Origin of the sequence: Micromonospora sp. WMMD967, from assembly GCF_029626165.1 — a bacterium.
In the GTDB taxonomy this organism is placed as follows: Bacteria; Actinomycetota; Actinomycetes; order Mycobacteriales; family Micromonosporaceae; genus Micromonospora; species Micromonospora taraxaci.
This window is the reverse complement of the sequence record NZ_JARUBK010000001.1, coordinates 5280979-5395785: the sequence shown is the minus strand read 5'-3', so window position 1 is coordinate 5395785 and position 114807 is coordinate 5280979. Positions and strand designations below refer to the sequence as shown.

Annotated in this window: 108 protein-coding genes (2 of these 108 cut by a window edge); 60 read left to right on the top strand and 48 right to left on the bottom strand. The window is 72.0% G+C overall.

Annotation, left to right across the window (positions count from 1 at the left end; translation table 11 throughout):
* The 3 genes in view from urtC to urtE are tightly spaced (each overlapping or abutting the next) and all read left to right on the top strand, a layout consistent with a single transcriptional unit that may run on beyond the window.
* Positions 1–263: the final stretch of an urea ABC transporter permease subunit UrtC gene (gene urtC, locus O7631_RS24455; RefSeq protein WP_278146380.1), read on the top strand. 922 nt of this gene lie to the left of the window's left edge; 263 of the gene's 1185 nt are visible here — the last part of the coding sequence; its start codon lies beyond the left edge, outside the window; the stop codon is at positions 261–263.
* Positions 260–1036 carry an urea ABC transporter ATP-binding protein UrtD gene (gene urtD, locus O7631_RS24450; RefSeq protein WP_278146379.1) on the top strand — a complete coding sequence of 259 codons (777 nt, stop codon included), beginning with the start codon at positions 260–262 and terminating at the stop codon, positions 1034–1036. Before urtC ends, urtD begins: the two co-directional genes overlap by 4 nt.
* Complete coding sequence (gene urtE, locus O7631_RS24445) at positions 1036–1728, top strand: urea ABC transporter ATP-binding subunit UrtE (RefSeq protein ID WP_278146377.1); 693 nt, start codon at positions 1036–1038, stop codon at positions 1726–1728. The genes urtD and urtE overlap by 1 nt, the downstream gene beginning before the upstream one ends.
* Before the next feature lie 15 nt (positions 1729–1743).
* Here the strand turns inward: urtE and O7631_RS24440 are convergent, their stop codons facing one another.
* Positions 1744–2778, bottom strand: coding sequence for a LacI family DNA-binding transcriptional regulator (locus tag O7631_RS24440; RefSeq protein WP_278146376.1), 1035 nt, complete (start codon positions 2776–2778; stop codon positions 1744–1746).
* Positions 2779–2911: 133 nt separating this feature from the next.
* On the opposite strand from O7631_RS24440, the gene O7631_RS24435 reads away from it, so the two are divergent.
* The 3 genes from O7631_RS24435 (at position 2912) to O7631_RS24425 (ending at position 6649) form a co-directional block, all read left to right on the top strand.
* The gene (locus O7631_RS24435) at positions 2912–3859 is read left to right on the top strand and encodes a LamG-like jellyroll fold domain-containing protein (protein ID WP_278146375.1); all 948 of its coding nucleotides are present in this window, start codon (positions 2912–2914) and stop codon (positions 3857–3859) included.
* Positions 3860–3896: 37 nt separating this feature from the next.
* Positions 3897–5984: a PQQ-dependent sugar dehydrogenase gene (locus O7631_RS24430; protein WP_278146374.1), complete on the top strand. Its 2088-nt coding sequence runs from the start codon at positions 3897–3899 to the stop codon at positions 5982–5984.
* Between the two features lie 194 nt (positions 5985–6178).
* Positions 6179–6649, top strand: coding sequence for a molybdenum cofactor biosysynthesis protein (locus O7631_RS24425; RefSeq protein ID WP_278146373.1), 471 nt, complete (start codon positions 6179–6181; stop codon positions 6647–6649).
* A 97-nt stretch (positions 6650–6746) separates the two neighbouring features.
* Here the strand turns inward: O7631_RS24425 and O7631_RS24420 are convergent, their stop codons facing one another.
* From O7631_RS24420 to O7631_RS24405, 4 genes are all read right to left on the bottom strand, one after another.
* The gene (locus tag O7631_RS24420; RefSeq protein WP_278146372.1) at positions 6747–7124 is read right to left on the bottom strand and encodes a nuclear transport factor 2 family protein; all 378 of its coding nucleotides are present in this window, start codon (positions 7122–7124) and stop codon (positions 6747–6749) included.
* Positions 7125–7228: 104 nt separating this feature from the next.
* Positions 7229–7648, bottom strand: a complete 420-nt coding sequence (locus O7631_RS24415; RefSeq protein WP_278146371.1) for an ATP-binding protein — start codon at positions 7646–7648, stop codon at positions 7229–7231.
* A 211-nt stretch (positions 7649–7859) separates the two neighbouring features.
* Positions 7860–8696, bottom strand: a complete 837-nt coding sequence (locus tag O7631_RS24410) for an oxidoreductase (protein WP_278146369.1) — start codon at positions 8694–8696, stop codon at positions 7860–7862.
* 31 nt (positions 8697–8727) lie between these two features.
* Entirely contained in the window at positions 8728–9060 is a 333-nt protein-coding gene (locus O7631_RS24405) for a nuclear transport factor 2 family protein (RefSeq protein ID WP_145781021.1), read from the bottom strand.
* A 179-nt stretch (positions 9061–9239) separates the two neighbouring features.
* On the opposite strand from O7631_RS24405, the gene O7631_RS24400 reads away from it, so the two are divergent.
* Positions 9240–9626, top strand: coding sequence for a DUF2267 domain-containing protein (locus O7631_RS24400; RefSeq protein ID WP_278146367.1), 387 nt, complete (start codon positions 9240–9242; stop codon positions 9624–9626).
* A gap of 79 nt (positions 9627–9705) precedes the next feature.
* On the opposite strand, the gene O7631_RS24395 is transcribed toward O7631_RS24400, so the two are convergent.
* Positions 9706–12111: a ricin-type beta-trefoil lectin domain protein gene (locus tag O7631_RS24395; RefSeq protein WP_278146366.1), complete on the bottom strand. Its 2406-nt coding sequence runs from the start codon at positions 12109–12111 to the stop codon at positions 9706–9708.
* Positions 12112–12417: 306 nt separating this feature from the next.
* On the opposite strand from O7631_RS24395, the gene O7631_RS24390 reads away from it, so the two are divergent.
* On the top strand, positions 12418–13248 hold the full coding sequence (locus O7631_RS24390; RefSeq protein ID WP_278146365.1) for a nucleotidyltransferase domain-containing protein: 831 nt from the start codon (positions 12418–12420) through the stop codon (positions 13246–13248).
* On the opposite strand, the gene O7631_RS24385 is transcribed toward O7631_RS24390, so the two are convergent.
* The 3 genes from O7631_RS24385 to O7631_RS24375 all read right to left on the bottom strand — a co-directional run bounded on the left by O7631_RS24385 (position 13205) and on the right by O7631_RS24375 (position 18368).
* Entirely contained in the window at positions 13205–14599 is a 1395-nt protein-coding gene (locus O7631_RS24385; protein WP_278146364.1) for an FAD-dependent oxidoreductase, read from the bottom strand. The two genes, O7631_RS24390 and O7631_RS24385, sit on opposite strands and share 44 nt — an antisense overlap.
* Positions 14600–14878: 279 nt before the next feature.
* Positions 14879–16552, bottom strand: coding sequence for a DivIVA domain-containing protein (locus O7631_RS24380; protein ID WP_278146363.1), 1674 nt, complete (start codon positions 16550–16552; stop codon positions 14879–14881).
* Positions 16553–16793: 241 nt separating this feature from the next.
* Positions 16794–18368 carry a bifunctional NAD(P)/FAD-dependent oxidoreductase/class I SAM-dependent methyltransferase gene (locus O7631_RS24375; RefSeq protein WP_278146362.1) on the bottom strand — a complete coding sequence of 525 codons (1575 nt, stop codon included), beginning with the start codon at positions 18366–18368 and terminating at the stop codon, positions 16794–16796.
* Positions 18369–18442: 74 nt separating this feature from the next.
* Between O7631_RS24375 and O7631_RS24370 the strand changes: the two genes are divergently transcribed.
* The 12 genes from O7631_RS24370 (at position 18443) to O7631_RS24315 (ending at position 27594) form a co-directional block, all read left to right on the top strand.
* Positions 18443–19039 carry an XRE family transcriptional regulator gene (locus O7631_RS24370; RefSeq protein ID WP_278146361.1) on the top strand — a complete coding sequence of 199 codons (597 nt, stop codon included), beginning with the start codon at positions 18443–18445 and terminating at the stop codon, positions 19037–19039.
* 107 nt (positions 19040–19146) lie between these two features.
* Positions 19147–20010 carry an alpha/beta hydrolase gene (locus O7631_RS24365; RefSeq protein WP_278146360.1) on the top strand — a complete coding sequence of 288 codons (864 nt, stop codon included), beginning with the start codon at positions 19147–19149 and terminating at the stop codon, positions 20008–20010.
* Positions 20011–20019: 9 nt separating this feature from the next.
* Positions 20020–20751, top strand: a complete 732-nt coding sequence (locus O7631_RS24360) for a hypothetical protein (RefSeq protein WP_278146359.1) — start codon at positions 20020–20022, stop codon at positions 20749–20751.
* 187 nt (positions 20752–20938) lie between these two features.
* On the top strand, positions 20939–21922 hold the full coding sequence (locus O7631_RS24355; RefSeq protein WP_278146358.1) for an NAD(P)-binding protein: 984 nt from the start codon (positions 20939–20941) through the stop codon (positions 21920–21922).
* A gap of 2 nt (positions 21923–21924) precedes the next feature.
* Positions 21925–22323, top strand: coding sequence for a 6-carboxytetrahydropterin synthase (locus tag O7631_RS24350; RefSeq protein WP_278146357.1), 399 nt, complete (start codon positions 21925–21927; stop codon positions 22321–22323).
* Positions 22323–23402 (top strand): glycosyltransferase family 4 protein, encoded by a 1080-nt coding sequence (locus O7631_RS24345; protein ID WP_278148016.1) that lies wholly within the window; start codon positions 22323–22325, stop codon positions 23400–23402. Before O7631_RS24350 ends, O7631_RS24345 begins: the two co-directional genes overlap by 1 nt.
* On the top strand, positions 23399–24217 hold the full coding sequence (locus tag O7631_RS24340; protein ID WP_278146356.1) for a class I SAM-dependent methyltransferase: 819 nt from the start codon (positions 23399–23401) through the stop codon (positions 24215–24217). Before O7631_RS24345 ends, O7631_RS24340 begins: the two co-directional genes overlap by 4 nt.
* 66 nt (positions 24218–24283) lie before the next feature.
* Positions 24284–25222 carry a lysylphosphatidylglycerol synthase transmembrane domain-containing protein gene (locus O7631_RS24335; protein WP_278146355.1) on the top strand — a complete coding sequence of 313 codons (939 nt, stop codon included), beginning with the start codon at positions 24284–24286 and terminating at the stop codon, positions 25220–25222.
* 57 nt (positions 25223–25279) lie between these two features.
* On the top strand, positions 25280–25963 hold the full coding sequence (gene ribA, locus O7631_RS24330) for a GTP cyclohydrolase II (protein WP_278146354.1): 684 nt from the start codon (positions 25280–25282) through the stop codon (positions 25961–25963).
* The gene (locus tag O7631_RS24325; RefSeq protein ID WP_278146353.1) at positions 25960–26667 is read left to right on the top strand and encodes a dihydrofolate reductase family protein; all 708 of its coding nucleotides are present in this window, start codon (positions 25960–25962) and stop codon (positions 26665–26667) included. Before ribA ends, O7631_RS24325 begins: the two co-directional genes overlap by 4 nt.
* 148 nt (positions 26668–26815) lie before the next feature.
* The gene (locus O7631_RS24320) at positions 26816–27370 is read left to right on the top strand and encodes a DinB family protein (RefSeq protein ID WP_278146352.1); all 555 of its coding nucleotides are present in this window, start codon (positions 26816–26818) and stop codon (positions 27368–27370) included.
* On the top strand, positions 27370–27594 hold the full coding sequence (locus tag O7631_RS24315) for a hypothetical protein (protein ID WP_278146351.1): 225 nt from the start codon (positions 27370–27372) through the stop codon (positions 27592–27594). The genes O7631_RS24320 and O7631_RS24315 overlap by 1 nt, the downstream gene beginning before the upstream one ends.
* Before the next feature lie 220 nt (positions 27595–27814).
* Here the strand turns inward: O7631_RS24315 and O7631_RS24310 are convergent, their stop codons facing one another.
* Positions 27815–29344 carry an FAD-binding protein gene (locus O7631_RS24310; protein ID WP_278146350.1) on the bottom strand — a complete coding sequence of 510 codons (1530 nt, stop codon included), beginning with the start codon at positions 29342–29344 and terminating at the stop codon, positions 27815–27817.
* A gap of 83 nt (positions 29345–29427) precedes the next feature.
* Here O7631_RS24310 and O7631_RS24305 point away from each other — a divergent pair, with 83 nt between their 5' ends.
* The 4 genes from O7631_RS24305 (at position 29428) to O7631_RS24290 (ending at position 34102) form a co-directional block, all read left to right on the top strand.
* Positions 29428–30273 carry a TetR/AcrR family transcriptional regulator C-terminal domain-containing protein gene (locus O7631_RS24305; protein WP_278146349.1) on the top strand — a complete coding sequence of 282 codons (846 nt, stop codon included), beginning with the start codon at positions 29428–29430 and terminating at the stop codon, positions 30271–30273.
* On the top strand, positions 30236–30700 hold the full coding sequence (locus tag O7631_RS24300) for a GNAT family N-acetyltransferase (RefSeq protein WP_278146348.1): 465 nt from the start codon (positions 30236–30238) through the stop codon (positions 30698–30700). The genes O7631_RS24305 and O7631_RS24300 overlap by 38 nt, the downstream gene beginning before the upstream one ends.
* A 101-nt stretch (positions 30701–30801) precedes the next feature.
* Positions 30802–33492: an Hsp70 family protein gene (locus O7631_RS24295; RefSeq protein ID WP_278146347.1), complete on the top strand. Its 2691-nt coding sequence runs from the start codon at positions 30802–30804 to the stop codon at positions 33490–33492.
* A gap of 37 nt (positions 33493–33529) precedes the next feature.
* Entirely contained in the window at positions 33530–34102 is a 573-nt protein-coding gene (locus tag O7631_RS24290) for a nucleosidase (RefSeq protein ID WP_278146346.1), read from the top strand.
* Between the two features lie 3 nt (positions 34103–34105).
* On the opposite strand, the gene O7631_RS24285 is transcribed toward O7631_RS24290, so the two are convergent.
* The gene (locus tag O7631_RS24285) at positions 34106–35284 is read right to left on the bottom strand and encodes a low temperature requirement protein A (protein WP_278146345.1); all 1179 of its coding nucleotides are present in this window, start codon (positions 35282–35284) and stop codon (positions 34106–34108) included.
* 170 nt (positions 35285–35454) lie between these two features.
* Between O7631_RS24285 and O7631_RS24280 the strand changes: the two genes are divergently transcribed.
* The 4 genes from O7631_RS24280 (at position 35455) to O7631_RS24265 (ending at position 42040) form a co-directional block, all read left to right on the top strand.
* Complete coding sequence (locus tag O7631_RS24280; protein WP_278146344.1) at positions 35455–36309, top strand: S1 family peptidase; 855 nt, start codon at positions 35455–35457, stop codon at positions 36307–36309.
* A gap of 84 nt (positions 36310–36393) precedes the next feature.
* Positions 36394–37419 carry a sugar kinase gene (locus O7631_RS24275; RefSeq protein ID WP_278146343.1) on the top strand — a complete coding sequence of 342 codons (1026 nt, stop codon included), beginning with the start codon at positions 36394–36396 and terminating at the stop codon, positions 37417–37419.
* Between the two features lie 63 nt (positions 37420–37482).
* Positions 37483–38097, top strand: coding sequence for a bifunctional 4-hydroxy-2-oxoglutarate aldolase/2-dehydro-3-deoxy-phosphogluconate aldolase (locus O7631_RS24270; RefSeq protein WP_278146342.1), 615 nt, complete (start codon positions 37483–37485; stop codon positions 38095–38097).
* A 229-nt stretch (positions 38098–38326) separates the two neighbouring features.
* Entirely contained in the window at positions 38327–42040 is a 3714-nt protein-coding gene (locus O7631_RS24265) for a S8 family serine peptidase (RefSeq protein ID WP_278146341.1), read from the top strand.
* A 62-nt stretch (positions 42041–42102) separates the two neighbouring features.
* On the opposite strand, the gene O7631_RS24260 is transcribed toward O7631_RS24265, so the two are convergent.
* The 5 genes from O7631_RS24260 to O7631_RS24240 are packed head-to-tail and all read right to left on the bottom strand — an operon-like array spanning position 42103 to position 47620.
* Complete coding sequence (locus O7631_RS24260; RefSeq protein ID WP_278146340.1) at positions 42103–42654, bottom strand: GNAT family N-acetyltransferase; 552 nt, start codon at positions 42652–42654, stop codon at positions 42103–42105.
* Positions 42644–44698 carry a penicillin acylase family protein gene (locus tag O7631_RS24255; protein ID WP_278146339.1) on the bottom strand — a complete coding sequence of 685 codons (2055 nt, stop codon included), beginning with the start codon at positions 44696–44698 and terminating at the stop codon, positions 42644–42646. Before O7631_RS24255 ends, O7631_RS24260 begins: the two co-directional genes overlap by 11 nt.
* Positions 44695–45507, bottom strand: a complete 813-nt coding sequence (locus O7631_RS24250) for an ABC transporter ATP-binding protein (protein ID WP_278146338.1) — start codon at positions 45505–45507, stop codon at positions 44695–44697. Before O7631_RS24250 ends, O7631_RS24255 begins: the two co-directional genes overlap by 4 nt.
* Before the next feature lie 29 nt (positions 45508–45536).
* Positions 45537–46595: an iron chelate uptake ABC transporter family permease subunit gene (locus O7631_RS24245; RefSeq protein WP_278146337.1), complete on the bottom strand. Its 1059-nt coding sequence runs from the start codon at positions 46593–46595 to the stop codon at positions 45537–45539.
* Positions 46592–47620 carry an iron chelate uptake ABC transporter family permease subunit gene (locus O7631_RS24240; protein ID WP_278148015.1) on the bottom strand — a complete coding sequence of 343 codons (1029 nt, stop codon included), beginning with the start codon at positions 47618–47620 and terminating at the stop codon, positions 46592–46594. The genes O7631_RS24245 and O7631_RS24240 overlap by 4 nt, the downstream gene beginning before the upstream one ends.
* Positions 47621–47778: 158 nt before the next feature.
* On the opposite strand from O7631_RS24240, the gene O7631_RS24235 reads away from it, so the two are divergent.
* The 6 genes from O7631_RS24235 (at position 47779) to O7631_RS24210 (ending at position 54798) form a co-directional block, all read left to right on the top strand.
* The gene (locus O7631_RS24235) at positions 47779–48810 is read left to right on the top strand and encodes an ABC transporter substrate-binding protein (protein WP_278146336.1); all 1032 of its coding nucleotides are present in this window, start codon (positions 47779–47781) and stop codon (positions 48808–48810) included.
* A gap of 80 nt (positions 48811–48890) precedes the next feature.
* Positions 48891–50429, top strand: coding sequence for an aspartate aminotransferase family protein (locus O7631_RS24230; RefSeq protein WP_278146335.1), 1539 nt, complete (start codon positions 48891–48893; stop codon positions 50427–50429).
* Positions 50430–50509: 80 nt separating this feature from the next.
* On the top strand, positions 50510–51787 hold the full coding sequence (locus O7631_RS24225; RefSeq protein ID WP_278146334.1) for a SidA/IucD/PvdA family monooxygenase: 1278 nt from the start codon (positions 50510–50512) through the stop codon (positions 51785–51787).
* Positions 51784–52407, top strand: a complete 624-nt coding sequence (locus O7631_RS24220; protein WP_278146333.1) for a GNAT family N-acetyltransferase — start codon at positions 51784–51786, stop codon at positions 52405–52407. Before O7631_RS24225 ends, O7631_RS24220 begins: the two co-directional genes overlap by 4 nt.
* A 101-nt stretch (positions 52408–52508) precedes the next feature.
* Positions 52509–54248 carry an IucA/IucC family siderophore biosynthesis protein gene (locus O7631_RS24215; protein ID WP_278148014.1) on the top strand — a complete coding sequence of 580 codons (1740 nt, stop codon included), beginning with the start codon at positions 52509–52511 and terminating at the stop codon, positions 54246–54248.
* A 49-nt stretch (positions 54249–54297) separates the two neighbouring features.
* A complete protein-coding gene (locus O7631_RS24210; RefSeq protein WP_278146332.1) occupies positions 54298–54798 on the top strand; it encodes an anthrone oxygenase family protein in 501 nt (166 codons plus the stop codon).
* A 12-nt stretch (positions 54799–54810) separates the two neighbouring features.
* On the opposite strand, the gene O7631_RS24205 is transcribed toward O7631_RS24210, so the two are convergent.
* Entirely contained in the window at positions 54811–55284 is a 474-nt protein-coding gene (locus tag O7631_RS24205; protein ID WP_278146331.1) for a MarR family winged helix-turn-helix transcriptional regulator, read from the bottom strand.
* A 138-nt stretch (positions 55285–55422) separates the two neighbouring features.
* On the opposite strand from O7631_RS24205, the gene O7631_RS24200 reads away from it, so the two are divergent.
* Together O7631_RS24200 and O7631_RS24195 are read left to right on the top strand one after the other, a co-directional pair.
* The gene (locus O7631_RS24200; protein ID WP_278146330.1) at positions 55423–55983 is read left to right on the top strand and encodes an NAD(P)H-dependent oxidoreductase; all 561 of its coding nucleotides are present in this window, start codon (positions 55423–55425) and stop codon (positions 55981–55983) included.
* Between the two features lie 85 nt (positions 55984–56068).
* Positions 56069–57376: an MFS transporter gene (locus tag O7631_RS24195; RefSeq protein WP_278146329.1), complete on the top strand. Its 1308-nt coding sequence runs from the start codon at positions 56069–56071 to the stop codon at positions 57374–57376.
* 452 nt (positions 57377–57828) lie between these two features.
* On the opposite strand, the gene O7631_RS24190 is transcribed toward O7631_RS24195, so the two are convergent.
* From O7631_RS24190 to O7631_RS24180, 3 genes are read right to left on the bottom strand one after another with little or no spacing between them, the layout of a single operon-like run.
* A complete protein-coding gene (locus O7631_RS24190) occupies positions 57829–58314 on the bottom strand; it encodes a GNAT family N-acetyltransferase (RefSeq protein ID WP_278146328.1) in 486 nt (161 codons plus the stop codon).
* Positions 58315–58367: 53 nt separating this feature from the next.
* The gene (locus tag O7631_RS24185) at positions 58368–59384 is read right to left on the bottom strand and encodes an aminoglycoside phosphotransferase family protein (RefSeq protein WP_278146327.1); all 1017 of its coding nucleotides are present in this window, start codon (positions 59382–59384) and stop codon (positions 58368–58370) included.
* Positions 59381–60454, bottom strand: a complete 1074-nt coding sequence (locus tag O7631_RS24180) for a LacI family DNA-binding transcriptional regulator (protein WP_278146325.1) — start codon at positions 60452–60454, stop codon at positions 59381–59383. Before O7631_RS24180 ends, O7631_RS24185 begins: the two co-directional genes overlap by 4 nt.
* Positions 60455–60547: 93 nt before the next feature.
* Here O7631_RS24180 and O7631_RS24175 point away from each other — a divergent pair, with 93 nt between their 5' ends.
* From O7631_RS24175 to O7631_RS24135, 9 genes are all read left to right on the top strand, one after another.
* On the top strand, positions 60548–60892 hold the full coding sequence (locus O7631_RS24175) for a cupin domain-containing protein (RefSeq protein ID WP_088989292.1): 345 nt from the start codon (positions 60548–60550) through the stop codon (positions 60890–60892).
* Positions 60885–61601 (top strand): cupin domain-containing protein, encoded by a 717-nt coding sequence (locus O7631_RS24170; RefSeq protein ID WP_278146324.1) that lies wholly within the window; start codon positions 60885–60887, stop codon positions 61599–61601. The genes O7631_RS24175 and O7631_RS24170 overlap by 8 nt, the downstream gene beginning before the upstream one ends.
* 274 nt (positions 61602–61875) lie before the next feature.
* The gene (locus O7631_RS24165) at positions 61876–62826 is read left to right on the top strand and encodes an ABC transporter permease (protein WP_278146323.1); all 951 of its coding nucleotides are present in this window, start codon (positions 61876–61878) and stop codon (positions 62824–62826) included.
* A gap of 23 nt (positions 62827–62849) precedes the next feature.
* Positions 62850–63854 carry an ABC transporter substrate-binding protein gene (locus O7631_RS24160; RefSeq protein WP_278146322.1) on the top strand — a complete coding sequence of 335 codons (1005 nt, stop codon included), beginning with the start codon at positions 62850–62852 and terminating at the stop codon, positions 63852–63854.
* Between the two features lie 4 nt (positions 63855–63858).
* Positions 63859–64653, top strand: coding sequence for an ABC transporter ATP-binding protein (locus O7631_RS24155; RefSeq protein WP_278146321.1), 795 nt, complete (start codon positions 63859–63861; stop codon positions 64651–64653).
* Between the two features lie 38 nt (positions 64654–64691).
* A complete protein-coding gene (locus O7631_RS24150; RefSeq protein ID WP_278146320.1) occupies positions 64692–65843 on the top strand; it encodes a Gfo/Idh/MocA family oxidoreductase in 1152 nt (383 codons plus the stop codon).
* A 68-nt stretch (positions 65844–65911) separates the two neighbouring features.
* Positions 65912–67063, top strand: coding sequence for a dihydrodipicolinate synthase family protein (locus tag O7631_RS24145; protein WP_278148013.1), 1152 nt, complete (start codon positions 65912–65914; stop codon positions 67061–67063).
* Positions 67064–67083: 20 nt separating this feature from the next.
* Positions 67084–67923 carry a sugar phosphate isomerase/epimerase family protein gene (locus O7631_RS24140; protein WP_278146319.1) on the top strand — a complete coding sequence of 280 codons (840 nt, stop codon included), beginning with the start codon at positions 67084–67086 and terminating at the stop codon, positions 67921–67923.
* Positions 67916–69076 (top strand): hypothetical protein, encoded by a 1161-nt coding sequence (locus O7631_RS24135; protein WP_278146318.1) that lies wholly within the window; start codon positions 67916–67918, stop codon positions 69074–69076. The genes O7631_RS24140 and O7631_RS24135 overlap by 8 nt, the downstream gene beginning before the upstream one ends.
* Before the next feature lie 6 nt (positions 69077–69082).
* Here O7631_RS24135 and O7631_RS24130 read toward each other — a convergent pair whose 3' ends face one another.
* Positions 69083–69664, bottom strand: coding sequence for a GNAT family protein (locus O7631_RS24130; RefSeq protein WP_278146317.1), 582 nt, complete (start codon positions 69662–69664; stop codon positions 69083–69085).
* A gap of 352 nt (positions 69665–70016) precedes the next feature.
* On the opposite strand from O7631_RS24130, the gene O7631_RS24125 reads away from it, so the two are divergent.
* On the top strand, positions 70017–73094 hold the full coding sequence (locus O7631_RS24125; protein WP_278146316.1) for a S8 family peptidase: 3078 nt from the start codon (positions 70017–70019) through the stop codon (positions 73092–73094).
* Positions 73095–73365: 271 nt separating this feature from the next.
* Here O7631_RS24125 and O7631_RS24120 read toward each other — a convergent pair whose 3' ends face one another.
* Together O7631_RS24120 and O7631_RS24115 are read right to left on the bottom strand one after the other, a co-directional pair.
* Positions 73366–73902, bottom strand: a complete 537-nt coding sequence (locus O7631_RS24120; RefSeq protein ID WP_278146315.1) for an AAA family ATPase — start codon at positions 73900–73902, stop codon at positions 73366–73368.
* A gap of 61 nt (positions 73903–73963) precedes the next feature.
* Positions 73964–77425, bottom strand: a complete 3462-nt coding sequence (locus tag O7631_RS24115; protein WP_278146314.1) for a ThuA domain-containing protein — start codon at positions 77423–77425, stop codon at positions 73964–73966.
* 168 nt (positions 77426–77593) lie between these two features.
* Between O7631_RS24115 and O7631_RS24110 the strand changes: the two genes are divergently transcribed.
* Together O7631_RS24110 and O7631_RS24105 are read left to right on the top strand one after the other, a co-directional pair.
* On the top strand, positions 77594–77830 hold the full coding sequence (locus O7631_RS24110; RefSeq protein WP_278146313.1) for a hypothetical protein: 237 nt from the start codon (positions 77594–77596) through the stop codon (positions 77828–77830).
* A 105-nt stretch (positions 77831–77935) separates the two neighbouring features.
* A complete protein-coding gene (locus O7631_RS24105) occupies positions 77936–78757 on the top strand; it encodes an SAM-dependent methyltransferase (RefSeq protein WP_278146312.1) in 822 nt (273 codons plus the stop codon).
* A 64-nt stretch (positions 78758–78821) separates the two neighbouring features.
* Here O7631_RS24105 and O7631_RS24100 read toward each other — a convergent pair whose 3' ends face one another.
* On the bottom strand, positions 78822–79817 hold the full coding sequence (locus O7631_RS24100; protein ID WP_278146311.1) for a DUF1152 domain-containing protein: 996 nt from the start codon (positions 79815–79817) through the stop codon (positions 78822–78824).
* 46 nt (positions 79818–79863) lie between these two features.
* On the opposite strand from O7631_RS24100, the gene O7631_RS24095 reads away from it, so the two are divergent.
* The gene (locus O7631_RS24095) at positions 79864–80679 is read left to right on the top strand and encodes a hypothetical protein (RefSeq protein WP_278146310.1); all 816 of its coding nucleotides are present in this window, start codon (positions 79864–79866) and stop codon (positions 80677–80679) included.
* A 103-nt stretch (positions 80680–80782) separates the two neighbouring features.
* On the opposite strand, the gene O7631_RS24090 is transcribed toward O7631_RS24095, so the two are convergent.
* Positions 80783–82000: a cellulose binding domain-containing protein gene (locus tag O7631_RS24090; RefSeq protein WP_278146309.1), complete on the bottom strand. Its 1218-nt coding sequence runs from the start codon at positions 81998–82000 to the stop codon at positions 80783–80785.
* A gap of 171 nt (positions 82001–82171) precedes the next feature.
* Complete coding sequence (locus tag O7631_RS24085; RefSeq protein ID WP_278146308.1) at positions 82172–83113, bottom strand: PaaX family transcriptional regulator C-terminal domain-containing protein; 942 nt, start codon at positions 83111–83113, stop codon at positions 82172–82174.
* A gap of 88 nt (positions 83114–83201) precedes the next feature.
* On the opposite strand from O7631_RS24085, the gene O7631_RS24080 reads away from it, so the two are divergent.
* Positions 83202–83699: a YcxB family protein gene (locus O7631_RS24080; RefSeq protein WP_278146307.1), complete on the top strand. Its 498-nt coding sequence runs from the start codon at positions 83202–83204 to the stop codon at positions 83697–83699.
* A 4-nt stretch (positions 83700–83703) separates the two neighbouring features.
* Here O7631_RS24080 and O7631_RS24075 read toward each other — a convergent pair whose 3' ends face one another.
* The 3 genes from O7631_RS24075 to O7631_RS24065 form a co-directional block, all read right to left on the bottom strand.
* A complete protein-coding gene (locus tag O7631_RS24075) occupies positions 83704–84171 on the bottom strand; it encodes a hypothetical protein (protein WP_278146306.1) in 468 nt (155 codons plus the stop codon).
* A complete protein-coding gene (locus O7631_RS24070) occupies positions 84168–84686 on the bottom strand; it encodes a sigma-70 family RNA polymerase sigma factor (RefSeq protein ID WP_278146305.1) in 519 nt (172 codons plus the stop codon). Before O7631_RS24070 ends, O7631_RS24075 begins: the two co-directional genes overlap by 4 nt.
* 118 nt (positions 84687–84804) lie before the next feature.
* A complete protein-coding gene (locus O7631_RS24065; protein ID WP_278146303.1) occupies positions 84805–86364 on the bottom strand; it encodes an NAD(P)/FAD-dependent oxidoreductase in 1560 nt (519 codons plus the stop codon).
* A gap of 174 nt (positions 86365–86538) precedes the next feature.
* Between O7631_RS24065 and O7631_RS24060 the strand changes: the two genes are divergently transcribed.
* From O7631_RS24060 to O7631_RS24040, 5 genes are all read left to right on the top strand, one after another.
* Complete coding sequence (locus tag O7631_RS24060) at positions 86539–87765, top strand: mannosyltransferase family protein (RefSeq protein WP_278146302.1); 1227 nt, start codon at positions 86539–86541, stop codon at positions 87763–87765.
* 33 nt (positions 87766–87798) lie between these two features.
* A complete protein-coding gene (locus O7631_RS24055; protein ID WP_278146301.1) occupies positions 87799–88239 on the top strand; it encodes a hypothetical protein in 441 nt (146 codons plus the stop codon).
* 80 nt (positions 88240–88319) lie between these two features.
* Positions 88320–88892 (top strand): GNAT family protein, encoded by a 573-nt coding sequence (locus O7631_RS24050; protein WP_278146300.1) that lies wholly within the window; start codon positions 88320–88322, stop codon positions 88890–88892.
* Positions 88893–88931: 39 nt separating this feature from the next.
* A complete protein-coding gene (locus tag O7631_RS24045; protein WP_278146299.1) occupies positions 88932–89345 on the top strand; it encodes a type II toxin-antitoxin system Phd/YefM family antitoxin in 414 nt (137 codons plus the stop codon).
* A gap of 84 nt (positions 89346–89429) precedes the next feature.
* Positions 89430–90140, top strand: coding sequence for a helix-turn-helix domain-containing protein (locus O7631_RS24040; RefSeq protein ID WP_278146298.1), 711 nt, complete (start codon positions 89430–89432; stop codon positions 90138–90140).
* On the opposite strand, the gene O7631_RS24035 is transcribed toward O7631_RS24040, so the two are convergent.
* The 8 genes from O7631_RS24035 to O7631_RS24000 all read right to left on the bottom strand — a co-directional run bounded on the left by O7631_RS24035 (position 90122) and on the right by O7631_RS24000 (position 97831).
* Complete coding sequence (locus O7631_RS24035; RefSeq protein WP_278146297.1) at positions 90122–90700, bottom strand: dihydrofolate reductase family protein; 579 nt, start codon at positions 90698–90700, stop codon at positions 90122–90124. The genes O7631_RS24040 and O7631_RS24035 overlap by 19 nt on opposite strands.
* Positions 90701–90849: 149 nt before the next feature.
* Positions 90850–91917, bottom strand: coding sequence for an ABC transporter ATP-binding protein (locus tag O7631_RS24030; RefSeq protein ID WP_278146296.1), 1068 nt, complete (start codon positions 91915–91917; stop codon positions 90850–90852).
* On the bottom strand, positions 91914–92741 hold the full coding sequence (locus tag O7631_RS24025) for an ABC transporter permease (protein WP_278146295.1): 828 nt from the start codon (positions 92739–92741) through the stop codon (positions 91914–91916). Before O7631_RS24025 ends, O7631_RS24030 begins: the two co-directional genes overlap by 4 nt.
* 47 nt (positions 92742–92788) lie before the next feature.
* Positions 92789–93559, bottom strand: a complete 771-nt coding sequence (gene modA / locus O7631_RS24020) for a molybdate ABC transporter substrate-binding protein (RefSeq protein WP_278148012.1) — start codon at positions 93557–93559, stop codon at positions 92789–92791.
* 145 nt (positions 93560–93704) lie between these two features.
* A complete protein-coding gene (locus O7631_RS24015; RefSeq protein ID WP_278146294.1) occupies positions 93705–94127 on the bottom strand; it encodes a TOBE domain-containing protein in 423 nt (140 codons plus the stop codon).
* A 246-nt stretch (positions 94128–94373) separates the two neighbouring features.
* Positions 94374–94772 carry an SCO5389 family protein gene (locus O7631_RS24010; RefSeq protein WP_278146293.1) on the bottom strand — a complete coding sequence of 133 codons (399 nt, stop codon included), beginning with the start codon at positions 94770–94772 and terminating at the stop codon, positions 94374–94376.
* A 286-nt stretch (positions 94773–95058) separates the two neighbouring features.
* On the bottom strand, positions 95059–95550 hold the full coding sequence (gene smpB, locus O7631_RS24005) for an SsrA-binding protein SmpB (RefSeq protein WP_088989316.1): 492 nt from the start codon (positions 95548–95550) through the stop codon (positions 95059–95061).
* Positions 95551–95593: 43 nt separating this feature from the next.
* The gene (locus tag O7631_RS24000) at positions 95594–97831 is read right to left on the bottom strand and encodes a hypothetical protein (RefSeq protein WP_278146292.1); all 2238 of its coding nucleotides are present in this window, start codon (positions 97829–97831) and stop codon (positions 95594–95596) included.
* A gap of 149 nt (positions 97832–97980) precedes the next feature.
* On the opposite strand from O7631_RS24000, the gene O7631_RS23995 reads away from it, so the two are divergent.
* From O7631_RS23995 to O7631_RS23985, 3 genes are all read left to right on the top strand, one after another.
* On the top strand, positions 97981–99639 hold the full coding sequence (locus O7631_RS23995) for an FAD-dependent oxidoreductase (protein WP_278146291.1): 1659 nt from the start codon (positions 97981–97983) through the stop codon (positions 99637–99639).
* Positions 99640–99697: 58 nt separating this feature from the next.
* The gene (locus tag O7631_RS23990; protein ID WP_278146290.1) at positions 99698–101155 is read left to right on the top strand and encodes an ATP-binding protein; all 1458 of its coding nucleotides are present in this window, start codon (positions 99698–99700) and stop codon (positions 101153–101155) included.
* A 75-nt stretch (positions 101156–101230) separates the two neighbouring features.
* A complete protein-coding gene (locus O7631_RS23985; RefSeq protein ID WP_278148011.1) occupies positions 101231–103174 on the top strand; it encodes an ABC transporter ATP-binding protein in 1944 nt (647 codons plus the stop codon).
* A 117-nt stretch (positions 103175–103291) separates the two neighbouring features.
* Here the strand turns inward: O7631_RS23985 and O7631_RS23980 are convergent, their stop codons facing one another.
* Genes O7631_RS23980 through O7631_RS23955 form a run of 6 tightly spaced genes read right to left on the bottom strand, consistent with a single transcriptional unit; the run spans position 103292 to position 108478 of the window.
* Entirely contained in the window at positions 103292–103807 is a 516-nt protein-coding gene (locus O7631_RS23980; RefSeq protein ID WP_278146289.1) for an NUDIX domain-containing protein, read from the bottom strand.
* Between the two features lie 53 nt (positions 103808–103860).
* Positions 103861–104502 (bottom strand): SRPBCC family protein, encoded by a 642-nt coding sequence (locus O7631_RS23975; RefSeq protein WP_278146288.1) that lies wholly within the window; start codon positions 104500–104502, stop codon positions 103861–103863.
* Positions 104502–104867, bottom strand: coding sequence for a metalloregulator ArsR/SmtB family transcription factor (locus O7631_RS23970; RefSeq protein WP_278146287.1), 366 nt, complete (start codon positions 104865–104867; stop codon positions 104502–104504). Before O7631_RS23970 ends, O7631_RS23975 begins: the two co-directional genes overlap by 1 nt.
* A 28-nt stretch (positions 104868–104895) precedes the next feature.
* On the bottom strand, positions 104896–107004 hold the full coding sequence (locus tag O7631_RS23965; RefSeq protein WP_278146286.1) for a xanthine dehydrogenase family protein molybdopterin-binding subunit: 2109 nt from the start codon (positions 107002–107004) through the stop codon (positions 104896–104898).
* Positions 107001–107984: a xanthine dehydrogenase family protein subunit M gene (locus O7631_RS23960; RefSeq protein WP_278146285.1), complete on the bottom strand. Its 984-nt coding sequence runs from the start codon at positions 107982–107984 to the stop codon at positions 107001–107003. The genes O7631_RS23965 and O7631_RS23960 overlap by 4 nt, the downstream gene beginning before the upstream one ends.
* The gene (locus O7631_RS23955; protein WP_278148010.1) at positions 107981–108478 is read right to left on the bottom strand and encodes a 2Fe-2S iron-sulfur cluster-binding protein; all 498 of its coding nucleotides are present in this window, start codon (positions 108476–108478) and stop codon (positions 107981–107983) included. The genes O7631_RS23960 and O7631_RS23955 overlap by 4 nt, the downstream gene beginning before the upstream one ends.
* A 108-nt stretch (positions 108479–108586) precedes the next feature.
* Between O7631_RS23955 and O7631_RS23950 the strand changes: the two genes are divergently transcribed.
* Positions 108587–109195, top strand: a complete 609-nt coding sequence (locus O7631_RS23950) for a nucleotidyltransferase family protein (protein ID WP_278146284.1) — start codon at positions 108587–108589, stop codon at positions 109193–109195.
* On the opposite strand, the gene O7631_RS23945 is transcribed toward O7631_RS23950, so the two are convergent.
* The 5 genes from O7631_RS23945 to O7631_RS23925 form a co-directional block, all read right to left on the bottom strand.
* Entirely contained in the window at positions 109169–109837 is a 669-nt protein-coding gene (locus O7631_RS23945) for a TMEM175 family protein (protein ID WP_278146283.1), read from the bottom strand. The two genes, O7631_RS23950 and O7631_RS23945, sit on opposite strands and share 27 nt — an antisense overlap.
* A 104-nt stretch (positions 109838–109941) precedes the next feature.
* The gene (locus O7631_RS23940) at positions 109942–111309 is read right to left on the bottom strand and encodes a GH1 family beta-glucosidase (protein WP_278146282.1); all 1368 of its coding nucleotides are present in this window, start codon (positions 111307–111309) and stop codon (positions 109942–109944) included.
* A gap of 29 nt (positions 111310–111338) precedes the next feature.
* Positions 111339–112178 carry a carbohydrate ABC transporter permease gene (locus O7631_RS23935; protein WP_088989328.1) on the bottom strand — a complete coding sequence of 280 codons (840 nt, stop codon included), beginning with the start codon at positions 112176–112178 and terminating at the stop codon, positions 111339–111341.
* On the bottom strand, positions 112171–113163 hold the full coding sequence (locus O7631_RS23930; protein ID WP_145781200.1) for a sugar ABC transporter permease: 993 nt from the start codon (positions 113161–113163) through the stop codon (positions 112171–112173). Before O7631_RS23930 ends, O7631_RS23935 begins: the two co-directional genes overlap by 8 nt.
* Positions 113164–113233: 70 nt before the next feature.
* On the bottom strand, positions 113234–114532 hold the full coding sequence (locus O7631_RS23925) for a sugar ABC transporter substrate-binding protein (protein ID WP_278146281.1): 1299 nt from the start codon (positions 114530–114532) through the stop codon (positions 113234–113236).
* Between the two features lie 235 nt (positions 114533–114767).
* On the opposite strand from O7631_RS23925, the gene O7631_RS23920 reads away from it, so the two are divergent.
* Positions 114768–114807: the start of an ROK family transcriptional regulator gene (locus O7631_RS23920; protein WP_278146280.1), read on the top strand. It continues 1160 nt past the right edge of the window; 40 of the gene's 1200 nt are visible here — the first part of the coding sequence; the start codon lies at positions 114768–114770; the stop codon falls past the right edge of the window.

Sequence of the window (114807 nt, the reverse complement as noted above, 5' to 3'; positions counted from 1 at the left end):
TGGGCGGCCGGGCCACCCTGCTCGGCCCGGTGCTCGGCGCCGTGGCGGTGGCGTGGGCGCGTACCGCCCTCTCGGAACGGTTCCCGGGCACCTGGACGTACCTCCAGGGCCTGCTCTTCGTGGTGGTGGTGGCGTTCCTTCCCGGCGGCCTGGCGTCGCTGTGGGCGCTGGCCCGCCGTCGTGACGGCGGCGGCACACCAGCGCGGCGGTGGTGGTCACCACCGCGCCGACGACGCGCCGAGCAGGAGGTGACGACGGCATGAGCGGTGAACGGTTGGACGGGTTGTCCGTCCGTGACGTGCGGGTCAGCTTCGACGGTTTCACCGCCGTGGACGGCGTGTCCCTGGAGGTGCCCGCCGGTGACATCCGTTTCCTGATCGGGCCGAACGGAGCCGGCAAGACCACCCTCGTGGACGCGATCACCGGCCTGGTCCGGGCCACCGGCTCGGTCCGCTTCGGTGACGACGAGCTGTTGGGCCGCCCGGTGCACCGAATCAGTCGCCTGGGCATCGGACGGACGTTCCAGACGTCGGCGGTCTTCGAGGAGCTGTCGGTGTTGCAGAACCTCGACATCGCGGCGGGCGCCCGGCGCGGCTGGGCGACCCTGGCCCGCCGTCGGCGGGGTGTCCCCGACGACGTGGCGGCGGCGCTGGAGACCATCGGGCTGGTCGACCGGGCCGAACACCTCGCCGGGACGCTCGCGCACGGCCAGAAGCAGTGGCTGGAGATCGGGATGCTGCTGGTGCAGGACGCGCGACTGCTGCTGCTCGACGAGCCGGTCGCCGGCATGAGCCACGAGGAACGCGACGCCACCGGGACGCTGCTGGAAACGGTGAGCCGGGACCGCACGGTGGTCGTGATCGAGCACGACATGGACTTCCTGCGCCGGTTCGCCCGCAGCGTCACAGTGCTGCACGCCGGACGCGTGCTCAGCGAGGGGACCGTGGCGCAGGTCCAGGCGGACCCGCGCGTGCAGGAGGTCTACCTTGGCCACCCGGTCGACGCCGGGTCGGCCCCCACCGGCCTGGAGGCATGATGCTGACGTTGCGTGCGGTGCACGCCGGGTACGGCCGCAGTCGGGTGCTGCACGGCGTCGACCTGGCCGTCCCGCCCGACGGGGTGGCCGCGGTGCTCGGGCACAACGGCGCCGGCAAGAGCACACTGCTGCGGGTCGCCGCCGGATTGCTGCGCCCGAGCGCCGGCGTCGTCGAGCTGGACGGTGAGGACGTCACCCGCCTCGGACCGCACGAGCGGGTGGCGCGGGGGATGGCGTACGTCCCGCAGGGCCAGCAGTGCTTCCCGCACCTGACCGCCGCGGAGAACCTGCGGTTGGTCGCCGACGGCCGGCGCGACGGCGCGGTGGCCACCGCCGAGGTGCTGGACCTGTTCCCGGCGTTGCGTCCGCTGCTGCGGCGTCGGGCCGGGCTGCTCTCCGGAGGCCAGCGCCAGCAACTGGCCATCGCCCGCGCTCTGATCACCCGGCCGAGACTGCTGATGCTCGACGAGCCGACCGAGGGCATCCAACCGTCGGTGGTCGCGGAGATCCAGGAACGGATCGTCGAGCTGACCCGGCAGTCCGGGTTCAGCGTGCTGCTCGTGGAACAGCACCTGGGTTTCGCGCTGCGCGTGGCGGACCGCTACCAGGTGCTGGAGTCCGGCCGGGTCACCTCGCACGGCGACGGGGGTGTCACGGCGGAACGGGAGGTCCGGGCGGCCCTGGCGGTGTGAGCCGGCGCGGACCGGTCAGATCCGCGGGGCGGGGCCGGTCGAGTCGCGCACGACGAGCAGGTGCCCGGTGGGGCGGCGACGGGGGCGTGTCGAGCGGGGTTTGAGAGCGAGGCCGAGTGCGGTACGGCCCATCTCGGTCATCGGCAGGCGGATGGTGGTGAGGCTGGGCGCGAGGTCGGCCGCCACGGAGACGTCGTCGAAGCCGACGACGGACATCCGCCCTGGCACCGGCACCCGGCGGGACCGCAGCGTCGACAGAACGCCCATGGCCATCGCGTCGTTGAGCGCGATGATCGCTGTCGTCTCCGGGTGTTCGCTGAGGATCTGCTCGGCGGCGGCCCGACCGCCACCGCGGGTGAAGTCGCTGTGCACCACGGCGAGGTCGTCCGGGGAACGTCCGCGCTGCCGCACTGCCGACGACACTCCGGCCAGCCGGTCGGCGACGGTGGTGAGACCGGCGCTGCCCGCGGCGACAGCGATCCGGCGATGGCCGAGATCCATCAGGTGCTGGGCGAGCGCGTGACCGCCGGCCTCGTTGTCCGGCAGGACGGCGTCGATGCCGAGCGCGTGGCGTCCGATGGCGGCGGCCCGCCCGCCGTGGTCCTGGAACGCGGCCAGCTCGGCGCGGGCGGCCACCTCCGTGCGGGGGTCGTCGTAGCCCGACCCGCTGATCAGGACGATGCCGACCCGCTGGGCGATCAGGTGCCGTAGCTGCTGCAACTCGTAGCCGGGGTCGCGGCCGGACTGGCAGATCTGCACCAGGAGCCCCTGTTCGGCGGCGAACTGGATGACCCCGGCGGAGATCTCGGCGAAGTACGGGTCGTCGATCTGGTGGACGATCAGCCCCACCGTGGAGCTGGCCCCGCTGGCCAGCGTGCGGGCGTACGGGTTGGCAACGTATCCCAGGTCGTGTGCGATCTGCCGGATCCGGTCGGCCACCTCGGCGCTGACGCCCTCGCGGCCGGCGAGAGCCCGGGACGCGGTCGCCAACGAGACGGCGGCGTGTGCGGCGACGTCCACGAGGCGCGGCCGCTGGCTGGCCCTGGGCATCGGCAACCCTCCGAAAACATTCATGTCACCCGATCTATTGCGAGTGACATTCATCGAAGCCTAGGGTACGTAAGCGCTTACGTAAGCGCTTACGTGACCGGCATCCGGCCTGCCGCGAAACGAGGTGACAGCGATGTCCAGGGCCCGACGAGCGGCCGTCTCCCTCCTGGCGATCGGCGCACTGACCGGCGCCGGGGCGCCACCGGCGCAGGCGGAGCGCACCATCTCGCACGACGTTCACCCGGCGCTGCGCGCGCACCTGGTCGCCGCGTACGACTTCGACCACCCGGTGCTCGGAGACCGCGCCCTGGAACGTGACCAGGGCCGCTCCGGCACCGAGATCGAGCTGGTCAACGGCGGGGCCGCCATGCGGGTGCCCGACCGCGCCTACCGGGGCAGCCGCAACGCGCTACAGACCAGGCAGGTCGACCCGGCCGTGGTCGGCAACGACGACTGGAAGGCGGGCACCTGGTCGGCGAGTGGAGTGCGGACGCTGCGCGCCTTCAGCGGCACGGCGGGCACCAGCGTGCTGGGCTGGTTCAAGCTCGCCATGGACAGCCCGCTGCCCAACTCCACGACCGCCGACCCGGACGACCGGTACAACGCCATCGGGCTGGCCGGCGTCCTGACCGGCGACTCCGACGGCCACGGCGTCCGGGCCCTGCTGGAGCTGATCGACGTCGACGGGCAGCTGCGCCTGGTAGCGCTCGGGCGGCGACTCGACGGCGGCAACTCGCAGACCTTCGCCGCCCACCGCGACTGGCGCGAGCTGCTGCCGGTGGGGGAGTGGGTGCACCTGGCGGCCACCTTCGACTTCGGCACCGGCACCCTCGCCCTCTACCGCAACGGCGAACCGGTGGACGGCTTCTACACCCGCACCGACGACCCGTGGCTGGTGTCGGGGCCCGGCCCACACGTGACCACCGTCTCCGACCCGCGCGGCATCAAGATCGGCGGAAGCTTCCCTCAGAACACAGCGGAACGTAACCCCTGTGACTGCCGCATGGACGGCCTGATGTTCCTCGACACAGTGGTCTCCGCGAGCGACGTGCGGAGGCAGTATCGCCACCTGGCCCGCTGACCACCCTCGGCACCGTCCCACCGAGAAGGAGACACGCGTGCTCATCACCCACCGCCGTCGATCCGGGCTGACCGCCGGCCTCACCGCACTCGCGCTGGTCCTGTCCACTCTGCTCGCGCCACCCGCCCGCGCCGCCGACGCCGTCGACGACCCGATCCCCGAGATGCCGATCCAGTCCCGGATCGGGCTGGTCCTCAGCGAGTACGCCAGCCTTCCGCAGTCGTACCCCACTCCCGCCCCGACCGACCCGCGGCTCCTGCGGACCGCCCGGATCAACACGGTCATGGAGCTGCCCGACGGCTCGGGCCGGCGGGCGGTGCCCGACCTCAACGGCAACCTCTACCTGGTCGAGAACGGTGTGCCGCACGTCTACCTGGACGTGGCCGCGACGTTCGCGCCGCAGTTCTTCTCCGGTCGGGGTCTGGGCCAGGGCTTCGGGTACGTGGCGTTCCACCCGGAGTTCGGCGTCAACGGCCGGTTCTACACCATCCACACCGAATTGGCCTCGACGACGACCGCCACACCGGACTTCGCGCAGCCCAACACGCTCTTCCACGGCGTCATCACCGAGTGGACGGCTACCGATCCGGCCGCTCCGGCCTTCGCCGGCACCCACCGTGAGGTGCTGCGCATCGGCTTCGGCGGCCAGGTGCACGGCATCCAGGAGATCAACTTCAACCCCACGGCCAAGCGCCACGACCGCGACTACGGCCTGCTCTACCTCGCCGTCGGCGACGGCGGTCAGGGCGCCCGCAACACCGACCCGCAGAACCTGGCCCTCCCGCACGGCAAACTGCTGCGGATCGACCCCCGGGGCACCAACGCGGCCAACGGGCGCTACGGCATCCCACCCCGGAACCCGTTCGTCGGCACGGCCGGGGCCCTCGGCGAGATCTACGCAGTGGGCTTGCGCGACCCGCACCGGTTCAGCTGGGATCGGGCCACCGGCCGCATGTACCTCGGACACATCGGCGAGCACGCCGTCGAAGCGATCTACGAGGTCCGCGCCGGCGACAACTTCGGCTGGAGCGAGCGCGAGGGCTCCTTCGTCTTCGACAAGTCGGCCACGAGCCCCTGCGACCGACTGCTGCCGTTGCCCGCCGACGACGACAGATACGGCTACACGTACCCCGTCGCCGCGTACGACCACGACCCCGCCCCGGGCTGGAACTGCACCGACGACGTGGGTGTCGCGGTGGCCGGCGGCTTCGTCTACCGGGGACGGACGCTGCCCGCGCTGCGCGGCAAGTACGTCTTCGGTGACCTGGTCGACGGTCGGGTGCTCTACACCGAGGCGAACGAGATGCGGCGCGGCCGCGGCCTGGCCCCGATCCACCAACTCGCGCTCTTCGACGCCGCCGGCAACGCGGTCCGGATGCGGGACCTCTCCGGGCCGGGCGCGCCCGGCGACCCCAACCGGGTGGACCTGCGCTTCGGCACCGACGCCGCCGGTGAGCTCTACCTGGTAGCCAAGGCCAACGGGAAGATCTGGAAGGTGACCGGCACTCGGGAGTTCGCCAGCGGCGACGTCGGCGACACCACGGTCCGCCGCACCGCCGGTGCCTCCAACTGGGCCCCGGTGACCCCGTCGAAGTGGCAGTTCACACACGACCAGGTGATCCTGGCCGAGGCCGGGGAGAGCCGGCCGGGCCCGCGCCGGCCGTTCGAGTACGCCGTGCTGACCGCCGGCCCGGCGTGGTCGTCGGTGCAGGTCGACGCCCGGGTACGCCTCGACACACCGGTGGAGGTCACCAACCGCGACGTGATCGTCGTCTTCGGTTGGCGCTCGGACACCGAGTTCTACTACGCCCACCTCTCCACCGACAACACCATCTACCCGCACAACGGCATCTTCAAGGTCAACAACGCCGACCGGGAGCGCATCGACCACCAGTGGAACGGTCGGTCGCGGGGCGCCAACCCGGCGATCACCGATGCCGACTGGCACCGCGTACGGGTGGTGCACCTGCCGTCCACCGGTGAGATCGCCGTCTACGTCGACGGGCACAGGGACCCGCTGCTGACCGCGAAGGACACCACCTTCGGCTCCGGGCGAGTGGGCTTCGGCTCGTTCGACAACGTGGGTCGGCTGCGCAACCTCACCGTCACCGGCACACCAGCCTGAACGCAGTAGCGGTCGGGGTCGATGTGCTGTCGAGCGGTATACCGCAGAGGTATGAATATGACTCTGCGGTATACCGCTCGCTACCGCACCCGCCCCCGCTGAGGTGACCGACGGTCACCGCCCGCCGTGTCAGACGCCCCGGTCGTCCGTCGACCTGCCCCGGGGGACCCGGTCCGCTTCGTACAATTCCTGCCATGCCGGAGATCGTCGAGTTGCTGGCCTCGCCCGTCCACCGCTTCCTGGGCCGGCCCTCCGACGGCCCGGCGCCGGCACCGCCCGGTGAGCTGGTCAACGAGGTGCGGATCCGGGCCGGCCTCGGAATCGTCGGCGACCGGTACTTCGGCCAGCAGGCGCACCGCGACGCCAGCGTCACGGTCATCGCTCAGGAGTCGCTGCCGGCCGGCATCGGCCTGGCCGAGGTCCGCCGCAACATCCTCACCACCGGGATAGCCGTGGACGAGCTGATCGGCAGGGTGCTGGTGCTGGACTCCGGAGACGGCCCGGTCAGCCTGCGGGTCAACCGGGCGGCCCGGCCCTGCGCCTGGATGGACGTCACCGTCGGACCGGGCACGTGGAAGGCACTGCGCACCACCGGCGGCATCCGCTGCACCCCACTCAACGACGGCACCCTGCGCGTCGGGCCGATCGAGGCCGTCGTCACCTGAGGAAAGGATTCGACGACAGCGGTCCGCGACAGGCATGGTGTGCCGCGGACACCGCCGATCGGGGCGGTGAACGCACGCCCGCTGGTGGGGACCGACGTCAGACCGGGCTGATGTGCGCGGCGAGGACCCGCCAGCCGTGCGGGTCGTCGTGGATCCAGGTGCGGGTGTAGCGCAGGCGAGCCGCGAACGGCGCACCGTCGACCGTCCCGGCCACCCGACCCAGGAAGAACGTCACCCCGGTCGACCCGACGACGAGAAGGTCCAGTTCCTCCTCGACCAGCTCCCGCACCACCGAGCGGCGCTCCCGGTGTGCCGTTAGGTCATCCTGCTTGGTGTACGTGCGGCCGTCCGGGCCGACGCAGATCAGCTGGTCGACAAGCAACTGGTCGAGGGCGTCGGCGTCGCCGGTCCGCTGGGCGGCCTGCAGGGTGCGCTCGGCGTCGAGCAGCTCTGCCTCGCGTGCGCTGTCCGGCATCGTGGCGTCCTCCCGGTCGGGCCGACCCGGTTCCACCGTCGGGCCGGTCTGTCCGCATTGTGGCAGCTCCCCTCGCGAAGGAGGGCGTGGATCGCCGCCGGCGTTCACAGGGCCAGGCGAATCCGTACGACGGTCTCCCCGGCGCTGGTGAGCACGGCGACCTCGTCGCAGATCTGCTCCACGATCGCCAGCCCACGCCCTCGTACCGCGTCGGTGGCCGGCATGTTGCGGCCGAACGTCCGCGTCGGGCCCTGGTCGACGACGTCGCAGAACAGGTGGCCCGACTCGGCCCAGAGCAGGACCCGGCCGCCGCCGGTGGTGTGCTGCAACGTGTTGGAGGCCAGCTCGCTGACCGCCAGCGTCAACACCTCCACCCGGTCCGGCGGCAGCCCGCGAGCCAGCGCGGCGGCGCTGACGAACGCGCGTAGAGCCCGCACGTCGGTCGCCACCTGGTACGTCATGGTGTCCGCGAACTGGGCGGGGGCGCTCTGCTCGATCACGGTGTCCCGTCGTTCGGCCGGCATCGGCCCTCCGGTCGCGGGTCGCCGGTCAGCGCCACCACGATCGGGCCGGTCGCCGTGGACGTGCGAGCCCCGAAGTGCGCCATCGGACAGCAGCAACCCTTCTCGTGCCGGAGCCGTTGTCGCCACATCATGTCATCCGCGACGCCGCGCCCGTTCGTCCGTTCGGCGGCCGATCACCTGCGGGCCGGCCCGAACCATGTCGGTCCGGTACTCAGGGGGCCGCGTCGAAGGCGACGGACTCGCTCAGCTCCCGCCACCGCGCGTCGGACGCCGCGAGGGCCTCGGCGGCGGCCGAGGCGGCCGCCACCGCGTCGGTGCCGAGCAGCAACCGCAGGGGCGGGTCGTCGACAGTGGTGATCCGGATGATCGCCTGGGCGGCACGTGCCGGGTCGCCCGGCTGGTTGCCGCTGCCCTGACGCAGCCGCTGCACGGCCGGGTCGATGACCGGGCGGTACGGTTCGCTGATCGGCAGCTCACTCATCGACGAGCCGGCCCAGTCGGTGCGCAACCCGCCCGGCTCGACGCTGGTGATCCGGATTCCGAACGCCGCGACCTCCCTGGCGAGCACTCCGGAGAAGCCGCTGACCGCCCACTTGGCGGCCTGGTACGCCCCCAGCCCGATGCTGGGGACCCGGCTGCCGACGCTGGAGATCTGCACGATGTGCCCGCGCCCCTGCTCCCGCATCGTCGGCAGCGCGGCGCGGGACAGGTTGACCACCCCGTAGAAGTTCGCGTCGATCTGCGCGCGGAAGTCCTCCTCCGAGATGTCCTCGATCGCGGCGACGTCGGCGTACCCGGCGTTGTTCACCAGGACGTCCAGGCGCCCGAACCCGTCCACTGCGGTGCGGACCGCGTCGCGGGCGGCGGCCGGGTCGGTGACGTCGAGAGCTATCGGCTGGACCTGGTCGCCGTACTGGTCGCTGAGGGCATTCAGCTGGCTGGGGTTCCGTGCGGTGGCTACCAGTTGGTCGCCGTCGGCCAGCACGGCCTCGGCGAGGGCCCGGCCGAGACCTCGGGTGCAACCGGTGATGAGCCATACTCGCGGCACGTCGCTTCTCCCCTCGGGCGATCTCCAGCGGCTACGGACGGATGTCCAGGGCGCCGATCAGGCCGTCGCGCAGTGTGAACCGGTACCGCAGCTCGATCGGGCTGCCGGGGAAGTCGCCGGAGACCCGGGTGAGAGCCAGGTAGGAGTCACCCGCCTGCGATGTCACCCGGACCGGCTCGGCGGTGTACGAGTAGGCGTCCATCGTCTTCTGCCGCCACGCGCGGATCGAGGCCCGCCCGTCGTACAGCCGGTCCTCGTCGGCGACACTCGCGGTGTCCGCGAAGCAGGCGACGAAGGCGTCCAGGTCCCGGTCGTTGACGGCCCGGAAGTACCTGTCGATCACGTCGGGTAGGTCGACGGCCATCTGCTCCTCCTGCGGCACGGGCCGCCGTCGGCAGCCGTCGGGTTCCCCGTCCGACCTCACCGTACGAGACGTGAACGGTGCCGCGCGGAGCAACAACCAGAACCATCCCGCTGCGGCTGCCGGGGTTTGCCGAAGGGGGGCCCGGGTAGCCACGCGTCTCCGGGACGAAGGGCGGGGGAATGGCCGAGCTGGGGTTCGTCGACAAGGTCGCGGCACGGGCGGGGGTTCCGCCGGAGCAGGCGCGTCCACTGACCGAGGCCGTTCTGCGGACCCTCACCGAGCGGCTCAGCGGCGGTGAGGCGGGCGCGTTGGCCCCGCACCTGGCCGACGAGCTGAGCCCGCTGCTGGTCAAGGCCGCCGAGCCACCGGAGGCGTTCGGCTTCGACGAGTTCCTGCGCCGGGTCGCCGACCGGGCCGGAATCGACCGTCCGACCGCCGAGCGGGGCACCCGGGCGGTGCTCCAGACAATGCACCGGGTGGTCGGCCACCGCGAGTTCGAGGACGCGCTGGCCCAGCTCCCGGCGGACCTGCGGGCACTGGCGCAGCCGCTGCCGCACGGCCCCTGACTGAGCGGGGATCTTCGCCGCCGCGGACGGGCGGGGCGTGGCCTGACCCGCCGGTCAGACCACGCCCCTTCGTCCGAGGTCAGCCGGTTACCCCGCTACTGACCACCCACTTCTGGTGGGCGCCGCCCGCGTACGTGCCGAGCTGGATCTGGGTGCGGTCGGCGCTGCTACCGCCGGCGGCCTCCATGATCTTGCCGGACTGCGGGTTGCGGATCGACCCGTCGCTCTGCGGCTGCCAGACCTGCGCGCCGGTGCCGTTGCAGGTCCAGAGCTGGATCTTCGTGCCGTTCGCGGTACCGGCGTTGTCCACGTCCAGGCACTTGCCCAGCACCCGGTACGTGTCGCCGACCCGCGTCCAGGACTGGGCCGCGGTGCCGTTGCAGGTCCAGAGCTGGATCTTCGTGCCGTCGGCGGTACCGGAGTTGTCGACGTCCAGACACTTGCCGCCGACGCCGGTGATGGTGCCGCCGGTGGGCGGTGGCGGGCTGCCCGGGATGGAGTTGAGCGTGTACCACGCCTCGGTGCTCCACAGTGACTGGTCGCTGGTGGAGGTGAACGGACGGGGCGAGCGCAGGTGCACCACCCGACCGGCCTTACGACCCGCCACGACGAGGCTGACCTTCTTCCCGTCCGCCGACAGGGTGGCCGAGGTGACTGTCAACGTCTCCTCGTCGACCTTCGGCCCGCCGTAGGCCGACGTCGCCACGTACCGCCATTGCTTGATCTTGTAGTGCGACGCCAGTTCGGCGGCGGTCGCCGCCGAGACGGGCTGGGTGTACTCCACCTCGAAGCCGGCGGTGGTGGCTCGCATGGCGAGCATCTCGAACGTCGTGGTGCTGTTCGGGGTGAGTTTCTGCAGGCCGTACGCCAGCTTGCCGGTCTGGCCCCAGTTGCCGCCCGCGCCGAGCCCACCGACGTAGATCGCGCCGTCCGGGCCGATGTTGACCTCGGAGACGCCCGCCTCCAGGCCCTGGGTGAGCCGGAACAGGGCGCCCTGGTACTCGCCGTTGACCTTCTCCACGTTGGCGCGCTGGAGGCCGCCGTACGTCACGTCGCCGATGACGAACTGGCCGGCGTAGCGGCCGCTGGTGAGGTACAGCGGGGTGCTGGGGGAGTTCGCGATCTCGTTCTGCGGCATCCACAGCACCGGCGGGGTGACCAGGGCGTTGTCGAACGGGCCGGCCGGGTTCGTGTAGTGGTTGAAGAATCGGCCCTGCTTGATGTGCACGAGCTTCGACGAGGGCAGCCAACCGCCCTGGTTGTCGGTGACGAAGATGCCGCCCTCGGGGCCCCAGCCGATGCCGTGCGGGGTACGCAGACCGCCGGCGACGTAGCTGATCGCGCCGGTGTCCTTGTTGACCTTGAGGGTGGTGCCCCGGTTGGTGGCGGGCTGCGGGTTGGTGGTGGCGCCGCCGGAGTTGATCGACACCGAGAGGTTCAGGTAGAAGAACCCGTCGGCGTAGAGCAGGCCGAAGGCGAACTCGTGGAAGTTGCCCCCGTACGGCCAGGTGGCGACCGTCTCCAGGCGTTCGGCCACCTCGTCGCCGCCGGTGTTCACCAGCCGGGTGAGCCGCTGCTTCTCCGAGACGTAGACCACCCCGTCGACGACCTTCAGCCCCATCGGCTCCTTCAGCCCACCGGCGATCTTCTTGGTGGTCACCGCGCCCGGAGTGGTCGCGCCGCCGGTGTTGCCGAGGATCCAGACCTCACCGTCCTGGGAGGTGCCGGACTGGTCGCTGCCGCCCCAGGTGGAGACGACCAGTCGGCCGTCGGCCAGCCAGTCCATCCCGGTGACCTTCGGCTGGAACCCGCTGGGCCGCAGGTTGGTCAGCGTGTACCCGGGGTGCACCCCGGTCAGCGGCAGGCCGTCGCCGGGAGTGTCGGCGATGCCCTCGCACTCCTTGCGGCCCGGCGCGGTCACCCGCACCACGCCGGCGTCGGTGCTCAGCGCCGAGTTCGGTACGACCACGAAGGACGACGAGCCGGGCGTCTTCCACTCCAGGGTGATCTGCTGCCCACCTCCTCGCTCGAAGTGGTCGATGCGCAGCGCGTGCATCCCGGCGGTGAGGGTGACGGTGCCCTCCTTGGGCGGGGTCGCGCCGTGCAACCCGTCGTGGTTGATCACCACGCTGTTGTCGATGGACAGTTTGGAACCGTCGTCGCTGCTGAGCCGGAACGTGTAGCTGCCGGCCTGGGTGGTGGTGATGTTGCCGAGCACCTGCGAGACGAAGTTGTCCTCGAAGCCGAAGTCGGCGGCCGAGGTCCAGTTGATCGTGGACATCAGCTTGTCCACGTTGGGGGTCTGCGCCGGCTTGAGGGTGCAGATCTCGGAGAGCGGCACCTGCACGTCGAAGACGCGAAGCGTGACGCCCGGTTCCTGTGCGGGGGCGGCGGCGGCCGGAGTGGCCCAGGCGCTGGCGGTGAGGACGAGTGCGAGCGTACCCAGGACGGGTGGGCGGAGTCGGCGTAGCAGGGGTGTGCCCATCGTTCCTCCAGGAGGCGGTGGAGTGTCCGGCGGCCGGGCGAGGATCAGCGGTGAGGAGAGGCCGTCGGGCCCGGCGCCGTAACGCCCTCGACGCCGACGAGTGACGTTGCGGAAACACCGGGTGGATGGGTCGAGACATTAAGGTGTTTCGATCGAGCTGTCCATGTCTTCGCCTCAATTCATCTAAAGTTGCTGATGCCTGTGCGAAAGTTCGTGGTGGTTGACACGGAATGCCCGCATCTGATGCCTGCATCGTGGGCTGGACCCGGCGTCGGGCCGCTGCCGTCAGCGCGCCAGGATGGGCGCGTGGACTCCGACCTTCAGCGCTACCTCGACGACCTGGTCGCCGCCGCCCGGGACGTGCTCGGGGCCGACCTGCTCGGCGCGTACGCGGCCGGCTCGGTAGGGCTCGGCGCCTACCAACCCGGCCGCAGCGACGTGGACGTGGCGCTGGTCAGTGCCGGGCCGCTCACCCGGGAAGCCAGACGGGAGGTGGTGGCGCGGCTGCGACACGAGGCCCTGCCCTGTCCGGCACGAGGACTGGAGCTGGTGGTCTACGACCGGGCGGTGGCCGCGTCCGGGACACCGGAGCCCGGCTTCGAGGTCGAACTGAACACGGGTGCCGCCATGCCGTTCCGGTGCACAGTCGACCCGGCCGACCGGCCGGCCGCCGACGGACGCTTCTGGTACGGGCTGGACCGCAGCATCCTGCACCAGAGCGGGCTGCCGCTGCTCGGCCCGCCGGCCGGGGAGGTCTTCGCCGACCTCACGGCGGCCGACCTGCGTCGGCTGCTCGTCGAAGCGCTGTCCTGGTGGCTCGCCCTGCCGACACCACCGGAGGACCAGCCCGCGCCCGGCACCGAGGACGCGGTGCTCGGTGCCTGCCGATCGCTGGTACGGCACCGCGACGGCGTCTGGCTCGCCAAGGTAGCGGCCGGTCAGCGGCTGGTCGACGCCGGTGACCGGGCCGAGGTGATCCACCGGGCGATCGCCGCACGACACGGCGGGCCGCCACCGACCGGCGCGCAGGCACGCGCCTTCCAGCAACGGGTACGCGACGAGATCGCCGGACCGGCCGCCGTCGAGCCGGTGGTCAGCGGACCGGGCGGGACTGCAACGAGGCGAAGAGCAGGTTGAGACCCTCGGTCATCGTCGGATGGGTGATGACCGCGTCGCGCAGAGCGGTCCACGGCATCCCGGCGAGCATGGCCAACTGCACCGACGTGATCACCTCGCCGGCCTCGGGGCCGAGCAACGCCGCGCCGAGGATCCGGTCGCTGCCGGCGTCGATGACCGCCTTCCACATGCCCTGGGTCTGACGCAGGGTGCGTGCCCGGGGGATCGCGGCGACCGGTAGGCGGGCCACCTCGACGTCGTACCCGGCGCGCCGCGCCTCGGTCTCGGTGAGCCCGACCCGGGCCAGCTCCGGGGTGGTGAAGACGGTGTACGGGACGAGCCGGTGGGCGGTGCTGCGCTGTCCACCCGCGAGGTTCGCCCGGATGATCCGGTAGTCGTCCAATGAGACGTGGGTGAACTGCGGGCTGCCGGCGACGTCCCCGGCCGCCCAGGTGTGCTCGGCGGTGGTGCGAAGGTGCTCGTCGACCTCCACGAAGCCCCGCTCGTTGAGGCGTACGCCGGCCACGTCCAGGTCGAGGGAGTCGGTGACCGGCTCCCGGCCGGCGGCCACCAGCACGTCGTCCCCGGTCACCAGGCTGCCGTCATCGAGCGTCACCCGGATCGCGCCGTCGACGTCCCGGTCGACCCGCGCCACCGCGACACCCACCCGTACGTCGATGCCGTCGTCGACGAAGACCCGCATCACCGCGTCACTGACGTCGGGATCCTCGCGGGTGAGCAGCCGCGGCCCGCCCTCGACCAGCGTCACGGCGCTGCCGAACGACGCGAACATCTGCGCGAACTCCACCCCGACGGTGCCACCGCCGAGCACCACCAGCCGGGCCGGGAGCCGATCCAGGCGCAGCAGGGCGTCGCTGGTCAGCACCCCCGCCTCGGCCATCCCGGGCACCGAGGGCAGGTGCGGACGCGTACCCGTGTTGATCACCACGTCCGCGCCGCGCAACAGCCGCTCGCCACCGTCGGCGAGCGACACCCGCACCGTCCGGGGCCCGACGAACCGGGCCTCGCCGATCACCAGGTGCAGGCCGGAGTCGAGGAACTGCTGCCGGTTGGCGGCCACCATCCCCTCGACCACGTCCTGCTTGTGCGCCCGCAGCAGATCCACGTCGACCTGGCCGCCCTGCACCACCAGGCCGAGCGCGCCCGCGTCGCGCAGGTGGTGGGCCGCCCGGGCGCTGGTCACCAGTGCCTTCGTCGGGATGCACGCGACGTTGATGCAGCTGCCGCCGATCATGCCGCGTTCGACCATCGCGACCCGTTGCCCGGAGCGGGCGACGTCCATGCTCAACGTCTTGCCGGCCTTACCGCCGCCCACGACGAGCAGGTCGAACTCCTCCGGTCGGTCGGTCACCGACTGCTCCTCTCGGCGGGCGGCGCTGCGGGCGACCCGGTGGCGCATGGCCGGGGCGGGTGGCCCACCGGTGGCGTGTGGTCCGGGCGGGTCGCCGTCGTGCTGCGGGACGGCCTGCCAAGCCTGTCAGGTCGGCAGATCTCGGCGACCCGGTTCCGCGCAGAATCCGCCCCCTGCCTTGATCAAGTGATGAAAAGAAGGTCTTCCGGCCCTTTCCGAGCTACTTTTCATCACTTGATCACTGCTGGTCACCGGGGCCCGGTCCCACCGCCGCGAAGGTCAGTGGCGGGCGGCGCCGTTCTCGCTGACCGGCTGCCCGAAGGCGAGGAACGGTACGGGCGTCGGCGCGTCCGTGCCGATGTGCCGGGGGAAGGTCGGCTCGGGGCGTACCTCCTGGGTCGCCGGACGGTCCGCGGCCGGTTCGTCCGTCGGCTCTGACGCATCGACAGGTTCGCCGCTGGTCCGCTCGACGGGCTCGGGTTCGGCCGTGACCTCATCGGAAGAGTGATCGGGGGAGTACGCCGATGCCTGGTCGTGGGACCGGTCGGCCGGAGCCGTGTCGGTGCCCGCGTCCTGGTTGGTGGGCCGCTCCGCGACGACCGGCGGCACGCCGTTGCGCTCGACGGTGAGCCGCTCGACCCCCGCCCGCTCGGCAGCGGGTCGGTCGGTGCCGGAACGGGAGCCCACCATCGGATACTCGGCGGTTTCCGTCCCGCCGGCAGCCGCAGCCATGACCGCGGCGGCGGCGAGGTCGGCCACCCGCTTCGCCTCCCGTTGCACCCGGGCGCGAACCTCCTTGGCGTGTCGCTCGGCGGAGTCCCCGGCCCGCCGGGCCTCCTCCAACCGGGTGCTCTCGGCGGTGAGGTCCCGGCGAACCTCGCTGAGGCGCTGCTGCATCCGCGACAGCTCGTCCTCCAGCGTCTCGCCCTCCCGGCGGATCTCGGCGAGCTGCTGCCGGGCGGTGTCCAACTCGGCGTTCAGCTCAGTGGACTCCTGCTGGCGCTCCGCGATCTCCTGTTGAAGGGCGGTGAGCTGCTCCTGGTGGACGGCGGCCTGCTCGTCGGCGCGATTACGCAGCTCGGTCACGTGCTGCTGCGCCTCGGCCAGCAGCGCGGCGATCTGCTGCTCGGTCGCGCTGCTCTGCTCGGCGAGTTCCCGTTCGGCGGCGGCCTGCTGCTCGGCGATGTCCCGTTCGGCGGCGGTCCGCCGTTCGTTGACCTCCCGCTCCACGCTGGCCTGCCACTGGGCCATCTCCTGCTGGTTCTTCGCCCGGGCCGACTGGAGTTCCTGCTGGATCTGGGTGCGGGCCGACTTCATCAGCGCGTCGGCGGCGACCCGGGTCTGGTTGAGCTGCTGGGCGCTCTGCTCGGTGATCCGCTTCGCCTCGTGCTGGGCGCGCTCGTGCGCCGCCTCACCGTCGGCGCGCAACTGCTCCGCGTGCTCGCGGATCGCTGTCAACTCGGCCTCGGCCAGCGTGCGCCGCTCCTCGTGCGCCTGCTCCTGCTCGGCCCGCCGGGTCGCCAACTCCTCGGCCAGATCCTGACGTGCCTGCGCCGCGCGTTCCCTGGTGTCGGCGAGGATCTGCTCCGCCTCGCTGCGCAGCTCGTTCGCGCGGTCGGTGGCCGACTCGGTGATCATGGTGGCCTGCTTGTCGGCGAGAGCCATGATCTCGGCGACCATCGGGCCCAGGTCGTGGATCGTCGCGCGGTCCACCTGCACCGGTTTCTCCTGAAGGTCGGCTAGTTCGGTCCGTAGGCGCTCCACCTCGGCGGTCAACTCGCGGACGCGGACGGCGGAGCGCCCGTGCTCCCCACTGAGCATCGCGATCTGGCCGTCGAGCTGCTCCAGGTGCCGGTCCACCTGGCGTTTGTCGTAGCCGCGCAGGGTGACATCGAAGTCCGGCCGTGAGGCCGCATCGTCGCGTCCTGCGCGCGACTCGGCGCCGATGGACATGCACCATCCTCCGTACGATTCGGGGGCGTGAGGGTCGGCGGTCGCCTGCCCCGCGGGCCGTCAGTGTGGCGCAACGCTACCGCCGAGCCGAGCTGATGCGAAGTCCCGCCCCACCACGTCTCACGTTGTCGCCCCGCGCCCCGCCCGCTCCCGCGCCGATCATGGACGTGTGGTGCCGGAAAGCTGTGGACTCACCACCTTTGTCATCCCCTACCACTCCATGATCGACGCAGGTCGCCGGCTATCGGCGGCGCGCCAGGAGGACCGCGTCGTGGATGGTCACGTCGTTGCCGTCCGGGTCGGTGGCCGGACGGGGACGGGCCTCGGCCGTGAGCACCTCCCAGTGCGACGGGTCCAGGCCGGCGGCCACGTCCTCCGCGGTGTACATCATGTCCGGCATGTGCATCCGACGAGCCGTCGTCCACAGGTCCGACGGGTGGTGCCCGACGATCAGCAGTACGCCGCCGGGAGCCACCGCCGCGGCCAACCGGGCGAACAACTCCCGCCGCTGCTCCGGCGGCAGGTGCATGAACTGCGCGGACACCAGGTCGTACGCCTCCTCGGCGGGCGGCTTGTCGCGCAGGTCGGCGTGCGTGAACTCGATCCGGTCGCCGACGCCGACGGTCTCGGCGTTGGCGGCGGCCCGGGTCAGCGCGGTGGCGGAGATGTCCACGGCCGTGACCCGCCAGCCGCGCTCCGCCAGCCACACCGCGTCGGCGCCCTCCCCGCTGCCCACGTCCAGCGCGCGCCCCGGGGCCAGGTCGGCGACCTCGGCGACCAGTTGCGGGTTCGGCCGGCCACTCCACACCGCCGGTCGGGACTGGTAACGCTCCTCCCACGCCGGCTCCTCGAACGCGGTGGCCACCACCTGCCGGTACTCGGCGACCGCGACGCGGGTGTCCTCGGCGATCAGGTCGGCGTTGATCGCCGCCGCCGCGTTCAGGCCGGCCCCCGCTGACGTGATCACCTGAGCGCGGAGATCGGCCACGTTGCCGGCCACCCAGACACCCGCAACGGTCGTCGCGCCGGTGGTGTCGGCCGGAATCTGGGCACCGATCACGTGCTCACCCATCATCACCTCCTCCGGGGCCAGACCCAGCCCCACGAGCAGCCCGGCGCGAGGGGTCAGCCGCGTCGCCACCACGACCGCGTCGAGCGCCACCACCCGGCCGTCAGCGAGCCGCACACCGCTCAACGCGTCGTCGGTCACCTCGACCTCGGCGACCGGACCCGGCACCACCGCGATGCCCCGGGCGGCGAGCCGCTCGGCGACCTCCGCGTCCGGTGCGGGGGAGCCGTGTAGCAGGAGCAGCACGTTAGGGCTCCACTGTCGCCACATCTCCGCCTGGTGCACGGCCAACGGCCCGGTCGCCAGGACGCCGATGCGCTGGTCCCGGACCTCCCAGCCGTGGCAGTACGGGCAGTGCAGCACGTCGCGCCCCCACCGCTGCGCCAGGCCCGGCACGTCGGGCAGTTCGTCGGTCAGGCCGGTGGTCACCAGTAGCCGCCGGGCCCGCACCGAATCCCCGCCGTCGAGGCTCAGCCGGAACCCGTCGTCGTCCCGGGTCGCGGCCTCCACCCGCCCGGTGCGGAACTGCCCGCCGTATCCGGCCACCTCGGCCCGACCGGTCGCGAGCAACTCGCCCGGCGGCGTCCCCTCCCGGCCCAGGTAGTTGTGGATCCGGTCGGCGGGCGCGTTGCGTGGTTCCCCGGAGTCGACCACCAGCACCGACCGTCGGGCCCGGCTCAGCGCCAGGGCTCCGCTGAGCCCCGCGGCGCCGCCGCCCACCACCACCACGTCGTATGTCTCGTCCACTGGTCTCTCCTCTTGCTTGTCGTCTGGGACCACCATCCGTCGCAGCCCGCCCGGTGGCAACTATCCTTGCCGGTATGGCAAAAGACGACGCCGTCGCGCTGGCCGGGGTCGGTCCCCGGCTGCGCGCCCTGCGCACCCGACGAGGGATCACGCTCACCCAGCTCGCCGACCTCACCGGCATCTCGGTGAGCACCCTGTCCCGGCTGGAATCGGGTAACCGCCGGCCCACCCTGGAGCTGCTGCTCCCGCTGGCCCGGGCGTACCAGGTGGCGCTGGACGAACTGGTCGACGCACCGGACACCGGCGACCCTCGGGTACGCCCCAAACCGATGGTCAGGCACGGCATCACGTTCCTGCCGCTGACCCGCCGACCGGGGGGTCTCCAGGCGTTCAAGGTGATCTTCCCGCCGGATGCCCCCACCGGCGATCGGAGCCAGCAGACCCACGAGGGGTACGAGTGGCTGTACGTGCTCTCCGGCCGGCTGCGTCTGCTGCTCGGCGAGAACGACCTGATCCTGACGTCGGGCGAGGTGGCGGAGTTCGACACCCGGGTCCCGCACCGCGTCCTCAACCCCGGCCCCGGCCCTGCCGAGGCCCTAATCCTGTTCGGGCCGCAGGGGGAGCGGCTGCACGTCCGCGCCCGCCCCGCCACGTCCGACGCAAGGCCTTGATCAACGCAGGTTCGCCGACATCGGGGTATCCGAGCCACCAGGACACCCCGACTTCGCCGATCTCGTGTCGATCAACCGCAGCCGCGGACTGGTGCGAGGATGGCGCGATGACCGACACGGCACCCCGAGGCGGGAACGACCGGATCGAGCACCGTGACATCGTCGTCAACGAGGTCCAGGGCTTCCGCCCGCTGACGGTGGACCTTGTCGTGCCGGTGGCGGCACCCCGACCGGTCCCGGTCCTGGTGTGGATCCACGGCGGGGCGTGGCTGTTCGGCTCGCCCAAGCAGCCACCGGAGTGGCTCATGGAGGCGGACCCGTTCACCGCCGCCATCGATGCCGGCTTCGCGGTCGCCTCCGCGCAGTATCGACTGAGCGGCGAGGCGCCTTTTCCCGCCCAACTCGACGACGTCACGGCGGCGGTGCGCTGGCTGCGCCGACACGGCGGCACGGTGGGCGTGGACGGCGCGCGGATCGGGGTGTGGGGTGAGTCAGCCGGTGGGCACCTGGCCTCGATGGTCGCGCTGAGGGGGAACGACCAGGACGACAACGGCGTGCAGGCGGCGGTCTGCTGGTACGCGCCGTCGAACCTGCTGACGATGCAGTCGCAGGCGCACCCGTCCGGCACCATCGACCACGACGCGGCCGACTCGCCGGAGTCCCTTCTGATCGGCGCGGCGTTGACCGAGCACCCGGAGCTGGGCCGGGCGGCCAGTCCGATCACCTACGTGACCGACCAGGCCCCACCCATGCTGCTGATCCACGGCGACCAGGACGTGGTCGTACCGGTGGGGCAGAGCGAGGAGTTGGCCGCGGCACTGACCGCGGTGGGAGCCGAGGTCGAGTTGTCGGTGGTGCCGGGTGCTGACCACTGCTTCGGTGGGGCGCCGCTGGAGCCGCTGGTCCGCGACACTCTGGCGTTCTTCAGCCGAGTCCTCGCCCCCGAGTCGGGGACGGTGCCGCCTCACTAGGGTGACCCGGTGACCGCCTACGACGTCGCCGCCAGACTCCCCGACATCGACCGGCTGCGCCAGCGCTGCAGAGCGTTGGCCGTGCTCGAGCGCGTCATCGACGGTGGGGACCCCTACTACACCTACACCTCGACCTGGGGCACGGGCGAGGCGGCACTGATGAGCAATGGCAGCGGCGACGAGTGGGCCGTCGTGTTCACCCCCCACGGCGTATTCATCCGGCTCTTCGACCACGAGTCGGCGATGTCGCCGTACGGTCGTCCGGACCACGAGTTGTGGCCGGGCCTGGTGGACGGTGTCCCTGACGTCCTGCGTCCGCAGCTGACCGAAGCCGCCTTCTGCGACGAGGCCGGGCAGTTCATCGCGACGGCGGTGCTGTGGCGGCTGTCGTGGGACGAGCGCTGGCACGCCGGCGACGGCATCGCCTTCCCACCAGCGAGCGGACCGTACGAGGACACCGGCCCGGACGGGGCCGGCATGCTCGACATCCTGCTCGACGACATCGTCGACCGTTTCGTCGAGTTTGCCGACGACTACTACGAGATGACGGTGGGCCGAGCGGCAGTTGAGCACATCGTCGCCCATCGACCGCTCACCGACGCCGTGACGACGGCACTGAATCCTCAGCTGACCATCGCCGACCTGCGGGAAGACATCGCGGCGATCGGCTACCCGATCGCCGGGGACGACGCCGCGACTGCCGGAGTCCGACCTGACAGCCCGAGCGCATCGACGAGATGACCGTTGCAATCGGGGCGGCCATGTACGCAAAAGCGGGGTCTATGCATTTTTTGTCCGGAATAGAGATCACTGGGTACGGCTTCGAACCGCGCACACCGTGGCGCCGTGTTTATGATCGACGACCCCGACCGGGGTGTGGAAGCCGGACCGTCGGGTCTGGCCGGAGCAGGAGACGAGGTGCGCGACGGTGAACCGCGAGGCGTACGCCTGCTGGGTGCGCGAGCCCGGCGCGGCCGAGATCCGCCCGGTGACGCTGCCCACCCCCGGGCCGGACGAGGTGCTGGTCCGAGCCCGCTACTCCGGCGTCAGCCGGGGCACCGAAACGTTGGTATTCGCCGGCCGGGTGCCCCCCGACCAGTACGCCGCGATGCGCGCGCCCTTTCAGGACGGCGACTTTCCCGGCCCGGTGAAGTACGGCTACCTCAGCGTCGGCGTGGTCGAGCAGGGTCCCGCCGACCTGCTCGGTCGTACGGTGTTCTGCCTGCACCCGCACCAGAGCGCGTACGTCGTGCCGGCCACCGCCGTGGTGCCCGTGCCCGACAGCGTGCCTCCCGCCCGGGCGGTGCTCGCCGGCACTGTGGAGACCGCCGTCAACGCGCTGTGGGACGCCGCGCCGCTGATCGGTGACCGGGTCACCGTCATCGGCGCCGGCATGGTGGGCTGCTGCGTCGCCGCGCTGCTCGCCCGGTACCCGGGCGTGGACGTCCAACTGGTCGACACCGACGCCCGTCGCGCCGGGGTGGCCGGCGCGCTCGGCGTCGAGTTCGCCCGACCGGCCGACGCACGCGGCGACCGTGACCTCGTCGTGCACGCCAGCGCCACCGGCGCCGGCCTGCAACGGTCGCTGGACCTGCTTGCGCCGGAGGGCACAGTGGTCGAGCTGAGCTGGTACGGCGACCGCCCGGTGCAGGTGTCGCTGGGTGGGTCGTTCCACTCGGGCCGGCTGACCGTACGCAGCAGTCAGGTCGGCATGGTCGCGCCCGCCCGGCGGGGACGGCGCAGCTACGCCGACCGGCTGGCGCTCGCCCTGGACCTGCTCGACGACCCGGCCTTCGACGCCCTGATCACCGGGGCGTCCCGGTTCACGGAGCTGCCCGACGTGCTTGCCCGACTGAGCACGGGCGACCTGCCCGCGCTCTGCCACCTCATCACCTACGACGACGGGGAGTGACAGTGTTCAGCGTGACCGTTCGGGATCACATCATGATCGCCCACAGTTTCCGGGGCGACGTGTTCGGCCCGGCCCAACGTCTGCACGGGGCGACGTTCGTGGTGGACGCGACGTTCCGCCGGCCCGACCTGGACGCCGACGGGATCGTCGTCGACATCGGCCTGGCCACCGAGCAGCTGAAAGCCGTGCTGGGCGACCTGACCTACCGCAACCTGGACGAGGAGCCGGCCTTCGCCGGGGTGAACACCACCACCGAGGTGCTGGCCCGCACGATCGCGGACCGGCTGGTCGAGCGCGTGCACGCCGGCGACCTGGGGGCGGGGGCACGGGACCTGACCGGCATCACCGTCACCCTGCACGAGTCGCACATCGCCTGGGCCAGCTACGAGCGGTCGCTGTGATCGATGCCGGGCGGGCGGCGCCCGCCGACGGGTCGGACACGACCGGCCGTTCGGTGCACGTCGTCCTGCCCGGTGACATCGACGATCCGGCAGCTCCCAGCGGTGGCAACACCTACGACCGGCGGATCTGCGCCGGGCTCGGTGAGCAGGGCTGGTCGGTGCGCGAGCACCCGGTGTCCGGCGCGTGGCCGGACCCCGACCCGGTCGACCGGGCCAAGCTGGCCGAGGTCCTCGCCGCCCTGCCCGACGACGCCCTGGTGCTGCTCGACGGCCTGATCGCCTCGACGGTGCCGGACCTGCTCGTCCCGCACGCCCGCCGGCTGCGCCTGGTCGTCCTCGTGCACCTGCCGCTCGACGACGAGGCGGAGGCCCGGGCGCTGGCCACCGCGCGGGCCGTGGTGACCACCAGCGAGTGGACCCGCCGCCACCTCGTGACCCGCCACCGGACCCTCGCCGACCGCGTCCGGGCCGCGCCGCCCGGGGTGCGACCGGCGCCGGCGGCACCGGGCTCGGTCACCGGCAAACGGTTGCTCTGCGTCGCGGCGGTCACCCATCACAAGGGGTACGACGTGCTCGTCGACGCCCTGTCCACGGTGGTCGGGCTGCCCTGGACGATGGTGTGCGCGGGCACCCTGGACCGGGAACCGGACCTGGTGCGACGGCTGCGCGAGCGGCTCACCGGCGCGGGCCTCACCGAACGGGTGCGATTCGTCGGCCCGCTGACCGGTGCGGCGCTGGACGCCGCGTACGACGACGCCGACCTGCTGGTGCTGCCGTCCAGGGGTGAAACGTACGGCATGGTCGTCACGGAGGCGCTGGCCCGCGGCCTGCCGGTGCTGACCACCGACGTCGGCGGGCTTCCGGAGGCGCTCGGGTACGCGCCCGACGGGGACCGGCCGGGCCTGCTGGTCGCGCCCGACGACGCGGCCGCGCTGGCCGGGGCGTTGATCAGTTGGCTGACCGACGACGCGCTACGTGCCCGGCTGCGGCGGGCCGCCCTGGCCCGGCGCGACACCCTGACCGACTGGCCGGTGACCACCGCGTCGCTGGCCGCCGCGCTGGAGGAGGTGGCGGGATGACCGTCGAGGAGACCCTGTCGTTCGCCGACTGGCTGCGCCTGCGCGAGCCGGCGGACGCGGCGGCGCGTGCCGAGGACCTGCTGGACGCCGTCCGCCCCCGACTGGTCGGCACCACCCCGACGGTGATCCACGACCTGGGCAGCGGCACCGGCTCGATGAGCCGCTGGGTGGCGGCCCGCCTACCCGGTCCGCAGCACTGGGTGCTGCATGACCGGGACGCGGAGCTGCTCGCCCGGGTCGCCGAGGGCATGGCCGGGGTGGTCGCGGCCGACGGTGCCCCGGTGACCGTGAGCACCCGCTGCGGTGATCTCACCCGACTCGACGCCGCCGACCTGGCCGATGCTTCCCTGGTCACCGCGTCCGCGCTGCTGGACATGCTCACCGCAGACGAGATCGAACGGGTGGTGGCCGCCTGTGTCGGCCGGCCCACCCTCTTCGCCGTCTCGGTGACCGGACGGGTCCTGCTCACCCCGGCCGACCCGCTGGACGCGGCGGTCGAGGCCGCGTTCAACGAGCACCAGCGACGTACCGTCGACGGTCGCCGACTGCTCGGCCCGGACGCCGTGGCCGCCACCGTCGCCGCGTTCACCCGCCACGGCGTCGACGTGCGGGAACGGCCCAGCCCGTGGCGGCTCGGCCCGGAGCAGGCCGACCTGGCCGCCGAGTGGCTGCGGGGTTGGCTGGGCGCGGCGTGCGAGCAGCGCCCCGAGCTGGCCGGCCCGGCCCGGGCGTACGCCCGTCGCCGGTTGGACGAGGCGGCGGCCGGACAGCTCACCGTGCTGGTCGAACACAGTGACCTCCTCGCCGGTGGATGAACCGTTCACGCCCTGGGTACGTGGACTAGGGCAAGTGGACGATCTTCAAGGGGAGGGCCGACGCCGATGTTCTGGGCCTGGGCACGAGTGGTCGGTGGGGTGGGTCTGCTCGCCGTCCTGTTGTGGCAGGTGGGCACCGGCCCGTTCCTCGCCGGGGTGCGGCTGATCGACGCGCCCGCCTTGGGCGCGGCGCTGGCCATCGGGGTGCTCACCACTGTCTGCGCGGCCTGGCGGTGGAGCCTGGTCGCCGGCGGCCTCGGCGTACGGCTGCCGCTGGCGACAGCTGTGGCGCACTGCTACCGGGCGGTGTTCCTCAACGCCACCCTGCCGGGCGGGATGCTCGGCGACGTGCACCGGGCGGTACGCCACGGCCGGGACGCCGGTGACGTGAGCCGGGGCATCCGCGCGGTGGTGTGGGAACGTACCGCCGGGCAGGTGGTCCTGGTCGGCGTCGCGCTGGTGGTGCTCGCGGCCTTCCCGTCGCCGGTGCGGCAGTATCTGCCGCTCGCCGCCGCGTTGCTGGTCGCAGGCGGGCTGGTCGCCGTGCTGGTGGCCCGGGTCGTGCCCAACGCCGGCCCGTCCCGGTGGGCGCGGGCACTGCGCACCGCCGTGGCGGACGTGCGCTCCGGCCTGCTGGCCCGGCGCACCTGGCTCGGCGTGTTGATCGCCTCCGCGGTCATGGTCGCCGGTCACCTCGCCACCTTCCTGGTGGCGGCACGGACCGCCGGGTCGGACGCCCCCCTGTCGCGGCTGCTGCCGTTGACACTGCTGGCTCTGCTCGCCATGGGCCTGCCGCTGAACGTCGCCGGCTTCGGACCCCGCGAGGGGGTGGCCGCGTGGGTGTTCGGCGCGGCCGGGCTCAGCGCGGCCGAGGGTGTCGCGACAGCCACTGTCTACGGTGCACTGGTGTTGGTCGCCAGCCTGCCCGGAGCCGCCGTGCTGCTGGCCCGGCGTTCCCGGACCCCGGCCCCCGCCCGGGAAGCCGCCTCCGCTGGCGGGTGTTGAGTGGGTGGTGAGACGTACGCGTCGCCGCGTGTCGGTGACGCCGGACAGAGGAGTCCCATGCCCGAAGCATTGCCGGTAGCCACGATCCGTACGCAGGTCACTGTGCCGCTGACGTTTCCCAACGGCTACGCCACGACCGTCCGGGTGTTCACGTTCAAGGGGCTGGTGGACGGCCGGGAGCACCTGGCCTTCGGCCTGGGTGACTGGGCGGGCGCGCTGGACCGGCTCGCCGCCGGCGGAGAACCCCCGTTGGTCCGCCCGCACAGCGAGTGCCTGACCGGCGACGTGTTCGGCAGTGAGCGCTGCGACTGCGGGCCGCAGTTGCACGAGGCGGTGCAGCGCATCGCGGAGACCGGCGGTTTCCTGCTCTACCTGCGGCAGGAGGGCCGGGGCATCGGCCTGTACGCCAAACTCGACGCGTACGCGTTGCAGGACGCCGGTCTGGACACCTACCAGGCCAATGTGGCGCTGGGGCGCGGCGAGGACGAGCGGGACTACACGGTCGCCGCGCAGATGCTGGCCACGCTGGGAGTGCCACGGGTCCGACTGCTCAGCAGCAACCCCGACAAGGCCGAGCAGTTGACGCGGTTGGGCGTGGACGTCGCCGAACGGGTGCCCACCAGCGTGTTCCTCTCCCCGGCCAACGCCGGATATCTGGCGGCCAAGGCGGCCAAGGCGGCGGAGACCGAGGCGGCGGAAGCGCTGACGACCCGCACCTCCGACCGGCCCGCCTCCCGATGAGCGGCCGGTCGGAGTCCACGCGGCCGTACGTGCTGCTCAGTTGCGCCGCGTCGATCGACGGGTACATCGACGACGCCTCCGACCAACGGCTGCTGCTCTCCAACGCCGACGACCTGGACCGGGTCGACGCGGTCCGGGCCAGCTGCGACGCGATCCTGGTCGGCGCCGGCACGGTCCGCCGTGACAACCCTCGGTTGCTGGTGCGCTCGGCGGACCGACGCGCCGAACGGGTGGCGGGTGGTCGACCGGAGTCGCCTGCCAAGGTCACGTTGACCGCCCAGGGTGACCTCGACCCGACCGCGCGCTTCTTCACCGCCGGCGAGTCGACCCGGCTCGTCTACTGCGCCACCGGCGCGGCTGAGAAGACCCGGGAACGCCTCGGCCGCCTGGCCACGGTTGTCGACGCGGGGGAGCCGGTCGACCCCGACTGGATGTTGACCGACCTCGCCGCGCGGGGCGTACGGCGGCTGATGGTGGAGGGCGGCGGTACGGTCCATGCCCAGTTCCTCGCCGCCGGTCTCGCCGACGAGCTGCACCTGGTGGTCGCCCCGTTCTTCGTCGGCGACGGGCGGGCTCCCCGGTTCGTCGGCGAGGGTCGCTTCCCCTGGCACCCCGGCCGTCGTGCCCGGCTCGCCGAGACCCGTCAGATCGGCGACGTGGTCCTGCTCCGTTACGCCCTTTCCGACCGCTGCCCCGCCGCCTGATCGTTCGCGCCGGGTCGCGCCGCCTCTCGTGACGGAACGGTATTCGCCGCGAGCGTGATTCCGCTGCGGCATCGTGATGCCACACCGGCATCACGCCCAAAGCGATTATCCTGTCGACGGCGACGCCGGTGTCCGGCAGGATTCCCGGATGTCCGTGCCTTCCCTTGCCCTTCTGCGGTGGCAGTTCGACCTGACCTGGTCGCTGTTCGAATACCACCTCGAACGACTCGTGCCCGAGGACTTCCTCTGGGAGCCGGCCACGCACTGTTGGTCAGTGCGGCGTGGCGCTGACGGCAGCTGGACCCCGGACTGGGCCGACACCGAGCCCGATCCGATTCCGGTGCCGACGATCGGCTGGCTGACCTGGCACATGGGCTGGTGGTGGACGGTCACCATCGATCATCTTCGGGGCCGACCGCCGCGGGAGCGCGCGGATGTCGCATGGCCGGGCGCGGGGGAGCCGACAGTCGTCTGGCTGCGGGGGATGCGTACCGAGTGGTTGGGTGTTCTCGACAGTCTCACAGAGGCAGACCTCGACAGCGTCGCCACGTTCCCGTGGCAGAACGACACCGACCACACCGTCACGCACACGATCGGCTGGGTCAACGCCGAGTTGATGAAGAACGTCGCGGAGATCGGCCAGCTCCGGCTGATGCGCGCCGCGCAGCCCATCTTTGATCACCAGATGCCCCGGAGGCTCTGATGGGCGCGGGTGGCTTCTCGTTGCGTGGCGGTGTTCGGGTCGTTCCTGCGGGCACGTTGGTGGTCACCGCCGACAACCTGATCGCCATCCGACGCCACAGAAACACGGGTGTGCAGTTCGAGGTCAGTGATCGCGATGAGCTGTGGCTGTTCACGGCACTTCGCGTCGATCGGTTGACCAGCGGGTTGACGGCGCTCGGATGGCGCGTCGGACCGTCCGAGTGAGCGCTGTCCGACAGCGGTGACCGTCGGTCACCGCTGTCGGGCCGATGCGGTGATGACCGATATACCTCAGAGGTATAAATATGACTCTGAGGTATATCGCTGCTCGGTAGGTCGACCTGGTCGGCCCGCCGAGCGGACGATGGATAACGGGCGGCGGTGTGTCGCGGACGGCCCGCGTGCGGCGGGGCAGGCGGGTGGCCGCAGCGGCGGTGCGCGCCGGTCATCGGCCAGGTGGTCGTACCGACAGGTCGTGGTGGAAGACGTTGCGGGGGTCCCAGCGGGCCTTGACCTGTTGCAGCCGGGGGTAGTTCGCGCCGTGGTAGAGGTCCGGCCACGGGCGGGCCGCGCTGACGAGGTCGACGTCGGGGTAGTTGATGTAGGCGCCGCCCGGCGGTACGCCGTCGGTGTCGGCGTACATCTCGCCGTAGAACTCGCGGATCCAGCCCAGGTGCCGGGTGTCGGCGGTCGGGTCCGCCCAGCCCGCGAGGTAGAACAGCAGCATCGACGCGTCCCGGTGCACGCTGGCGGTGGCGGTCGGTGACACCGCGTTCGTCGCTCCGCCGTAGGTGTTCAGGCTCAACGAGCCGGCCGGCAGGTCACCGTCGCGGGTGAGGTGCCGGTAGGCGACCCGCGACTGCCGTTCGGTCAGCGGCGCGCGATGGTAGGCGGACTTGACCTTCAGTCGCCACCCCTTGCCGTCGTTGCTCTCACCACCGAGTGTGGCGGCCAGCCAGGGCAGCGTCGCCGACGTGACGGTGGGGGTGACGCCGACGCCGTCACCGAGAGCCGCGAGGAGTTCGTCGAACAGGTGTCGGCTGTCGTGCGGCACCTGTCCGGTGAGAGTGTGGCCGCCGGCCTGCGGGCGGGAGAGGACGAGTTCGGCGTACAGGTGCCTGCCTCGGGAGCCGGGCGCGCTGTGGCGGGCGCACCAGCGGCCGAAGTTGCCGACGAGCCGCCGGAAACCCCGCTCGGTCATGCCGGCCCACGGCCAGGTGACGGTGAAGTCGAGCACCCTCGCGGGTGGTGTGGGCAGCGTGCGGAACCAGTACCTGGTGACGACCCCGAAGGTGCCGCCGCCCCCGCCGGTGTGCGCCCACCACAGGTCGCGGTGCGGATCGGTCGGCTCCCGGGTGGCGACCACGGCGCGGGCGGTGCCGGCGCGGTCCACCACGACCACCTCGACCGCGTACAGGTGGTCGACCACGAGCCCGTGCAGCCGGGAGAGCCGACCGTAGCCGCCACCGGCGATGTGGCCGCCGACGCCCACACCCGGGCACGATCCACCCGGGACGGTCACCCCCCAACCCAGGAAGAGCCGTCGGTACGCCTCACCGAGCGTCGCGCCCGCCTCGACGGCGAAGCCGAACCGGCGCGGATCGTGGTAGACGTCGGTCAGCCCCGACATGTCGATCACCATCCGGACCGCCGGATCGTCCACGAACCCCTCGAAGCAGTGCCCGCCGCCGCGTACCGCCACCCGCCGGCCGGTGCGGACCGCGTCCTGCACGGCCGAGACGACCTGGTCGGTCGAGCCGACCACGCGTACCTCCTCGGGTGTGCCCACGAAGCGTCGGTTACCGCGACGGACGAGGTCCGCGTACCGGGGATCGTCCGGCAGCACCCGGACCGGGCCGAGTGCTGGTGCGCAGCCCTCCGACGGCGCAGAGGCGGAGACCGGAGACGGATAGAGGACGGCGGCGGAGGCGACTGCGCCGGCCCGGAGCAGATCCCTGCGGCTGGGCGGATTCATGCCGTCGATCCTGTCGTCGCTGGCAGACCGGGTGGAGTACTTTCGTCACACGACGTGCCGTGACGAATTTGGAGGCGGTTACGGTGACCGTCCGGTGTGTCGAATGCGGAGCAGACCTGCCCACCGGCCCGGGCCGTGGTCGTCCCCGCCGTTACTGCTCCCGGCGTTGTCAGGCCCGCGCGTACCGCAGGCGTCGCGAGCACGGCCCGTCCGCGACGCCGCGTCGCATCCCCGACCGGCCCGCTCCCGCCGGTGGCGACCCCCGCGACCGGTTGATCGACCTCGCGGTGGAGCTGGCCGACTCCGGCGGCCTGGACGCCCTCTCCATGCGGGTGCTCGCCCAACGGGCCGCCATGCCCGCCCACGCGGTGTACCGGCACGTCCGCAACCGGGCCGAACTGCTCGGCGCGATGGCCGAGCGGATCACCGCCACCGGCGCGCCGCGCGCCACGCCACCGCCTCGGGAACCACGCCAGCGGCTCGAACGTCTGGCGGACGACGAGTGGGCGATGTACCGCCGCCACCCCTGGTTGCTGGCCGTCCTCGCGACCGACCGGCCGCCGACCGGCCCGGCGGTCCTCGCCATGGTCGACCGCGTCGTGGCAGCCTTCACCAGCGCCGGATACGACCCCGCCGACGCGTTCCGCGCCTATCTGGCGTTCAGCGGCTACATCCAGGGCATGGCCCTGCTGATCCGACGGGACCCAGACGACACCACCTACCCGGCGTGGTGGTCGGCGACCCGCCGCCGGCTGGAGCGGACCGGCCGCACCCGGACCCGGCCCTGGCTCGCCGCGGCCGGCCAGACCAGTCCCGACACCGACCTCGACACCTGGTTCCACTTCGGACTGCGCGGGCTGCTCGACGGCCTGCTGACGGATCCCGCTCGGTATGGTGGCGAGCGTGCCCACACTGGTGAAGATCACTGAACACAACGTGGAAGCCGCGTGCCGGCTGACCGTACGACCCGACCAGGAGAAGTACTCCTCTCCGGTCGCCTGGTCCCTCGCCGAGGCGTACGCGCAACCCGAGATCGCCTGGCCACGTCTGATCGTGGATGGTGACGAGATCGTCGGCTTCCTGATGGGCTTCTTCGACATCGAGTGGGACCGACCGGACGACAGGCGCTCGGGCCTGTGGCGGCTGAACATCGCCGCCGAGCAGCAGGGCCGGGGGTATGGCCGCTACGCCGTCGACGCCGTCCGCGCGGAGGCCCGCCGGCGAGGGCACGACCGGATCTACACCACCTGGGAATCGGGGGAGGACGGCCCGGAGGGGTTCTACCTCAAGCTCGGGTTCGAGCCGACGGGGGAGACCAGCGGAGGCCAGATCGTCGCCGCCCGCTCCGCCCACTGAGCCGGGATCACCGGTTTCCCTGACCGAGTGCTCAGTCAGGCGGCGCGTCCTGCGTACGATGCGCTGTCGAATCCCCTCGTCTCGGCGGAGGTAACGGGCAGATGGCAGGCCAGCACGAGGGTTTCGCCCTCGGCGTCGACCTCGGCACGTCCAACACGGTCGCGGTGCTGCGCTGGCCGGACGGGCGGACCCGTCCGCTGCTGATGGACGGTCAACCGCTCAGCCCCTCCGCCGTGTACGCCGACCCGGACGGCACCCTGCACACCGGCTGGGACGCCCGACGGTTGGCGCAGACCGACCCGGCCCGTTTCGAGGCGAACCCGAAGCGGCGGGTGGACGAGCCGACGGTGCTGCTCGGCGACCGCCCGTACCCGCCCGCCGACCTGCTCGCCGCGGTGCTGGCGGCCGTCGGGCGGGCCGCGGTCGGTGCCGTCGGCTTCCTGCCCCCGGCCGTCCTCACCTGCCCGGCCGCCTGGGACGCGACGCGCCGGCAGGTGCTCGCCGACGCGTTGCTGCTCGCGGGCTGGCCGCAGGTCGCCGAGCACACCCTCGCCGGGCCGACGCCGCCGGGCACCCGGCTGCTACGGGAGCCGGTGGCCGCCGCCCGCTACTACACGCAGGTGTTGCAGAGGCCGGTGGCGGTGGGCGGCACGATCGCCGTGTTCGACTTCGGCGGCGGGACGCTCGACGTCGCGGTGCTGCGCAACGAGGGCGCCGACCCGTGGGGCGACTCCGGCTTCCGCGTCGTCGCCGACGGTGGCCTGCCCGACCTGGGCGGCCTCGACCTCGACGCCGCGTTGGTGCGGCGGGTCGGCGAGGTGGTCGGTGAGCGGCACGCCGCGCAATGGGCGAGGTTGGTCCGACCGGCGGACCCGGCGCAGCGCCGCGACCAGGTGCGGCTCTGGGACGAGGTTAGGGGTGCGAAGGAGACGCTGTCCCGGTCCACTGTCGCACCGGTGGCGGTGCCGGGGGTGGCCGAGACGGTCCAGCTCACCCGGGCCGACGTCGAGCGGGTGGCCACGCCGTTGCTGCGCCGGGCGGTCGAGTGCGCCCGGGAGGTGATCGCCGAGGCCGGCCTGCGTCCCGATCAGCTCGCCGGGTTGTTCCTGGTCGGCGGCTCGTCCCGGATTCCGCTGGTGGCCCGGATGCTGCACACCGAGTTGGGAATCGCCCCGACAGTGCTCGACCAGCCCGAGTTGCCGGTGGCCGAGGGCGCGTTGACCGATCTGCCACTGCGTAAGCCGGTCCCGGCCTACGCGGGGCCGCCGAGCCCTGCGAGCCCGCCCGCGCCGAGCCCTGCGAGCCCGCCCGCGCCGGCCGGGGCCGCGCCGCCGGTCGTACCGTCGCCACCCTGGCCCGGGTCGACCCCGCCGGTGGGCCCTCCGCCCGGTCCGGACCGGGCCGGCGTCACAGTGCCCTCGGCCGGCGGCGCGACACGCTGGCCCCGGGCACGCTGGCTGGTGATCGGGGCGGTGCTGGCAGTGGTCGGGGTGGGTGCCGCGGCGGCTCTCTACCTGACCCGGGACCGCTACCCCGACCTGGAGTTCCGGTCGTTGCGCGAGCTGTCGCGGCCGGCGGCCGGCGCGGAGCGACCGGCCGACATGTGGACGGCGATCCTCGGCGACCGGGCCTACCTGGGGTTCCCGCTTCCCGACGACCGGCTCGAGGTGGTGGCAGTCGACGCCGCCACCGGCGACGAGGTGTGGCGCGAGCAGACCGACGCCCGGGCCGCCGACTGGGAGGCGATCATCGCCGTACCGGGAGGGGTCGCCGTGCTGGCCGACGCCCCGGGTGACAGCACCCCGCGCCCGTTGGCCGTGCTCGACGGTCGCGACGGCAGGCAGCGGTGGCAGCGTGCGGTCCGCGGTGACGACGATGTCTTCTTCGCCGACGACACGGCGGTGCTCGTGGACCGGCAGGCCGCCCAACTCGTTGGCTTGCGGCTGAGCGACGGCGCGCAGAAGTGGACCCGGGCCAACCCCGGCGACCAGTACGGCGGTAACCGCACAGTGGTCCGGCCGGTCGGCAGTGCCGAGGCGGCGGGCGGGCCGGCCTTCCTCGACGGCACGCCCCGCGACCCGTGGACGGGCTCGGGGCGGCGACTCGTCCAGGTCGGTGCGGACCGGTCGGTGCGGCTGGTCGACATGGCCTCCGGTCGGGTGCTGCGCCAGTGGGGGAGCGTCGCCGACCTCGACGACCTGGTGGTCGCCGACGGGGAACGCCTGTACGTGGCCGCCAACGAGGGCGGGTACCAGTTGCTGGCGTACGACCTGGGTTCCGACGCGGAGCCGGTGGTGCTGCACCGGGCCGGCAACGACGAGTACCGACCGAAGGAGCTGATCGCCTGCGGCGAGCGGCGGGCCTGCCTGTTGCAGGTGCCGAACAACGACGCCGAGCGCACCGAGGTGGTGGCGGCGACCGAGGGCAAACCCACGAGACGCTTCCCGGCGCCGGGCGCGACCGGCCTGGTCGCGGTAGGTGAGCAGGTGCTCGCCCAGCGGGAGTACCCGGAGCCGGCCCTCACTCTCTTCGACAGCGGCGGTAAGCCGGTGCTGCGGGACCGCGACGGTGTGGGGGTGCGGCTCGACGCGGGCAACCTGCTGGTGTTCGCCGAGGCGCCCAGCACTGTCACTGACAACCGCGCGCTGGCCGGCGTGTGGGCCGAGTCCGGCGAACCCGACGAGTTGGGTGAGCTGAAGGACGTCCGGAGCGCGTCCTGCTCGTGGAGCACCCACGTGATCGCCTGTGGCGCGGAGAAGGACTTCGTCCTGTACCGCTTCGCCGACGACTGATGTCGGCGACCGAGGAGCCGGCCCGTACGATGCTCCGGTGAATCTTCGGGGTACGGTCCGCGCCGATCGTCCGCTGGTGGTGCTCGCCGTCGGGGAGGAGGCCCGCTACCTGCCGCCCGACCTGCCGGTCCTGCTCACCGGCATGGGCAAGGTGAACGCCGCCAGCGCGGTGGCCGCGGTGTTGGCCGCCGGGCCGCGCCCCTCCCTGCTGCTCAATCTGGGCACGGCCGGGGCGTTGCGGCCCGGGTTGGCCGGCATCCACGAGGTGGCCACGGTCCTCCAGCACGACCTGGACACCGAGTTGCTGCGGTCGCTGACCGGCGAGACCTACGGGGCACCGCTGTCGCTGGCCGCTGAGGGCGCGGTGCTGGCCACCGGTGACACGTTCGTGGCCGACGACGCGGCGCGGGACCGGTTGGCGCGGCGCGCCGACCTGGTCGACATGGAGGGGTACGCGGTGGCGTGGGCCGCCGCGCAGGCCGGCGTGCCGTGCCGGCTGGTCAAGCAGGTCAGTGACGAGGCGGGCGACGGCGCGGCCCGGACCTGGCGGGAGTCGGTCGACGCCTGTGCCCGGGACCTCGCCGAGTGGGCCGGTCGGCACCTCGGCTGAGGCTCACCCGAGCGGTCGCCGCACCTGTAGCCCCGGTCTGGTCTCCCGGACCGCCCCGGGAATCAGTACGTGACCTGCCAGCCCCAGCGCGACGGTCAGAACGACCAGCACCGGCGGCCAGTGACCGGCCCAGGGCAGCACCAGCAGGGGCACGACCAGGCAGGCAATCCGCCACCACGGCACGTGCATGGACACCAGCAGGGTGAACAACGCGCGGCCCACCACGAACAGCGCCGGGCCGCCCACGATCAACAGGAGCCACTGCACGGGTGTCGTTCCGCTGGGCTGGGAGACGACCAGGTCGAACGCGGCGGCCGTGCCTACCACGCCGGCCAACATCACCAGATGGGTGTACGGGGCCACCCGCGCCGGCCGGCCTGCCCTCGCCCCGGCCTCCAGCAGTTCGCCGGCCCGGAAAACGTAGACCTGCCAGAGCAGCAGCATGACGGCGAACGCGCAGAGCAGCGAGGTGATCCGGATGCCGTCGAGATCGGTACGGCTGACCCGGATGGTGGGCACCAGGATGATGTCGCCGAGAGCCAGGATGACGAACTGTTGGTACCGCTCGCCGAGGTGCCCGGTGGTCCGCTCGTACTGGTCGATCGGCACCCGGCCCAGCCAGGGCGTCGGATAGCGGGCCGCCGCGGACAGCAGGTCGATCACGATGGCGATGGTCCAGAGCGTCCAGTTCACGTCGCCGGTCGCCGCACCGGTGAGCCAGAAGACGCCGGACACCACGAACCAGAACAGGAACCGGGTGGCCCGGATGGTGGCCGCCCGGTGGCGCTGCCGGTACAGCGACGTGATCAGGATGATGCCGCGGAGCACGTGCGTGCCGACGTACGCGACCGCGAAGATCATCGCGTGCCCGTCGGTGACCTTGGGCAGCGACGCGGCCATCCCCACCGACCCGACCATGGCGATCATCAGGATGGCCTGGATGGGACGTTGCTGCGGGTCGTAGAACTCGGTCGTGGTGGAGGTGACCGACCAGGTCCACCAGATGGCCGTCAACATCAGCAGCACCTTCGCGCCGCCGGACCAGGACAGGTTCTCGGTCAGCAGCGTCGAGGTCAGCGCGAGGGCGGCCACGAAGACCACGTCGAAGAGCAGCTCCAGCAGCGTGGCCCGGGTCGACCCGTCCGGCCGGCGTACCAGCGCCGCGGTTCCTGCGGTGGTCATGCCGGCCTCCCGCCGCCGTCTCCGAGGATTATCGGCGGCGGCGACGCGGGCCGTCCCCGGATCGGCGATTCCCGCCGGTCGGGGAAGAGGGCGATCGGAGGTTGCCACGGCGTCGGACGCCGGACGATGCTTGACCGCATCCATCAATCTCGATCCGCTCGGAGGTTCGGATGCGCCGCTCCCCGCTCGCCGCCCTCGTCCTGACCGCTCTCCTGCTCGTCGCGCCCGGCGCTGCGCAGGCCGCCGTCCCCGACCGGCCCACGCCTGCCGACCCGGCGGCCGTGCTGGCTCAGGTGCGCACCGCTGGCACCTCCTGGGGCCACGACCCGGCCAGCGGTCGGATGACCCTCATTGTCGACGACACCGTGGCCCCCGCCGAGCTGGCGGCGCTCCGGGCGGTGGCCGACCGGGCCGGCGCGGTGCTGCGCCGCGAGCCGGGGACGCTGCGCCCCCTGATCGCGGCCGGGCAGGGCATCTACGGCGGCGGGGCGCGCTGCTCGCTCGGCGCGAACGTGCGCAGCGGCAGCACCTACTACGTGGTCACCGCCGGGCACTGCACCGCTGCCGCCGCCACCTGGTACGCCGACAGCGCCCAGACCACGGTGCTCGGCGCCCGCACCGCCACCAGCTACCCGACCAACGACTACGGCCTGATCCGCTACACCGGTCGGATCGCCCACCCGAGCGCCGTCTACACCTACCCTGGTCTGCTGACCATCTACGGTGCCGGCAACGCGTACATCGGGCAGGCGGTGTGCCGCAGCGGCGTCACCACCGGGGTGCGCTGCGGCACCGTTACCGGGCTCAACCAGACAGTCAACTACGCCACCGGCGTGATCTACGGCCTGATCCGCACCAACATCTGCGCCGAGCCGGGAGACAGCGGCGGACCGCTCTACGTGGCGTCCACCGGCACCATCCTCGGCATTCTCTCCGGCGGCACCGGCAACTGCACCGCCGGCGGCACCACCTTCTACCAGCCGATCGCGGAGGTGCTGGCCGCGTACGGGCTGACGTTGCCCTGACCGGCGACGCGACGGGTTGCCCGTCTCGCACCTGACACCTAGGCTCGGCGACGCCCAGGACCCCGCCGCGAGGACGTGTGCCCGATGCCGACCGACCCCCGACAGGTTCGCTCGACCACCCCGGCCGGCCGTACGCCGGTCGAGGTCGCCGCGGTGGGGGAGACGATGGTGGTGCTCTGCCCCGCCCCCGGTGAGCCGTTGGAGGACGCCGAACGGGTCGCCGTCTCGGTGGGAGGCGCGGAGTCCAACGTGGCCGGTTACCTGGCCCGACTGGGGCACCAGGTCACCTGGGTGAGCCGCGTCGGCGACGACCCCTTCGGCCGGGCGGTGGTCCGGCACGTCGCCGCCGCCGGCGTCCGGGTGGACCAGGTGGTCGTGGACCCCACCGCCCCCACCGGCCTGTACCTCAAGGACCCGGGCCCGGAGGGCACCGCCGTGCACTACTACCGGGCCGGGTCGGCGGCCTCCCGGATGGACCCGGGCACGCTTGCCGACCCGGGGCTGGCCGGTGCCCGTGTGCTGCACCTGTCCGGGATCACCCCGGCGCTCTCCGCCTCCTGCCGGGCGCTTGTCGAGCACGCGGTGACCGCCCGCCCGCTGGCCGGCTCGCTGGTCAGCTTCGACGTCAACCACCGGGCCCGGCTGTGGTCCGCCGAGCAGGCCGCACCGGTGCTGCGTGACCTCGCCGACCGGTGCGACCTGGTCTTCGTCGGTCAGGACGAGGCGCAGGCGCTGTGGGGCACCGCCGACCCGGCGGCCGTACGCCGGTTGTTGCCCGCCCCGGAGACGGTGGTGGTCAAGGACGGCGCGGTGGGCGCCACCGCGTTGCGCCGCGACGCCGAGCCGGTCTTCGTACCCGCGCCCCGGGTGACAGTGGTCGAGCCGGTCGGCGCGGGAGACGCGTTCGCCGCCGGTTATCTGGCGGGTCTGCTGCGCGACCTCGACCCCGTGCGGCGGTTGCGCCTCGGTCACCTGATGGCGGCGCAGGCGTTGACCAGCAGCGGCGACAACGCCCCCGTTCCGCCGTGGGCCTGGTTCGAGGATCTGCTCGCCGCCCCCGTCGACGCCTGGTCGCCGCTCGACCTGACCGCCACCCCGACGCCGGTCTGAGTCGTCGGGCTCCGGCCGGACCACCAGGCAACAGTTTCACCGCGACATCGGATGGAGTGCACCATGACCACACCGGATTTCGACCACATCTTCGGCGGCGCCCGGGTGATGGCCATCCTGCGCGGCCTGCCGGTCGCCGAGACCGTCCGGCTCGCCGAGCGCGCCTGGGATCTCGGCATCGACGTGGTGGAGGTCCCGGTCGCCACCGCCGACGCGGTACCGGCGCTGCGCGCCGCCGTCGAGGCGGGCGTCGAGCGTGGCCGCATCGTCGGCGCGGGCACGGTGCTCGACGTCGAGCAGGTCGCCGCCTCGGCCGACGCGGGAGCCGCGTTCACCGTCGCGCCCGGCCTGGACCTGGCGATCGCCGACGCCGCCGCCGCGCGGGGCCTGCCGCACCTGCCCGGTGTGGCCACCCCCACGGAGGCCCAGCAGGCGTTGCGGCACGGCCTCACCTGGCTCAAGGCGTTCCCCGCGATCACCCTCGGCCCGGCCTGGTTCAAGGCCCTCGCCGGCCCGCTGCCCCAGTTGCGCTTCGTCGCGACCGGCGGCCTCGACGCGGGCAACGCCGCCCCGTTCCTGCAAGCCGGCGTACGGGTGGTGGCGGTCGGCTCGGCCCTGTCCGACCCGGCCCAGCTCGACCGGCTAGCCGAGCTGGCCCTCAAGCCCCCAACCCCCTAACCCCCAACCCCCCGACCCCGTCGATCATGGAGTTGTGGTGGGTGCGAAAGCCGTATTCCGCCTGACGTCGGGCACCACAACTCCATGATCGACGGGGTCGGGGGTGGCGTGGGGGTGGGGTGGCGGGTTTGTGCCATGGCTCAAACGCGCCGCGGTTCGGTGGGGGACGAGAAGTGGGCGTGGCATCGATGCTGTGCTGCGTACCACTTCTCGACACAAAGAGGTCATCTTGGCTCTGTCTCGCCGGCGTCGCCGATCCGGGCTGATCGCCCTCGGCACCGCCCTCACCCTGGCGGCCGGGTTCACCCCACCCGCCGCGGGGGCGTCCGCCGCCCCGCCCACCAGCCCCGAACGTCCGCTCGGGACTCCTCCCGCCGCAGCCGGACGCGCGTCGACCGTCACCCTGATCACCGGTGACACGGTCACCGTCACCACCGGCGCGGACGGCAGCACCGTCTCGACCGTGCGCCGGCCGGACGGCAGCACGCCGAGCTTCCACCGCACCGTGCTCGACGGCGACACCTACGTCTACCCGGACACGGCGCTGTCGTACGTCACGAGCGGTGTGCTGGACCGGCAGCTGTTCAACGTCACCGAGCTCATCGCCGACGGGTACGACGACGCGCACACCGACCAGTTGCCGCTGATCGTCACCATGACCGACGCGGCGGCCCGGGCCCGCACCCGCCCCACAGTGGATGGTGCCACGGTGGTCCGACCGCTGGACAGCGTGCAGGGCGCGGCGCTGACCCGCCAGCGTTCCACCGCCGGCCGGTTCTGGGCCGCGCTGACGGCCGGCTCCGCCCGCCGCACCGGCGACGCCCCCGTCCTGGCCAACGGCATCGCCAAGGTGTGGCTGGACGGTCGGGTGCACGCCGACCTGGCCGAGTCCACCGCGCAGATCGGCGCGCCGAAGCTGTGGGCCGAGGGCAACACCGCGGCCGGTGTCGACGTCGCGGTGCTCGACTCGGGTGCGGACGCCGAGCACCCGGACCTCGCCGGCCAGATCGCCGAGTCGAGCAGCTTCGTGCCGTCGGAGCCCGACATCCTCGACTACAAGGGCCACGGCACCCACGTCGCCTCGACGATCGCCGGCACCGGCGCGGCCTCCGGCGGCGCCGAGAAGGGCGTCGCGCCCGGCGCCCGGCTGCACATCGGCAAGGTCCTCAACAGCGAGGGCAGCGGCCAGGACTCCTGGATCATCGCCGGCATGGAGTGGGCGGCCCGGGAGCAGAAGGCCCGGGTCGTCAGCATGAGCCTGGGCGGTGAGGCCACCGACGGCAGCGACCCGATGAGCCAGGCGGTCGACCGCCTCAGCGCCGAGACCGGCGCCCTCTTCGTGATCGCCGCTGGCAACAGCGGCCCGGCCACCATCGGCAGCCCGGGGGCGGCGAACTCCGCGCTCACCGTGGGCGCCGTCGACAGCACCGACCACCTGGCCGACTTCTCCAGCCAGGGCCCGCGTGCCGGCGACGGCGGGCTCAAGCCCGAGATCACCGCACCCGGTGTGGACATCCTGGCGGCCCGCTCCCACCTGGTGCGCGGCGGCTCGGGGGATTACACGCTGATGAGCGGCACGTCGATGGCCACTCCGCACGTGGCCGGCACGGCCGCGTTGGTCGCCGCCGCGCACCCCGACTGGACGGGTCAGCGGATCAAGGAGGCGCTGGTCAGCACGGTCACGGCCACCCCCGGGTACACCCCGTACCAGGCCGGTGCCGGCCGGGTGGACGCGGTCGCCGCCACGCACGCCACCGTCTTCGCCACCCCGAGCGCCTACTCCGGCTTCCAGGGCTGGCCGCAGCAGCCGGGATCGACAGTCGACCGGACGGTCACCTACACCAACGTCGGTGGCGCGCCGGTCACCCTGACGTTGGCCGTCGACGCGGCCACCGCACCGGCCGGCCTCTTCGCCCTCTCCGCCGACAGGGTCACCGTGCCCGCCGGCGGCACCGCCACCGTGACGGTGACCGCCGCGTACGACAAGCTGCCGGTGGAGAAGCAGGTCAGTGGCATGATCGTCGCCACCGACGAGACCGGGACGGTCCGTGGCCGCACCCTGATCGGGGCGGGCAAGGAGGGCCAGCGGCAGGACCTGACGCTCGTCGCGAAGGACCGCGACGGTAAGCCACTCGCCGGCAAGGTCATCCTCACCACCGACGGTCTGTTCACCGCCGTGGACCTGCCCGAGAGCGGCACCGCGACCCTGCGGCTGCCGGTGGCCACCTGGTCCGGCTGGATCTCCGCCGACGTGCGCGGCGTGCACGGGCCGCGTTCCAAGGGCATGGCGATGCTCAGCTTCACCGACGTCACACTGGACCGCGACCGCACCGTCACCCTCGACGCCCGGGCCGCCCGGCAGGTGCGGGCCGTCGTGCCGCAGGAGGCCACCGCAACGTCGCTGCGGATGGACATCCACCGGTCCTCCGGGGCCAGCCTCACCGAGAGCCAGGTGCTGCCCGACGACTCGTACGACAGCATGTGGGCGTTGCCGACGGGCCGTAAGGTCACCGACGGCGAGTTCGAGTTCGGTGCCCGGTGGCGGTTGGAACAGCCGGCGTTGACCGTCTCGGCCGGCGGCCGCCCGTACGACGACCTGCTGGTGAAGCGGTCGACCCCGGCGCTGCCGGCCGGTCGTCACCAGCTGGACGCGGTCTACGTCGCCGACGCGTCGGCGGCCGGGCTGGCGAAGCGGCCGGTCCGGGACCGGGCCGTGGTGGTCCGGCGCAGCGACACCGTGGACATCGCCACCCAGGCGCAGGCCGCCGCCGCGGCCGGAGCCAAGCTGCTGCTGGTCGTCAACGACGGTGTCGGGCGGCTCCAGCCGTGGGACGAGTTCGCGTGGAGCCCGGAGAGCCCCGCCCCGGTGACCGTCGCCACGGTGGGCGCCGACGAGGGCGACCAGCTCATCGCCTCGGTGAAGCGCGGCGCGGTACGGCTGACCGTCGAGTCGCACCCGGAGACCAGCTACCTGTACGACGTGGCGCACCACTGGACCGGCGCGGTGCCGGGCGACGTCACCTACCGGCCGACGAAGCGGGACCTGGCCCGGGTGGACGTGGAGTTCCGCAACTACCGGCAGGGCAAGGCGTTGGAGTTCCGCACCGACATCTGGCGGGGCTGGGCGTCGAGCAACCAGGAGACCGCCCCGGCGCAGGGCCGGCGCACCGACTGGGTGAGCGCCGACCAGCGGTGGGTCGACGACGCGTACATCGCCGGTGAGACCGGTCAGCACCTGATGGGGGTGACCGCGTACCCGGCCGGCAAGCCGAGCGCTGTCACCTGGTTCGGCCCGATCCAGCGCCCCCGGATGGGTGGCAGTTACACGCCCGTCCGGTACCTGGACACCGTCTACCTGCCGGCTCCCGGCTGGGGCGACGGTGGTGGCCACATCGGTGACGCGTACGCCAACTTCGACATGGTCAACCGGACCACCCTCTACCAGGGGGACAAGGAGCTGAGGTGGGGCAACGCCGAGTACCTCCAGGTCCCCGGTCTGGCTGAGCAGCGACTGCCGTACCGGTTGGTGGTGGAGAACGACCGGGCCGCCTGGACCAACCCGTACTCCCGGAAGACCCGCACCGAGTGGGGCTTCAGCTCGGCGGTCACCGGGGAGGAGTCGGCGGAGGTGCTGCCGATGATCCAGCTGGACTACCAGGTGGACATCGACCGGGACGGTAAGGCGTCGCGGCGCGCGCCGCTCACCGTTGTCGCGTCGCACCTGCCCGAGGTCTCCGGCGCGGTCGGCGCGGTCACCGTCGAGGTGTCCTACGACGACGGTGCGACCTGGCAGAGGCCACGGTTGACCCGGCACGGCGACGGGTGGCGTCTGGCCCTGGCCGCGCCGGCGAAGGCCAGCTTCGTCAGCCTGCGGACCACCGCGCGCGACGCCGCCGGCAACACCGTCGACCAGAGCATCACCCGGGCGTTCGGCCTGCGCTGACGCCACGGTCACCGGCCGCCGGTCGGACTGCCTCGCGCAGCCCGACCGGCGGCCGGCCCGTTTCAGCCCGCCGGTCGTTCCAGGAAGAGCAGGCGGGCGCGCTTCTCCGGCAGGTCGATCAGGGGTCCGGGCCGGAAGCCGGTACGCAGGAACCGGTTGATGGCCCGCTCATTGCGGGCGTCCGGCTCGATCACGATCCGCCGCCGGCCCGGGTCGCTGAGGACGAAGTCGAGGATCGCGCCGAACACCGCGCCGGTGAATCCGCGTTCGACAGTTGTCGGGGGCCCGATGAGCAGGTGGACCCCGACGTCGCCGGGGCGTACGTCGTAGCACTGGCCGAGCGGGTCCGCCTCCGGCTGGTAGGTCTGCGCCAACGCGGCCGGCACCCCGTCGCGGTGCACCAGGTACGCGTGGTGCGTGACCAGCGAGTCCAGGTACGCGTAGATCTCGTGCACCCGTTCGCGGCTCGCCTTCCGCATCCCCCAGAAGCGGGCCCGGTCCTGGGTGACCCAGGCGTGCAGCAGGTCGAGGTCCTCGTCCGGCCGCACCGGGCGGATGGTGACAGTCCCGAATCCGTCGACCTCGCTGTGGTGGTGGTGTCGATCAGTGCTCATCCGGCTCCTCGACGAGTCGGTCCCAGTCGGTGACGATCGGCAGCAGTTCGCCCGACAACCACGCGGGATTCTGGTCGGCGTGGTGCGTGTCGCCGGGCACCCCGCACGCGCCCAGCGGCACCACCCAGCGGCTGTCGTCGCGCCGCGCCAGATCCCAGACGAAACGCGCCGCGGGCCCCCGGAAACACCAGTGGGTGACCCCGGGGACGCTGGACGTGGACAGCACAGAGTCGTGGTCGCCGTCGAGACGGGGGCCGGGGCCGGCGTCCGGGTCGGGCAGCGCCCGCCAGGCCGCCAACCGGTGCAGGTCCCCCCAGCGCGCCGGCCCGGCCGTCGCCTCGGCGACCTCCTCGGCTGCCGCGCGTACCACCGCCGCCGGGTCCACGCCGGGCAGCGCACGTCCGCCGAGCAGGTGCTCCAGCGCGTAACCGACGCGCGGCGTCACCGCCAACCAGGGCGCGAACACCTCGGGGTACGCCGGCGGCTCGGCCAGCGCGGCCAGCGCCGGGTGCGCGGCGATCCGCCGTACGACAGCCGCCCGCAGTGTGGCGAAGGCCGCCGCGTCGGCGCTGTCGGCGGTCATCCGTCGGTCCCAGCGCAGCAGCCGGTCGCGCAGCGCGGCGGCCTCCGGGCTGAGGCCGTCGGACTCGGCCAGCACCGTCAGCAGCGGCCCGGCCGAACCCAGGTACGTGTCGGTGTGCACGGTGGCCATCTCGTCGGCCGTCCAGCCCTGCCCGGCGTCGAGCAGTTCGGCGATGCGGCGCGCCCGGTGGGGCGCGGCGAACTCCACCCCCAACGGCGTCGCCAGGCCACGCTCGTTGGCCATCACCGCCCGACCGGCCACCTCGGCGCGGGGCATCGGCGCATACCACCCCTGCCAGCTGTACGCGTCGTCCCACGCGGGGACGATCCGCCGGCCGTTGTCCGGGTGCCGTACCGGAACCACCCCGGCGACCCGGTGCAGCAGCCCGCCGACGGTGTCCGCCGCCTGCACCACGTTGACCGGCTCCACCCAGTGCCGCAGCGCGTGGTCCACATCGGTCACGGTGCGGGCGCGCAGCAGCTCCGGCAGCGCCGCGAAACCCAGCTCGGCGCGGACCCGGGGCGGGTAGCGCAGGCTGATCGCCGTCTCGTCGCCGGACCCGCCGACGAGCACCGGACCCCTGTCGGTCTCCAGCACCTCGACCTCGACCGGGTCCGCCCCGGCCACCTCGATCGTCTCGACGTGGCAGTGCACGGACTGCCAGCCGTCCGGGCCGAGGGCCTGCACCTGCCCGTCCTGCCGGCGCAGCCGCTCGGCGTACAGGTCCTGGTAGTCGGCCATCGCGTTGGTGATCGCCCAGGCCACCGCGCCGGTGTGTCCGAAGTGCGCGATGCCCGGGACGCCGGGTACCGCCAGCCCGATGGCGTCGTACTCCGGGCAGGCCAGCCGGATCTGCTGGTAGACGCCCGGGTCCTCGATGAACCGGTGCGGGTCGCCGGCGAGTAGCGCGCCCCCGGTGCCGGTGCGGTCGGCGGCGAGCAGCCACCCGTTGCTGCCGGCGACGGCCGGTCCGTCGGTGGCGAACGCCTCGACCAGGCCCGGGCCGAGCCGCTGCGCCACGTGTTCCCGCCAGAGCTTGCTCGGGAACCCGGCGAACAGGATGTGATGGCCCAGCCAGACCGCGAGGGGGGTCCACGGTTCCCACCGGCCGGGGCGCAGCCCGGTGGCGGCGAACTCCGGCGCGCGGGCCGCCCCGGCGGCCAGGCCGTCGTTGACCCCGTCGACGTACGCGCCCACCCACTCGGCGGTCGCCCGGTCGAGCGCGGCGTGGCAGCGACGTGCGGTGTCGTCGAGTCGTACCCGTCGGGCGAACCGGTCCCAGTCGAGCGCGTCGACGCCGAGGAACGCCGCGCTGGTGCCCCGGGACCGGTGCCGTTCCACCTCGATCTGCCACGCCCGGTCGTACGCTGTCACCCGCCCCTGGGCCGCGGCCAGCGCCAGTGGGTCGTCGGCACGCAGGTGCGGAACGCCCCAGGGGTCGCGGAACCGCCTGGCGTTCACGCGGGCTCGACGGCGCGACGGCGGGCGGCGGGAACGACCAGCGGGGTGCCGGTCTCCGGGTCGTCGATGACCCGGCAGGGCAGCCCGAACACCTCGGCCACCAGGTCGGCGGTGACCACCGACGCCGGTTCTCCGGCGGCCACCACGTGACCGTCGCGCATGGCGATCAGGTGGGTGGCGTAGCGGGCCGCGTGGTTCAGGTCGTGCAGGACCGCGACCAGGGTGCGTCCCTGCTCCTCGTGCAGTCGGGCGCACAGGTCCAGGATCTCGATCTGGTGGGCGATGTCGAGGAACGTGGTGGGCTCGTCGAGCAGCAGCAACGGGGTCTGCTGGGCCAGCGCCATGGCGATCCACACCCGCTGCCGTTGCCCACCGGAGAGTTCGTCCACCGAACGGTCGGCGAGGTCGTCGACGCCGGTCGCGGCCATCGACTCCTCGACCACCCGCTCGTCCTCGCGCGACCACTGCCGCAGCAGCCCCTGGTGGGGGTAGCGACCCCGGGCGACCAACTCGGCGACGCTGATGCCGTCCGGCGCGATCGACGACTGGGGGAGCAGACCGAGTGTGCGGGCGACGGCGCGGGCCGACTGGTCGTGGATGTCGCGCCCGTCCAGCAGCACGGTGCCGACGCTCGGGCGCAGCATCCGGGACAGCGCGCGGAGCAGTGTCGACTTGCCGCACGCGTTCGGGCCGATGATCACCGTGAACGAGTTGTCCGGCACCGCGACGGTCAGGTTCTCCGCGATGGTGCGCTGGTCGTAGGCGAGGGTCAGCGCGGTGCCGCCGAGCCGGGAGGTGCCGGGGTGCATGGGTGCTCCTTCGAGGGCGTCGCGGGTGTTCAAAGCCGACCCGCCCGGCGTTCCAGCGCGAGCAGCCAGACGAGATAGCCGCCGCCGATCACTCCGGTCACCACACCGACCGGAAGCTGGTGCCCGGGGAACGCGCGTTGGGCCAGCAGGTCCGCGCCGACCAGCAGCGCCGCTCCGACGGCCATCGACGGCAGCAGGTTCGGGCCGGGCGCCCGGGTCAGCCGTTTCGTCACGTGCGGGGCGACCAGCGCCACGAAGGACACCGGCCCGGCGGCGGCCGCCGCGAACGAGACCAGCAGCACCGCCGCCGTGAGCAGCACCAGGCGCAGCCGGCGCACCGGCACACCAAGGGCGCCGGCCGTGTCGTCACCCAACTCCATCATCCGCAGCGCCGGACCGCAGACGACCAGGACCACCGGCGTCACCACGACCAGGACGGCGAGCAGCGGCCCGGCGTTGGCCCAGCCCCGCCCGTCCAGGCTGCCGGTGAGCCAGAGCACCGCGCGGGCGGCGTCCATCAGGGGAGCCCGGGTCAGCAGGTAGCCGTTGACTCCGGTGAGGATGGCGGCGATGCCGATGCCGACCAGGATGAGCCGGTACCCGTGTACGCCGCGTCGCCAGGCGAGGGCGTAGATCACCAGGCCGGTGGCGAGCCCACCGGCGACCGCCGCGCCCGCGAGGGCCAGGCTGCTGCCGCCGAGGACGACCACCACCAGCGCGCCGGCCGACGCGCCCTGGGTGAAGCCGAGGATGTCCGGGCTGCCCAGCGGGTTGCGGACCAGCGACTGGAAGACCGTGCCGGCCAGCGACAGCGCCGCGCCGACCAGCAGGGCGGTGACCAGGCGGGGCAGTCGCAGCTCGTGCACGATGAACCGCTCCGCGGGTGTGCCGCCGCCGACGAGCGTGCGCAGCACGTCGGCCGGGCCCATCGGATAGTCACCGCTGCCCAGGGCGACCAGGCCGAGACCGACCGCGAGCAGCGCCGCCACGACGCCGACGGCCAGCGCGCGGGGGCGGTACCGCAGCGACAACCCACCGGGGGTACGGAGCACGGCCGCGGTGCTGAGCCTGCCGGTCCGTCCGCTCACGGGTGGGCCACCTTCGCGCGGGTGACCAGCCACAGGAACAGCGGCCCGCCCAGCACGGCGGTCACCATGCCGACCTGGAGTTCTCCCGGTCGACCGAGCACCCGGCCGAGCACGTCGGCGCCGAGCAGCAGGGCGGGCGCCAGCACCGCGCAGTACGGCAGCAGCCACCGCAGGTCCGGGCCGGTCAGGGCGCGGACCAGGTGCGGCACCAGCAGCCCGACGAAGACGATCGGGCCGCAGGCGGCGGTCGCCGCGCCGCACAGCAGCGTGACTGCCACGATCACGGCGGCGCGGATCAGCACGGGTCGGGCGCCCAGGGCACGCGCCGCGTCGTCGCCGAGGGCGAGCGCGTTGAGCGGGCGGGCGGCACCGAGCGCGACCAGCAGGCCGATGAGGATGAACGGCAGCACCCGCTGCACCGTCGCGGTGTCCGCGCTGGCCAGCGAGCCGACCGTCCAGAACCGCAGCCGGTCCAGCGAGGCGGTGTCCAGCAGCATCACCGCGCTCACGTAGGAGTAGAGGGTCGCGTTGAGCGCCGCGCCGGCCAGCGCGAGGCGGGCCGGGGTGGCCCCACGTCCACCGCCGACGGCGTAGACGAGGGCGGTCACGACCGCCGCGCCGGCCAGCGCGAACCAGACGTACCCGCCGATGGCGGTGACGCCCAGGAAGGCGGCGGCGGTGGCGACCGCCGCGGACGCCCCGGCGTTGATGCCGAGCAGGCCGGGGTCGGCGAGGGGGTTGCGGGTGAGGGCCTGCATGACCGCGCCGGCCACGCCGAGCGCGGCGCCGGCGAGGAGCCCGAGGAGGGTACGCGGCAGGCGCATCCGGTGCACCACCGCGTACTCGGCGGCGTCGCGGTGCAGCAGGCCGGACCAGACGTCCGTGAGCGGCATGGCTTTCGCCCCGACCGCGATGCTGAGCAGCACGATCACTCCGAGCAGTGTCACGGCGGCGATCAGGCCGGCGGCGCGGACCGCGTGGCGGCCACGTCGCGCCGGGATGACGGCCGAACCCCGGTCCGGCACGCGTGGTGCCTGCCTGGTGACGGTGGGTGTGGCATCCAGTGTGGGCTCCGGGGTGGTGGCGGTGCGACGAACCGCTGTTGACAATGACCGAGGTTAGGCTAACCTAACCCCGCTGCCCTGGTCGAGTCCGGCCAAACCCTTGATCGAAAGACAACACCATGCCCGATGCCCTGTCCGCACATCGTCTCTCCCGCCGTGGCTTCCTGGCCGCCGGTGGTGCCGCCACGTTGGCCACCCTGCTCGCCGCCTGCGGCACCGACGACACCGCGAAGCCCGCCGCCGGCAACGGAAGTGGCCCCTGGTCGTTCACCGACGACCGGGCCACGAAGGTCGAGGCGAAGGCCCGGCCGACGCGCGTGGTGGCCTTCACCGGGGTGGCGGCAGCACTGATCGATTTCGGTCTCGACAAGCAGCTCGTGGGCGTGTTCGGTGAGACCAGGCGCGCGGACGGCAGCGCCGACCCGCAGGCCGGTGACCTCAACATCGAGGCCGTCGAGATCCTCGGCAACGTGTGGGGCGAGTTCAGCCTGGAGAAGTACGCGGCGCTGCGTCCCGAGCTGCTGGTCACCCACATGTACGACCCGGACGCGCTCTGGTATGTGCCGGACGAGAGCAAGGCGAAGATCCTCCCGTTGGCGCCGAGCGTAGCGATCACCACCGCCCGGGTGCCGATGACCAAACCGATCGAGCGCTACGCCGCGCTGGCCGAGTCGCTCGGCGCGGACCTGTCCGCCAAGAAGGTCACCGACGCGAAGGCCCGCTTCGACGCCGCCGCCGAGTCGGTCCGGCAGGCGGTCAAGGCCAACCCCGGCATCAAGGTGATGGCCTGCTCCGGCAGCCCCGACCTCTTCTACGTCTCCAACCCGAAGGTCAGCACCGACCTGATGTACTTCGCCGAACTGGGCGTCGACATCGTGGTCCCCACCAAGCTCGAAGCGGGCGACTACTTCGAGGCGCTGAGCTGGGAGAACACGGCCAAGTTCCCGGCCGACCTGATCCTGCTGGACAACCGCAGCACCGCCCTTCAGCCCAAGGACCTCGCCGCCAAGCCGACCTGGCAGCAACTGCCGGCGGTCAAGGCCAACCAGGTGACCCCGTGGGACGCGGTGCCCCGCTTCTCGTACGCCGGCTCCGCGCCGTTGCTGGAGAACCTCGCCACCGCCATCCGGAACGCGAAAAAGGTCAGCTGAACCACCCATCGCCCCCGGGCGCACCGCCGCGCCCGGGGTCGGTCCTCGCTGCCCTCGTCGAGAACGTGGAAGGACATCCCGTGACCGTGCCGACGTACCCCGTCGAGACCACCGCGCCGTCACCGGCGCCCGCCGTCGCGCGGGCCCACCTGCTGCACGACGGTTCGGTCGAGCAGTACCGGCGGACCATCGCCGACGGCGTCGACCGGGTCGCCCGCCGGGTCGCCACCGTCGACCGTCCCGTCACCGGGATCACCCCGGCCGAGCTGGCCCCAGTGGTCGACCGGGTGGACCTGGACCGGCCGTTGGGCGATGCCGGCGCCGCGCTGGACGAGTTGGAGGACGTCTACCTGCGCGACGCCGTGTGGTTCCACCACCCCCGCTACCTCGCCCACCTCAACTGCCCGGTGGCCATCCCGGCGCTGCTCGGCGAGGCGGTGCTCACCGCCGTGAACTCCTCACTGGACACCTGGGACCAGAGCGCGGGGGCGACCCTCATCGAGCGGCGGCTGATCGACTGGACCGCCGCGCGGATCGGCCTCGGCCCCAGCGCCGACGGTGTCTTCACCAGCGGCGGCAGCCAGTCCAACCTCCAGGCGCTGCTGCTGGCCCGCGAGGAGGCGTGCGCCGACGCGATCGGCCCGGCGGCCCGTGCCGAGCTGCTGCCCCGGCTGCGGGTGCTCACCTCCGCCGCCGGTCACTTCAGCGTGCAGAAGTCGGCCAAGCTGCTGGGGCTCTCCCCGGACGCGGTGATCGTGGTCCCCACCGACAGCCGTCGCCGGATCCGCTCGACAGCGGTGAGCGCGGAGATCGCACGGTGCCGGGAGGCCGGGCTCGTGGTGATGGCCGTCGTCGCCACCGCCGGCACCACCGACTTCGGCTCCATCGACCCGTTGACGGAACTCGCCGCGATCTGCTCGGCGACCGGGGTGTGGCTGCACGTGGACGCCGCGTACGGCTGCGGTCTGCTCGTCTCGCCGACGCGCCGGCACCTGCTCGACGGCATCGAGCGGGCCGACTCGGTCACCGTCGACTTCCACAAGTCGTTCTTCCAGCCGGTCAGCTCCAGCGCGCTGCTCGTCCGCGACCGGCGGGCCCTGCGGCACGCCACGTACCACGCCGACTACCTCAACCCGGCCCGGATGGTCGAGCAGCGCATCCCCAACCAGGTCGACAAGAGCCTGCAGACGACCCGCCGCTTCGACGCTTTGAAGCTCTGGCTGACGCTGCGGGTCATGGGCCCGGACGCGCTCGGCGCGCTCTTCGACGAGGTGGTCGACCGGGCCGCCGACGCCTGGCAGCTGGTCAGCGAGGACCCCCGGTTCGAGGTGGTCACCCGCTCGGAGCTGAGCACGGTGGTCTTCCGTTACCTGCCCACCGGCCCCGGCCGGGAGCTGGCCGACGCGGCGAACCTGCACGCCCGTGAGGCCCTCGCGGCGTCCGGCCTCGCCGTGGTCGCCGGGACCCGGGTGGACGGGCACCACTTCCTGAAGTTCACACTGCTCAACCCGGCGACCACCGTCGACGACGTCGACCACGTGCTCGAACTGATCGCCCACCACGCCGGCCGGTACGTGCGCGAGCACACCCCCGCCGACCAGACCTGCACCGTCGGCTGACGCCGACCAGACCTGCACCGTCGGCTGACGCCGACTCGACCTGCAACGTCGGCTGACGCCGACTGCACCTGGAGATTCGCATGTCCACCCACGACTTCGTCGCCATCGGGCTCGGCCCGTACAACCTGGGCCTGGCCTGCCTCACCGCGCCGATCGACGACCTGGACGGGGTGTTCCTGGAGGCCCGTCCCAGCCTGGCCTGGCACCCCGGCATGCTGCTGGAGTCGGCCCGGTTGCAGACCCCGTTCATCGCCGACCTGGTCAGCCTCGCCGACCCGACGTCGCCGTACTCCTTCCTCAACTACCTCAAGGAGATCGGCCGGCTCTACCCGTTCTACATCCGGGAGAGCTTCTACCCGTTGCGCAGCGAGTACGACGCGTACTGCCGGTGGGCGGCGGCGAAGCTGCCGAACCTGCGCTTCGATCAGACCGTGACCACTGTGGAGTTCGACTCCACCGACGAGCGGTACGTGGTGCGGGCCAGCACCGGCGCGGGGGAGACCGTGGAGTACCGGGCCCGGCACCTGGTGCTCGGCACCGGCACCCCGCCCTACCTGCCCGACGCCGTGGCAGCGCTGCCCGGGGACGCCGTGCACAACTCCCGCTACCTGGAGCACCGGGCGGCGTTGCGCACCAAGCGCAGCATCACCGTGGTGGGCAGTGGGCAGAGCGCCGCGGAGATCTACCACGACCTGCTCGGCGACATCGACCGGTACGGCTACCAGCTCAACTGGGTGACCCGTTCACCGCGGTTCTTCCCGCTCGAATACACGAAGCTGACGTTGGAGATGACTTCGCCGGACTACGTGGACTACTTCCACGCGCTGCCCGAGGCGACCCGCTACCGGTTGGAGACCGAGCAGAAGGGGCTGTTCAAGGGGATCAACTCGGACCTCATCAACGACATCTTCGACCTGCTGTACGCGCACAGCGTCGACGGACCGGTGAACACCCGCCTGCTCACCAACACCGAGCTGGTCGGCGCCGACCATGAGGACGGGACGTACACCCTCAGGTTGCGTCAGGTGGAGCAGGAGCGCGACGTCACGCTTCGGACCGAAGGGCTCGTCTTCGCCACCGGCTACCACTACCGGGTGCCGGAGTTCCTCGACCCGGTGCGCGAGCGGATCCGCTGGGACGCGCACGGCCGCTTCGACGTGGCCCGCAACTACAGCATCGACCACAGCGGGCGGGGCATCTTCCTGCAGAACGCGGGCACCCACACGCACAGCATCACGTCGCCGGACCTGGGCATGGGCCCCTACCGCAACTCCTGGATCATCCGGGAGCTGCTCGGCCGGGAGCACTACCCGATCGAGAAGAGCGTCACGTTCCAGGAGTTCGGGGTGCCGTCGTGACAGTCGTCTTCGCGCGCGTCGACGAAGGGCTCGGCGAGTTCGCACTGCGTACGCTCGATCCGGACGCCGACGCCGCGCTGCTGCACCAGTGGGTGACCCACCCGAAGGCGGCGTTCTGGCTGATGCAGGACGCCGATGAGGCCCGGGTGGCCGAGGAGTACCAGCGGATCGCCGCGCACCCGCACCACGACGCGTACCTCGGGCTCTGGCGGGGGATTCCCGCCTTCCTCGCCGAGCGCTACGACCCGGCCCACGTCGAGCTGGTCGGCCTCTACGACCACCGGCCCGGCGACGTGGGCATGCACTTCCTCTGCGCCCCGGTCGGCACGCCGGTGCACGGCTTCACCCGGGCGGTGCTGACCACCGTCATGGCGTGGCTCTTCGCCGACCCGACGGCCCGGCGGGTGGTGGTCGAACCGGACGTCCGCAACACCGCCGTACACGCGTTGAACGCGGCCGTCGGCTTCGAGGTCGTCGGGCCGGTCGCCAAGCCGGAGAAGGACGCCCTGCTCAGCGTCTGCACCCGCGCCCAGTTCGAGGCCGCCACCGACAGTCCCGCCACCGACCGCGCTGCCGCCACCGACGGCGCCACCACCCGAACCGAAGGAGCCCCGGCGTGACCGCCACCGCCGTCCCCACCCCGACGTCCGCCACCACCGGGCACGCCGCCGGCAGTCCGGTCGGCCACCTCTCCCCGGAGCGCTGGGCCCGGGCCAACCGGCTGCTGGTCCGCAAGGCGCTCGCCGAGTTCACCCACGAACGCCTGCTCACCCCGCAGCCCGTGCCGGGCACCGACGACCGCCAGTGGTACGAGGTCAGCAGCGACGACGGCAGCGTCACCTACCGGTTCGCCGCCCGGGTGCTCGCCCTGGAGCACTGGCAGATCGACGCGGACAGCATCACCCGGCACCGTGACGGCACGTCGACGCCACCCGACGCGGTGGACCTCGTCGTCGAGCTGCGCGACACCCTCGGGCTCTCCGCGCCTGTGCTCCCGGTCTACCTGGAGGAGATCACCTCGACGCTGGCGGGCACCGCGTACAAGCTGGCCCAGGCCGCGCCGAGCGCCGCCGAGCTGGCGGAGGCCGACTTCCAGACCATCGAGACGTCGATGACCGAGGGCCACCCGTGTTTCGTGGCCAACAACGGCCGGCTCGGCTTCGGCGTCGACGAGTACCACAGCTACGCCCCGGAGGCCGCCGCACCGATCCGGCTGGAGTGGTTGGCCGCGCACCGGGACCACTCGACGTTCAGCAGCGCCGCCGACCTCGACTACGACAGGCTCATCGAGGGTGAGCTGGACGGGGAGACCCGGGCCCGGTTCGCCGCCACAATGATCGATCTCGGGCTGGATCTGGCCGACTACCACCTGATCCCCGCCCACCCGTGGCAGTGGTGGAACAAGCTGGCGGTCACCTTCGCGGGGGAGTTGGCCGAGCGCCGGCTGGTGCACCTCGGCCCCGGACCGGACGTGTACCTGGCCCAGCAGTCCATCCGTACGTTCTTCAACGTCAGCGAGCCGAGCCGGCACTACGTGAAGACCGCGCTGTCGGTGCTGAACATGGGCTTCATGCGGGGGTTGTCGGCCGCGTACATGGCGGCGACCCCGGCGATCAACGACTGGCTGGCCGACCTGATCGCGGGCGACGAGGTGCTGACCGGCACCGGCCTGACCGTGATCCGGGAGCGGGCCGCGGTGGGTTACCGGCACCGGCAGTACGAGGCGGCGACCGACCGCACCTCCCCGTACCGCAAGATGTTGGCCGCCCTGTGGCGGGAGAGCCCGGTGCCCGACCTGGTGCCGGGGCGTCGACTGTCCACCATGGCCGCGCTGCTGCACGTGGACAGCGAGGGCGGGTCGTTGGCGGCGGCGCTGATCGCCCGGTCCGGGTTGACGCCAGAGGTGTGGTTGCGCCGTTACCTGGACGCCTACCTCACCCCGCTGCTGCACAGCTTCTACGCCCACGACTTGGCGTTCATGCCGCACGGCGAGAACGTCATCCTCGTCCTCGACGAGCAGGACACCGTGGAGCGGGTGATCTTCAAGGACATCGCCGAGGAGATCGCGGTGATGAGCACGGCCGTCGAGTTGCCCGAGGCGGTCGAGCGGATCCGGGTCGAGGTGCCCGACGACACCAAGCTGCTGACCATCTTCACCGACGTGGTGGACTGCTTCCTGCGCCACCTCAACGCGGTCCTGGTCGAGGCCGGCGTGATCGGCGAGGACGACCTCTGGCGTACGGTCGCGGCCTGCGCCGCCGACTACTTCGACCGGGTGCCGCACCTGGCCGAGCGGGTCCGCCACTACGACCTGTTCGCACCGGAGTTCACGCTCTCCTGCCTCAACCGGCTCCAACTGCGGAACAACCAGCAGATGATCGACCTGGCCGACCCGTCGGCGGCTCTGCAGTTCGTCGGCACCCTCACCAACCCCCTCGCCGCCCACGCCCCGGCCCGGTGACCGTGCTGGGGTCTGGTCACGGCGGGTGCGAACGAGTGCAATGGGGCCCATGGGATTGCTGAGTACCGTGAGCCTGTTCGCCGCCACAGTGACCACCGGCCTGACCGCCGGGCTGTTCGCCGCCTTCGCGTACGCGGTCATGCCAGGGCTGGGCCGTGCCGACGACCGGACGTTGGTGCTCGCCATGCAACGGATCAACGAGTCGATCCTGAACGGCTGGTTCGCGGTCTGCTTCGGTGGCGCGCTGCTGTTCACGCTGCTGGCGGCGGCGCTGCACCTGGGCACCGACCGCCGGGCCGCGCTGCCGTGGATCGTCGCCGGGCTGCTGGCCTACCTGGTGGTGCTCGGCGTCACCGCGGTGGTCAACGTGCCGCTCAACAACGTGCTGGCCCGCGCCGGTGACGTCGATGAGGTCACCGACCTCGCGGCAGTGCGGGAACGCTTCGAGACCACCTGGGTACGTGGCAACGTGGTCCGGGCCGTCGCGTCGACCGGCGCGTTCGGGCTGCTGGCCTGGGCCCTGATGGTGGCAGGGCGGCACTCCGGCTGAGTCGTCTCCGGCTCAGTCGCTCGTCTCCGCCGCACCGGCCTGCCGGAACGCCCGGGCCAACCGGGCCAGGTCGTGACCCTCGAAGTGCTGGAGGAACCGGCGGCGTACGGCGGCCAGGTGGCTGGGCCAGGACTCTTCCAGGCGGGCGAAGCCCGCGTCGGTGAGGACGGCGTTCCAGCCCCGGGCGTCCTCCTCGCAGCGTTCCCGCTTGACGAGGCCCTGGGTCTCCAGCCGGATGATCGTGCGGGTCATGCCGCTGAGCGAGAGGTAGCAGAGCGCGGCGAGTTCGTGCATGCGCAGCCGCCGGTCCGGTGCCTCGGACAGGTTCATCAGGGCGGTGTACTCGGTGAGTGGTAGCTGACGGTCACCGACCATGTCCGCGTCGATCGTGCGGGGCAGTACGTACATCACCTGGCCCAGGGCACGGACCAGAGCCTCTTCATCAGGGGTGAGGGGTTGCGGAGTCTCCGCCGAGGGGTTGGACATCCTCATATCATACTTGTTTGACTGAGCAAATGGTTACCCTCCGTGTGACAACGACCATAGGCCAAGTATTTGCTTGACCAATCAAGCACCGGTTAGCGTTCTCGCCGTCAGGTAAGGACCCTCTGAAAGGCGCCACACATGACCAGGATCGGGATCATCCTCGGAAGCACCCGTCCGGGGCGTAACGGGGAAGCCGTCGCCCGCTGGGTGCTCGAGATCGCCAAGCAGCGCACCGACGCGGAGTACGAGCTGATCGACCTGCTCGACTACCAGCTGCCGCACCTCGACGAGGCGTACCCGCCCTCGATGGGCCAGTACTCGCAGCCGCACACCAAGCGGTGGGCCGAGACGATCGCCTCGTTCGACGGCTTCGTCATCGTCACCCCCGAGTACAACCACTCCACCTCGGGTGCCCTGAAGAACGCCATCGACTTCCTGTACGCCGAGTGGAACAACAAGGCCGTCGGCTTCGTCAGCTACGGCTCGGTCGGCGGCGCGCGCGCCGTGGAGCACCTGCGGCTGATCTCCGGTGAGCTGCAGATGGCCGACGTGCGCTCGCAGGTCGCGCTGTCGCTCTTCACCGACTTCGAGAACTTCAGCACCTTCAAGCCCGGCCCGTTCCAGCAGGACGCGCTGACCACCACGCTCGACCAGGTGGTCGCCTGGAGCGCCGCGCTCGCTCCGCTGCGCAAGGCCTGACCGCCTCTGCGCTTTTCGGAAACGGCCGTGGGGGATCCCCGCGGCCGTTTCCGTGCGCTCCGCGGTCGTGCCACCATCCACTGCGATGAGGACACCGACTGCGGGTCACGACGTACGCCCTCCGCTGTGGCGGGACCGCACCTTCGGCACGTACTGGGTCGCGCAGTCGCTCTCGGCGGCCGGCGACTCGTTCGCCTACCTCGCGGTGCCGCTGCTGGTGCTCCAGGCCACCGGGTCGGTGGCGCAGATGGGCCTCCTCACCGCCGTCGCGGGTGCGGCGTCCGTCGCCGCCGGGGTCTTCGGCGGGGTACTGGTCGACAGGTACGACCGCCGCACGCTGATGATCGTGGCGGACCTGACCCGGCTGGTGCTCTACGGCCTGGTGCCGGTGGTGTGGCTCGCCGGCCCACAGGTGTGGCTCCTCTTCGTCGTGCTGCCGATCTGCGAGGCGGCCGGCATGGTGTTCCAGGTCGCCGCGGTGACCGCTGTCCGCAACCTCGTCGACCGGGATCGGATCACCGAGGCCAACGGCCGGTTGCAGGCGACGTACGCGGCGGCTGCCGTCCTCGGGCCGCTGCTCGCCGGTGTGGTGGCGGCCCGCTTCGGCCCGGCGACCGCCATCGCCGTCAACGCGGCGAGCTTCGCCCTCTCCGCGGCCGGACTGTGGCTGATCCGTCTGCGACCCGCGCCCGCCGACGCCGCCCCGGTGGCCCGGGAACGCCCGTTGGCCGAGTTCCTCGCCGGGGCGCGGTTCCTGTGGGGACAGCCCGTCCTGCGCGCGCTGACCGTCCTGTTGTCGGTCTTCATCTTCCTGACCTACGGCTTCGTCGACGTGCTGATCTACCACGTCACCCATGACCTGGGCGGCTCCGAGGGCACCGTCGGCACCGTTCTCGGTCTGGCGGCGCTGGGCACTGTCGCCGGTGCGCTGCTGGTGGCCCCGCTGCGCCGGCGACGCGGATTCGGCGCGACCTGGATCGGCGCGCACGCCGTCTGCGGGTTCGCGGTGGCGGGCGTCGGCATCGCGACCAGCGTGCCGGCGGTCACCGCCCTGACAGCGGTGTACCTGTGCTGTCTCAGCATCGGCGGGATCTGCTCGATGTCGCTACGCCAGGAGATCACCCCCGACCACCTGCTCGGCCGGGTGACGTCGGCGTTCTGGAGCACGCACTACGCCCTCGGTCCCGCCGGCGCTGTCGTGCTGACCTGGGCCGCCGCCCGGTTCGGGGTCGCGGCCGTCACGCTGGTGGCGGGAGCGGGGTGCCTACTGGTGGCTGTCGCCGGCCTCTTCACCCCGGTCCGCCGCGCCGGCGCAGAACCGCCTGGTCCGCCTGCCCCGGCCGTGGTGGGTCAGGTTGGTCAGCCACCGGTGAGCAATTCCTCGACGGCCTGAGCTGGCACCGCTCCTGGCCGGTGACTCCCACCCACATGTCCCGCCGCGCCTGTCGAGTTGCCCCAGATCTGGGGCAGTCGGGTCCGTGGCCTCCCACGGGTCCGTGGCCTCCCACGGGTCCGTGGCCTCCCACGGGTCCGTGGCCTCCCACGGGTCCGTGGCCTCCCACGGGTCCGTGGCCTCCCACGGGTCCGTGGCCTCCCACGGGTCCGTGGCCTCCCAGATGGTCGCCGCCGGCATGCCACCGCAAGCGTTTCACTGCCGACGTGTCACTGCCGACGTGTCACTGCCGACGTGTCACTGCCGACGTGTCACTGCCGACGTGTCACCACCCGCACGCGGCTCTCCGCCGACCGGAGCGAACGGCCTGCCCCATTGGTGGGGCAGCTCGACAGGAATCCAACAACACGCCGCGTCCGCCCGCCGCAAACCGGCGTGCGCTGGGCCCCCATTCAGAACTCCTGGTACATGACGTGCAGGCCGACCCGGCCGAGGGTGGGGTGACGGAACGCGCCCGGCACCGTGCCGATCACCGCGAAGCCCTCCCGCCGGTACAGCTCCACCGCCGAGCGGTTGCTCTCCGCGACGGCGTTGAACTGCATGCCCGCGTACCCCTGCTCGCGAGCCCAGGTCAGGGCGTCGCGGCACAGCGCGGTGCCGACGCCCCGGCCCCGGGCGTCGGCGGCGACCATGAAGCTCGCCGTGGCGACGTGCGCGCCCGGCCCTGGTTTGTTGGTGCCCATCTTCGCGGTGCCGAGCACCCGCCCGCCGTCCACCGCGACGACGGTGCGCCCCGGCGAGGCCTCGACCCACACGGCGTACGACTGCTCGGAGGTCATCGCCGGGTCGTAGGTGAAGGTGTCCTGAGCTCCGATCACCTCCCGGATGATCGGCCACACCTGCGACCAGTCCTGGTCGACGAACTCCCGAATCAGCACCGGGGGAGGTTAAGCCCGCGACGAGCCCTCGACAATCGGTTATCCCCTGCCGCCTACGAGGCGAGCGCGGCGATCTCCTCGTCGAGCAGCTCCGCCAGTCGGGCGTGCCGCCCGGGGTTGGTCTGTGCCGTCATGCCGCGGCTGGGCATCTCCACTGTCATCAGCAGGTAGAGGTGCAGCCGGTACAGACCCAGGCGGATACGCGCCGAGGTGTCCAGCAGCAGCGGCTCGGCGGCGGCGGCCCGGTAGCCGCGCAGCAACGGGTGCTCCGGTGTGTCCTCGACGCGCCGGAAGAGCAACGGCGAGACCAGGTCCAGCAGCGGATCGCCGTAGAGGAAGCGCTCGCCGTCCACCAGGCCACGCAGCCGCAGCCGGCCGTCCGCGTCGGGCGCGGCCAGCACGTTGCCGTCCCAGCAGTCGAAGTGCAGCAGCGCCGGGCGACGCACCTCGTCCAGCACGTCGGCGTGTCGCTCCACGAGCGCGTGCAGGCGCTCGGGCGGGAAGGGCAGCCGGACGTCCCAGTCGGACGCGTCGGCGAGCAGCGCGTCGAGCATCGCCGTGAACGCGGCCCGCCAGGTCGACCCGGAAGGCCGGTCGCCGACGTAGCCGAACCGCTCGCCGGTGACCCGGTGCAACGCGGCGAGGGCCGCCCCGAGGTCGTGGCGCGTCGGGCCGTCGTCGACCGCGGCACCGCTTTCGGCCAGGTCGGACAGCGACCGGCCGGGCAGCATCGTGGTGACCAACCATTCGCCGTACGCCGGGTCGACGCCGTGATGCAGCACGGCGGGCGTCGGCACCTGAGGGGCACGCTCGGCGACGAGCCGGAAGTAGTCGGCCTCGGCCACGCAGAGCCCACGCTCGTAGCGCAGCAGCGGCGTCCCGGCCGGCGGCGCCAGCTTCAGCACCACCCGGCGGTCGTCGTCGAGCAACGCCCACCAGACCGTCGCGTATCCACCTCCGGTCAGTGGGCCGGTGTCCCGCACCCGGGCGTGTGGCCCGAACGACGCGCCGACCAGATGCCGCACGTCGGCACTGGTGATGCGCCGTTGGGTCGGGCTGACCCCGGTCACGTCGTCGCGTCTCCCCGCCGCGGGTGCGGCGTCGAGCCGGCGGTGGCACGGACTGAAGGCGGGACGGGCCCGGCGGTGTCCCGGCGGACCAGCTCGGCGGGGAGCACCTCGACCCGGGGCGTCGGCGCCCCGACGCCGAGCACCAGGGACATCGCGCGAGCCCCCATGTCGACGAGAGGCAGTCGCACGGTCGTCAGCGCCGGCGTCACGTCCCGGGCGATCGGCATGTCGTCGAAGCCCACCACCGAGGTCTGCTGCGGCACGGCCAGCCCGCGCGCTCGCAGGGTGGCGAGCGCGCCGATGGCCATCGAGTCGTTGAGCGCCACGATCGCGGTCAGCTCCGGGTCCGCGTCGAGGAGTCGGGCGGTCGCCTCCGCGCCCCCGTCTCGGTCGAACTCCGCGTACCGGATGCGCCGTTCGGGCAGCTCACGGCCCTGTTCGGTGAGGGCCTGGCGGAGGCCGGCCAACCGGTCGGTCGTGGTGGTCAGGATCCGTGGGCCGGCGACGACGCCGATCGCCCGGTGCCCCAGCCCGCACAGCTCCCGACCCGCCAGGTAGCCGCCGGTCCGGTTGTCCGGCATCACCGCGTCGCCGGAGTGCTCGTGCCGGCCGATCACCGCGACCCGCCCGCCGGTGGCCTCGTACGCGGCGAGCTTCTCGTTGAGCTGCCGGGTGAACGCCTCGTCGTGGTAGCCGGAGCCGGCCAGGATCAACGCCGCCACCTGGTGGCCGCGCAGCAGCTCCACGTACTCCAACTCACGGTCCGGGTCCCGGTAGCTGTTGCAGATCATCAACAGTCGGCCCTGGTCGGTGGCGACGCGTTGCAGACCGCGGGTGATCTCGGCGAAGTACGGGTCGGAGACGTCGTGCACGATCACGCCCACCGCGCTGCGGTGCGAGCGGGCCAGCAGTTGGGCGTGCGCGTTCGGCACGTACTGCAACTCGGCGACGGCGGCGAGCACCCGCTCGCGCAGCTCGTCGGTGACCGGTTTGCTGCTGCCGTTGATGACACGGGAGGCGGTGGCGGGTGAGACGCCCGCGCGGCGCGCCACATCGGACAGGGTCGCCATGGCCCGCCCCCTCGATCTGTTGACGGCGTTTCGTCGTGCCGGCTAGCGTCACGGTACCGCAGAGAAAGCCCTTTCCCGCAGGGAGGCCCGGCCGTGTCCGACAGCTTCGCGGTACTCCAACTCGACGAACTTCCCGCCAGACGGTGCTCGTGTGGGACCACCCGCCGAGGCTTCATCGCCGAGAGCGACGGCCAGGCCAGCGTGCACCTGCTCCAGGTGCAGGACGCGGTCACCCACCACCACCGGGTCGCCACCGAGTACTACATCGTGCTCGCCGGCGAGGGCGAGGTCGAGTTGGACGGCGTTCGCCATCCGGCCCGACCGATGTCCGCGTTCCTGATCAAGCCGGGTTGCCGGCACCGGGCCATCGGCGACCTGACCGTGCTGCTGGTGTCGCTGCCGGCGGCGGACGACACCGACGAGTACTTCGATGACTGACCGGTCGGCCCCGCTGCCCGGTGGGATCGGGGTTTCCCGGCTGCGCGTCTACGACACGCTCGCCCCGGACGGGCTGGTCGGCGGCACCCCGCACGTGCACCTGTGCTGCACCGAGGGGTACGTGGTGACCGGCGGCGAGGGCGCGGTGCAGACAGTGACCGCCGCCGGCTTCCGGGAGACGCCACTGCGGCCGGGTGCGGTCGTCTGGTTCGAGCCCGGCACCGTGCACCGCCTGGTCAACGGAGGAGGGCTGACCATCGTGGTGCTCATGCAGAACAGCGGGTTGCCCGAGGCCGGTGACGCGGTCCTGACCTTCCCGCCCGACGTGCTGGCCGACCCGGCCGCGTACGCCGCCGCGGCGGCACTGCCGGACGGGGGAGCGCCGGGCGCCGACGTGCGAGCCGCGTACCGCCGACGTGATCTGGCGGTGACCGGGTTCCATGCGTTGCGGTCCGGCGGGCCGACGGCGTTGGCCGCCTTCCACGCCGCGGCGGTCGCGCTGCGCGAGCCGCTGCTGGCGCGGTGGCGGCAGCGTTGGGAGGCTGGTGCGGGTCGGGCCGCCGCCGACACCGGCGCCCACCTGGACGCGCTGGAGCGGGGGGACCCCCGGCACCTGGGCGAGGCCGGCGTGTACGCGGTGGACGAGCCGGTCGAGCGGGGTCGGCTGGGCATGTGCGGCCTGCTCGACACCTACCCGGCGGCCTCCTAACGCCGTGCCGCACGACGGTCCAGGTTGGACCGGTGAATGATCCACTCGGCTTCGCTGCAATTCGGGGTGTCCGAAGGCCGCCGACAGCCCGGTTTTCCGAAAGTCGAGTCGATCTCGGGGCGGCGGGAGCCGGCTGGGTCGGCGATCGGCGAATACATCGAGGAAAGGCCTTGCCTGGCGTGTGGGTGCCGCCTACGCTCCCAGGAAAGCGTTTGCCTGATCCGCCGACCGGCCCGCTCCCTGAGCGCGGCGCCGGGACCCGAGGAGGTTCCGCGTGATCGAGAACTCTTTGGACACGGCGGGCCAGCGGGCCACCGCCGATCAGGCGGCCGGCGGACGGGATGCCCCCTCCCCGTCGTCGCCCGCGGCGCACAGCGGGCGAGCATCCAGGACGGCCGGTACGGGGGATGGCCGTCCGCCTCGCCCGACGCTCGGTCGCCGGGCGGCGGCCTTCGCCGACTCGCTCTGGCGTCCGGCGCTGGTGCTCGCGGTCCTGTTCGCCGCCTGGTGGTTCGTGGCCGCCCAGGAGTACGTCCCGAACTACCTGGTGCCCACACCCGGTCAGGTCTGGGAGACGATGACCGGTCAGTGGTCCGAACTTGCCCGACACACACTGGTCACCCTGTACGAGACGGTGCTCGGCTTCGTGCTGGCCGCCGCGTTGGGCCTGGCGACCGCGGTCGCCATCGCGTACTCCCGCACCCTGGACAAGGCGCTCTACCCGATCGTCCTGTTCGCACAGGTCATCCCGAAGATCGCCATCGCGCCACTGCTGGTGGTCTGGTTCGGCCTCGGCCTCACCCCGAAGATCATCCTGGCGGTGCTCATCGCGTTCTTCCCGGTGGTCATCTCCGGCGTGGCCGGCCTGCGCGCCACCGACCCTGAGCTGCTCGACCTGGCCGCCACGATGGGTGCCGGTCCGTGGCGCACCTTCCGCAAGATCCGCTTCCCGAACGCGTTGCCGCACCTCATGGCCGGTCTCAAGGTGGCGGTCACCCTCGCGGTGGTCGGTGCCGTGGTCGGTGAGTTCGTCGGCGCCAGCGAAGGGCTCGGCTACGTCCTGTTGCTGGCCAACGGCAACCTCGACGCCCCGCTGCTGTTCGCCGACCTGATCCTGATGTCCGCCATCGGCATCGTCCTGTTCGTCCTGGTCGAGATCGCCGAGGCACTGCTCATCCCGTGGCACGCCAGCCGCCGGGCCGGCGTGTCCCTGACCACCTCCTGACCGACCCCATCACGGAGGCACCGATGAAACGCACCGCCACCACCATCCTGGTCACCGCAGCACTCCTGTTCGCCGCCACCGGCTGCGGTGGGGACGACTCCACCGGCACCACCGGCGCGGACGGCAAGAAGCAGGTCACCCTGACCCTGAACTGGGTGCCCTACGGCGAGCACGCACCGTTCTACTACGGCCTGCAGAACGGCTACTACTCCGCCGAGGGCATCGACCTGAAGATCCTGCCGGGCAACGGCTCGGGCAACACGGTCAAGCAGGTCGCCCAGAAGCAGACCGACTTCGGCTGGGCGGACAGCCCGGTGCTGCTCAAGTCGGTGGCCACCGGGATGCCGGTGCGCAGCCTCGGCGCGTACCTGGAGAAGGGGCCCTCCTCGGTGGAGTTCTTCTCCGAGAAGGCTATCAAGACCCCGGCGGATCTCAAGGGCAAGACCGTCGGGGGCACTCCCGGCGACGCCCTCTACGCGACCTTCCCGGCCTGGCTGGAGAAGAACGGCCTGAAGAAGGACGACGTCAAGGTCGTCAACGTCGACGCCGCCGGCAAGATCGCCGCCTTGGCCGAGGGCAAGGTCGACGCCATCATGGGCTTCTTCCACGACCAGGCGCCCACCATCGAGAGCAAGACCGGCAAGAAGGTCGACGTCCTGCTCTTCGCCGACTACGGGATGAACCTGCTCGGCACCGGCCTGATCGCCAACACCCAGACCCTGCAGAAGGACCCGGAGCTGGCCCGCAAGTTCGTCAAGGCCACCCAGAAGTCCTGGGCCGACGCCGCCCGCGACCCGGCCGGCGCGGTGACCGCGATGGCCGCGCTCGCCGAGAACGAGCCGGCGCCCGAGGTGCTCACCAAGCAACTCACCCTCGTGCTGCCTCTGCTCGGCGGTGAGGGACCGCCCGGGGTGAACACCGAGGAACAGTGGACCGAGACCATCGACCTGATGTCCCGCTACGCGGAGCTGAAGGAACCGGGCGCGCCCAACGCGTACTGGGACTCCTCGTACGCGAAGCAGGGGTGACCCGGTGACCGCCGCGCCGGCAGCGACCGGCACCGCCATCGGGATGTCCGGGGTGACAGTACGGTTCACGTCCCGGCGGTCCCAGACCACCGCCCTGGACGACGTGTCGCTGGACATCGAGCCCGGCGAGTTCGTGACGATCGTCGGCCCGTCCGGCTGCGGCAAGTCCACCCTCCTGAAGATCGTCGCCGGGTTGGTCACCCCGACCAGCGGCGCGGTGTCGCTACTCCAGCGCCCGGTCCGCGGCCCGCAGAAGGAGATCGGCTTCGTCTTCCAGAAGGCCGCGCTGCTGGAGTGGCGCGGCGCCCGGGCCAACATCCTGCTCCAGGCCGAGATGCGCGGCATGGACCGCGCGCAGGCGGCCCGCCGGGCCGACGAGCTGATCGAGATGACCGGCCTGACCGGCTTCGAGAAGGCACTGCCACACGAGTTGTCCGGCGGCATGCAGCAGCGGGTGGCGCTCTGTCGCGCGCTGCTGCACTCCCCGCCGGTGCTGCTCATGGACGAGCCGTTCGGCGCACTGGACGCGCTGACCCGGGAGCAGATGAACGCCGAACTGCACCGGATCTGGCGGGAGACCGGCACCACTGTCGTGCTGGTCACCCACTCCATCGCCGAGGCGGTCTTCCTCGGCACCCGGGTCGTGGTGATGAGCCCCCGGCCCGGCCGGATCATCCGCACCTTCCCGGTCGACCTGCCGGCGCACCGCGACTACGCGTCGGTGATGTCGGATCCCCGTTTCGACCGGCTCGCCACCGACCTGCGTGGGTTGCTCGGCAGCGCGGCCGCCAACCACTGAGCGCGGATCGGCACGACCAGCACGACGGAAGGAACACCATGACCCGCAGGTCGATCGGCATCATCGTCAACGGTGTGACCGGAAGGATGGGCTACCGCCAGCACCTCGTCCGGTCCTTGCTGGCCATCCGTGAGTCCGGCGGCGTGACGCTGGCCGACGGCACGACCGTCTGGCCGGAGCCGGTCCTGGTCGGGCGTAACGAGACGAAGCTCCGCGAGATCGCCGAGCGGCACGGGCTCACCGACTGGACCACCGACCTGACCTCCGCGCTGGCCCGCGACGACGTCGAGATCTACTTCGACGCGCAGGTCACCCAGCAGCGCGAGAAGGCCATCCGGCAGGCCATCGAGGCCGGCAAGCACATCTACACGGAGAAGCCCCTGGCCGAGGACACCGCGGCCGCGCTCGACCTGGCCCGGGCGGCGGACGCGGCCGGCGTACGCACCGGCGTCGTGCAGGACAAGCTCTTCCTGCCGGGTCTGCGCAAGCTCAAGCGCCTCGTCGACGGCGGCTTCTTCGGCCGGATCCTCTCGGTGCGCGGCGAGTTCGGCTACTGGGTGTTCGAAGGTGACTGGCAGCCCGCCCAGCGGCCGTCGTGGAACTACCGGGCCGAGGACGGCGGCGGCATCGTTGTCGACATGTTCCCGCACTGGCACTACGTGCTGGAGGAACTGTTCGGCCGGGTGCGGGCGGTGTCCTGCGTGACTGCCACCCACGTCCCCGAGCGCGTGGACGAGGCCGGTCAGGCGTATCCGGCAACCGCCGACGACGCCGCGTACGCCGTCTTCGAACTCGACGGCGGGATCATCGCGCAGATCAACTCGTCCTGGAACGTGCGGGTGTACCGCGACGAGCTGGTGGAGTTCCAGGTCGACGGCACCGAGGGCAGCGCGGTGGCCGGGCTGCGCAACTGCCGGGTGCAGCACCGGGCGGTCACCCCGAAGCCGGTGTGGAACCCGGATCTGCCCGCCACCGAGGACTTCCGGGCCCAGTGGGCCGAGGTGCCCGACAACGAGGAGTTCGACAACGGCTTCAAGGTGCAGTGGGAGGCGTACCTGCGGCACGTCGTCGCCGGTGAGCCGTTCCGCTGGGACTTCCTGGCCGCGGCACGCGGCGTCCAACTCGCCGAGTTGGGGCTGCGCTCCGCCCGCGAGGGTGCTCGGGTCGAGGTGCCGGAGCTGCGCTCATGACGGCCGAGGTGGTGCCGCCGGTGACGGCCGAGGTGGTGCTGCCGATGTCGGCCGAGGTGGTGCTGCCGATGTCGGCCGAGGTGGTGCTGCCGGGCGGCCGACGGTACCGGCTCACCGGAGGCGGCGGCTTCGCCCGGCCGGCCGCGCCGGCGACCAGCCGGATCGCGTACGCCGCCGCGCACGTGGTCGCCGATCCGACGGCGGAGAACGTGCCGGGTGCCCCGGCGGCCGTCGACTGGGACACCACCCTCGCCTTCCGGCGGCACCTCTGGTCGTACGGGCTGGGGGTCGCCGAGGCGATGGACACCGCGCAGCGGGGGATGGGGCTGGACTACCCGGCCACCCGGGAGTTGATCCGCCGCAGCGCCGCCGAGGCCCGCGCGGTGGGCGGACGGATCGTCGCCGGGGTCGGCACGGACCAGCTGCCGGCAGGTCCGGCGACACTGGCGGCGGTCACCGCCGCGTACCTCGAACAGCTCGCCGACGTCCGCGCGGCCGGCGCCCGCCCGGTGCTGATGTGCAGCCGGCACCTGGCCGCCGCGGCGCGCGGCCCGGAAGACTACCTCCGGGTGTACGACGAGCTGCTGAGCGCCGCCGACGAGCCGGTGGTGCTGCACTGGCTGGGCCCGATGTTCGACCCGGCGTTGACCGGCTACTGGGGTGCCGTCGACCTGGACCTGGCCGCCGACACGGTCGTGGAGCTGATCAAGGCCCACCGGTCGAGTGTGGACGGCATCAAGGTGTCGCTGCTGGACGCCGACCGGGAGGTCGCGCTGCGCCGCCGGCTCCCCGCCGGGGTGCGCCTCTACACGGGTGACGACTTCCACTACCCGGAGCTGATCCGGGGCGACGAGGTGGGTCACTCCGACGCGCTGCTCGGGGTGTTCGCGGCCATCGCGCCGGCCGCCGCCGCCGCGCTCGCGGCCCTGGACCGGGGGGACCTGGCCGCGTACGACGAGATCTTCGCACCGACAGTGCCGCTGGCCCGGCACCTGTTCGCGGCCCCGACCTGGCACTACAAGACGGGGATCGTGTTCCTGGCCTGGCTGGCCGGGCACCAGGACCACTTCACCATGGTCGGCGGCGCGCAGTCCGGCCGGTCCCCGGCGCACCTGGCCACCCTGCTCACCCTGGCCGACGCGGCCGGGCTGCTGCGGGACGCCGACCTGGCGGCGGCCCGGGCGCGGGCGTTCTTCACGGTCGCGGGGGTGGCCCAGTGAGCGCGAGGAGTGAGCCGGGTTTGCGAGCCCCGCAGTCGGGAGCGGAGACCAGCTCAGTTGGTCTCACGCGCTTCTCGTTCAACCAGGCCACCGCCCAACGTTGGCCGCTGCCGGACGTGGTGGCCGGCTGCGTGGCGGCCGGGGTGCCGGGCATCGGGTTGTGGCGCGAGCCGGTCGCCGAGTACGGGTTGGCCCGGTCGGCGAAGCTGGTCCGCGACGCGGGTCTCACCGTCACCTCGCTGTGCCGGGGTGGTTTCTTCTCCGCCGACGGCTGGCGCGCGGAGAACCTGCGGGCCATCGAGGAGGCGGCCACACTGGGCGCCCCGGAGTTGGTGTTGGTGTCCGGTGGGCTGCCGCCTGGCAGCCGGGACATCGACGGCGCCCGGCAGCGGGTCGCCGACGCGATCGGGGAGTTGGCCCCGCCCGCCGAGGCCGCCGGGGTGCGGCTGGCGATCGAGCCGCTGCACCCGATGTTCGCCGCCGACCGCTGCGTGATCGCCACCCTGGGCCAGGCGCTCGACATCGCCGAGCGGTTCGACCCGTCGGTGGTCGGCGTTGTCGTGGACGCGTACCACGTCTGGTGGGACGACACGGTGTACGCGCAGATCGCGCGGGCCGGCGAGTGGATCGCCGCGTTCCAGGTCTGCGACTGGGTGACGCCACTGCCGGAGGGGGTGCTGCTCGGCCGGGCGCTGCCGGGCGACGGGTGCATCGAGTTGCGCCGGTTGCGCGAGGCGGTGGACGCGGCCGGTTACGTCGGCCCGATCGAGGTGGAGGTCTTCTCCGCCGAGGTGTGGGCGCGCCCGGGTGCCGAGGTGCTGGACGCGGCGGTGGCCGGCTACCTGCGCCACGTTGCCTGAGACTGCCGGCCGACGCTGGCCGGCGGCGGTCGGCGCGTGGCTGGGAATCGGCACCGCACCTGCCACGCTGGTGCTCGGCGCGGCGATGGCCGCCCGGCACGGCGGGGCGGTGCCGGTGGCGGGTCTGCTGCTCGGTGGGGCGCTGATGGCGGTGCTGCTCTGGGGGCAGGGCCGCATCGGTCTGCGCCGGCCGCTCGGCGACGGCGGGACGCTGACCGCGGTGCTGCCCGCGTACCTGGGGAACACCTCGCGGGTGCTGCTGGCGGCGGTGCTGACCGTGTCGATGGTCGGGTGGAACGGGTTCAACGTCGGGCTCGGCGGGGCCTCGCTGGCCGCGTTGACGCACCTGCCGGGCTGGGCCGGGCCGGCCCTGTTGGAGGTGGCGGTCCTCGCCGTCTCCTGGGCCCCGGCCCGACTCGGCAACCGGATCGCGGTGGTCACCACGCTCAGCGCGGTCGTGCTGGTCGGCTGGTGCCTGGCCGTGCTGCCTCCGCCCGGCGCGCCCGTTCGGCTCGCCTTCGGTGGGTTCGCGGACGCCGCCGCGCTGATCGGCTACGCGGCGGTGTTCGCGTTGCGCGCACCCGACTTCAGCGTCGGCCTCGCCCGTCGGCGGGACCTGCTCTGGTGCGTGGGGCTGCTGATCGGGCCGGCGCTGCTCGGGGTGATCGCCGGTGCCGGTCTGTGGCTGCGCACCGGCGAGGCGGACGTGGTCGCTCTGCTCGCCGCCGGGTCGGGCCTGGCCGCGTACGCGAATCTGTTCGTCGCGGTGGCGGTCTTCGCCGCTGCGCTGACCACCACGTACTCCGGTTCGTTGGCGTTGCGCGGCCTGGCGCCCCGGGTGCCGGCGCGGGCGGCGATGCTCGCCGTCGCGGTGCTCGGTGGCCTGCTGGCGGTGGCGCGCTTCGACCGCCTGGTGCTGCCCTGGCTGACGCTGCTGGCCGCTGCGCTGCCGGTGCTGGTGGTGCCGATGGCGACCGAGGCCGCCGCCCGTCGACGCGGTAGCGTGCCGCGGACCGTGCCGGCCTGGTGCTGGGTGCCGCCGGCACTGTTGGCGGTGGCCTGCACGCTTGCCGGCGTGGGTGTCGCCCCGCTGCTCGGTCTGGCCCTGGCCGGGGCGTGCACAGTGCTCTGGCGGCGGCGGGGCGCTCGGTGACGTCGCTCAGGAGTCGCCGCGGTGGTCAGCCCACTCGTGCTCCAGGATGGACATGTCGTGGGCGTCGACCCACTCGCCGTCGAAGCACAGCGCGTGGCGTCTGGTGCCCTCGTGGACGAAGCCGATCTTCTCGTAGACGTGTCGGGCGCGGGGATTGAAGTCGAAGACCTCCAACCCCACCCGATGCATCCCCAGCTGGTCGAAGGCGTAGCCGAGGACGAGCCGGGCGGCCTCGGTGCCCAGTCCACGACCGCGGCCCTCCGGCCCGACCATGGTGCGGAAGTTGACGCTGCGGGCGTCGGGGTCCCACGAGTTGAGGACGACCTCGCCGACGACGCGATCTGTCGCTTTGTCCACGACGACCAGGTCGAGTCGGTCGTCGGCGGCGCCCCGTGAGCCGTACCAGTCGCGGCTGCGCTCCAACGGTGGAGGCACTCCGAGATCGGCGCTGCTGGTCACACTGCCGGTCAGGCGGGCCACGTCGGGATCAGCCATCACCGCGGTCATGGCTTCGGCGTCGTCGGCGGTCGGCGGCCGCAGCGTGACCAGGTTGCCGGTCAGGGTCGGCTTGTGGCTGAGATCGGTCATCGGGTTCTCCCCCGTGGACTCCCGGATGTCACGGCCTGGCCGCCTGACCTTAGTCGGTCGAGGTCGGGGGTGAGCAACCACATTCGACCTGTGCGGCTGGCGTACCTGCCGAAGCTGGCCTTGGCCGGCGCGTCCGCCCTGCTCCGGCGGCATCGGCAAAACATGATCTAGGCGTGGCCGGTGGAACGTGATCTTATACGCACCAGCGATCCGAAACACTCTCCGAACCCTCGATTAACCGTCGGCGGGTTAGGTGGGGGAGCGCTCCCATGAGCGGGTCGCGATCGGAACAGTGCTCCACAAAGGAGCCATCGAAAGGAGCCTCGTGGCAACCAGCACGAGCGGAAACAGGGTGCGAAGACTAGCGATACCGACGCTGGTCCTCGCCCTGGTCACCGGAACCATCGGCGTCGCGGGATCGGCGTCGGCGGCACCCGCAGGACCGTCGGGTGGCGGCAGCGCCGGCTACTTCACCGCCGGGTCCGACAAGAAGGTCACCCTGACCGACGGCGCCGACCGCCGGCCGGGCGGCAGGAAGGCTGCCGACCAAAAGGCCGCTGGGGACGAGACCCGTCCCGGCATGTACATCGTCGAGCTGGCCGAGGAGCCCCTGACCTCGTACGCCGGCGGCTCGGCCGGGCTGGCGCGGACCCGCCCGCAGGCGGGTGACCGGCTGGACGTGACGTCGGCACCGGCACGGGCCTACCGCGGTCACCTCGACGCCCAGCGCAGCGCCGTCGCCGCCGCCGCGAAGGTGCAGGTCACCGCCTCGTACACCACCGCCTTCAACGGGTTCTCCGCGAAGCTGACCGCCCAGCAGGTGACCGCGTTGCGGGCGGACAAGCGCGTCCGCGCCGTCACCGCCTCACGGGCGCTCGGCACCCCGACGCCTCCGCCGACCGCGCCGGCCCCCAGCGCCCCCGCCCCCAGCGCCCCGGGCACGCCGACTCCTGGCGAGCTGGACCAACCGGCAGGAGCGGATTCCGCCGGCAAGCCGGACAAGCCTGGTAAGCCCGGTAAGCCCGGTAAGCCCGGCCCCGGTACCGGCGCGGGCATGGTCATCGGCGTCCTGGACACCGGCATCTGGCCGGAGAGCGCGTCGTTCGCCAAGAAGATGCCCGCCCCGGCGAGCTGGCGCGGCACCTGTCAGACCGGTGTCGCCTTCGTCGCCGAGCACTGCAACGGCAAGATCGTCGGCGCCCGGTACTTCGCCGACTCGTGGCTGGCCTACGGCGGCACGGTGCCCGAGGGTGAGTTCCTGTCCCCCCGCGACCTGTCCGGGCACGGCACGCACACCGCCTCCACCGCTGCCGGTCTGCCGCTGCCCAACGTGACGATCGACGGCCGCCGCTTCGGCCCGGTCTCCGGGGTTGCCCCGGACGCCCAGATCGCCGTCTACAAGGTGCTCTGGGGTGGCATGGGCTACGACGCCGACATCATCGCCGGCATCGACGCCGCCGTCGCCGACGGCGTGCAGGTCATCAACTTCTCGATCGGCTCCCAGCTCGGCGACTGGGAGGCCAACACCCCCATCGGCATCGCGTTCCTCAACGCCACGCTGGCCGGGGTCTTCGTGGCGGCGTCGGCGGGCAACACCGGCATCGTGAGCGGGGCGATCAGCAACGCGGCGCCGTGGGTGACCACCGTCGGCGCGGCGGTGACGAAGCTCGACGAGGCGACGGTCAAGCTGGGCGACGGCACCAAGCTCGTCGGCGGTTCGCTGGACGCCCTGCCCGGTGGCGATCCGCGGCCGATGGTCTTCGGCGATCAGGCCGGCTCGCCCGACCTGGGCGCGGTCTACTGCGAGCCCGGCAGCCTCGACCCGGCCAAGATCAAGGGCAAGGTCGTCGCCTGCGCGCTGTCCGACATGTTCGGCTCCGCCGCCGAGATCAAGGCCAAGGGCGGCGCGGCGATGGTGGTGTTCGACCCGGTCGGCAACTACCGGATCAACTCCATCTTCAACTTCCCGGTGGTCTACCTGCCGACCGAGAAGCAGGCCGGCTCGCTCTTCAACTACCTGATGCGCCACCCCACCGACGCGAAGGTCTCCCTGCGCAGTGGCGGTGACGGCTCCAGCGTCCCCGGCCTGCCCAGCGTGGCGGACTTCTCCTCCACCGGCCCGGACAAGGTGACCCTCGGCGTCTTCAAGCCGGACCTCGTCGCGCCGGGGTCGAACATCATCGCCGCGGTCTCGCCGGCAGGCAACTTCGGGCGGAACTACGACGCGTACTCCGGCACCTCGATGGCCTCGCCGTACGTGGCCGGCGCAGCAGCGATCCTGCGCGCCACCCACCCGGAGTGGTCACCCGGCACCGTCGCCTCCGCGCTGCGGACCACCGCCACCGACACCGTCGGCACCAGCGATCCCCTGGAGCAGGGCAGCGGGTTCATCAACCTGGCCAAGGCCACCGACCCCGGCCTGGTCATCCAACCGACGGCGGCGGAACTGGTCACGTTCAGCGAGACGGCCCAGCCCGACGGCAAGGAGCTCAACCTGCCGGCCATCTCGTTGCGCGAGTACGACGGCACCCGCCCGGTGACCGTCACCCGCACCCTGACCAACGTGGGCAAGACGAAGGAGACCTACCGTTCGTCGGTGTCCGGCCTGCCCGGCATGAAGGTCACCGTGTCCCCAGCATCGGTGACGCTGGCGCCCGGCACGTTCGCGACGGTGACCATCACCGTGCGTCGGGGCAGCGCGCCCTGGGACCGCTACGTGACCGGCTCGATCACCTGGCAGGGCAAGGCGCACAGCGCCCGGATCCCGGTCGCCGCCCGACCGTGGGGCATCACCCCCCGGCCGTACGCCGACGACGGCGAGGAGTTCGGCCGGATGACCAACGGTGCGTTCGGCTCGCTCCAGCCCGGCTTCACCGGACCGTTCGCCGGCCGCAGCACCGGTTACACGCCGATGCAGCGGACGTCGTACTCGATGCCGGCCGGCGTCTACGGCGGCGTGTTCGACCCGACGGCCACCGGAGTGAAAAAGGTCGACTTCACGGTACCGGCGAACACCGCAGGCATCGTGGTCGAGACCACCACCGACGACCCGAACACGAACCTCGACCTGTACCTGTACAAGGGCGACGAGCTGATCTACAGCAGCGACAGGTACTGGACCAGCGCGGAGCAGGCCTACAAGTTCCTGCCCGAGCCGGGGCGCTACACCGCGTACGTGTTCGCGCAGTACCCCGGTGGTCCGGTCGTCGACTTCCAACTCGGGCACGCCGTCATCAGCCGAAACGCCACGTATGCGGGTGCCACGCTGGAGACACCCTCCACGGTGGAGCGGGGGATGACGTACGGGTTCACGCTGAAGCCGAAGAAGCCGCTGGCCGACGGCGACTTCTGGGCGTACACCGAGTGGAACACCAGCGGCACTGTCATCCCCGGCAATCTGGTCTACACGCAGCAGAGTTCCTGGGAGTAGGCGTTGGTCGCGACCGAGACCCGGTGAACGGGGTCGGTCAGGGCTGGGCCGGCTCAGGTTCGGGCGGGGTGGACGCGCGGGCCTCCACCTGCCGGAGCGGTCCTGGACGCGGCGGCCGCTGGCCGTCCCCTTTGGTTGGCCCGGCATGTTGATGTGAGCGGTATACCTCAGAGGTATAAGTATGACTCTGAGGTATACCGCTCACTACCGTATCCGCCCCCAGGGAGGTGACCGACGGTACCTAGGTCAACGCCTCATCGTTCCGTCACCGTCAGACTGTCATTCGCTCGATGAAGGCATGGCGCGAGCTGACGTCGCCCAGCGGCAGGGCACTCAGTTCGTAGCCGAGCTGGGTGTAGGCGGTGACCATGGCGTCGTGGGTGCGCACCGCCTCGGCGAAGTCCTGGTGTCGTTCGCTGTCGTTGGCGTATATCGCCGGCCACGGCGGGGCGACGAAGACACGCCGGTGGTAGCGGAACTGCCGTGCCGCCGCCGCCACGTGGTCCGGTACGGGCCAGCCGAGCAGGAGGTAGTAACCGAGTACGTCCGGGATCCCGCGATCGAAGAAGACCGGGCCGGTGTGCTGGCTGGCTTGGCGGTAGGAGCGGATCTCCCAGCTCAGCGTGATCTCGGCGTACAGCCGCGAATCCGCGCCGTGCAGGGCCTGACCACCGATCTGGAGCTGGTCCTGGATGATCTGTCGCCCGGCTTCCTCGACGCAGGCATGTCCGGCACTCCGCAGGCTGTCGAGCAGCGTGGTCTTGCCGGATCCCGGCCCACCCGTGATGACGACGTACCGATTGCTCACGCGGGCTCCCTGAAACGGTCGGCGACGGGCGGGGTGGACCCCGCCCGCCACCGCTCCGCGATCAGTTGACCGTGACGGTCAGGTTGATCGAGCGGGTCTCCCCACTCGTGTAGGTGGTCGTCACCCGGGCGGTGTAGATGCCCTTGCGGGGGTACGTGTGAGCGATCGACCGCAGCGTCGCCCCGTGGGTGATGGCGCTGTTGTCGCCGAAGTCCCACGCGTAGTCGGTGATGCTCTGCCCGGACGGCGCTGTCGCGGTGGCGGTGAGCGTGGTGTTCAGCGTCCCGGTGCCGCTGGCCGGGTTCGCCGCCAGAGACAGGGTCCCGCCCGGTTCCTGTTTGACCCCGGCGCCGTTGAACCGCAGCCAGTCCAATGCGACCAGGTCGGGGGTGCCGCCGGTCTGGGCGGTGTTGACGAACTTCGCGTACAGGGTGGTGGTGCCCGTCGGCTTGTTGGTCAGCGTGACGGTGGGGGAGACCAGGTTGTCCCACCCGCCGGTCGAGGCGATGGCGGCCGTGCCGATCAGCGTGCCGGTCGGCGAGCCGGTGCGCAGTTCGATGGTGCCACCGAGACCGCCGTTGGTCAGCCCGAGGGTCACCGAGCCGATGTTGCGCAGGTCCACTGGCCCGTACGCGACCCAGTCGTTGTGGTCGACGTCGCCGAGACGCTTGCCGGCGCGGGCGGTGGCCCGTTCGTTGACAGTGACGCCGGACTGGGCGCTGAAGTGCTCGGCCTCCTTGCTCTTGGGCTGCAACTGCACGCGGGTCGAGCCGGTCAGCGCCGGTGCGCCGGCCGCGCCCCCGTCGGTGTACTGGGCGGTGATCAGGGTGTAGAGGTTCTGCCCCGGCCCGTGCCCGTCACCGGCGTCCGCCTCCGTGGAGAGCAGCCCCGAGCAGCCGGTGTAGACGTCCAACGGGTGGGCGTGCGAGTCGTGGCCGAGCTGCGTCTGCACTGTCACCTTGCCGCAGTCGACTGTGGTGTCCTCCGGATCGGTGACCGTCACCGTGAACGGGATCTTGTCGCCGAAGTCGAAGAAACCGCCGTCGGGCACGCTGAGGGTCACCGTCGGTCGGGTGTTGCCGACCACCACGTCGGTGACCGCGGTCGCGGTCAGCCCGTTGCCGCTGTTGCGGACGGTCAAGCGCGCCGTGTACTTGCCGGCGTTGCTGTAGGTGAAGCTCGGGTTCGCGGCGGTCGAGTCGGTGGTGCCGTCGTTGGTGAAGTCCCAGGCGTAGCTGAGCGCCGTGCCGTCACCCGCCGTCGTGCCGGCCGAGGAGAAGCTGACAGTGAGCGGCGCGCGTCCGCTGTCCGGGGTGGCGGCGATCTTCGCGGTCGGTGGTCGGCCGTTCGCCACGTAGTCGATCCGGTAGATGCCCGCCCCGGCGTTGCTGCCGCCGCGACCACTACCGGTGCCCTCGCCGAAGTCGATGACGTAGAGCGAGCCGTCCGGGCCGAACTCCGCCTCGAAGGGCTGGATCCAGCTCATGGTGTCGAAGATGCCGTTGATCGACTGGAGGTCACCGACGGCGGTCGGTCCGAAGCGCGCGTTGCTGAACGTCTGCGCCGTCTTGTGGATGGAGAGCGTCTTGAACCACCTGCGCGTCAGCTCATAGGTGATCCACTTGCCCTCGAAGTACTCCGGGAACTTGGTGGTGCGGGTGTTGGCCGGGTCGTAGTCGTAGACCGGGCCGCTCATCGGCCCGCCACCGCCGGTGCCCAGCTCCGGGAACTGGGTGGACGCGGAGTACGCGTACCAGACCAGCGCCGACTTCGACGCCGGCAGGTTGGTCAGACCGGTGTTGTTGGGGGAGTTGTTGACCGGTGCGCCGCAGTTGAACTTCGCGCCCGAGGTGTTGGTGGCGAAGTTGTAGTCGTTGAACGGGATGTTGTTGCCCACGCAGTACGGCCAACCGTAGTTGCCGGCCGCGGTGATCCGGTTGAACTCGACGGTCCCCTCCGGGCCGCGGTTGGCGTCGGCGGCGCGCGCGTCCGGGCCGTAGTCGGCTACGAGCACCGCGTTGGTCTGCGGCTCGATGGTGATCCGGAACGGGTTGCGCATGCCCATCGCGTAGATCTCCGGCCGGGTCCTCGCGGTGCCGGGGGCGAAGAGGTTGCCGGTGGGCACTGTGTACGTACCGTCGGACTGCGGGGTGATCCGCAGGATCTTGCCGCGCAGGTCGTTGGTGTTGCCGGCGGTGCCCTGGGCGTCCCAGGCGGCCCGGCCGGAGCGCTCGTCGATGGGGGTGTAGCCGCTGGAGGCGAACGGGTCGGTGTTGTCGCCGATCGCCGCATAGAGTCGCCCGGCCCCGTCCATGGCCAGCGAGCCGCCCATGTGCGAGTTGGCCCGGCCCTCACCCCGGTAGGTGGGGATGGTCAGCAGGCGTTTCTCCGAGGAGAGCGCGACGCTGTTGTTGGCGACCGTGAAGCGGGACAGGTTGAGCTGTTTGAGGGTCTTGTCCGACCAGAGCAGGTAGATCCAGCCGTTGCTGGCGAAGTTGCGGTCCAGGGTCATCCCGAGAAGCCCGTCGGACTGGTCGGTCATCGCCGAGGTGTACGCGAAGTCGAGCAGCGTGGTGACCTGGAGCGTGTCCTGGTTGACCACCTTCAGCGCGCCGGTGCGCTGGATGTAGTAGACCTTCCGGTCCGGGGCGACGGCCAACTCGAACGGGTCGGCCAGGTTCTCGGTGACCAGACCCACCCGTTCGAAGTTGCTGGTCTTCGTGGCCGAGCAGTCGCCGGCCACCGCGCCGGCGGCCCACTCGATGCCGTAGCGCAGGTGCTCCAGGAAGGTCGCGCTGCTGAACTGCGAGCTGGCGTGCCCGCCGGCGGTGAACCAGGACCGGCCACCGTCGTAGTGCTGGCACCAGGAGTATGCGTGGTCGACGCCCTCGTCCAGCCCGTTGATCCCGTCGCGCACCTTGATCTGCGCGAGGGTGTGCACCTTGCCGGTCGGGTTGGTCCGCCAGTTGTACCACTCCTCGCTCTGCTCCCAGAGCTCCGGCAGGTTGCGGGTGGAGGGGTGCGCACGGTCGAGCACCTTGACGCGGCCGGGGAACGTGCCGCCGGTGGACGAGAAGTCCGGGTGGTAGTCGAAGATCGTGCCGACCAGGCCCTCGTACCACTGCCAGTCGCGTTCGCTGGCCGAGGCGGCGTGCAGGCCGGCCCAGCCGCCGCCGTTGCGGATGAAGGTCTGCAACGCGGCCCGCTGGCTGGCGTTGAGCAGGTCACCCGAGGTGGGGAGCGAGTTGGTGTTGTTGAAGACCAGGGCGTCGAAGGTGGCGAGGTTGGCGTCGGTGAACGCGGCGGCGTCGGTGGTGGCGACGACCTCGAAGTTGTGCGCGGCGCCGAGTTGCTGGATGGCGGCGATGCCAGCCGGAATCGAGTCGTGGTAGAAGTTCGTGATCTTGGAGAAGACCAGCACTCGGAAGCGGGGCGCGGCCTCGGCGGGCAGGGCGGTGGTGGTGCTCACCACGGCAATGACGGCGAGCAGGATGAGGCAGAGCGAACGGAGGTGTCGGGGCATGGGGGCGCTCCCTGTAGGACGGTGAGGGTCGGAAAGCGCTTTCTCGCTGCCCGCACCACGCTACTGACAGCCAGTGACGAGCGTCAATAGCGCGGGGGTAAGCGGTTTCCTGGCTCAGTCCCAAGATGAGGGGGTGTCTTCGTGCCGCCAACGGGGTACCGGCCGGACATGACCCTCGACGAGAGCCACACCCACAAGGAGCCGGCCCGGTCACGAGGTGCCCGTCGACCCGCGCTCGCGATCGCCATCGGTCTGGCCACGGGTGCCGCCATGGGTGCCTTCATCTATGCGAACGGCCTCGGCCGTACCAGTTCCCTCGGGGAGGGATCGGTTCCGATCGCGGTCCTCCTCGGGCTGATGGTGACCGCCGGCGCGGCGTGGACGATGTTCCACAAGGGCTGGTAGGCCGGAGGACGCGCGTGCACCGCCGCGCCGAACGGGTTGGCGAGGGGTCACCACAGCGGAGCTCTTCCCCTACGATCGGTGGCGGTCGACCTGGGGAGGTCTCACGTGACGACACCAGCACCGTCGGACCGGATCGACACGACAGTGGTGCACCCGGCCCGCCGCTACAACTACTGGCTCGGCGGCAAGGACAACTTCGCCGTCGACCGGGAGTCCGGCGACCAGATCGCCGCCGTCTACCCCGGGGTACGCACCCTCGCCCGAGAGAATCGGGCCTTCCTCGGCCGGGCGGTGCGGTTCCTCGCCCAGGAGGCCGGCGTCCGACAGTTCCTCGACATCGGCACTGGCATCCCGAGCGCGGACAACACCCACGAGGCGGCGCAGTCCGTTGCCCCCGAGTCCCGGGTGGTCTACGTCGACAACGACCCGATGGTGCTGGTCCACGCCCGCGCGCTGCTGACCAGCGATCCGTCCGGTGCCACCGCCTACCTCGACGCCGACCTGCGCGACCCGGAGAAGATCCTCGCCGACCCGCAGTTGCACGCCACGCTGGACCTGTCCCAGCCGGTGGCCCTGGTGCTGATCGCCGTGACGCACTTCCTCACCGACGACGACCGCCCGCACGAGCAGGTCGCCCGGCTGCTCGACGCGCTGCCGTCGGGGAGCTGGCTCGCCCTGACCCACTTCACCACCGACCACATCCCCGTCGAGATCGTCAGGCGGATGGAGGCCGAGTTCGCCGCCGGCCGGATGAAGCAGGACGCCGTGCCGCGCGACCTCGCCGAGTTCGCCCGCTTCTTCACCGGTCTGGAGGTGGCCGAGCCGGGCATCGTCCCGGTCACCGAGTGGCGGCCGCAGGTGCCACCGGAGCAGCGACCGCCACTGGCCGACGCCTCCATCTACGGCGCGGTCGCCCGCAAACCCTGACCGAGAGCCCCACGTTCGCCGCTCGGCGGACCTGGCGGAGTGAAGCGCGAGGGCCAGGCGGCCCTCAGTGCGGGAACGCGCGGGGAATGCGGGTGTTCAGAAGCTCCTCGCGGAAGGCTTGGATGCGCGTGATGACCTGCCGTCTGCCGACGGTGTTCTCGATGCGGTCGAGGTACAGGCATCGGGCGGCGAGTTTGTCGAGGTCGACCGTGAAGTACATCGCCATCAGCGGGTTGACGAACAGGTCCCCACCGCCGGTACGCCGAGTGAACCGGACGTCTCCGAACGCGCCGCTGGTGGCGGCGGCGATCTGTCCCTGCACGATGCTCGGCCGGTCCGGGGTGGCGGCCTGGGCGTCGGCGACAGCATCGCGGTACAGCGCTGCCTCCCGGCTGGAACCGGGGATGGACAGGGCACCGAGGTAGCCGCCGTCGCGGTCGAGCGCGGCGAGGTTCTCCAGCACCTCGACGTGGTTGACGCCGTCGTAGGCGTCGATGCCGAAGCCGAGGCTGGTCACCAGCTTGATCGGGACGTCCAGCGCGGTCACCGCCGCCAGGCTGGTGATGTCCTCCACCGGCGTGCCGAGATTGCTCTCGTCGCCGTGCAGCAGGATGTCGGTGCCGCCGTCGACAAGCACGACCGCGTCGATGTCGAGTTTCTCGACCAGGTGCCGGTACGCGGCCCGGAGCGGTTGGACACCGAGCGGTGGGAAGGCGTACACGGTCGACGGCAGTTCCTGGGCCGCCAGCCACCGGGCGAGCGTCCGTTCGGGGAAGTACCAGTCCGGGCTGGTGGTGCCCGGCCGCACGGCAGCGACGTGCTCCGCGCTCCACGCGTCCTGGTCGATCAGTTCGAGTTCCGAGAAGGACAGACTGGCCAGGTGCACGTGTGTGCCGCCGCGCCACAGGGCGAGTGCCAACGGCAGGCCCGCGTACACGTCGAAGCCACCGCCCGCCCCGGCGATGAGGACGTTCCGCGCCGGGGCCAGCGCGGCGAACAGTGGGGGTACAGCCAACGAGAACACACCGAGATCGGTAGGCAGTGCGGCAGGGGTCGTCACCGCTCAATGATGAGTGGTGTCCAGTCCAGAGAGAGGAGCGCACACGGTGTACGTCAGCCTGGCGACGAGCGCCGGTAGGCCCGGTCGACCGAACGAGGACTTCGTCGGCGCGGTACCCGGTGCCGTCGTCCTGCTCGACGGTGCCGGCATTCCGGAGGCCGAGTCGCTCTGCTCCCATGGTGTCGTCTGGTACACGCGCCACCTCGGCGCCGCGCTGCTCGGGCACCTGTCGTACGACGACGGGCGAGATCTCGCGGCGGTCCTCGCCGGCGCCATCGGCGAGACGGCCGCCGCGCACCGCGACACGTGCGACATCGCCGATCCCCGCAGCCCTCAGGCCACCGTTGCGGTGCTCCGCGTCAACCGGGACAGCCTGGACTATCTCCTGCTCGCGGACTCCATTCTCGTCCTCGATCTGGCCGGCGGCAGCCCTCACGTGATCACCGACGACCGTGAGGTCACCGCCAGGCGGGAATGCTCGACGCCCCTGGACGGTCTCGCACCGGGAACCCCGGAGTACGACCGCGTCCGCGACTCCTGTGCCGAAGAACTGCGCGCCCGCCGAAACCAGGATGGCGGGTACTGGATCGCCAAGGACGACCCGCGCGCGGCCCGGGAAGCGGTGACCGGCAGCAGGCCTCTCGACGACCTCGACGGGGTCGCGCTGTTCAGCAACGGCGCCAGCCGGATCGTCAGCCCCTATGCCGTGACCGACTGGCCCGGCGTGCTGGAACTGCTCACCGCCGAAGGCCCGACCGGTGTCATCCGTCGTGTCCGACAGGCCGAAGCCGCGGGCGGTGGCTCCGACTTCCGGGTGCCGGACGACGCCACGGTCGCCCACTGCACGCGTTTGTCGCACTGAGAGTCGGCGAGCAGGTCGGGACCACTGCCGTCCCTGACCGCGGCCGGCGAGATCGGGTCCTGCTCGGCGGACCGGCGTCGATGCGCCGGCCCGCCGAGCGGTGTCAGCTTCCGGTACAGGTGGCGGTGGTGCCGCTGCCGTTTCCGGTGCCCTGGAATCCGAAACTGGTGCCCTGGCCGGCGGCCAGGCGCCCGTTGTAGCTCTGGTTGGCGACGGTGACGGTGCCGCTGGTGCCGCTGGCGACGCCGTTCCACAGCGAGGTGACCGCCGCCCCGCTGGGCAGGGTGAGGGTGACCCGCCAGCCGGTCAGGGCGGCGGTGCCGGCGGTGACGCTGACGTTGGCGACGAATCCGCCGTTCCACTGGTCCTGGACGGCGTAGACCGCGGTGCAGGCACCACCGCTGGGCGGCGGGGTCGTCGGCGGCGGGGTGGTCGGCGGCGGGGTGGTGGGTGGAGGCGTCGTGGGCGGCGGGGTTTCGTCGAGCGTCAGGTTCTTCTGCTGGACGGTCCACTGGGTGCGGCAGAGCCCGCAGTTGGCGCTGACGAAGTTGGTGCCGGCGGTGTTGTCACCCTTGAGGCGCCACTTGAAGTACAGCGTCGCGACCCGGCCGAACTCGCCGCCGTTGGTCTGGTCGTAGGTGCCGCCGTGTCCGACGTTCAGGTTGCCCATGAAGGCGGGCAGCCCGGCCGGTAGTTTGCCCCAGTCGTCCATGGCGTTCGGGTAGGCGATGTCGCTGGGGCCGCCGACGAAGTAGGCGATCGGCTTGGTCAGCCTCCGGAGTTGGTAGTCGTCGGCGTCGTTCAGCAGACCGCTGCTGAAGATGCCGGTCGTGGTGACACGCGGGTCGTTGGAGACGGCGTACGCCTCCAGGCCTCCGCAGGAGAAGCCCGCGACGGCGACCTTCGTGGTGTCGATCTTGTTGTAGTACTTGCTGCCCTGTCGGGCGTTCTCCGCGAACGCCCAGTCGATGGACTGGGTGAGCATCTGCGACGTGGTGGAGCCGGAGCCGTTCGGTGCCCCGTTGGCGATGGCGAGGAAACCGTGGGAGGCGATCTCGCGGAGGAAGTTGCCCTGGGAGAGCCCGTTGCCCGAGCAGCCGCCGTTGCCCCAGGCGACGACGGGAAGGCGCTCGGTCGGGAGGTTCTGGGGCCGGAAGATGGTGTGGTTGGCCAGGCTGGCCGATGTCTCGTAGTCGGCCGGATAGGGACCGGATCCGCCGATCGCGGCGTTGGCCGGCGTCACGCCCACCGCCATGATCATCGAGGTGACCGGGACGAGGATGGCCGCCAGGCCCACGGAGATCTTCGAACTTCTTCTCATTCGCCCTCCAGCGGATGTCGCGACGGTGCTCCCGGCCGCTGCGGACGTCCGTTTACGTCCGACCAGGGGTGGTGGCGTTGGCCGCAGGCCGGGTGGAGGTGGGCGGGGTCCACCACCCGGCGACGCGGCGGGAGCTGTGTGCAGTTACTATCACCGGCGCAACGATAAGTGTCAATGCGAGGGGTCTGTGGTCGGCTCGTCCCTCGAAGCCTGGAAGTGCGTGACCCACGAGGCGGCGTCCGGCCAGTGCGGGGTGGCCACCTCGACGAGACGCGCCTGGGCCAGCGAACCGAGCGCGGAGTGGATGTCCAGGAAGGTCTCCCGGGCCCGTCGGCGAGGCCAGGGCTGCGGCAGCAGATGCTCGGGCAGGTCCGGGTCGATGTCCGCGAACCGGCGCCAGGAATCCATCGCCGACGTCCGCGCCACCAACGCCCCGGCGGCGTCGAGCGTCCCGTCGCGGGCGGCCACCCGCAGGTCCGCGTACCGCTCGATAAAATCCGAGTACGCCGACGCGAGGCTGGTCAGGTCGTACGCGGAGGCCGGACCGTGTGGCCCGGACTCCTCGTCGAACCGGACGTGCAGGACCGACCACCGGGCGCCCGCGACGTGGCGCAACAGGTCGTCGAGCGCCTCCCGTGCCGGAGCGGCGTCGGACCCCGGCCGGATCCACACGCTGTCGTACAGGCCCACGAACCCGAGTGCGCCCAACGACCTGCGGACCGCGTGCCGGGCGTTCTGGCCGGAGCTCGGGATCGAGAAGGACGCCTGCACCCATGCGCCGGTCCACTGCGGCGGGTGGGCCCCGAAGGTCAGGAAGTGCCGCATCCGGGAGCGGTGCCGGGCGATCGCCCACGGTGTGAGGTGGTAGACCGGCGGCCGTCCGTTCCCCCGGGTCGCGATGAGACCACGCTTCACCAGACGGGACAGGGCGGAGCGGGCACTGGGTTCGCTGATGCCGAACTCCCGCAGGATCGCGATGACCGCCGCCGACGGCAGGTCGGCGTCCGAGGAGTCGAGATACTCGCCGAGCACTGTCGCCAGCAGGTGCTGCGGACTGGACCCGACCTGGGCTCGGGGCACCCGGACGTCGTCGGCGGGCTCGTGGACGTTCACCATTCCAGACTGCCTCACCCGGTGGTCGGGACGCGGCCGGCGGGTGTCTGAGAACGTCGGGCGCGAACGGGGGCACTATCGTTCTGGCGTGCACATCCGTTTCGACGTACCAGCCGATCCCGCCTATCCCGGCCGGGTGGCCGCCGCGCTCGGCGGTGTCCGCCTGCGCCGGTTCCTCTACATCGGTGCGGCGCTGGCGGCGGTCGGGGTGATCGGTTTCGCCGTCACGCGGGGTTCGGCGGCCGGTGAGCGAACCACCGGGCTGTGGACGACGCTGGTCCTGGCCGGCGTGCTGTCGATGCTGTTCCTGCCCTGGGTGCGCTGGCGCGCCCGCCGCCGGTCCGGTGGTTACGCCGTCGACGGCGCCTACGACATCACCGACGACAACATCATGATGCGCAGCGGCTCGGAGTCCGGCGGCATCGCCTGGGACGGGGTCACGCGGGTGAAGGACACCCCGGACTTCTGGATCGTGTACGTCGACCGGATGCCGGCGACCGTGATCCCCCGTTGGCTGATGACCGCCGAGGACGCCGAGACGCTGCGGACCTACATGACCGAGCGCGGCCTGCTCGAACGGCGCTGACGGGTCACTCGTCGCGCGTCGTCGCCCCGGCCAACAGGTCCCGGCGGCGCAGCAGTGCCGCTCTCGCCCGGCGAGCCGCCCACAGGTTCACCACCGCCACCATGCCCAGCGTGAGCACGACGGCCAGCAGCGACGGTTCGAGCTTGTGTCGCGGCACTGTGATGACCCCCGCGCCGGCCGTGAACACCAGCCACGCGCCGAGGCCGAGCCATCCGGCGACCACCCGGTCCTGGGCGAACAACGAGGTCCGTCGGGTCACGGCCCAACCGCCGAACACCGCCCAGCACAGGCCGATCGCCACCAGGACCGCGAAGGCCGCGGCCGTGCGCGGCGGCAACCCGGGCTCGGTTGCCCAGAGCAGGCCGATGAGGGCGCTCCCGGTCAGACCGGCGAGAGCCACGGCCAGGTAACCGACCCGCCTGCGCAGCGACAGCGGCGCGTCGAGTCGCGCCAGCACCTCTTCCGGCGTCATGCCTCGTACCCCTTCCGTACCAGTTCGTTGCGTAACAACCTGCGGGCCCGGTTGAGCCGCGACTTGACGGTGCCGACGGGTACGGCGCAGATCTGCGCGCAGGCGTCCAGCGGCAGATCCTCCAGGTAGAAGAGGAAGAGCACCTCCCGTTCCCGGACGGGTAGCGCCGCCAGCGCACCGGCCAACGTCTCCCGGTTGACGATCTCCTCGGCCTCGTCGTCGCCCGGCAGGTCGTCGATCGGCTCGGGATCTGGACGCGCGTACGCGGCCCGCAGCCGGTTCATCACGGCCCGACGGGCAATGGCGAACAACCACGGGGTGAACCGGTCCGGCTGCCGCAGCTTCGGCAACCCCCGGAACACCGCCAACCAGATCTCCTGCACCACGTCGTCGTCGGACCCGCCGAGCATCCGCCCGACGTACCGCTCGACCGCCGGATGCCAGCCCTGCACCAGCTCGGCGAACGCCTCCCGCTCACCGAGCTGACAGCGGACCACCAGCAACTCATCGCTCATCGGCCCTCCTTCGCCTGTTCAGTCGGCGTGAGGGCCCGGCAGGTTCACGTCCGGCCACCACAATCGCAGGGCGGCGTGTCGACGACCCGGGCACTACCGGTCGGAGGCGTACCCCTCGTCAGACCAGCGGCGCCTGCGCGGACCGGTCGCCGTCGTCGGCGGCACGGACCCCGACGGGTGCCGTGATCGGGGCGGCCACGATGCGACTGGGCAGCACCGGGGCGTCCCGGCCGGTGCCCCGCCGGCCGTCGCCGCCGGCGGATTCCTCGTGGTAGTCCTGCTCGACGTTGACCGACCAGACGTCGTGCGTACTGCCGGTGGCGATGTTCTCGGCGGTGAGCATCGCGGTGAGCATCGAGTGGTCCTGGTTGTTGTAGCGGTGCATGCCGTTGCGGCCCACCGGGTGCACGTTCGGCACCGCCCCGGCCAGCCACTCCCGGATCACGTCCACGTTGTGCTGGTAGCGCTCGTCGTACACCGGGTAGGCCTTCGGCATGCGCACGACGTAGCCGGCCTCCACCACACCGGGTCGGACCAACCCCAACCGCTCCAGCTCCGCGGTCGCCAACGCCACGAGGTCGGCATCGGGGGTACGCCACATCTCGTCGCCCTCGAACACGAAGTACTCCAGGCCCAGGCAGGTGCGGCCGTCTTTGACGAGGTACGGCGACCAGGAGCCGAAGTTCTGGATCCGGCCCACCCGTACCCCCGGGTCGTGCACGTAGATCCAGTTGTCCGGGAACGAGAACTCCGCCGGCACCACCAGCGCGACGGTCAGGAAGTCGCGGTAGCGCAGGTCGGCGGCGCAGGCCAGCACCTCCGGGGGCGGCGGCGGGCGCAGCGCGGCCACCAGTTCCGAGATCGGCATGGAGGAGATGACGTGGTCGGCCGGTTGGGTGCGCTGCCCGCCCGCGCCGTCGACGGTCACGCTGATGGCCCGCCGTCGCTTCGGGTCGCGGTGCACGGCGGTGACCCAGGTGCCCGTCGACAGCTGCCCGCCACGCTTGCGGACCTGCTCGGCGCAGCGTTCCCACATCATGCCCGGCCCGTACTTCGGGTACTGGAACTGCTCGATCAGGCTGGTCACGTCGGTGCGCCGGCGGCTGGGCAGCAGCGCGTTACGGATGGCGGTGGCCAGCGACAGGTTCTTGATCCGCTGTGCGGCCCAGTCGGCCTGCAACCGGTCCGCCGGCATTCCCCAGACCTTCTCGGTGTACGTCTTGAAGAAGATCGAGTACAGCCGCCAGCCGAACCGGGCCGACACCCAGCCCTCGAAGTGCGACTGGTCCCGGGGCGGGCGTAGTCGGGCCCGGGCGTACGAGCCGAGGCAGCGGGCCGCCTCCGGCAGCCCCAGGTTGCGCAGCGCGTTCACGGCGCTGAGCGGGTAGTTGAACAACGCGCCCCGGTAGAAGATCCGGCTCATCCGGGGTCGGGTCAGGAAGTCCTCGTCCGGCAGGATCTCGTGCCAGAACGCCTCCACCCGGGGCACCTTCGTGAAGAACCGGTGCCCGCCGATGTCGAACCGCCACCCGTCGCGTTCCACGGTCCGGCTGATCCCGCCGACCACCTCGTCGGCCTCGAACACCTGGACCGGCAGGCCGTGCCGGAGCAGCTCGTACGCGGCCGTGAGCCCTGCCGGCCCCGCGCCGATGACCACCGTGCCGTGCTGCTCGTTCATGGTGCCGCGCTCCCTGCCCACCGTCATGGTTGAGGTGCGGCGCGTACCCGTTCTGCACCGATTGTCACCCTTATCCTGGGTGATTCCGCGTCGGCCTGGCCTGCGGCGGCGTACAACGGGAGGGGCGACACCCGCGCGCGACGAGCGGGCCGGGGGACCGGGGGAGCGGGGCGGATGCACCGGTGGCGAGGCGGCGCGGCGACGCTGGCCGCGCGCACTGTCGCGGCCGGCCACATCGCAGCCCGCCTGGCCCGCCGGGTGCCGCCGCCTTGGGCGTACGTGATCGGCCTGTTCCTCGGCGCGAAGCTGCTGCTGACAGTGCTCGGTCTGCTGGTCCTGCACGCCTGGGACGGCATCCCCGGCGCGCCCCCGGCGGACGAGGCGCTGATGTGGGCCCAGCAGCGGGACATCTCCGGGCACCGGTGGATCTCGTTCTGGTTCGCCTGGGACTCGCTGCTCTACCTGCGGCTGACCGAGCTGCCCCTGACCGGACCGTGGCGGGACTTCGGCTTCCCCCTGCTGTACCCGTTCCTGGCCCGCCCGGTCGGCGCGCTGCTCGGCGGCGACACCGCCCTCGCCCTGCTGCTGATCAGCAACGTCGCCTTCCTGCTGGCCCTCTGGTACGGCTACCGACTCGCCGAACTGCTGCTCGGCGACACGGATTCGGCCCGCCGGTTCACCAGGTACCTGGTACTGCTGCCGACGGCGTTCCTGTTCCAGGCCGCGCTGACCGAGTCGCTCTTCGTCTGTCTCGCGCTGGCCGCCTTCTACCACGCCGAGCGGAGCCGCTGGCTGCTCGTCGGCGTCATCGGCTACTTCCTGGCGATGAGCCGGTCCGTCGGCCTGCTCGTGGCGCTGCCGTTGGCCCTCGTACTGCTCCGTCAGCACGACTGGCGGCTCGGCCCCCGCGCCCTGCTCGGCTACCTACGGATCGGCTGGCCGCTGCTGCTCCTGCCCGCCGGATGGTTCACCTTCATGGCGTACTGCCGGTGGCGCGGCGGCGACTGGTTCGCCTACCAGCACGCCCAGGAGACCGGGTGGGGGATCAGGGTGCAGAACCCGCTGCCGGTGCTGTGGCACGGGCTGGTCGGAGAGCCCCGCGACGCCGCCCGGGTCTGGTTCGCCGTGGCCGTGCTGGTCGTGCTGGCCGCCGGGTTCCGCCGTCGGGAACTGCCCTACCTGGTGTACGGCGTACTCATGGTGCTCGTGCCGCTGTCGATGGGCCCGGCGGTGTACAAGAGCCTGCTGCGCTACCTGCTCGCCGCGTTCCCGGTGGCGCTGGTCCTGGCCCGCTGGGCTCGCCACGCCGGCGTCGACGTCTGGCTGACCGCGACACTCGCCGTGGTGCAGGGAGTGCTGTTCGTGCTGTGGCTCAGCTACTGGACCCACATCATCATCTGATTGCGTCGGCTGTGGCCGGGGCAGGATAGGCGGATGACCGAGCCGCGGGTACGCCTCGACGACCTGGGCGCCTGGCTGATCAAGGGCAACGCCGACGGCGTCGACCTCGCCGACCGCTTCGCCCGGGACCCGCTGGTGACCTCCTGGTGCGTACGCCCCGGCTACCGGGCGCGGATGATGAGCGCCGGGCAGGCCGTGGTCTTCTGGGCCAGCGGCAGCCGCCAACGGTTGCGCTACGGGGTGTGGGGGATCGGCCGGCTCACCGGTGCCGCCGAGCCGGGCCCACCCGGGCACCAGTGGTCGGTGCCCCTGGACCTGCGCATCCTCCCCGAACACCACCGGCTGCCCCGGCAGCTGGTACGCGCCGACGACCGGCTCGCCGGCCTGGAGGTTCTGCGCCAGCCGCAGGCGGCCAACCCGTCGTACCTGACCGTGGCCCAGTTCGCCGCCCTGCGTACCCACCTGCCGGAGTGAGCGGCCCCGGGCCGCGACCGAACCGCGATCCTGTGCGAGTCTGCTACCCGTCGTCGCCCACTCACCTTCGGGGAGGCCCGGTGTTCGCCCTGCCGCTGACCGAGGATGTCGAGCTCCGCCCGCTGGAGCCGTGGCGGGCCGAGGAGTTCCTCGCCCACATGGACCGCGCCCGCGAGCACATCCAACCCTGGGTTTCGCCATCCTTCGCCGCCACCGACCTGGCCTCGGCCCGAACGGTGTTGCAGCGGTACGCCGACCGCTGGGCCGGCGACAGCGGAGGCATGTGGGGCCTGTGGTGGCGGGGCACCCTCGTCGGCGGGGTCATCTTCGTCTCGTTCGACGCGGCCAACGGCGTCTGCGAGGTCGGATGCTGGGTGGAGCCGGCGGCCGAGGGCAGGGGCATGGTCGCACCGGCCATCCGCCGGATCGTCGACTGGGCGGTCCGCGAGCGCGGCATCCACCGGGTGGAGTGGCGGACCAACGCCGACAACATCCGCAGCAAGGCCCTCGCCCGTCGACTCGGTCTACGCCTCGACGGCACCCTCCGCCAGCTCAGGCCCGGTCCGCACGGGCGGATCGACCTCGAAATCTGGTCGGTGCTGGCCGACGAGTGGTTGGCCGGGGCGAGCGGATCGCCGGCTACCGTCCACTGACGACGGGATTCTGTCGTACCCGGGCGACACCATGCATTCATGGCCGTCCCCGCGCTCACCCCTCATTCCGACCCGCCGCGTTCCGTGCCGCTGCGTGAGGCGCGCACCCGGTTCAGCCAGCTCGTCGCGCTGGCCGAGCTGACCGACGCGGTCACCGTCGTCACCCGCGACGGCGATCCCCGCCCGGTCGCCGCAATCGTCCCCGCCGCGGCCGCCCGCAGCGGTGCACAGGCCCGCGCCGACGCCGACCGGCTCGCCGCCGTCACCGCCGGTTGGGCCCGACGCCTCGACGAGCAGCACCGACGCAGCAGCCAACGACACGCCGCGGAGTTGCGTGCGGTCCGCGCGGCGCTGGCCGAGGCCTGGGCCGAGCTGGATCGCCGCGTCATTCCGGGCAGCGAACCCGCGCTGGCCCGACTGCGTGCCGCGCACACCGACCTGCTCGCCGGCTGACCGCGTCCCCGCCGCCAAGTGGCGGGGGATCGGCTCCGTCGTCGGCGAGCCACGGCAGAACACGCAGCGACGTATCCTTCGCCCGTGGGACTACGGTTCACGACGCGCGGATCGGACTCGCCGTGGGTCGACACCGTCTGGACCTGCACGAGCGAGCAGGTCACCGCAATGACGTCCGTCGCAGGGGTGCGGTGGGGCCTGGTGTTCTGGGAACAGGCCGGCCGGGCACACACGAGCATCACCGGCCCCGAGACCCGGACCGGCACGGCGGCGGTGGCGGAGGGCGCGACCTTCACGGGCATCGAGTTCGCCGTGGGCACCTCGTTGCGGGCCGTGCCCACCTCGGCGCTGACCGACGGTGGCATCGTGCTTCCCGACACCACGCGTCGGACGTTCCGGCTGGACGGGCAACGCTGGGAGACGCCCTCGCCCGACGACACCGAGGCTCTGGTCGACCGGCTCGTCCGGGCCGGGATCGTGGTCCGTGACGCGCTCGTCGTCGACGTGCTGCGGGGTCACCGCCCGGCCGTGTCGGGGCGCACGATCGAGCGCCGGTTCCGCGCTGCGACCGGGCTGACGCAGAGCGCCGTTCGGCAGATCGAGCGTGCCCGCACCGCCGCGGAGCTACTGGCTGCCGGCGACCCGGCCGCCGACGTCGTCGTCAAGCTCGACTACTTCGACGAGCCGCACCTGGCCCGAGCACTGCGCTCCTACGTCGGCCGCACGGCCCGGCAACTGCGCGAGGGGGTCGGCGGCGCGATCGCCCTCGACCTGGATCACCGCTTGACGTCGTAGACCAGCTTGAGGATCCCGTTCGGGTAGCTCTCCGACTCCCGCAGCGTCAGCATGTGCTTGTCCCGGTCGGCCCGGCCGAACAGGCTCTTGCCGGCACCGAGCAACACGGGGAAGACGAGCAGGTTGTACTGGTCGATCAGGCCCGCGTCGGACAGCCGCCGAGCCAACTCCGCGCTCCCGTGGATGAAGATCGCACCGCCGTCGCCCTCCTTGAGCGCGGCGACGTCCCCGGTCGAGCGCAGAATCGTGGTCGGCCCCCACCCGTCGACGATGGCGTCGTCGGGCAGCGAGGTCGACACCACATACTTGGGCAGCTCCTTGTAGTCGGCGTGGTCCTCCGAGCCGGGCCAGACCGGCGCGAATGCCTCGTAGCTGCGACGGCCGAACATCAACGCCGTGGTGTCGATGAGCTCCTCGCCCTTCAGCGACCAGGCTTCCGGCACGAACTCGAGGTCCTTGAACACCCACCCGCCGCTGCGGTGCTCCTCTGAAGGCCCGCCGCCGGGCGAGTCCACGACGCCGTCCAGCGACATGAAACCGGTGTAGACCAGGTTGCGCATCGTGCTGTCTCCTCATGCTCGGGCGAGCTGCCGGGCCCAGGCTAGAGGGCGGACGCGACGGCCGTCTTGGACGAAAACGACAGCGGGGCCCACACCGCCGCGGCTGACTCGTCGTCAATTCACGAGCCAGGTGGCTGGCGGCCCGGCGATCAGCCGGTGGCCGGGTAGGCGTGCGTCTCGGCTGCCTTGACGGCCACCCACACGCGCTGACCAGGGATCAGCCGCAACTGGGCGACAGCGGCCGGCGTGACGTCGGCGGCCACCTCGATCGGCCCGTCCACCTGCACCCGCAGGTTGTCGCCGTGCCGCTGGACGCCGGCCACCGTCCCCGCCCAGGTGTTGCGCGGGCTGCCCTCCGGTCGGTTCGGGTGCAGGGCCACCGCCGCCGGCCGGAACGCCACGAACGCCTCACCGGCCAGCCGGTCCGCGACGGCGAGGGTCAGCTCCGGCGCGACCCGTACCCCGAAACCGTCGGCCCTGCCCCGGTAGAGGTTCAGCCCCACCAGCCGGGCGACGTAGTCGGTGCGCGGACGGGCGGTCACGCTCGGCCCGTCACCCTCCTGCACCACCCGACCACCCTCGACGATGACCAGCCGGTCCGCCAACGCGAGGGCGTCCAGCGGGTCGTGGGTGACCAGCAGCGTCGCGCCCGGGTGCGCGGCCAGGTGGCGGTGCAGCTCGGCGCGGGTCTCCAGCCGGGTGCGCGCGTCCAGGGCCGCGAGCGGCTCGTCCAACAGCAACAGCGACGGCGCGAGCGCCAACGCGCGCGCCAGCGCCACCCGTTGTGCCTGGCCACCGGAGAGCTGCCGGGGGCGACGGTGCGCCTGACCGTCGAGCCCCACCCGGTCGAGCCAGCCCCGGGCCGTCGCGCGGGCCGTGCGCCGGTCGACACCGTGCCGACGCGGCCCGAACGCCACGTTGTCCAGAGCGCTCAGGTGCGGAAAGAGCAGGTACTCCTGGAAGACCACACCGATCGACCGGCGTTCGGTGGGCACCCAACCCCGCGTCGCCGGACGGTCCAGGTCGACGCCGTCGAGCGTGACGTGGCCGTCGGTGAGGGGGTGCAGCCCGGCCAGGGCACGAAGCGCGGTGGTCTTGCCGGCACCGTTCGGGCCGAGCAGCGCGACGACCTCGCCGGGCGCGACCCGTAACGGCACGTCGAGTCGGAACGTACCCCGGTCGACGACGAGCCGGGCGTCGAGCAGCGGGGAGGTCATGCGCTGGTCATCCAGCGGTCGCGCAGCGCGACCAGGATGCCGACGGATACGACGAGCAACACCAGGCTGAGCACGATCGCGGACTCCAGGTCGGTCTCCAACGCCAGGTAGACGGCCAGTGGCATGGTCTGCGTCCGGCCGGGATAGTTGCCGGCGAAGGTGATGGTGGCACCGAACTCGCCGAGCGCCCGCGCCCAGCAGAGGACCGCGCCGGCGGCCAGCCCGGGCGACACCAGCGGCAGCGTCACATGGGTGAAGGTGGTCCACCGGCTGGCACCCAACGTCGCGGCGGCCTCCTCGAAGCGGTGGTCGGCGGCACGGAGGGCCCCCTCCACGGCGATGACCAGGAACGGCATGGCGACGAACGACTCGGCCAGCACGACACCCGCGGTGGTGAAGGGCAGGGTGATGCCGAAGGTGGCGTCGAGCCAACCGCCGAGCAGCCCACGCCGACCGAAGACCAGCAACAGCGCCACCCCACCGACCACCGGCGGCAGCACCAGCGGCACGGTGACCAGCGCGCGCACCAGCCGACGGCCGGGGAAGTCGACCCGGGCCAGCATCCAGGCCAGCGGCACCCCGAGCACCAGGCAGAGCACTGTGGCGAGGGTCGCGGTCTGCACCGACAGCCGCAGCGCGGTCAGCGCGCCCGGCTCGGTGAGCCGCCCCGGCAGGGTCGCCCACGGTGCCCGGATCACCAGCCCGGCCAACGGCAGGACGAGGAACAGCAGCCCCAACCCGGCGGGGATCAGCAGCGCCGCCGGCACCCGCCCCCGCCGTCGGGACGGGCGAGAGCCGCGCTCCGCGGACGACGAGCGGCTCACCTCGCGAGGTGTCCGTCCGCCCCGGCGGGCGTAATCGAGGAGTCGGCTCATGGCGCCTGGAAGCCGGCCTCGACGAGGACCGTCTGCGCCGCCGCCGAGCGGACGTACGCGACGAAGGCCCGTGCGCCGGACGGGTTCGGCGCGTCCTTCAGCGCGACGATCGGGTAGTCGTTGACCGCCCGCGCGGACTCGGGGAACTCCACGCCGGTCACGTCGGCGCTCGCCGCCCGCGCGTCCGTGCGGTAGACCAGGGCCGCGTCGACCTCACCCAGCTTCACCTTGGCGAGCGCGCCCTTGACGTCCTGCTCAAGAGTGGCCGGCGTCAGCGTGATGCCGGCCGAATCCAGGGCGGTACGCGCCGCCGCGCCGCACGGCACCTGCGTGGCGCACAGTGCCACCTTCACGTCGGGATTGCCGAGGTCGGCCAGCCCCTTGACCCCCTCCGGGTTGCCGCGCGGCACCGCGATGACCAACTGGTTGCGGGCAAAGATGCTCGGCGTGCCATCGGCGTTACCGGCCCCGGTGACGGTGACCATGTTCGCCGGGGCGGCCGAGGCGAACACGTCGGCCGGCGCACCCTGGTTGATCTGGTTGGCCAGGGCGGAGCTGCCGGCGACGTTCAGGGTCACCGTGCTGCCCGGGTTGGCGGCCTCGAAGTCCTTCCCGATCCGGGTGAACGACTCGGTCAGCGAAGCCGCCGCGAACACCGTCACCGCGCCGACGCCCCGACCGTCCGCGGCACCGCCGGAGGCCCGGTCGTCGCCCGCGCCGCAACCGGCGACAGCCAGTGCCATCAGGACCGCTGCCCCCCGCCGCATCGCCGGCGCGCTGATCCGCCAGCTCTTGTGCGCGTTCATCCCGGGGCCTTCCGCACATTCATCCACCAGCCCTTTGCGTTGACGCGGGGCTCCCGCGCGTTCGTCCGCCAGCCCTTCGTGTTCGTCCGGGAGGTCTTCCGCGCGTTCATCCGCCAGCCCTTCCCCTGGTCGGGCTGGGTGCGGCACGCTCCACCACCACGGTGGTCGACTTGATCACCGCGACGGCCACCGAACCGACGCGCAGGTCGAGCTCGTCGACCGCCTCCCGACTCATCAGCGACACGACGCGGAACGGGCCGGCCTGGATGTCGACCTGGGCCATCACCGTGTCCTTACGGACGTCGACGACGATGCCGCGGAGCCGATTGCGGGCGGAGGAGAACTCCGTGCCCGCGTCCGGGTCGCCGGCCTGAGCGCGGGCGAACGCGGCCAGGTCGACACCGTCGATCACCCGATGACCGTGCTCGTCGCGCCCGGCCGTCAGCCGCCCGGCGTCCACCCAGCGGCGGATGGTGTCGGAGCTGACACCGAGCAGGTCGGCCGCCTCGCCGATCCGGAAGGTTGTCACCGGCTGACCCTATCGCTCGCACCTGCAAGCACGAAAGCCCCGAACGGCCCGCATCCACATAAGGAAGTAGGCGCCAGGGCCAGCGATTGCGTCCAGCAGGCCACGCTTTCGGGGTGCGCGCATCAAGATCGCGCTACATCCAGGATGTAGTGGCGTCGGCGCGCCGGCGAGGCCCCTACTTCCTGGTTCGAGTGCGATCGTGGCGTCGTCCGCGCGCTTGCGGCTGTCCGCGCGACGCGTCCATCGTCAAGATCCACACGGTGTCGGGGATGTTGCGGTTTCCCGCGCGTCGGATGCAGCAATATCGCCGATGTCGTGAGGATCTCGGGCGCGGCGCGGCGCGGCGCGGCGCGGGGCGGCGCGGCGCGGGGCGGCGCGGCGCGGGGCGGCGCGGCGCGGGGCGGCGCGGCGCGGGGCGGCGCGGCGCGGGGCGGCGCGGCGCGCGGCCCCCCGGTCGGCGTCGCTGGGTGGCGGGACGACGTTGTCGGCCAGTTCGGCGTCGCCCGACTCAAGCTCGGCCACCACCCGGCTCACGGTGGCCCAGGCGTACGGGAGCGATTCACGGACGCAGGCGATGAACGCCTCGTCGTCCACGGGGCCGCGTTCGGCGGCGTCGAGCAGGGCGGGCGGGACGGTGAGTGACATGGTTCTCCTCCGTATCGCTAACGAACACCGTTTCCAATAACGGCACGGAGTGAGCAGACCACGTCGTCGGAGGCACGTCAACGAGGTGACGGCGCGCCGCGCCGTCACCTCTTCGAAGACCTCGTTGAGCCCAGCCGCCACCCGCGCGAGAACCGCGCTGATAAAGCGGCCCCGCCACGAGACGCGGCCCGCCACGAAACGCGGCCCGCCACGAAACGCGGCCGCCACCAACCGCTGACACCGCCGCCAGCCCTCGACGCGGGCGGCCCCGGCGAGCGGGACCAGCTCAGACCCGGCGGGGGTGGCCCTTGAGGTGCCGGCCCAACTCGCGGGCGATCTCCCGGTTGGCGTCCCGCTCGGCCAGCGTCTGCCGCTTGTCGTAGGAGCGCTTGCCCTTCGCCAGAGCCAGTTCGACCTTGGCGTAGCCGTTCTCGAAGTACATGGACAGCGGGACCATGGTCACCCCGCCCTCGCGGACCTTGTCGAGGATCCGGTCGATTTCGGCCCGGTGCAGCAGCAGCTTGCGGTTACGGCGGGGTGCGTGGTTGGTCCACGTGCCGTAGGTGTACTCGGCGATGTGCAGGCCGTACAGCACGATCTCGCCGTCTCGTTCGTGCGCGAACGCGTCCACCAGCGAGGCGCGGCCCTCGCGGAGCGACTTCACCTCGGTCCCGACCAGCACGATGCCCGCCTCGTACGTGCGCAGCACCTCGTACTCGTGCCGGGCCTTCTTGTTCGAGGCGATCAGCCGACGTTCGGGTCGCTTGGACGGAGTCACCCCGCGACGATATCCGGCCGCCGGAGCTGTGGCGTGGGTCGGCTCAGTCGCGCGGGCGGGGGGCGGGGCGCAGCCGCGCGATGAGGTCCCGCTCCGCCTCGGTGAACGCGTCCTGCGACTCGCACGGCCAGTGCCCGAGGATCGGGGGCGGCACGCTGTCGCTGGGGGCGGGCACCACGTCCGCCGGGTCGACCAGGCGGCGATCCACTGTCGCCGCCGGCCCGGTCAGTTTCTCCGCCCGGCCGGGTCGCTGGGAGGCGAAGATCCAGCCGCCGATCGGGTCGGTGTCGCGCCACAGGTTGAGCCACCGCCAGCCGACGCGCTCTCCGATCTCCCGCAACGCCGGGTCGTCGGTGTACGCCGGGAACAGCCGTGAGTACAGCCGTCCGAGTGGGGACCCGTAGGTCAGCAGGGCGACGCGGTCGGTGATCCTCCGGGGCAGTTGTAGCACTGTCGCGGCGAGCAGCACCGAACCGTGGCTGTGCCCGGCGAGCAGCACCCCGTGCCCCTGCTCGACCAGGTAGCTGACCCGCTTGGCGAGCTCCGGCACGGCCCGTTCGGCGTAGCAGGGCGGGGCGAAGGGGTGCGCGGCCCGGGGCCAGAAGGTGCCCAGGTCCCACAGCACGCCCACGTACCGTCGGAACCCGGCCGTCCGGTAGGCGAAGATTCCGCCGATCACCAGCCCGAGCACGACCGCCGCGATGAGGTAGCTGCCGAACCCGATCAGGAAGTCGACCAGGCTCTCCGGGATTCCGACGTAGCGCTGCGCCTCGTCGCCGGGGAGCAGTTGGAGCAGGCCGAGCACGCTGGTGGACAGGCCGAGCGCCGCCAGGCCGGCGTACACCACCGATAGTGGTTCGAGTCGTTCGGTGAAGCGCGCCCGGGCCACCGCCTGCTCGACGCGGCGGAGTCGGCTCGCCGCCGACGGCGGGGCGTCCGGGAAGTCGGCGGCCACGATCGCCTGCGCGGCCCGCCGGCGTCCGGGTCTGGTCAGCCGGGTGACCAGACCGGCGACCAGCAGGGCGGTCACCATCGCCAAGAAGAAACCGAAAATCGCCCACTTGTACGCCAGGGGAGGGCTGGTTTCCAGGCTGTCCGCCGTGGTTCCGTTGCGGTCGAGCAGGTCCGCGCCCCGGTAGACCAGTTCGGCGGAGAAGGCCACCGCCAGTTCGGCGGCGACGGTGATGAAGACCGGGGCTCCCAACGCGCGCAGCGGTGCCCGTCGCTGCCCGCCCCCGCGTCTCCGGAGCACCAGCGCGGCGAGGCTGACCACCAGCACGGTCTGACTGACGAACACCCAGGCCACGATGGCGCTGTAGCCGGGTAGCACGCCGCCCTGCGGCCACGGCGCCGGGCTGATGGCGACGTGCACGATGACCAGGATGGTCAGGCCGCAGGCGAGGGTGCGCAGGGTGCGGAAGAGGGTGTCGACGCGGGGTGACGGACTCGGTCGATCGATGCTCGGCACCATCGTGACCATGACCAGGCAGGTCAGCAGCACCGCCCCGGTGGCCGTCAGGAGTATCGCCATCGTCCACGAGGAGTGCTGGCTGGCCCGCGCGGCCAGCAGACTGCCGTTCAGCGTGGCGAACGCCGCCGCGACGTGGACCGAGCGCAGTCGACCCACCAGTGGGGCGCCGTCCCACTGGCCGACCGCGCTCAACCGGTGCTTCGACACCGGCGTGGAGGGGGTCCGGAACGCGTCGAAGGAGTGGCTCGGGCGGGAACCCAGCCGCCACACGAGCCCGATGGCGGCGACCGGCACCAACGCCAGGAGTGCGAGGCGCAGCCCGGTCGGTCGCCCGCCGAGCCAGGACAACCAGCTCCGGCCGGCCAGGCATGCCGGGCTGCCCATGCAGCGCCAGGCGATGAGGTCCAGCGCCACGCCGACGATGGAGAGCACGTAGAGCATGGTGAGCGTGAGGGCGAGCACCCGGCACAGCGCCATGAAGCCGCGCTTCGAAGCGGTGTTCGCCGGGCGCATCCACAACGCCACGTTGCAGAGCATGAACGGCAGCAGGAACACCAGCGACAGCGTCCGGACGGCCGTGCCGGACGGCAGGTCGCCCCAGCGGTACGCCTCCAGGGTCACCCCGTCGGTCCCGGTCGAGTCCGGGTAGCCGGGACGCGGTCGGTAGAACCCGCCGCTGCGGTCTCCGGCGACCTGGTGCACGTGCGGTCGGTCCAACACCTGGTCCGCCCCGGCGCCGGAGACGCCGTGCACCCGCAGCTCCACGATCGAGCCCGATGTCGGTCCACGGGTCGGTGTCGCGTCCGCCATAGGCCCCCCGAAGTGTGCGCGGCAACCGGGCGGATGGCCGGGGTACGGCCCGCGCGGCTCCCCGGCTTACCCGTCCCGAGCCCGGTCAACCGTGCGGTGTGCCGCACGCCCCGGTGCGGCGGACCCACGGCAGGTGGTTTCATGGCGCCATGGCTAACCCGGTGATCCTGACCGTCGACGACGACCCCGTGGTGTCCCGGGCGGTGGCCCGGGACGTCCGGCGCCGCTACGGCGACCGCTACCGGGTGCTGCGGGCCTCGTCGGGGCCGGAGGCGCTGGACGCGCTGCGGGAGGTCAAGCTGCGCGGTGAACAGGTGGCACTGCTGCTGGCCGATCACCGAATGCCGGAGATGACCGGCGTGGAGTTCCTCGAGGCGGCCATGGACATCTTCCCGGCGGCGCGCCGGGTGCTCCTCACCGCGTACGCGGACACCGACGCCGCGATCGAGGCGATCAACGTGGTGGACCTGGACCACTACCTGCTCAAGCCGTGGCATCCGCCGGAGGAGAAGCTGTACCCGGTGGTCGACGGGCTGCTGGAGGCGTGGGCGGCCACCCCCGACGCGGCGAGTGCCGAGATCCGGGTCGTCGGGCACCGGTGGTCGGCGCCGTCGTTCAAGGTTCGGGACTTCCTGGCCCGCAACCTGGTGCCGTACCGCTGGCTGCTGTCGGACGATCCGGAGGGCGTCCGGTTGCTCGACGCGGCCGGTGCCACCGAGGCGGACGTACCGCTGGTGGTGACGCCCGAGGGCAAGGCCCTGATCGCGCCCAGTGAGGCCGAGCTGGCCGCGCTGGCCGGGTTGACAGTGGTGCCGGCGTCCGACTTCTACGACCTGGTGGTGATCGGCGGCGGCCCGGCGGGCCTCGGCTCGGCCGTGTACGGGGCGTCGGAGGGGCTCCGGACCGTGCTCGTCGAGCGGCGGGCGACCGGCGGGCAGGCCGGGCAGAGCAGCCGGATCGAGAACTACCTGGGTTTCCCGGACGGCGTCTCCGGCGCGCAGTTGACCGATCGGGCCCGGCGGCAGGCGGTGAAGTTCGGCGCGGAGCTGCTCAGCGCCCGTGAGGTGGTCGGTCTCAGCGAGGCGGGTGGTGCCCGGCTGCTGCGCTTCGGCGACGGCAGCGAGATCGCGGCGCACACAGTGGTGCTGGCGACGGGAGTGTCGTACCGGGTGCTCGACGCTCCCGGGCTGGCGGACCTCACCGGCCGGGGTGTGTTCTACGGCGCCGCCGCCACCGAGGCGCCGAGCTGCGTCGAGCAGGACGTCTACATCGTCGGCGGGGCCAACTCGGCCGGGCAGGCGGCGGTGCACTTCTCCCGGTACGCGTCGAGGGTGCACCTGCTGATCCGTGGCGCGGACCTGACCGCCTCGATGTCGCGGTACCTGATCGACCAGTTGGAACGGATCGACTCGATCACGGTGCACCCGTACACGGCGGTGGTCGGCGGGGCCGGTGAGGGTCACCTGGAACGGCTGACCCTCTGTGACACCCGCACCGGGGAAGCCCGTTCGGTGGACACCTCGTGGCTGTTCATCTTCATCGGCGCGGAGCCGCGTACCGACTGGCTGGACGGGGTGCTGGTCCGCGACGAGCGCGGCTTCATCGTCACCGGCCCGGATCTGCTGGCCGGGGGGCGGCGGCCGTCGGGCTGGTCGTTGTCACGCGACCCGTACCACCTGGAGACCAGCGTGCCGGGCGTGTTCGCCGCCGGCGACGTGCGGGCCGAGTCGGTCAAGCGGGTCGCCTCGGCCGTCGGCGAGGGCGCGATGGCCGTGTCGCTCGTGCACCGCTACCTGGAAGCCCAATGAGCCGGTTCGGCGAGCCCTGCCCGATTCGGCGAGCCCTGCCGCGAGCGAAGGAGTCCCAGTGACCACCGAGTCTGATCGGTTGACACCTGCGCAGCTGCGTACCCTGTTCCTGTTCGAGGCCCTCGACGACGCACAGCTCGACTGGTTGGCCGAGCATGGCCGGGTCGAGCAGCGGGCCGGGGGGACCCTCGTGTACGCCGAGGGCGAGCCGGCGACCTGCTTCTTCGTGTTGGTGCACGGTGCGGTGGCGTTGAGCCGTCTGGTGCACGGCGACGACGTGGAGGTCAGCCGGACCGAGCAGCGCGGGGTGTACGGCGGGGCCACCCAGGCGTACCTGGGTGAGCAGGTCGACCAGGTCTACCGCAACAGCCTGCGGGCGGTGACCGACGCGGACTTCTTCGTGCTGCCGGCGGAGGACTTCGCGTACGCCCTGCGGTCCTGGTTCCCGATGCCCATGCACCTGTTGGAGGGGCTGTTCTTCGGGATGCGGGACTCGCAGACCATCGTCGGTGAACGGGAGCGGCTGCTGGCGCTCGGTTCGCTGTCGGCGGGGCTGACCCACGAGCTGAACAATCCGGCCGCGGCGGCGGTGCGGGCGACGTCGGTGTTGCGGGACCGGGTCGCCGGGATGCGGCACAAGCTCGCCATGATCGCCGATGGTCGGCTCGACGGCACCGCCCTGCAGGGCCTGGTGGCGTTGCAGGAGGAGGCGGTGGCCCGGGTGGCCACCGCGCCGACGCTGACCCCGATGGCGACCGCCGACGCCGAGGACGCCCTCACCGACTGGCTGGAGGAGCACGGGGTCGACGGTGCCTGGGACCTGGCGCCGATCCTGGTGGGCGGCGGTCTCGACGTGGCCTGGTTGGCGCAGGTGAAGGCCGCCGTCGGTGCCGCGGATCTGGAGGCGGCGGTGCGCTGGCTCACCTACACGGTGGACACCGAGTTGCTGATGCGCGAGATCGGGGACTCGGTCACCCGGATCTCCGGCCTCGTCGGCGCCGCCAAGCAGTACTCGCAGCTGGACCGCGCGCCGCACCGGGTGGTGGACGTGCACGACCTGCTCGACGCCACGCTGGTGATGTTCAAGGGGAAGATCCCCGCCGAGGTCAAACTGGTCCGCGAGTACGACCGTGGTCTTCCGCCGGTCCCGGCGTACGCGGCCGAGCTGAACCAGGTGTGGACCAACCTGATCGACAACGCGTTGGGCGCGATGGGCGAGAAGGGTGTGTTGACCGTCCGCACCGGACTCGTCGGCGACCTGCTGGCGGTGGAGATCACCGACACCGGCCCGGGTATCCCGCCGGAGGTGCGGCCGCGCATCTTCGAGCCGTTCTTCACCACCAAACCGGTGGGCGCGGGCACCGGGTTGGGCCTGGACATCTCGTACCGGATCGTCGTGCACAAGCACCACGGCGACATCCGGGTGGAGACCGAGCCGGGGCGGACCACCTTCCGGGTGCTGCTACCGATCGTGGAGGGCGCACCGGACGCGTCGGACGACGCGCCGACTACCTAGAGACAGCAGGTCATCGCGGGCAGTAGTCTCAGGCGGCGTTGGTGATCCCACCCCCGAGGAGGGTCCGTGGAGTCGATGGCCCGCCAGCGCACCGCCGCCGAGGACGCCGACCAGCCGGGCGATCCGCCGGCCGGCATGATGCTGCCGGAGTTGGAGGACCCGGACTGGCTGCACCACGCGCACGAGTTCGCCCACACCGGTTTCTGGGCGGTGGCCCGCCGGCTGCCCCGACTGGTCCGCGAGGCGGTCGGGCTGGCGTGGGCCACCAACCGTCGGGACACGCTCGCCTCCATCGGCCTGAACGTCGCCGCCGGTGTGATGACCACGTTCGGCCTGCTCGCCACGACGAGCGTGCTGAGCGAGTTGTTCGCCGCCGGTCCCACGCCGGACCGGGTCCGGGCGGCCCTGCCGGCGCTGGTCGTGGCGGCTGCGGCCGTGTCGGCGCGCGGGGGGCTGGCGATCGCGGCCGGATGGGCCCAGGCCCGGCTGACCCCGCAGATCAACTATCAGGTGGAGTTGCGCCTGTTCGAGGCCACCACGGCGGTGGAGCTGGCCGCGTTCGACGACGCCGGCTTCGCCGAGGAGATGGACCGGGCCCGGGACCGGGGGATGGCGGAGGCCGCGTACATCGTCGACCACACTGTCGACCTGGTCACCGGCGTGGTCGGCATGCTCGCCACCGCCGTCGCGGTGACGGTCATCCAACCGCTGCTGCTGCCCTGTCTGCTGCTCGCCGCGGTGCCCCAGGCGATCACCGCGGTGCGGATGGCCCGCCGTGAGTACCTGGCGATGCTGGCCCGGATCACCCGACAGCGTCGGATGTGGATGCTGGCCCACCTGATGGCCAACCGACACACCGCCGCCGAGGTGCGCGCGTACCAGATGCGCGATTTCCTCCTCAGCGAGTATCGCGGCGTGATGGCCGTCGAGACCCGGGCCCAACTGCGGTTGGTCCGCGCGCAGACCGGCACGCGGGTCGCCGGCGCGACAGTCGCGGGCCTGGCCACCTTCGGGGTGTACGCGGTGCTCGGCGGCCTCCTGCTGGCGGGAATGGTGGCCCTCGCCGCGGCGGCCACCGCCCTGCTCGCCCTTCAGTCGGCGCGCAACAGCCTGGGTGTGGCGGTCATCGCCACGAACTCGCTCTACGAGGACGCCCTCTACTACCAGGACTACCGGGACTTCCTGTCCCGCGCCCACGCCCGGGTGCCGATCGGCGGCGACCGCGTGGTCGACGGCGTCCAGGCCATCGAGCTGGACGAGGTGAGCCTGAGCTATCCGGACACCGACACGCCGGCCGTGGACCGGGTGAGTCTGACAGTGCGCCGTGGGGAGGTGGTCGCCCTGGTCGGCGAGAACGGCTCCGGCAAGACCACGCTGGCGAAGCTGATCGCCGCGCTGTACCGGCCGACGGGTGGGGTGATCCGCTGGGACGGCGTCGACGCCGTCGAGTTGGACCCACGCGCCCTCGGTGGCCAGGTGGCGGTGATGACCCAGGAGTACTGGAAGTTCCCGTTCACCGCTGGGCAGAACATCCGCGTGGGGCGGCACGACCGCCCGCCGGAGCGGTCCGGACCGAGCGTGCAGGAGGCGGCCGGTGCGGCCGCCGCGCACGACATGATCGTCGGCCTGCCCCACAGCTACGACACACTGCTCGACCGGGAGTTCAAGGACGGTCACGAGCTGTCCGGTGGGCAGTGGCAACGGTTGGTCGCCGCTCGCGGGCTGTACCGGGACGCCGCCCTGCTGATCTGCGACGAACCGTCGGCGGCCCTGGACGCCCGCGCGGAACACGCCCTGTTCCAGCATCTCCGCCGCAGCCCCGACCGGGCTGTCGTCCTGATCACCCACCGGTTGGCCAACGTCCGGCACGCCGACCGGATCTTCGTGATGGAACGGGGCCGACTGGTCCAGCAGGGCAACCACGACGAGCTGATGGCGTCCGGTGGCCTCTACCGGGAGCTGTTCGAGTTGCAGGCCAGCGGTTACCTGAGCGGCACCGACGACGCCCTGCCCCGCTGACGCACGGCCACGGCGCGGAGCATGATGATCGACTCCACATCGGCGAGGTGGTGCCATTTCGCCGCCGGGACACCCCCACATCGCCGACCTGGAGTCGATCACCCCGTCGTGGTGGGCTCAAGCGGTGGGTGCCGCCGCGAGGAAGTCGGCCAGCACCCGGGTGTGGGTGGAGAACGCCAGCTCGACCGGGTCGGTGAGCACCAGCCACTCGGTCGCCTCGTCGGTCGGCGCCGACGGTGGCAGGTCCTCGGCCCGCTGCTCGGGCAGCACCCCGAAGACCATCATGGTGCCGCCCGCCGGGGCGCCGTGCACGGCGAACAGCCGGGCGTCCTCCGCCGCCGCGGTCAGGCCGGTCTCCTCCCGCAGCTCACGGACGAGCGCGTCGGACCACTCCTCGCCGTACTCGACGAAGCCGCCGGGCAGCGCGAGCAGGCCGCGGGCCGGTTCGATGTCCCGGCGGACCACCACCACGCCCAGGCCCTCGGCCGAGCGGACCGGCAGCACCGCGACCGCCACCGGCAGCGGGTTGCGCCAGACGGTCTCGCCGCAGGCCGCGCAGACCCGGGGCCAGCCGGCGGCCGGCGGGTAGGCGGCGCCACAGTAGGAGCAGTGCGAGTACGGCGTGCCGGTCATGCCGCAGCACGCTACTCCGACAACCCCGAAGCCTGCCGCGCCGCCGCCCGCGCTCAGACCTCCGGGGTGCCGGTGTAGAACGCGGTGGTGCGTTCGGCGGCGGCCTTCGCCTCGTCGGCGTCGGTGCCGGCGGCGATGCTCGCCTCGCACCACAGGTGGCTGCTCAGCTCCATGGCCCGTCGTCCCTCGGGGGAGGCGGTCCACTCGGCGCCCTGCTCCGGGGTGATCCCGCTGCCGTCGCCGGCCAGGTGCGAGGCGAGCCCGAGCAGGCCCAGGTCCCAGCCGACGCCCACGGCGCCCGGCCCGAACTGCGCCCACCGGTCCTGGTCGACGTGCGCGATGTGGTCCAGGTCGAGGCGGGCCCGCTCGTCACCCACCGCCGTCACGCGCACCTCGATCCAGCTCACCTCGCCGCCCATTTCCCAGGTGGCGGTGAAACGGTGCGGCGGCTCGCAGCTTTCGACGGTGCCACCGGCGTTGCCCTGGAGCTGGTACGTGCCGCCCAGCCGCAGGTCGCCGGAGATCGGCAGGAACCAGCGGGGGATGCGCTCGGCGCTGGTGCAGGCGTCCCAGAGATCCTCGACCGTCGCCTGGTAGGTCTGGCTGATCGTGGTCACCCGAGCCTCGCCGGCCTCCAGGGTGCGGCTGCCGACCTTCCGCTGGACGGCGTTGATCTGCTCGGTCGCGTCGAACATCAGGTGTTCCTCTCGTCGGGTGAGTCGGCGGGCCCGCGGAGCCGACGCTCGCGTCGACCTCGGGCCAGCTCCGTGGCGAGTGCCGCCAGGGGTGGGGTCCAGAACCGGCGGAAGTGCTCCAGCCAGCCGTCGACCTCGCGTAGTGGGCGGGGGTCGACCGCGTAGAGCCGCCGGGTGCCTTCCGGCCGGACTGTGGCGAAGCCGTTGTCCCGTAACACCTTGAGGTGCTGGGACACGGCGGGTTGGGAGATGCCGAACTCGTCGCGGATCACCGCGTTGACCGCGCCGGCGGTCTGCTCGCCGTCGGCGAGCAGCTCCAGGATGCGGCGCCGGACCGGATCGCCCAGCACGTCGAAGGCGTGCACGACGACAGTTCTATCACTGCTGGCTTATTTAAGCCAGTTCTGATGATCCGATGAGCTTGTCGAGTCGGATCGGCAGCTCCCGGATCCGTACGCCGGTCGCGTGGTGCACCGCGTTGGCGATCGCCGCCGCGGCGCCGACGATGCCGATCTCACCGATGCCCTTCACCCCGGCCGGGTTCAGCTCGTCGTCGCGCTCGTCCAGCCAGTACGCCTCGATGGACTCCACGTCCGCGCAGCCGGTGATGTGGTACGTGGCCAGGTCGTGGTTGACCCAGTCGCCGTACCGTTCGTCGAGCAGCCCCTCCTCGTGCAGCGCCATCGACAGGCCCATCGTCATACCGCCGATGAGCTGGCTGCGTGCCGTCGTCGGGTTCACCACCCGCCCGGCGGCGAACATCCCGAGCTGCCGGTTCACGCGTACCTCGCCGGTGTCGGCGTCCACCCGTACCTCGGCGAACTGCGCCCCGTACGCGTACCGGGGGAGCGCGGGCTGTCCGCCCACCTCGTCGGTGGTGTCCGCCTCGGCGGTCACCTCGCCGGGGTTGTCGCGCCGCTTCTCCCGCAACGCCTGGCAGGCGCGGATGACCGCCCAGCTCCAGCTCGCGGTGCCCATCGATCCGCCGGCCAACGGGGCGGTCGGCAGCTCACTGTCCCCGATGTGGATCTCCACCTGCGCGGGTGGCACCCCGAGCGCGTCGGCGGCCACCTGCCAGATCGCCGTACGGGCGCCGGTGCCGATGTCGGTGGCGTTGATCCGGACCAGGAAGCTCCCGTCGGGCCGGGCGGTGGCGGTGGCCGTCGACGGCCTGGCCCGGGCCGGGTAGCTCGACCCCGCCACCCCCGTGCCGATCAGCCAGCGCCCGTCGCGCCGGGCGCGGGGCGTCGGGTCCCGGTCGGTCCAGCCGAACCGCTGGGCGCCCTCGCGCAGGCAGGCCACCAGGTTGCGGCTGGTGAACGGCCGCGCCTGGTCCGGGTCGACAGCGGTGTCGTTGCGGACGCGCAGCTCCACCGGGTCGATGCCGGCCGCGATGGCCAACTCGTCCATCGCGGACTCCAGCGCGTACGCGCCCGGGCACTCGCCGGGGGCGCGCATCCAGAACGGCGTGGGCACGTCGAGGCGGACCAGCCGGTGCGTGGTGCGGCGGTGCGGAGCGGCGTACATGCTGCGGGTGTAGACGGCGGTCTGCTCGGCGAACTCCCGGATGGTCGACGTCTGGCTGATCGCGTCGTGGCAGATCGCGGTGAGCCGTCCGTCGGTGTCGGCGGCGAGGCGTACCCGCTGGATGGTGGGGGTGCGGTAGCCGATCGGCCCGAACAGTTGCTGCCGGGTCAACGCCAGCTTGACCGGCCGGTCCACGTGTCGGGCGGCGAGGGCGGCCAGCACCACCGGGGCCTTGGTGTACCCCTTGCTGCCGAAGCCGCCGCCGACGTGTTCGGCGACGACCCGGATCGACTCCGGGGGCACCTCGAACAGCTCGGCGAGGGTGGCGCGGACCGGCGACGCGCCCTGGGTGGAGTCGTGCACCAGCAGCCGCCCGTCGCGCCACTGCGCCGTCGTGCCGTGCGGCTCCATCGGGTTGTTGTGGTACGCCGGCGTCCGGTACGTGGCGTCCACCCGCACCGGGGCGGCCGCGTACCCGGCGTCGAAGTCGCCCTCGGCGGTGTCGGTCGGGTAGCTGGGGTTGACGTGGTCGGGCTTGTACAGGCCGGGGTGGTCGTCGGCGAGCACAGTGCTGTGCGGGCCGGCGTCGTAGTCGATCCGGACCAGCCGGGCGCCCTCCCGGGCCGCCTCCAGGCTGGTGGCCACCACCACGGCGACGTACTGCCCCCGGTAGTGCACCACCGGCTCCTGCAACAGCCACAACTCCCGCTCCGGGCCGGGCGCGAGCCGGGGCGCGTTGCCGTGGTGCAGCACGGCCAGCACGCCCGGCGACGCCAACGCCTCCGCCGTGTCCACCCGTGTGATCCGGCCCCGGACCACCGCCGACGGCACCGCCCAGCCGTAGGTGACCCCGTCCACCGGGTACTCCACCGCGTACCGGGCCGTGCCGGTGACCTTCTCCGGGCCCTCCAACCGGGGAAACGCGCGCCCGACCGCCCCGCCGCTCACGACGCGGCCGGGCTCGCTGCCGCTCACGACGCGGCCAGTTCGCTGAGCGCCCGCACGGTGATGGCCCGGGTCAGCGGCAGCTTGAAACCGTTGTGCCGCAGTGGGCGCGCCTCGGCCAGCTCCGCGTCGGCGGCCCGCCCGGCCAACTCCGGGCTGAACGGACGCCCCCGCAGTTCCTGCTCGGCCCGGTACGCCCGCCACGGCCGGTGCGCCACCGCCCCGTACGCCAACCGCACGTCGCGGACCGTGTCGCCGTCGAGGTCCAGGACGGCGGCCACCGAGCCGGCGGCGAAGGCGAACGACGCCCGGTCGCGCACCTTGAGGTACGTCGAGCGGCGCGCGGCCGGCAGCGGTGGCAACCGGACGGCGGTGATCAGCGCGCCCCGGGTCAGTGTGGTCTCGCGTTCCGGGTGGGTGCCGGGGGAGCGGTACAGGGCGGTGATCGGGATGTCGCGGGGGCCGTCGGTCTCGTGCACCTCCACCACGGTGTCGAGGGCGGCCAGCGCCACGGCCAGGTCGGACGGGTGGGTGGCGACGCACTGCTCGGACCAGTCCAGCACCGCGAGGTCGCGGTTCTGGCCGTGCAGGGCCGCGCAGCCGCTGCCCGGGTCCCGCTTGTTGCAGGCCTTGCCGGTGTCCTGGAAGTAGACGCAACGGGTGCGCTGCAACAGGTTGCCGCCGGTCGTGGCCATGTTGCGCAACTGGCCGGAGGCGGCGGCGAGCAGGGCGCGGGCCAGCACCGGGTAGTCCCGGCGCACCACCGGGTGGGCCGCGAGGTCGCTGTTGCGCACCGTCGCGCCGACGCGCAGCCCGCCGTCGGGCAACTCCTCGACGGTGTCCAGCGGGAGACCTGTCACGTCCACCAGCACGTCCGGGCGTTGCACACCGAGTTTCATCAGGTCCACCAGGTTGGTGCCGCCACCCAGGTACGCGGCCTGCGGCTCGGCCGCCAGCACGGCGACCGCGTCCGCGACGTCGGCGGGCCGGTGGTAGCGGAACGCCCTCACGTCGCCGCCGCCGTCTCCCGCACGGCCGCGACGATGTGGGGGTACGCGGCGCAGCGGCAGAGGTTGCCGGCCATCCGCTCGCGGATCTCCGCGTCGGTCAGCTCGGCGGGCGCGACGAGGTCGTCGGTGACCGCGCTGGGCCACCCCTTGGCGACCTCGTCGAGCATGCCCCGGGCGGAGCAGAGCTGCCCGGGGGTGCAGTAGCCGCACTGGAACGCGTCGTGGGCGACGAACGCTGCCTGCAACGGGGACAGCTCGTCCGGTCCGGCCAGACCCTCGACGGTGACCACCGACCGGCCGTCCACGGTGACCGCGAGGACCAGGCAGCTCTTCACCCGGCGGCCGTCGAGCAGGACGGTGCAGGAGCCGCACTGGCCGTGGTCACAGCCCTTCTTCGCCCCGGTCAGGCCGAGGTGCTCGCGCAGCGTGTCGAGCAGTGTGGTGCGGTTGTCCACTGTCACGTCCCTGGACGCGCCGTTGACGTCGAACGTCAACCGGGACGAGTGCCGCTCGTCGGTCGGCGTCGCGTTCGGCGGTGTGTCCTGCACCGGCCCAGATTAGCCTTATCGGCATATGTCGGCGCGAATAACGCAAAGCTCTTCATGCCCGAGAGGACGACGGTGATCGCCGGACTGCTGCTGGCCGCCGGGGCCGGACGGCGGTACGGCCGCCCGAAGGCACTTGTCGAGCTGGACGGGGAACCGCTGGTGCGGCGCGGGGTCCGGCTGCTCGCCGACGGTGGTTGCGCACCCGTGCACGTGGTCCTCGGAGCGGGTGGAGACGAGGTGCCCGAGCTGCCCGGAGCGGTGGCGGTGCGCCACGACCGCTGGTCCGACGGACTGGGCTCGTCACTGCGCCGGGGCCTTGCCTCGCTACCGGCCGACGTGTCGGGCGCGGTCGTGGTCCTCGTCGACCAGCCGCTGCTCAGCCCGATCGCCGTCCGGCGGGTACGCGAGGCGTACACCATTGGAGCGCTGGTTGTCGCCACCTACGCCGGGCGGCCGGGCCACCCGATCCTGCTGTGCCGACGGACCTGGCCGCTGCTGGACCGGTACGCCGTCGGCGACCGGGGCGCCCGGGACCTGCTCCGCGAGCGGCCGGATCTGGTGGTCGAGGTGCCCTGCGACGACGCCGGCGAACCTGTCGACGTGGACACCCCGGCCGACCTGCTCCGGCTGCGCCGCTCAGCCGCGCACGAGCCACCGGGGTAGTCCCTGGCTGGTCAGCGCGTGATAGGTGATCATCACGATGACGGCGATCAGGCCCAGCAGGGGGTTGACGAACCAGCCGAGCAGGCCGCCGATCCCGTACAGGACGAGGCCGGTGATCGGTCGCAGTCGCTGCGCCCGCACGTACCCCGGGCTGACCCGGTTCTCGAGCAGCGCCGGGTGACGTTGCAAATAGCCGAAGAACACCAGCCAGGGGGCCGACATCAACGCCGCCGACAGCGCGTACAGGGCGACCGCCCCGCGCTGGTCGTCGATGTCACCCTCGGTGAACGCGGACGCCAGCACGGCGGTGGGGAACGGAATGATCACCGCGCCGAAGAGGACGCCCAGGTTGATCCAGCTCAACGCGAGGGTGGTCCGGCGGATCAGCCGCAGCAGCGCGTGGTGGTTGAGCCAGAGCACCCCGATGTAGACGAAGGACACCACGAAGGCGAGGTACGAGGGGCCCTCGTCGAGCAGACCGGTCAGCAGCTCACCCTCGTGGTACTCCGGCACCCGCAGGTCGATGACCAGCAGCGTGATGACGATGGCGAAGACACCGTCGCTGAAGGCCGTCATCCGGTCGGTGCCGGAGACCCGCCCGGTGGGCTCGGGATGCTCGACCTCGTCGGGTGCTGCGGACATTGCCGCAGGCTAGCCACTCGGCGCGGTGGCTCGTGGCGGTTTCGTCCGACCGGAACACGAACGGCCGCCCAGGGTCACCCCCGGACGGCCGTCCCCACCGTGTCTCAGGCCACCGGCGTGGCGGTGTCGGCCGCCGCATGGTGGGCGCGGACCACCTCGGCGTAGCGCAGACCGCTCGCCTTCATCGTCCGCCGCTGGGTGGCGTAGTCCACGTGCACCAACCCGAAGCGCTTGTCGTAGCCGTACGCCCACTCGAAGTTGTCCAGCAACGACCAGACGAAGTAGCCGGCCAGCGGCACGCCCCGGGCCACCGCCGACGCGCACGCCGCCAGGTGTTGCTCCAGGTGGTCGGTGCGCTCCTTGTCCTCCACCGTGCCGTCCGCGGTGACCTCGTCCGGCCAGGCCGAACCGCTCTCGGTGACGATGATCCGGCCCGGCCGGTACTCCTCGTGCACGTCGACCAGCAGCCGCTCCAGCCCCGCCGGAAACACCTCCCAGCCCATCGCGGTCTCCACCGAGCCGGGCACCGGCACCTGCCGGACGAACGGCGCCGCGCCGGTCGGGTCGTCGACCACCAACTGCCGGAAGTAGTAGTTCACCCCGAGGAAGTCCGTCGGCGTGGCGATCACCGCCAGGTCGTCGCCGCGTACCGGCGGCTCGACGCCGTAGGTGGCGATCATGTCGGCCGGGTAGCCGCGCCCGTGGATCGGGTCCAGCCACCACCTGTTGACGTGCCCGTCCGCCCGGCGGGCCGCCGCGACGTCCTCCGGCCGGTCGGTCGCCGCCTCGATCGGGCTGAGGTTGAGCACCAGGCCCACCGAGGCCGGCCGGGCGGCGTTGGCGCGGATCGCCTGGGTGGCCAGGCCGTGCCCGAGCAGCACGTGGTGCGAGGCGTGCACCGCTCGGGTCAGGTCGCGCTCGCCGGGGGCCATCCGCCCCTCCAGGTGCCCGATCCAGCACACGCAGAGCGGCTCGTTGACGGTGTTCCAGTCGGCCACCCGGTCACCGAGGCGGCCGGCCACCACCGCCGCGTACTCGGCGAAAGCCTCGGCGGTGGCACGCTCCGGCCAACCGCCGCGGTCCTGCAGGGCCTGCGGCAGATCCCAGTGGTACAGCGTGACGAACGGCCGGATCCCGTCGGCGAGCAGCGTGTCGACGAGCCGGTCGTAGAAGTCCAGCCCGGCCGGGTTGACCCGACCGACGCCGTCGGGCATGATCCGGGGCCAGGCCACCGAGAAGCGGTACGCGTCCACGCCGAGCCGGCGCAGCAGCGCCAGGTCCTCCGGCCACCGGTGGTAGTGGTCGCAGGCCACCGCGCCGGTGTCGCCGTTGTCGACGTTGCCGGGTGTCGCCGAGAAGGTGTCCCAGATGGACGGCGCCCGGCCGTCGACGTCGACGGCCCCCTCGATCTGGTACGCCGCCGTGGCGACGCCCCAGAGGAAGTCGGGTGGCAGCTTGGACAGGTCGGGCACGGGATGGTTCTCCTCTGGGATCGGATGACTCACTTGACAGCGCCGGCGGTGAGGCCGGCGACGAAGTACCGCTGCAGGGCCAGGAACCCGACGACGACCGGGATGCTGACCACCAGCGAGGCGGCCATGATCTGGTTCCAGTAGACGTTGAACTGGGTGGAGTAGCCCTGCAGGCCCACGGCCAGGGTGCGACTGCCCTCGTCGGTCATCACCGACGCGAACAGCACCTCACCCCAGGCGGTCATGAACGCGTACACGGTGACCGCGACGACGCCGGGCACGGCGGCCGGCAGGATGACCTGGAACAGGGTGCGCAGCGGCCCCGCGCCGTCGACCTGCGCCGCCTCGTCCAACCCCCGGGGGATCGAGTCGAAGTAGCCGACCAGCATCCAGATCGAGAACGGCAACGAGAACGTCAGGTACGTGATCACCAGGCCGGTGCGGCTGGCGTACAACTCGATGCCGGTGGCGTTGCCCAGGTTGACGTAGATGAGGAACAGCGGCAGCAGGAACAGGATGCCGGGAAACATCTGGGTGGACAGCACCGTCACCGAGAAGACTCCCCGGCCACGGAACCGGTACCGGCTCACCGCGAATGCGGCGAAGATGGCCACCGCCACCGAGCAGACCGCCGCGATGCTCGACACCACGAGGCTGTTCACCAGGTACCGGGCCAGCGGCACGGTGCTCCACATGTCGACGAACGGTTGCAGGGTGGGCCGGCTGGGCCACCAGGTGAAGCCGTTCTGCACGTCCTGCAACGGCTTCGCGGCCGAGGTCACCATCACGTAGAGCGGGATGACGACGAAGAGGGTGAGCAGGGTCAGCACGATGCGCCGGCCCCAGCGCTCACCGGCGGTCTCACGCATGGTCGTCCCTCCGACGGTTGGTGATCAGCAGGTACACGGCCGACACGACGAGCAGGAACAGCAGCAGCGCCACGGACATCGCCGAGCCGGAGCCGAAGTCCCAGGTCTTGAAGGAGCTGCGGTAGATGTGGATGGAGATCAGGTCGGCCTGCTCCGGAGCGGAACCCCCGAACAGCACGAACGGGGTGTTGAAGTCGTTGAACGTCCACAGGAACAGCACCAGCAGCAGCACCAGGTTCACCGGCCGCAGCATGGGCAGGGTGACCGAGCGCAGCCGACGCCAGAACCCGGCGCCGTCGATCGCGGCGGCCTCGTACAGCTCGCCGGGCACGTTCTGCAGCCCGGCCATCAGGCACAGGAACGCGAACGGCCAGTTGCGCCACACCGACACCACGAGCAGCGACCAGAAGCTGTTGTCGCCGATCAACCAGAACGGTCGTTCGCCCAGCAGCCCGAGCTGGTCGACGAGGACGTGGTTGACCAGGCCGGTGTCGCGTTGCAGCAGGAAACTCCAGGTGATCACCGCGGCGTAGACCGGCAGGGCGTACGGGGTGAGGAAGAGCGCCCGCAGGATCGCCCGACCCCGGAACGGTCGTTGCAGCACGACGGCCGCCGAGATGCCGAGCAACCAGGCGAACCCGACCGAGAGCACGCTGTAGGCCAGGGTGATCCAGAACGAGTGCAGCAGTTCCTTGCCGGCGGCGCTGTTCAGGTCGAGCGTCGCCCGGTAGTTCTCCCACCCCACGAACGGTGCGGTGGACCAGTCGCGGATGTGGAACTGGGTCAGCTCCAGCATGCTCATCCAGACCCCGACCACCATCGGGATCACGTGGATGCCGAGTTCCAGCAGGATGGCCGGGGCGAGCAGCAGATACGGCAGGAGCGAGCGGCGCGGGCCGCGGGGCCGGCGGGCCGGCTTCCGTGCCGGTGACCCGGCCCGGGGTTCGCGTCGGTCGGCGTCCGGCGCGGTGGTGCTGGTTGCCATCGGGGTCCTCTCGGAGTCGGTGGCCGTGGTCGGGCTCAGCACCCGACCACGGCCACCGGTGACGCCTGGGTCAGCGCATCTTCTGCTGCGCGTCGGTCAGCTTCGACTTCACCGAGGCCTCGGTGACCGGCTTGCCGCTGGCCGCGTCCGCGAACAGCTCCTTCATCGCGGTGCCGACCAGGGTCTCGAAGGTGCTCTCCTCGGGCACTTGCGGCAGCGGAGCCGCCGTGGTGACCAGGGTCTCCTGGATGGTCTTCTGCTCCGGGGCGCTGAACGCCGGGTCGGCGCCCGCGGTCTTCACCGCCGGCAGCGAACCGTACGTCTTGTTGAGGAGCGTCTGCTCCTCGTCGCTGGTCATGAACTTGACGAAGCTCAGCGCGCCGTCCTTGTTCTTGGTGTGCTTGAAGACCGCCATGTTGATTCCGGCGACCATGCTGTTGACCTTCTTGCCGCCGGCCGGCGGGCTGGCCAGGAACGGCACCGGGGCCACCCCGTACGCGTCGGCGGGCATGTTCTGCGTCTTCAGGTTCGAGCCGGCGGACTGCCAGAGCAGCATGGCGGCCTTACCGTTGGCGAAGTCGGACACCGACTGGTTCTGCGCGTACTCGGCGTTGCTCGGGTTGGTGATCTTGTCGGCGGCCATGAAGTCGATGTACCGCTTGATCGCCGACACGTTCTGCGGGGTGTCGAAGGTCGGCTTGCCGGCCGAGTCGAACCACTCACCGCCGTACTGCTGGCTGAAGGTGAAGGCGTGGTGCGCGTTCTCCGACGGGTTGGCCCCCTCGATCGCCAGGCCCCACTTGCCGCCGGTGCTCAGCTTCTTGCCGTACTCGACGACCTGCTCCCAGGTCGTCGGCGGGGCGGTGATGCCCGCGTCGGCGAACATCTTCTTGTTGTAGTACAGGCTGTACGCCATGGAGTAGAGCGGCACGGCGGCCGGCGGCTTGCCGGGGGCCCCGGCGGCGGCGAGCGCGGCGGGCACGATCCGGTCCTTGCCGCCGACGGCCTGCAGGGTGGCGTCGTCGAACTCGACGAGCGCGCCGGTGGCCTGCAGCGACGCCGACCAGGTGTTGCCGATGTTGACCACGTCCGGGCCCTTGCCGGAGGTGGCGGCCGCGAGCAGACGGTTGAGCAGGTCCGACCAGGGGACCACCTCTACGGTGACCTTGATCCCGGTCTGCTTCTCGAACTTGTCCAGCTCCGGCTGGAGGATGGTCTTGTCGGCCTCCAGGCTGGCGCCCTGGTTGCTGGCCCAGTACGTCAGCGTCTTGGGGGACGCTGCGGAGTCGTCGCCGGAGCCGCCGCAGGCGGTCAGCGATGCGGCGGCCAGTACGGCGGCGGTGAATATCCCGAGGTGTCGTCTCGACACGGTCAGCCCTTCCGGTGCGTGGTGGGGGTCCACCGGCCCTCGTCGCCGATAGGGGTGGGCGACGGGCAGCCGGCTGCGGACAGGGTTCGGGGGTGCGCCGTCGGGGGTCCGTCGGCGTTTCCCGGGAGTTACATCACGGCTTAATTTATGTCGTCATTAAAGTTGTTGGCCGGTGGGTCGTCAAGCACGAGGCGGTTACAGTCGCCTCGAACGGCCGACGGGAACGAGGTGACGAGTGGAGCTGGCGCGTGCCACCAACCGCAGCGTGCGGCTGC

Coding starts and splice junctions, on each gene's coding strand:
- urtD (WP_278146379.1), top strand. CDS start 260: ATGAGCGGTGAACGGTTGGACGGGTTGTCCGTCCGTGACGTGCGGGTC.
- urtE (WP_278146377.1), top strand. CDS start 1,036: ATGCTGACGTTGCGTGCGGTGCACGCCGGGTACGGCCGCAGTCGGGTG.
- O7631_RS24440 (WP_278146376.1), bottom strand. CDS start 2,778: ATGCCCAGGGCCAGCCAGCGGCCGCGCCTCGTGGACGTCGCCGCACAC.
- O7631_RS24435 (WP_278146375.1), top strand. CDS start 2,912: ATGTCCAGGGCCCGACGAGCGGCCGTCTCCCTCCTGGCGATCGGCGCA.
- O7631_RS24425 (WP_278146373.1), top strand. CDS start 6,179: ATGCCGGAGATCGTCGAGTTGCTGGCCTCGCCCGTCCACCGCTTCCTG.
- O7631_RS24420 (WP_278146372.1), bottom strand. CDS start 7,124: ATGCCGGACAGCGCACGCGAGGCAGAGCTGCTCGACGCCGAGCGCACC.
- O7631_RS24415 (WP_278146371.1), bottom strand. CDS start 7,648: ATGCCGGCCGAACGACGGGACACCGTGATCGAGCAGAGCGCCCCCGCC.
- O7631_RS24405 (WP_145781021.1), bottom strand. CDS start 9,060: ATGGCCGTCGACCTACCCGACGTGATCGACAGGTACTTCCGGGCCGTC.
- O7631_RS24400 (WP_278146367.1), top strand. CDS start 9,240: ATGGCCGAGCTGGGGTTCGTCGACAAGGTCGCGGCACGGGCGGGGGTT.
- O7631_RS24395 (WP_278146366.1), bottom strand. CDS start 12,111: ATGGGCACACCCCTGCTACGCCGACTCCGCCCACCCGTCCTGGGTACG.
- O7631_RS24380 (WP_278146363.1), bottom strand. CDS start 16,552: ATGTCCATCGGCGCCGAGTCGCGCGCAGGACGCGACGATGCGGCCTCA.
- O7631_RS24370 (WP_278146361.1), top strand. CDS start 18,443: ATGGCAAAAGACGACGCCGTCGCGCTGGCCGGGGTCGGTCCCCGGCTG.
- O7631_RS24365 (WP_278146360.1), top strand. CDS start 19,147: ATGACCGACACGGCACCCCGAGGCGGGAACGACCGGATCGAGCACCGT.
- O7631_RS24340 (WP_278146356.1), top strand. CDS start 23,399: ATGACCGTCGAGGAGACCCTGTCGTTCGCCGACTGGCTGCGCCTGCGC.
- O7631_RS24335 (WP_278146355.1), top strand. CDS start 24,284: ATGTTCTGGGCCTGGGCACGAGTGGTCGGTGGGGTGGGTCTGCTCGCC.
- ribA (WP_278146354.1), top strand. CDS start 25,280: ATGCCCGAAGCATTGCCGGTAGCCACGATCCGTACGCAGGTCACTGTG.
- O7631_RS24325 (WP_278146353.1), top strand. CDS start 25,960: ATGAGCGGCCGGTCGGAGTCCACGCGGCCGTACGTGCTGCTCAGTTGC.
- O7631_RS24320 (WP_278146352.1), top strand. CDS start 26,816: ATGTCCGTGCCTTCCCTTGCCCTTCTGCGGTGGCAGTTCGACCTGACC.
- O7631_RS24315 (WP_278146351.1), top strand. CDS start 27,370: ATGGGCGCGGGTGGCTTCTCGTTGCGTGGCGGTGTTCGGGTCGTTCCT.
- O7631_RS24310 (WP_278146350.1), bottom strand. CDS start 29,344: ATGAATCCGCCCAGCCGCAGGGATCTGCTCCGGGCCGGCGCAGTCGCC.
- O7631_RS24300 (WP_278146348.1), top strand. CDS start 30,236: ATGGTGGCGAGCGTGCCCACACTGGTGAAGATCACTGAACACAACGTG.
- O7631_RS24295 (WP_278146347.1), top strand. CDS start 30,802: ATGGCAGGCCAGCACGAGGGTTTCGCCCTCGGCGTCGACCTCGGCACG.
- O7631_RS24285 (WP_278146345.1), bottom strand. CDS start 35,284: ATGACCACCGCAGGAACCGCGGCGCTGGTACGCCGGCCGGACGGGTCG.
- O7631_RS24280 (WP_278146344.1), top strand. CDS start 35,455: ATGCGCCGCTCCCCGCTCGCCGCCCTCGTCCTGACCGCTCTCCTGCTC.
- O7631_RS24275 (WP_278146343.1), top strand. CDS start 36,394: ATGCCGACCGACCCCCGACAGGTTCGCTCGACCACCCCGGCCGGCCGT.
- O7631_RS24270 (WP_278146342.1), top strand. CDS start 37,483: ATGACCACACCGGATTTCGACCACATCTTCGGCGGCGCCCGGGTGATG.
- O7631_RS24260 (WP_278146340.1), bottom strand. CDS start 42,654: ATGAGCACTGATCGACACCACCACCACAGCGAGGTCGACGGATTCGGG.
- O7631_RS24250 (WP_278146338.1), bottom strand. CDS start 45,507: ATGCACCCCGGCACCTCCCGGCTCGGCGGCACCGCGCTGACCCTCGCC.
- O7631_RS24235 (WP_278146336.1), top strand. CDS start 47,779: ATGCCCGATGCCCTGTCCGCACATCGTCTCTCCCGCCGTGGCTTCCTG.
- O7631_RS24225 (WP_278146334.1), top strand. CDS start 50,510: ATGTCCACCCACGACTTCGTCGCCATCGGGCTCGGCCCGTACAACCTG.
- O7631_RS24210 (WP_278146332.1), top strand. CDS start 54,298: ATGGGATTGCTGAGTACCGTGAGCCTGTTCGCCGCCACAGTGACCACC.
- O7631_RS24205 (WP_278146331.1), bottom strand. CDS start 55,284: ATGTCCAACCCCTCGGCGGAGACTCCGCAACCCCTCACCCCTGATGAA.
- O7631_RS24200 (WP_278146330.1), top strand. CDS start 55,423: ATGACCAGGATCGGGATCATCCTCGGAAGCACCCGTCCGGGGCGTAAC.
- O7631_RS24195 (WP_278146329.1), top strand. CDS start 56,069: ATGAGGACACCGACTGCGGGTCACGACGTACGCCCTCCGCTGTGGCGG.
- O7631_RS24180 (WP_278146325.1), bottom strand. CDS start 60,454: ATGGCGACCCTGTCCGATGTGGCGCGCCGCGCGGGCGTCTCACCCGCC.
- O7631_RS24170 (WP_278146324.1), top strand. CDS start 60,885: ATGACTGACCGGTCGGCCCCGCTGCCCGGTGGGATCGGGGTTTCCCGG.
- O7631_RS24160 (WP_278146322.1), top strand. CDS start 62,850: ATGAAACGCACCGCCACCACCATCCTGGTCACCGCAGCACTCCTGTTC.
- O7631_RS24150 (WP_278146320.1), top strand. CDS start 64,692: ATGACCCGCAGGTCGATCGGCATCATCGTCAACGGTGTGACCGGAAGG.
- O7631_RS24145 (WP_278148013.1), top strand. CDS start 65,912: ATGTCGGCCGAGGTGGTGCTGCCGGGCGGCCGACGGTACCGGCTCACC.
- O7631_RS24130 (WP_278146317.1), bottom strand. CDS start 69,664: ATGACCGATCTCAGCCACAAGCCGACCCTGACCGGCAACCTGGTCACG.
- O7631_RS24115 (WP_278146314.1), bottom strand. CDS start 77,425: ATGCCCCGACACCTCCGTTCGCTCTGCCTCATCCTGCTCGCCGTCATT.
- O7631_RS24110 (WP_278146313.1), top strand. CDS start 77,594: ATGACCCTCGACGAGAGCCACACCCACAAGGAGCCGGCCCGGTCACGA.
- O7631_RS24090 (WP_278146309.1), bottom strand. CDS start 82,000: ATGAGAAGAAGTTCGAAGATCTCCGTGGGCCTGGCGGCCATCCTCGTC.
- O7631_RS24075 (WP_278146306.1), bottom strand. CDS start 84,171: ATGACGCCGGAAGAGGTGCTGGCGCGACTCGACGCGCCGCTGTCGCTG.
- O7631_RS24070 (WP_278146305.1), bottom strand. CDS start 84,686: ATGAGCGATGAGTTGCTGGTGGTCCGCTGTCAGCTCGGTGAGCGGGAG.
- O7631_RS24065 (WP_278146303.1), bottom strand. CDS start 86,364: ATGAACGAGCAGCACGGCACGGTGGTCATCGGCGCGGGGCCGGCAGGG.
- O7631_RS24060 (WP_278146302.1), top strand. CDS start 86,539: ATGCACCGGTGGCGAGGCGGCGCGGCGACGCTGGCCGCGCGCACTGTC.
- O7631_RS24055 (WP_278146301.1), top strand. CDS start 87,799: ATGACCGAGCCGCGGGTACGCCTCGACGACCTGGGCGCCTGGCTGATC.
- O7631_RS24045 (WP_278146299.1), top strand. CDS start 88,932: ATGGCCGTCCCCGCGCTCACCCCTCATTCCGACCCGCCGCGTTCCGTG.
- O7631_RS24035 (WP_278146297.1), bottom strand. CDS start 90,700: ATGCGCAACCTGGTCTACACCGGTTTCATGTCGCTGGACGGCGTCGTG.
- O7631_RS24030 (WP_278146296.1), bottom strand. CDS start 91,917: ATGACCTCCCCGCTGCTCGACGCCCGGCTCGTCGTCGACCGGGGTACG.
- modA (WP_278148012.1), bottom strand. CDS start 93,559: ATGCGGCGGGGGGCAGCGGTCCTGATGGCACTGGCTGTCGCCGGTTGC.
- O7631_RS24010 (WP_278146293.1), bottom strand. CDS start 94,772: ATGTCACTCACCGTCCCGCCCGCCCTGCTCGACGCCGCCGAACGCGGC.
- O7631_RS24000 (WP_278146292.1), bottom strand. CDS start 97,831: ATGGCGGACGCGACACCGACCCGTGGACCGACATCGGGCTCGATCGTG.
- O7631_RS23995 (WP_278146291.1), top strand. CDS start 97,981: ATGGCTAACCCGGTGATCCTGACCGTCGACGACGACCCCGTGGTGTCC.
- O7631_RS23985 (WP_278148011.1), top strand. CDS start 101,231: ATGGCCCGCCAGCGCACCGCCGCCGAGGACGCCGACCAGCCGGGCGAT.
- O7631_RS23980 (WP_278146289.1), bottom strand. CDS start 103,807: ATGACCGGCACGCCGTACTCGCACTGCTCCTACTGTGGCGCCGCCTAC.
- O7631_RS23975 (WP_278146288.1), bottom strand. CDS start 104,502: ATGTTCGACGCGACCGAGCAGATCAACGCCGTCCAGCGGAAGGTCGGC.
- O7631_RS23950 (WP_278146284.1), top strand. CDS start 108,587: ATGCCCGAGAGGACGACGGTGATCGCCGGACTGCTGCTGGCCGCCGGG.
- O7631_RS23945 (WP_278146283.1), bottom strand. CDS start 109,837: ATGTCCGCAGCACCCGACGAGGTCGAGCATCCCGAGCCCACCGGGCGG.
- O7631_RS23935 (WP_088989328.1), bottom strand. CDS start 112,178: ATGCGTGAGACCGCCGGTGAGCGCTGGGGCCGGCGCATCGTGCTGACC.
- O7631_RS23930 (WP_145781200.1), bottom strand. CDS start 113,163: ATGGCAACCAGCACCACCGCGCCGGACGCCGACCGACGCGAACCCCGG.